Genomic DNA, 113,103 nt, shown 5'->3' on the forward strand with positions numbered 1-113,103 from the left:
CCGCGCCGACTGCTCGGTGACGCTCTCGCCCACGGCTCCCCTCACAGCCCAATCCGTTACTAAGAGCGTTCCGGGGAGAGCCAGGGGCTCGAACAGCGGGCCCATGACGCTTCAGACCGACCGGGCGTACAACGCCTCTACGTAGAGAAACGCGTGGGTTCGCTGGCAGATGGTGGAGGTCGGCCTGCCACGAACAGGCTCGCCCCCACCGGCTCTGTGCAGCCTTGCCTGCCCTCACCGTCGAATCCGCAGTGTCTCAACGGGTGAAGAACTCCTGCAGCATGTCGTCGAGGTTGTCCAGCGTGTCTTCCTGGCTGCTGATGTTGAGGGTGTTCAGCATGTGGATGCATGAGGCGGCGTACCTGCCGAGGTCGACGACGAGGTCGTAGTACTTCTCTTCGTCTTCGTGGAATTTGGTCACCATGAAGTCGGCAACCTGCGTCATTCCCGGCGGTCCGGTCAGCAGTGTCTTAAGCATCCCGACCACAGGACTCAGCGGGCCGTTGCCGGTCTGGGCGACCGATTGCTCAAGCTGAGCTATCACCTCTTCTGCCTCCAGCTGACGTTCCTGCGCGAGCCACGACGTCAGACCGGCCGCCGCCACGCCCGTGCCGATGGCGAGTTGGTTGACGTGGTCGAGTCCGCCTGTCTTCAAGTCGGCGTCTGCAGCCCGGATGACCACCTGGCACGCGGGGTCGTCTCCACGTGACCGCGCAGGCGGCACGGGGGGATTCAGGGAGGCCCGCATCAGTTCCATCACTGGTTCGTGTAACGAGGTCATGACGTCATCTTCTCCGTTGGCTGACCGCTCTCGACGGCTGTTTGCCGAACTCATCGAGCGTGCGGGGAGATTGGTGAGGTCGCCGTGCACAGGCTTCACCGCATCTGATGAAGGCGTTGTTCGGAGCCATCGGCGGGCGAAGGGGGCCGGCCGTGACGGCAGCTGCTGCCGGCTGTTCGCCCTCCTTCACTCGAAGTCGACGTTCCAGCAGGCCGAACGAACCCTTGGGACCGGGCCGGTTCCGTCGCCTTCGCCGGGTGGCGACGGTGCGGTCTTCGGCGTAGTCGACCGGGCCCTCTCCCGATAGTTCTGCTGAATCACTGAAAACCAGAGTTGATGCAAGCTGCTTACACTGCTTAAGATCGAAGCTGAAATAAGCGAAAGATTCCTAGAGTCACCACCGGCGGGAGATCGCATGGCCACGCTCAGCATCCACTTCGACCCCGCGGTCATCGCCACTCTCACGAGCGCGAGCGGGGACGACACCATCCACGTCACCCTGTCTCTCGGTGGCGGATCCGCGGCTGCGCCGGCCACGCCTGTCATCCCGCATGGGCCGCTCGCCGGGCTGATGCAGGCCGGGCTGCTGGCACCGGACACTGTCCTCTCTTTCCATCAGCGCCGCGCCAACCGGTCGGGCCGCGCTGTCGTGACGGCCGAGGGGCAGCTCATTGTCGACGGCCACTCCTCGCCCTTCCTCTCCCCGTCGAAGGCAGCAGAAGCCGTCACCGGGAACGTCATCAACGGCTGGACACTGTGGCAGACGCCCGACGGATCCACCCTGGACCAGCTGCGCCAGAAGCTGGATGCCGAGTAAGCAGTACCGATCTATCCGGCCCGCGGGGTGAAGTTGCCCGCGGGCCGGATAGCGCACCAGATCCAGCACGTGCTCTCGAATCGCGGCCAGGAGACATCAGTGAAGGAGTACGGCGAGCTGCTCGCCGAGGTGATCTTGCCCAGGCTGACGGCGGGCGCGGTGACGCAGGAGCGCCCGGTTGTGGTGTTCGTGGCCGGGCAGGCCGGCAGCGGCAAGACGCTGGTGATGGACCTGGTGCACGCCGCCCTTGAGCGGCGCGGCGGTGCAGTACGGGTGGACCGGGACACGTACAAGGCCGTCCATCCGCACTATCCAGGTTTCCTGGCCGCGGACGTCCGTACGGCCGGGGTGCGGGTACGGCCGGAGACCTACCGCTGGCAGGCCGAGGTCGAAACCCGTGCCCGCGCGGGCCGGTATGACGTGGTGGTGGAGGAGGCGTTGGCGGACCCAGCCGCGTGGAGGGCTTCGGCGGTCGCTTACCGTCAGGCCGGGTACAGGGTCGAGTTCGTGGCCCTGGCCGTGCCGGAGTCCGTCAGCCAGCTCGGTGTCCTGGACCGCTACCTGCGGCTCGCCGAGGAAGGCCGGGCCCGGTACGTGTCGTGGAACAACCACGACGTGTGCGCGGCGGCGCTGCCCGCGGTCCTGACGGACATCGAGGCCGGGCACATGGTCGACCGGGTGGCTGTCGTGCGACGCGCCGCCGAGGTGCTCTATGCCAACGAACTCACCTCCGACGGGCGATGGCACCGACCCGCCGAAGCGGCCGGGGCGCTGCTCGCCGAGCGGTCGCGCCGGTGGAGCCCAGCGGAGACCGGTGCCTTTCGCCGACGGCTCGCCGACGCCCACCGGCGTGCACACGATCCGCGGCTGCCCGAGGACTGGTCTCTGGCGGTGCGGCGTGACGCCGAACGTGCCGCCCCCTGGCCGAACCGCTGCGGCGCACAGCCCAGGCCAGGCAGGCGGCGCCCGGGACGGACTACCACCGGCTCTCCGCCGAGGAACACCGCTGGATCTTCGACGAGCTGATCGTGCCGGACCTGCTGGCACGCATCACGCCGCAGGAGCAGCCCATCGTCGTCTATGTCATGGGCCAGCCCGGCGCGGGCAAGACCGGATGACACCCATGCTGCGGCGCACCTTGCGGGGGCGGCCGGTGCGGATCAGCGGCGACGACTTCAAGGCCGCTCACCCCGGCTACCTGCAACTGCTGGAGGAAGAGCCGCGCACGGCCGGTGAGCGGATCCGTGCGGACTACCGGGCCTGGCAGGCCATGGCCGAGCAGTACGTACGCGAACGGCGCAGCGACGCGGTCGTCGAGACGGCACCTGCCAGTGCTGCCGCGTTCGTCAACGGCGCGATGCTGTACCGGCGGGCGGGGTACCGGGTCGAGGTCGTCGTCCTGGCCGTGCGCGCGGCCGACTCCCTGCAGGGAACCGCCGACCGCTATGCACAGGTCAGCAGCTACGGCGCTGCCGCGCGGTTCACCACCACGGGCGGGCACGACACACATTTCGCGGCTCTGCCCGACGCGGTCGCCGCTGCCGAGTACTCCTGTGTGGCCGACGCGGTCACGGTGCTGCGGCGGGATGCCACCGTCGTCTACCGCAACGAACGCGCCTCCCACGGGCACTGGGCACGCCCGGCCGGCGCCGCCGCTGCCCTGCTCATCGAGCAGTCCCGCCCCTACACCACTGTTGAGGCCGCACGGTTCTGGGCCACGCACCGTCGGCTGCGACGGGCGATGCCGCACTACCGCGATGCGCTGGCCTGCATCGCCCAGCGCGCACAGCCGCTGATGCCTCCGCACCTGCAGCCGCACCGGCTGTCCGGGTCCGCTGCCGTGGCCGCCCTGCCCGCCCCCCTATGAAGACTTGAGGTCTTTCAGCAGGGCCGCGTAGAGGGCGGCGAGGCGTGCCGTCTCCTGGGCATCGGCGTCCTCCAGCCGGTCACGGTCCTCGACACACGCCCGCCGCCGGGCGGCCAGCTCGCCGAGGACTTCCGGGCCCGCGCCAGCCCGGCGCTCGGCCAGCATGCGATAGCTGTACCAAGCGATCACCTTCTCCACCAGCTCCCCGGCGGTCCCTGGACCGGTGGCGCCGTCCTGCCCTTCCGGCGACGGCTCTCCAGCCCCGTTCGGGGCGGACTGCGGGTCAGGGGCTGCGGGGTCGTGCATGAAAGCCGCCAAGGAAGAGCCGGGCAAGGAGGGCTCATTCTCGGCGGAACGGAGCACCCCGGGCAAGGCGCCCCGACACCGCTGAACAGGACCCGAAACGGCAGGGAACCAGCCGTGTCGTCCCGGTCCGGGCCCGGGCGCGTCTGCGGGCCTGCCGTCGGGGGCCTGTACGGGCATAGGCTTGAGTGACTGATGATCTTTCGGCGGGGGGACCAAGTGACCGACCTGCGTGCGTTGTTCAGTTCGAACGACCCCATCGACGCAAGCGAGGCGTTCACCAATCGCCAGGGCCAGTGGGAGCTCGTCGCCACCGCGCTCGCCGAACATCTGCGGCATGTCACCGCCCCCGGCTTCGACCCCGCGGACCTCGAGGCTCCGCGCACCCATCTGATCGTCTTCCACGGCGTGGGCGGCGTCGGCAAGTCCACGCTCATACGCAAACTCGAAGCCGCGCTCGGCGGTACCCGGCCGGCACAGTGGGGCGAACCGGTCTGGGCCGGGCACAGGATCCTGCCCGTCCGGATCGACCTGGCCCGCTCCGCCGGCACCACCTTCGAGGACATCGTCCTGACCATCCGGGCCGCCATCGCCACGACCGTCGCCCGGCCTCTGCCCGCCTTCGACATCGCACTGCGCCGCTACTGGGAGACCCAGCACCCCGGTGACCCGCTCGACGCCTACCTCGAACGCGGCGGCCTGGTCAGCCGGTTCGGCAAAGCACTGCCGCAGCAGACACAGGCCGCCCTCAGCGACGTCGCCCAGGCCCTGCTGCTGCCCGGCACCGTCGGCTCGGTCGTCGGGGAAGTCACCGGCGCCCTGGCCGGCGCGCTGCGCGAGCGCCGCCAGACCGTACGGGCCCTGGCCGGCTGCGCGCGGCTCGGCCCGCTGCTGGAGACCGAACCCGGCCTGGAAACGCTGTCCTTCTACCCCCACCTGCTGGCGTGGGAGCTGGGCCGTCTGCCCGACGGCAAGAAGATCACGCCGGTGATCCTGCTGGACACCTTCGAGGACACCGCCGACCGTCACCGCGACCTCGAACGCCTCCTGCAGCGCCTGGTGTGGCTGATGCCGAACTGCTTCTTCGTCATCAGCGGCCGGTCCCGGCTGCAGTGGGCCGACCCCGCGCTGCACGGTCAGCTCGACCACACCGGACCCACAGCCTGGCCGGGGCTGGCCACCGTGCCGGGCCCGGTCCCGCCACCCCGGCACAGCGCACCGGGCGGGCGGCAGCACCTGATCGGCGACCTCTCCCCCGAGGACTGCGACGATCACCTCGCCCGCCGCCTGGTCAAGGACGGCCGCCCCCTCATCAGCCCCGAGATCCGAGCCGTGATCACCGCCCGCTCCCACGGCCTGCCCCTCCACCTCGACCTGGCCGCCTCCCGCTTCCTGGAGATCCGCCGCACCCGCGAGCCGCAGCCCGCCGACTTCGACCACACCTTCCCCGCACTCCTGGCCCGCGCCCTGTCCGACCTCACCGCCGACGAACGGCACGTCCTGCGCTCGGTGTCCCTGCTGGACGCCTTCGACCTCGACCTCGCCACCCGCGCCGCGGGCCTCACCCACCAGGCACCCGCCCGGCGCCTGACAGAGCGACCCATCGTCACGGAAAACCCCTACGCCCTGTGGCCCCACCACCTGCACGGCGCGATCCGCTCCGCCCTCACCGAAGCCGACGACCACACCGACGACCACTGGACACCCGCGGACTGGCACCAGGCCGCCACCCGCGCCCTGGCCGCCCTCGGCGACCAATGGGCCACGACCACCGCCCTCACCCCCAGCCGCATCCTCCTCGTCGCCTGCCTGCGCCAGGGCCTGCGCCTGGCCCGCGACCACCGCCTGACCGACCTGGGCTGGCTCACCGAAGCCGCCTTCGTCTACACCGACGACTCCGTCTGGGAACCCCTCACCCCACCCACCGTCCCCCCGGCCGGCGCCGGGCTGCCGGACCCGGCACTGGACACGCCGGCCGATGCCCTGGCCGAGCTCCTCACCGCGATCACCCGCCGCCAGCACGAACACCGCGAGCGCACCGCCGACCGTCTCACCGCCGTCCTGGACGCCGGCCTGCTGCCCGCCGAGCTGACGGAAATGGCCCTGTACTACCGGGCCAAGGCGTACAAGGACCTCAGCCGGAACGACGCCGCCCGCACTGGCATGCAGCAGGTCGCCGACGCCGGCGGCCGCCTCGCCCTCAAGGCCCGCCGCGGTCTGGCCAACCTGGCCCGCCTCGCCGGCGACTTCCCCACCGCCCTGGCCGCCGTCCCCGCCCTGGGCTGGAAAGGCCGCCACCACCGCGTCCTCGGCGACATCCACTGGTCCCACGCCGACACCGCCCAAGCCGTCAACGCCTTCGAAGCCGGCCGCACCGAAGCCGAGCAGCACAGTGCCGTCGGCGAGCGCGCCATGACCCAGGTCCGCCTCGCCCTCGCCCTCTCCTTCGCCGACCCCGCCCGCGCCGGCGACGAGCTCGCTCTCGCCCACCAGCTCCTGAACGGCCTCGACCAGCGCTCCAACACCCTCCTCGCCCAGGTCGTCGCCCTGATCAAAGACGCCGGAACCCACGGCATCACCGGCCGCGCCCAGGACCTGCACACCGACATCGAGGCCGCCGGGCTTCCCTTTCTCCACCGCTTCGTGGAGCTCGCCCTCGCCTTCCACCACGCCGTCCGTGGCGAGGACCAGGCCCTGACCGCCACCATCGACCGCCTGCGCGCGCTCACCGCCACCGGCGACTTCGCCTACTTCACCGACATCGCCCACTTCATGGCCGGTCTCCCCCTGCCCAGCCCCTCCCCCACGCACTGGCTGGACGGGCAGACGCGCACCCGGCAACGGTGGCGGGCCCTGGTCACCGCCCGCCGTGAGCAGCAGGCCAGCCGATGACACCCTGCGACGTCCACCGTCAGACGCCTCGGCCACCCCGGCAGGTCAGGCGGTCCACAGCGGCAACCGCGGGCATCGGCTCGCACCCACCAACATCCACCACACTTGCGGCGAGGACCGTGACAGGAAGAGGAAGAAGCAGCCGTGGCCCGCAGTCTTGATGACGACTACCGCCACCGCACGGCGGCGGTCGACGAAGAGTCCGGCAACGAGCTCACTCACGCGCAGCTCCGCCGGCTGGTGAAGGAGCAGGAGCAGGAACTCGCCCGGCGCCGGCTGCTCGACCGCGCTTTCGGCGCCACCGTGCTGACAGCCGCGTGCTGCCTCGTCGTTGCCCTGTGCGTGACGGTGCTGAACTGGGAAGACCCGGACCGGTATGCCAGGCAGGACATCGTGTGCGGAGCGCTGTTCGCCCTGTCCGTCGGGGTGATCCTGGCGATACACAAGGCCCGCTCCGGGTTGACGAGCCGCCATGAGCTGGAGCTCATGCTCGAGCAGAACGGGGAGGTACTCCGTTGGGCCAACGCCAAGTCCCAGCCGACCCTCGCTGAACGGCGCAAGCTCTACCGTGAAGACGTCTCCGGCATGATCGAGCACTATCAAGCCGAGAGCAGGAAGTACCGCCGTGTCCACAACACCCTGCAGTCCATGGTCATGATCGGGTCGGCATTGACAACCATGGTGGCGGCCTTCGACGTAGCTAAGGAGCTGACCCCGCAGAGCGTCACCATTGTCGTCATCAGCTTCGCCATCACACTGGCCACGGCCTTCACCGGGTACTACAAGTACCGCGAGCGCAGCTACTTCCTTCAGCAGACAGCAGACTCCATCGAGGAAGAAGCCAACGCCCTCGCCCTCGGTGTGGGCGAATACCACGAGTACGGCAGTGATCAGGAAGACCAGGCACTCGCCCGCTTCACCCACCGGGTCGAGAGCCTGCGCAATGAACAGCGGCGCCGCCAGCAGCAACTCGACCAGCCCGCCGACCAGGACACACCCGCAGGCCAGCAGCAGGCCTGATCCGGGGACCGCGCATCATCGGCAACCGGACCGCGGTACGCAGTCAGCTGGCCTCGGGATCCCTGCCGGCCAGCAATCAAAGCTCTCGACCTGCAGACGCATCGCGGTATCGACGACGGCGCCAGCCACGCACGTGCCGTGTCACCGGACCGAAGGACGACGGACCGTCCCGACCGGAGACACAGGGGCGGCCCTGCTACCGGAAAGGGGAGGGCCGGCGTGCAGGACGGCTTCCCGGTGACCGGATCGCTGCACGGCGTCCCATGGCAACGACTCACTCCCGCCGGTTTCGCACCGCAAGTACCGCCCCCGCGAGCCCCGCCACGCCCCCACCGATCACGGGCACGATCTGCGCCGACACCTTGTGGTCCACGGCGTAGAACCCCAGCCAGACGAAGGCCACTCCGAACCCCACCACGATCACGTGCGCAAGCAGCCGGAAGCCGTACCCCACCCACTGGTCAAGGCGCTCCCGGTGCAGCTGGCGCTCCACGAGTTCCCGCCGCCAAGCGAGGTGGCCCGGGTCGATCTCCTGCCACTTCCGCGCCTCGTCGGCCTCGGGGAAGGACGGCATCACCCAGGCGGGTGTGCTGGCGGGCGGTGTGTCCTGGTCAGACATCGGTCGTCCCCCTGTTCGTACCTGGGCCCGGCGACGCGGACGCCACCCGTCGGTCGACCGTCAACAGCGCCTCGTCCACGGCTCGTTCGGCGGCCGCGCGGCGCCGGTCCCATTCCTCGATGGTCCACCGTGCCGGCGGCGCGAGCGAGCTTGCGTACCACCGCCACGCAGGCATCAGCCCCCGAGCGCGCCGCCGTGTCAGCGCCGCGCGCACCTGTACGCCGAGCACAGAGAGCCCGAGGGCGAACAACGCCCACGGCCACAGGGAGACAAAAAGGCCCGACACATAGCCCGCTGCAACATGAGCCCGCCCCGCCCCCCAGACCAACGCCACCGTGAGCATCGAGAGGAGCAATAGCAGCGAACTCGCGAGGACGGTCGCGTTCCTGCGCGGCACCGGCTTGGGCATCGGGGGCATGACCAGCAGCCCGGGCCGCTTCTGCATTTCCAACGGCGGCAGCATCAGCGCCTGCGCGGACCAAAGCTCCTGCCGCACTTCCTCAGCCTCGACCAGGAGCACTTGCCGCGCCTGGGCCGCCGATGGTCGTTGCTCGGGGTCCTTGTCCAGCAGCCTCTTGATGAGCCACTCGAGCACACCGACGCCGCCGAGGGCCGGCGGCTCCTCGCGCTCCACCGCCGCCAGGGTCCTCCAGACGTCGCCCCGCTGGAACGGCGGACGCCCCGTGACAAGCTCATGGAGCGTCACCCCCAACGAGAACAGGTCATTGCTCGGCTCCTGAGGGGCACCACGGAGTCGCTCAGGAGCGACGTAGCCTGCGGCGCCGATGCTCAACCATTCGTGCTCGGTGGTGTCAGGGTCGTCGTCCCGCGCCATGACCGCGATGCCCGGCAACAGTTTCCATCCCACTTCGTCCATAAGGATGTTGGCGGGTCGCACTCCCCCGTGAACGACCCCGGCCTCGTGCAGCGCCGCCAGCGCATCAAGCAGCGCCTTCGCGACCTCTCTCACCTGCCGGCCGGACATCTGGCCGTTCTCGGCCAGGTACTCGGCGAGCGACGGGCCGGAGACGAGCGGCATGACATACCACAGCACTCCGTCCGCTTCCACGAAGTCGTGCACGGTGACGAGGTTCGGATGGTGCACCAAGGCGGCCAAACGCGCGAACCTCATTGCCTCCCGGTGTGACGACGTCACCGCTTTGACCGCCACCCGGCGGTCCAGTACCTCGTCGTACGCCTCCCATACACCCCCGAAACCGCCGTGCCCCAGCTGGTTCCCGACCCGATACCGACCGCCAAGCACTTGTCCTGGAGGCCCCATTCCCTGCTCCATGCCTCTCCCGTACCCACCGGCTCACAGCAGAAAGCGCCTCAGCCGCAGACCAGATGCGCCGAGGGTCGTCCCGGCCGAACAAGTGCAGCCAGTTTCCCCCAGTTGATCCGCTGGCCATATATTCCGCTCGTGTACTTCTGCTACGCCGATGACTCCGGGGCCGATCAAGGCCGCACCCTGACCGGCCTTCTCGTTCCGGAAGAGGGGTGGAACGACCTGCTCCACCACTGGCTTGAGGGACGACGCAAGCTGGAAGAAGAATGGGGCGTCCCCAAGAACGCGGAGCTGCATGCCAACCAGCTGGTGAAGGGACGCGGCCGGCCCTGCGCGACCGAGGAACAGAACAAGCGTTTCAGGAGCCGTTCCGCACGTATTGCTGCTCACGACCTCATGCTCAAGCAGCTCGCCCGTTGCGAAAGTCTTCGGGTTCTCACCGTGGCCGGCCGCACCACCCAGGTGGCAGAGGTGTACCAGTCCTTCGTGAACCACCTCGAAGCGTGGGCCCTCGACCAGGACACCCGCGTCATGATCATGTTCGATGGTTTGTCCGGCCCCCTCGACGCTGACGCTCTGGCCCCGGAGGACGCCCGGGCCGCATGGGAACAGGCCATTCGCAACGCCAAGCCCTATCGCGACACCCACCGCGGGCTTCCGCTGGCCTCCCGCCGGGTGCTGGAAGACCCTGTCATGCAGGACAGCAAGTACAGCCAGTTCATTCAGGCCGCTGACCTGGTCGGATATGCGGCCTTCCATCACCTGGCGCTGAAGCAGCCCGAGGTCTGGCCGAAGATAGCTCCGGTGGGCCTCATGTCGAAGGCCTACAAGCGCCTGTCCCATCACTGGCTGCCTGGTCATGGAACCGACGGCATCGTCTGGGCCGACAGCGACACAAGGCCCTAGAACGCAGAAACCCCCGGCGAAAACCGGGGGCCCACGAGAGCAAGATCCCCTGAGCGTCCTCAATCGGACACATGGGACCTTGCGAGATTCAAGAATGCCAGGAACAGCCCGCGAAAGCAACAGATGAAACCAGCGGGACATCCGAAAGCACCGAAGAAATAGCAGGTCAGAGCGCTGCGGAATGTCAGCCGGGAAGCAACTCCTTCACAGTCTCCCAGCTACCTGGCCCACAGTCTGAACCCCTTCCCGCGTGGAGCTGCTGGCTCTGGCCGCCTGCAGGGCCGCGCGGGAGCGGACCCGACCGGATGGAATGCTGGCGCAGTGGGCCGTAGCGGCCTCAGCTGCCCTTGGCGAGGGCGTCGGCGAGCTGGTCGTGGGTCATGCCGGAGCGTCCTTTGACGCCGGCCTTGGTGGCCTTCTCGTACAGCTCGGCCTTGGTCAGCGACCGTAGCGACTCAACGTCCGAGGCACTGGTGCGTTTCTTCGCGGCAGGCTTCTTCCCGCGCCCGGTCTTCCCGGAGGTGTCGGCCTTCTCTCCGGTGTCCTTCGGGCTGCGGGCCTGCTCGACGCTGCCGGCCACCCGAATGGACGACGGAGCAGTACGAAGCACACCTCAAGGACCGCGAGCAGGCTCAGCAACTGGTGTTCGACTGGGCCCAGAAGTACGGGCTGAAGAAAGGCAAGAACCGCTGTTGCCCGAAGTGGCTGACGCGAGACCGTAACTCCACCTGTGCTGGCACCAAGGACCCCTGCGCTCTCTACGACGCCAGCAGTCCAGACCGCGCGTGGCTGGACCACGTAACCACCTGGACCTTTGACAAGCTGCCTGCAGTCATTACCGCTGCCCCGTACAGCATCGACCAGGACGACCGTGACCGGCTCGCCTGGTGGACGACGGAAGACCCGCGCCTCGGCGTGGCCTACGGAGGGCCCGGATGGTACGGGCACAGCACGAAGCAGATCGTCCTGTGGCGCACAGACCTGATCGAAATCGTCGGGCCTGCATAACTCTCACTACTGACCAGCCGGCCCCGCCGGGTTCGACGAGGCGACCGGGACGATATCCGAGTTGTCAGTCGGTCGGCTCGGCGGCTGCTGCCCACAGGCCCGGCTCGGGAACAGCCTCGGCAGGCGACTTCATCGACGGCCTGCGGCCTTATGAACGACGCGGCTACCGGGCCCGGCCCCCGCGTTTGGGATCAGACAGCACACCTGAATCGCCTTCCGACTCAGCACACCGCACCAATCGACTCAGTAGAGGTGCCTGGGCGTCCGCGCATCCTGCATGTGCCCCTTTGACGCCGCCTCAAGTAGCTCCGCTGCCTCCCGCCCGATCGTTCCCGGGTCGGGCGGGCCCGGGGGCCGACGCCCCGATCCGAAGAAGTCAGACCCTGCGGTCCCAGCGGCAGAATCGTGCGGAACTCACCCCCTGCAGAAGCGGCCGCGACACCTGCGGCAAGTAGCGGTTTGAGCCGTCGACAGGGGCCGCCGAGTCAGGCTGCGCCAGCTGCGGGAACAGCCTCCAGCCGAGTGGTCGACTTGAGTTCCATCCGCCGATTCACCAGGTCCTCGCCGGTGAACGACTTCCAGTACGGGTGGGTAACGACGGCTACGGACAGGGTCAGGCACTCCTGACGGAGCCCGCTGATGGTCGCCTTCTGCTCGTCCGTCCAGCCAGGCGACGGTGGCCGGCCACCCGTGGCCTCACCAGTATGTGAATGCTCCTTCCCCGGCCATCCCTCGTGCGGCTCCACGGACCAGGGCAGCGTGCGCCCGAACGCGGTGAGCTCTGCCGTGGCCTGGTGCAGACGAACCTGCGCAGCGCGGAGATCATCGGGGAACGTTGTCTCAGCCATACCAGAATGATATGTGTGTTCGATTTCTGGTTTGGGGAGGCGCTGCTGAGGAATCGAAACCTCCACCGTCATCGTGAGCTCAACGCCAGCGATACCCCGGCGCGGCAGCGGCGCGCTCGGAACCCAGGTCTTCTCCCCGAACCGGCACCCTCTGTCGGCCTCCCTGCCTGAGAAATGCAGCTCCTGACTCACCTCCGGTTGCTGCTCCTCGGCCGGAGGCTGCTCTTTGCGGTAGTCGGCCCAGATGTCCCGGTCCTCCACGGGAACCCACATATGGCTTCCGGCCCGGCGATCCTTACGCCCCGGAACGAAAAGGGGCACAACGCTCCCGGTGGCAGCACCGATGAGGGTACGGCCGACAGTGACACCCAGCCGGTCCCCCCGGTAGCCGGTCCAACCAGTTGCTTCACCGTCCAGACGACGGGGGGTGTCCCATTGCAGGTGACGCTTACCGCACCCGGTCTTCACCACGCCCGCCGGGCATGGCCGCTCGGCAGCAGCTGTGCAATGCCAGTCGGCGAGAACACGGTACCCACCGAAAAGCGGAAGATCAGCAGCCCGGGCGATCTCCTGCCAGGAGGCGTCACGGATCAGCATCCAGTTGGCCCTGTCAACAAGATGGAAGGTGTCGTCATGAGTGATCCAGTTGGCGACAAGACCCGCATCACTGTGCGCCCCGGACCGGCGCAGAACAGAACCGGGGCTGGCATTGTAGAACTGAGCCTCGCACCCGAGACTGACACCCCCGCTCCCGATGACCGTGACGTCCGGCCGGGAAGTACGGCTCCTCGTGGTCTTCTCAATCTTCGATTCGATGCCCGCAGACTGACACTGGCGCGCGACGAAGTCCTTCATCGCCTTGTGGCGGTCACTCTCCTCAGCTGTCATCTCATGCGGGGTGGGCAGGTGCACGGCCCGTAACCGCAAGAGCCCGTCCGGCCCGCGATGCTGACGCACATACATGTAAGGACTCTTGACGCCGAGCAGCTCGGCCTTGCATTCCCGGCCGAGACTGCGCTCCACGCAGACCAGAAGGTCCCGTGGCCGGTCGGCAACACGAAGAAGGATCTCCGAACGCAGATCATCGGCACTGATTCCCCTGTTGCAGGGAAGACCGAGATCTTCCTTGTCGAGCTCGAGAATCAGGTTCAACCCAGAGTGCCATACACCGTTCGTCACCCCTACCGCCCTCCCCCGGGAATCCCTTGAAACTCAAGGTAGAGCGAGGCACTGACAAAACGAATAGCGCAGCCACTCCGGACAGTTTCAACCAAGGCTGGAAACACACCAACTCAGATATTCGAACACGAATTTGAACGCATTCATCGGTGCAGCTCAACACCAACGCGATGTCGCCCCAGCGGGAACAAACACCACGCCCGAACTAGCAATTTACGGCCATCCAGAGAAGCCATTTCCACAGGCCCACGGTGCCAGAATCAGCGGCTGTACAGTCCGGCTCGTTCGGCGGCGAGGCGTTGCAGGACCCGTGCCCGGGAGTTGTCGCTGGACCAGGGCCTGGCCGCGGCAGTGCGGACCATGCGCTCAAGGATTTGGATCGCGCGGACGACCGGGGTGATGGCGACCCAAGGGACCTCCCGCTCCTCGTCGGCCGAGACGTGCTTGCCGTCGTCGTCGGTGACGTTCTTGTAGTGGTGACTGCGGATGAGGTGGCGGCTGCCGCGCCCGGGGTCGGGGCAGCAGCCGGACCGCAGACCTTGTACCACTGGCAGGAGGGGCTTATTCCAACTGTGCGCTATTCCCCCATCGAGGGCCGGCCGTCCAGCTGCGTCCTGAGCGCGGGCGAGGGGATTGAGAGTTCAACCGTTGCCGGACGCATGCTGTTGTCGCAACGCCGTCACCCTGTTGCGTAGCTCGGCCGCCTCCTGGCCGCGGCCGAGCTGCTCCAGGCAGTGGGCCTCATCGTCACGCCCATCACCAAGCCGACCCGCCTCAAGAGCGTTCGCTGACCAGCTCGATGAGGGCCAGCGGGCTCCACTGGTCCCGTTTGCCCGACCTGGACACCGCGCAGGAACTGCGGCTGCAGGGCTGCCGGAAGCGGCTGTGCGGCATGTGCGGGCCCACGGTGTTCGCCGCGCAGCATGGCCGGCCCTCTCCCCGCACTCCCACGGGAGCGGGGTGACTGGCGCGAGGTGGCGTCGTTGACCACGGCATCGCGTGCATGCCCATCCGATCCTCCCCGCGGATACGCGAGCGGGCCCCGGACGTGTCGGTCCGGGGCCCGCAGGCTGTTCGGGAGGCCGGGTGTTCGTGAATTCTCGACGGGCTGGAGTGGGATCCTTCATTCCTCCGCCGGATCATCCTCGGTGTCGAAGATGGCCCGACTGAGATGGCGGCGCACGACAGACCCGACAGGCTGGTTCTTCGCACTTCGGTCGGAATCGGTGACCGGGTGCTGCAGGAGTTCTGTAGCCGCGAGAACGGCGAGAGCAACCTGCCGTTCGTCAAGCACGGGCGACAAACACACCCTCAGATGTTGCAGGTGGGCAACGGCTCGCCGTACCACTCGCTGCTCAACGTCGAACTCCATTCCGGCAGCGCTCTGAACCAAGTCCTCCAGGGCCTGGAAGAGAGTGTCCGGGACCCAGCTGCCGGGATAGGTATGGAGCCACCTGACAAGCAGCGGCAGCTCCTCATCCTCGGGCTCCTCCCCCGTGGGTGGCTGATGTGCGGCTTCGCCGGCGGGTGTGAGCGGCTCGGGTGCTGGTTCCGGCAGTACCTGTTCGATGTCGGTCAGAGACGTCTCCAGCGGATGCAAGTCGAGCACCGTGTAGAAGAGCGTGCGGGCCATCGCACTGGGCCCGCACCCTGTCACCTCGCCGAAGGCTTTGATCGGCCACGCAGGGTCGGTGACAGCGTGCAGCGCGTGCGTCTCGAACTGGTTGACCGCGTGTGTGCTCATGTTGGCGCGCGGTGCGCGCGGGTTCTTCTGTGCGGACTCTGCGGCGGATCGGGTGGAGCGCCAGGCCAGGTTGTAGATCTCCGCGAGCGGCCGGTGCCGGGCCACCTTGTAGGCGGCCTCACGCAGCCGTTCGACGTGATTGTCCGTCACAGTTGGCAGGTTGAGGTCTTCCAGGCGGCTGGCGAAGTACCGCAGGGCCTCCTCGGCGATGAGTTCCTGGGCCAGGGAAAGGAGATCGTCGTGCTGGCCTGCGGTGAGGCGTTCGGGTGTCAGACGTTCGCTCAGCACGGCATCCAGGCGCTGGGCGCCGGTCCCCGCGCTCGTGGCGAACGGCGCGTAGAAGCGGCTGTCCAGCGGGAAGAAGTTCGATGTGGGCTGGGGGTTCAGTTCTACGGATTCAAGATCCCCGCCCGCTGCGGCGAGGGCCTCCTGGAAAGAGGATTCCCACTCGATGGCGGTGACCGGGGTAGTGGGGTGGAGCCTGATCAGACGCCCCCGCACCAGTGCCCCCAGGAGCTGAACGGTTTCGGTCTGGGCAGGGTGCAAGGGATCGAGCCAGGCCCCAATCTCGGAGATCGGCGTGGTCGACGGCGCGTACCGCAGCAGCGCCAGGGCTGCCACCATCTCGCGCACCGAGGCGGTAGGGACCGTCTCGGAGAACGTCAGTCGGTACCGCTCCTCCATGAACTCGCGCTGTGCGCTTCGCCAGGTGGCCAGAGCCGCGTCGAGCGCCTGCTGCTCCGCAGCGCGGGCACGGGCCGCGTCACGCTTGCCCTTGCGCTTCGGGTCATTGAGCGTCTGCACGGCAGCAACCAAGGACTCCGTACACTCCACGCAGACAGGCGTTTCTCCCCTTGCCAGATCGGCCAGCGCAGTGCGTGAGGTCAAGCTGAGCTGCTGCTGGCACTGAGGGCACACGTGATCCACCACGGCGCGCACACCCCCCGCAGCGGTCGCGTAAAGAGGGCCGCCCCAGCCAAGAGTGTCGATGTCTGCGGCCTTCTCGCACCACACGGGCGTGAAGAGCTCAGGATGGAAGCCGGCCATGGCCCAGTAGCGTTCGCCGATCGCGATCAGTTCGGGATCGGCGCCGTCCACCGGCACAACGGTAGGAGTCAGCCCGGCCAGCACCGTGCTCATCTCATCAGTCACAGTTACTCACCCTATGCAGCGCCGGCCGTGGCCTTCTCGGTAGTTTGACGTGCTAGCCCCAGCCTCAGTAGTCCATGTACAGGTGTGCAACGGTGTCCCGCAGAGCCGAGCACCGCTCGGCGATCCGCTCTGCGATCCGGACGTGCGGGCCGCCGTCGGCCCGGTGACGTGCCAGGGCCTGGCGCACCATCTGCCGGACCCGCTCGAAAGCGTCTGTGCCGTAGTCGGCCAGGAGCCCGTCGACGATGTCGCCTCCTTCCGCGGCCGGAGCCGTCCTGCATGCCTCCAGCGCGGAGACCGGATACCGCTCCAGGACGTCCGCGGCCAGCCCGAGCTGCACATCAGCAACCGCCGCCCCGTCCAGGCCTGCGGCTGATGCCCGGTCGTGGAGGCAGGCCGCCAGCAGAACGACGGTCCGGGTTCGTGCCGGCTCCTGCAGGACCTGCGGGGCCGTGTGCCCGTGCCACAGCATCAGCTGGTCTGCAGTGGACACGCAGTAGTCCCACCGGCTGACCGGAGCCCTCAGCCACGGTTCTTGTCCAGCGTCTGCCACAGCAGATCCACCTCCCCCAGCAGCAACTTCATATCCGAGGTCTGCGCGGATGTCTCTGTCACGGGATCCGTCGGAACGCCCTTCAGGATGTGGCCCGCGTGCAGGTACACGAGATCACCGGACACGGTCGTGACGCCAAGCCACCGCTCCTCCGCCTCCACCAGGAGCCGGGCAGTTGGGAGCACATGGACGACTATGACCTGTCCTTCGCTACGACGGCGGGACGACGGTCACGTGGAACGTTCCGGGTTACGGTTCCCACGCCGCCGGAGACGACTTCACGGACCTGCCTACCTCGCTGTGCGGCTTCAGGTGGTCGGCGGAGGAAGGCCGGCGGGTGAAGGGCCTGCCGGACTGCCGTGAGTGCCTGCGCGAGGTCCAGCTCGGTGCTGACCGCCCCTGCGGCCGCTGGTGAGGACCGCAGGTAGCACAGCCGGATGGCGCAGCACCTCGACGTGCTCCTGACCGTTGTGTTGATGCATCCGCGCACAGGCATCAGATGAGGAGTCGTGATGGGCAGGAAGAAGCCGGGCAAGGCGCGTCGGCCACGTGTGCCACGTCAGTACACCCTCCAGGAGCTCCAGCCGCCTGGTGAGGGTTACGAGGAGTGGATTCGGGTGACCGCTGGCATGAATCCTGACCGGATCGACGATCCGCGGGTCAGCGATGAGGCCCTCGCCTTGATGAAACGGTTGGTTCGGCTCGGCCCTCTGTACGGCAACAAGGTGCCGAAGGCAGCCCTGTATCTGGATGATCTGATCGACACCGGCCAGCTGCCGGTCTTCGGGGACGGCGAGAGGAACCACGAAATCCGTCACGGCGGCACATCATGGCTGCTCAATCAGTTCAAGGGAACACCGCGTCGTGCGGCCTGACAGCAGGACCAACGGCATCACAGCTCGTCAATCAACCGCGAATACATGAACATGTCCCGGCGTTCGTCCCCCACCTGTTGCCATCCACGCAGCACCGAGCGCAACCCGCGCGGAGCAACCTCACCGCTGCTTCATCAATGACGACAGAGGGTGTCGGGTTTACGGCCGACGATGGACGTATGCGCGAAACCCCAGAAGAACTCAACAAGCTCCAGTCCCTCCTCGACTCCTCCCTCTCCGGCTCGACCGCACACCTCCGCTCGATCGTCGAGGGCCGCACCATCACGGCGGCGCAGCTCACCGGGGTCCTCACCGGCATGTGCACGCTCGCCCTCTCCACGGTGACCGCAAAGGGCGAACCGCGGATCAGCGGCGCCGACGGGCACTTCCTGCACGGCCGGTGGCACTTCGGTACGGCGCGCAACGCCGCCAAGGCCCGTCATCTCGCGGCCCGTCCGGCCGCCAGCGTCGCGCACATGCGCGGCGAGGACCTCGGCGTGTTCACCCACGGCACGGTGGAGGAGCTGAACCCCGAGGACGCCGAGACCACGGCCGACTGGCAGGAACTCCTCGCCTACTTGAAAGACTTCTACGGCGACGAAGCCTTCGACTGGAACCGCGAGGTCGTCTACTACCGGCTGAACCCGCACTGGATGACCGTCTACGCCCCCGACCTCGACAAGCTCACCGGCACGTGACGCCGGGCCCGTCGACAAGGGCCTGCACCTGCGCATACGTGGGTGCAGGGGCGGTCAACGGCGCGCCGTCGCGTAGCGCCAGCGCCGTGGCGACAGTCTCGCCCAGCGCCCGCCGGTACAGCAGCGACCCGAGGCTGCCCCGCCCCCAAGCTCTCAACTCCTTCCCTAAGCTCTCAACTCCGCTTCGCTGCGTTCGAGCAGGGGGCCGCTCGGCGTCTTGCCGGTCCAGGGGACCAGGAACGGCAAGGTCGCGAGTTGGCCCCGAACCCACGGAAGCAACTCCGCAGAGCACGACGACGGACCCTTGAGTTCCCACCGAGAACCCTTCAGTTTGCGTGAACTTACGGGACTCTTGGGGGTTGAGGAACAGCGGCATCAGATCGTGCGCCTGCACCTCCGGGGCTCAGGAAGACGACGAAGTCAGGAGGCCGACCACCACGAGCCCGACGGTGGCCACACCCATAAAGACGGTGCCCGCAGACCCCAACCCGGCCAGCACGGTCGCACCCTGCGAAACGGCCACGATTCCGTACGTCAGAGCAGCAATCAGCGCCACACACAGCACAACAACAATCGAGAGAACCTTGACGGCCATGAGACCTCCCCTTTTCAGGCACATGCAGGGGAGGTCAGTTCCGATGCCAGCAGGCAGCCGAGAGCCCGACCACCCCTGTTGACGAGAACAGACGTGATCACGCGCACACGGCCGAATCGCGCACACAGATGGCGGCTGCCTGCTCTCGTCGCCCCGTCACGGACATGTGCGGGCTGCCTCAGAACAGCAGGTCATTCGGATCACTAGTTCGGCGGATCCATCACCAACCCCCTCAACGCCCAAGCCCTGCAATCCATTCCTGCTCGGAGGGCACCGTGTTCCTGCCCTCCGCCGGAAAGATCTCGGTGCCCGCGACGGCCAGGCGGTGCAGCGGCCGGGGCCGGTCAGGACCGGCCGGAAAGACGCTGGGTTCCCGCCCTTCTCCGGGAACCGCGGCGCGAGATCGTCTCGGTGTGGGGACGCTGGCTGCCGTGGGGCAACACGAGGGGGGCGGATGGGGTACACCGCCGTACACCCGGTGTGGGGTCGGCTGGACGCTTCGATGGACGATCTCGGGTGCGGCCGCGCCTGGGCGGACGTCCACCGGGTCAAGGGGCTGCGTCTGGCATGTCCGGAGTGTGGGGGTCGGGTCTTCGCCCGGGCCTCCCGGCAGGTCGTCCGGCACTTCTACCACCAGGTGCGGCCCGTGAACTGCGAGCTGGCGAACGAGTCGGCGGAGCACCACCTCCTGAAGCTGGAACTGGCCATGGCCGCTCGGGCGGCGGGATGGCGAGCCGAACTGGAGGTGAGCGGCGAGGCCCGGAACTGGCGGGCCGACGTGATGGTCTTCGACGAGCACGACCGCCCCTTCATGGCGCTGGAGGCGCAGCTGTCGCCCATGACGCAGGAAGAGGCGCAGATGCGTACGGACCGCTATGCCCGGGACGGCGTGGCGGTGTGCTGGGTCGCCCTGCAGGACCGGCCGTGGGAACGTTTCGTGCCCTCGCTGAGAGTGCGCTCTCCGCACCGGCGGGGCGAGAGCTGGACGGTGTGGCACGGGATGGCGCGCTACGCCTGGGAGCCGCGCACGCTGAAGGCGAAGGCGAAGTGGGTGCACATCACCTGCCCGCTCGGGGACGCGGTCCAGTGGATCCTCGACGGGCGGGTGCGCGCCCACACCGGGCCGAACGGCACGGTGTGGTGGACGGCGCCCGCGTACGAGCACCTGGCCGTCGCACGTGCCCGGATGGAAGCCGATGCCGAAGCCGCCGGGCGGGCGGAGACCGCCGAGCGCCGTCGTCGGGAAGCCGAGCAGCGGGCCGCGGCCGCCGAGCGGCGGGCGCTGGAGCGGCAGGCGGAGCTGCAGGAGCGACGGGCGGAGCTGCAGCGGCTGGCGGGCTTCTTCCAGCACGCGGGGCTTGACGCCGGGGTGTGGGAGTCCTTCGCCCAGATGGTCCGCTCCGCCTCGGGCAAAGCGATCCTGTACGGCGATCAGAGCCCCTCTCGTGGCAACGGGCTGCTCGTCTACGCCCGGCCGCGGTGGGCAAGCGACGCGTTCAAGCTGGCCGGGGTGGTCTGTCCTGATCCCGGAGCACTCGTCGAGTGGCCGGCGGAACTGACGATCCTGGTCCCGGACCAGACTTGGCTCTCTCGCATCCAGGCCGCCGCCCGGACCCCGCTGAAGGTCGCGGTGCTGAACCCGGCCACCGGACGCACCACCTTCATACGCGTCGGCCCGACGCCGGATGCCGACGCCGCGTACATGAAGAAGTAGGCGCTCTCCGCCCCGGAGACCATCGCTAGGTGTGCTGTCTACGGAGGTTGGTGCCGCGTCGGCGGACGGTGTCGGGAAGGGTCTGGCTGCGCCAGGCGGCGAGTTGGGTGTACGCGGGTGAGATGTCGGCGCTGATCCCGACGCGTCCGAGGGCTTTCGCTGCTGCCGCGGTGGTGCCGGTACCGCCGAAGGGGTCCAGGACGATCCCGAGGGGTGGGGCGTAGCCGAGGATGAGGCGGCGGGGCAGGGCCTCGGGCATCGCTCGGCGGGCACCTTCAGCGGGGTGGTGGGCACTGACCGAACGGGTCCAGGGTGCACAGCAGTTGAGGGCTGCCCTTGCCGAGTGGAATACGAGGGTGCCCTCCGCCGGGACGGTGCCCTCGTGACCGATCAGATCCGTTCCGGTTGTACCGCACTATCGTGGCTCACGAAGTCGCGTTGTTTCTTGCGAGCGCGGTAGGCAGCTTGCTTGCAGGCATTTGAGCAGTAGCGTTTGGGGCGGCCGCCCGTGGTCATGAAGATGTTTTCCGGCAGGAACTTACGGCCGCAAGGACAGGTCACGACAATGGCCTGCACTGCCGCGTCGGCCCATCTGCGCAGTTCCCGCGACCGTGCTACGAAATCGCCGTCGATTTCTTCGCGAAGAGCTCGTAACACGATCACGCGCCCCAGTCCCAGTAGTCGTGTGGTGGTGGAGCGTGGGAGCGTGGCCCTGATCGTGGGCGATGACCTCTGTGGGGAAGAGACTGGATGAGCGTGGTGTGGGCGGCGACATCGCCGGAATCGGGACTGTTCGATCCGGTTGAGAGACGTTCAGAGGTGAAGGATCTGGCAGACCGCTTCAACGACCTGCGTTCCCGTGGACAGGGGTACGTCGAGGTTCGGTCGCCGAACAGGGAGTTTCCGGTGCTGACCCTGGCCTTCCGAGATGATCACGCGGTCGTCCATCTGATGAGTGACATCGAGCGGATGTCTCTGCTCGTAGGCGACAGCACCGTGCCCTCGGGTGCCGAGGTCGAAGTCCCGGTCATGGACGACCTCGCCGCGTTCACGGGCGATTATGTCCTGGATATCGATCGGGCGTGGGACCTGGTGCACGACTTCACCCAGACGCGGGCGGTCGGCTCTCTGGGTGAGTGGTTTGAGCTGTAGCGAAAGGCTCGTGACCCAATCATGATCGGTGCTTCTTCAGCCCGGATCCACCGGCTTGATGCCTGTGGATCCGGGCTCAGTAACGCCCAGGTGCCGGGCTGCTTCTTGCATCGAGAGTCCCCAGATCACGAGCAGGACCACGATGCCGATCTCACGCCGGTTCTTGATCGAATTCAGGGCAAACCCGATGCTGCTGATGTCCGCCCGTTCCACTGTGGTGTCACGGTATGGACGCTGACGCCTCATCGGTTCACTTCCCCGGGGAGAGCGGGCGGGTTGAGTGCATGGGTGGCTGCCAGCTGACCGGCCACGATGGTGACCGGCGGGGGCAATACCTCGCCACCTTGCGGGAGAGCCGGCTCGGACGGCGGATTCTCCCGCGTCTTCCCCCAGGGAAGGAAGCAGGCCAGGCTGGCGACCACATCGCCGAGCCCAGCCAGAACGGCGGGGAGGTCTTCCGGACGCGACTTGTCGACCACGCGCCGCGCGATCGCCAGGACCGCTATCACCAGGATCGCGAGCGCCGTAATCACGACACAGGCCGCGCTCACAAACCACCACGGGTCGAACACGAAGAACCTCCGGAAACGAAAGAAGCCCCGGCGGGGACCGGGGCCTTCTGATAGGGGCGGGCACAAAAAAGCCCCCGCTTCCCTGGCGGGAAGTCGAGAGCTTTGTTATCTGCGGGCAGACTTGTGCCGCAGTAGGAGCACTGTTGCGGACATCGCCGCCGGTGTCAAGTCCCCTGAACCTCCAGGCCATTTGACCTGCGGTACCGGAAAAGAGGTTTCGTAACACTCACCGCAGCGTCGCGATGACGACGGCCTCGTCCCCCGTCCTCGGATCAGCCGTCCGCATCATCGCGGTACGCCTGTCGGTCGTCGGCGCCGGAAGTTGACCAAGACGCCGGACAACCCTCGTGGGCATAAACGCGAGCCGCCCCGGACCTGGGAGGACCTGGGGCGGCTGACAGGCACTCAGAACGCCGCACAGGGGCGTTCTAGGCGGCGAAGCCGATGTTGGTGACGTACTCGTACTGGCCCCACTGGGATCCCAGGTCGACGATGACGTCTTCCCAGGCGTCGTCCAGGCCCTGGTGGTCGCCGGATGCCCAGGCCTCGACGATGCGGTCCCAGCGGCGGACGTTCATCGTGCGGTACTCCACCATCCGCTGGAGCGGACGCGGCACCTGCGACTGGTTCAGCGGGTGGATCTCGACCCGCGTCCCGCCGCCGGCGTTCAGGCGTCGCAGGAGGTGTCGGGCGACGTTCTGGCGGCGGACCTGACGGTAGGCCGCCTCGATGCGGCACGCTCCCGGAGACTGCTGGCGACGTCGTCGTCCAGGGCGAAGACCTCGGACGGTGGGTGAACGCGCAGCGGCACGGGTGGGAGCAGCTTCTGCCCGTACAGCAGTGGATCCTGGAGAACACCCTCAAGAACACCCCGGCCGAGAACAACGAACGGCCGGTGAAACAGACCCAGGACGCAGCGGGGGTCTTTGACATCTCTGGCTGACATCAGCCGATCAGCGTATCTTCCAGGAGCTCGGCGATCATGGGCTTCGGCCGTTGTGCCGAGGCTCACGCCCATCGGGTTACAGGGGAGGTGCCATGACTGATCACGGTTGGTCCGACAGCAATGATGACGGAGATCCCTTCGAGCGCGGGAAGCTGGATTGGACCTGTGGGTGTTGGATCCTCCTCGGGGGGTTTTTGATCTGCGCGATGGGCGGGGCGTGGATAGTTTGGGCGAGCTTCGCTCTTCAGGGCCCCTAGGTCGAATGCGGGTGCTCGGACACTGGCCGAAAGCCGACGGAAGAGCCATGTGCCCCGCATAGGACGCCGACTGGGACACGCCAGTGGGAGCACTGCCCGCCGGCCTCCTATGAGCGGCGGTCAGCTTGGCGTCGTTCCCGCTCTGGGCGAGATCCGTTTGAAGACGCCCTAGGCACTGTCCGGCGGATCATGTGACTTTCCGACTGGTCGCTCGTTGGATGAGGCATGAGTCGGGGGGATCTGAATAGTCGCGAATGGTCGCTTCTGGAACCGCATCTGCCGCTGTCAGGTGGCCGGGGAGGCCGGTGGAACAACCACCGCACGGTGCTCAACGGGATCCTGTTCCGAATCCGCACTGGTGTCCCGTGGCGTGACCTCCCAGGACGATACGGCTCCTGGAAAACCGTCTACGAACGGCATCGCCGCTGGTCTGCGGACGGAACCTGGGACCGCATTCTGCAGGCGGTCCAGGCCAACGCCGACCTGGCGGGCCGGATCGACTGGGGCATGGTCGGCGTCGACTCGACCTCCTGCCGGGCCCACCAGCACGCGGCCGGCGCCCGCAAAGCCAAGCCTCGGGTCCCGAAAAAAGGACGACGCCCCGGCACCACCGCCCCGACGAGGGGCTTGGACGGTCCCGGGGCGGCCTGACCTGCAAGATCCACCTCGCCGGCGAAGGCGGCTGCCGCCCACTGGCCCTCCTACTCACGCCGGGCCAGTGGGGCGACGCCCCGCAGATGGTCGAGGTCCTTGACCGGATTCGGGTTCCCCGATCGCAGGGCGGACGGCCGCGGACCCGGCCAGACCATGTCAGCGGCGACAAGGCATACAGCTCCCGCCGCAACCGGCGCTACCTGCGGCGACGCGACATCAAGCACACGATTCCGGAGCCGAAGGACCAGCGGGCCAACCGCCGGCGCAAAGGCAGTAACGGCGGCAGGCCCACCGGCTTCGATCGCGACCGCTACCGGCGGCGCAACGAGGTCGAGCGAACCATCAACCGGCTCAAGAACTTCAGTGCTGTCGCAACCCGTTACGACAAACGGGCCTACGTCTTCCATGGCACCGTCACCGCAGCAGCGGTCCGCTTATGGCTCAGACCATGATCCGCAGGACAGTGCCTTGCCGTGCCGCGCGGATCCAGGCTGCACCCGCATGACCCACATGTACCCGGCCAGACCAATCGATCCGCGCACCGTCGCGTCAGCCCATGCCGGCAAAACGCTGCCTCCGGCATTCCATCCCAGGCTCCAGAAGAGGAGCAAACTCAGTGCGCTTGCCACTATGACTGCGCTCCCGTACCTGACGAGCGTCGTGCGGCCTCTGCCCAGCCAGGTTCCCAGAAGCCCAGCCGGGATCTGCACCATCACATGGAAACTTGCGCATGCCAGCGGCACAGTCAGGAGGAGGACGAAGGGTGCATCTGCTGTGGGATCGCCTGGCGGGGTCGCATAGCCGGAGTCCAGCATCCACAACGGCGGCACCAAGAACGTGAGCAGGAGTACGGCTCCGCTCAGATGCATAGCGCCAAGGTGCCGCAGTGCCGAATGTGGAGCCCCGACGCTTCGTCCCCTGGCAGTCGGACCATTGGTTCTCTCGCCCATATCTCCCCTCCCGCCGCCCTGCAGGCGTGGGACATGGTAGTCAGGCGGTTGCCCCGTCCTCGCACGGCGTAGCACGTCCCGCACGGGAGTCGTCATGATCCGCCGGACAGCGCCTAGTACTGCAACGGTGTTTGTCGTGACGGGTGGTCAGTCGGTGGGGCGTGGCCTCGTTGTTTGTAGTGGCTGGTTCGGGCTTGGTGTTGTCGTTTTCGGCGCCAGGTCGACCAGTGCAGGATGTGGTCGACGGGTGCGTGCCGTCGGTTGGTGAGGCGGTGGATCAGGCGTCTGATCTCGGCGAGGCTGAGGTGGATGAGCTGGGAGGATCCGTTTCTGTGAGGCTGATCCTTTGGAGTGGACACCCTGACAATGGATCTCGACGATCCAGGGAGGGATGTCCAGGTGGGGCGCAAGTCTCCGTATCCGGAGGAGTTCAGGAAGGACGCCGTCGCGCTCTATCGTGCCGCGGGTGGCAAGCGCACGTATGCGGCGGTGGCTGCCGATCTCGGTATCACCGCCGAGTCACTGCGGACGTGGGTCCGCAAGGACGAGTCCCCGGCGGCGACCGGACACCGCGATGCCGGCAGGAGTGCGGCCGAGGAGCTGGCCCGGTTGCGGGCCGAGAACGCCCGGCTGCGACACGCGGAGAAAGAATGGCAGCTGGAGCGCGAGATCCTGCGCCGGGCAGCCGCCTATTTCGCTCGGGAGGTGAAGTAAGCCCCCGCCGCTGGGACTTCATCTCCGACAACCGCGCCGACTTCGGCGTCAAGCGGATCTGCCGGGTGCTCGGTGCGTCCCGGGCCGGCTACTACCGGCACCTGGCCACCGAGCAGACCCGCGCCGAGCACCATGCCGAGGAGAAGCGGACCGTGAGCGAGATCCGCGCCATCCACGCCGAGCACCACGGCGCCTACGGTGCCCCGCGCGTCCATGCCGAGCTGCGGGCGAGAGGGCGCACGATCAACCGCAAGCGCGTCACCCGGCTGATGCGGACCAACCACATCGTCGGCCGGCACCTGCGGAAGAAGAAGCGGACGACGATCGCGGACAGGACCACGCCGCCCGCGCCGGACCTGGTGATGCGCGACTTCACCGCGGACGCCCTGAACACCAGGTGGTGCGGCGACATCACCTTCATAGCCGTCGGCCCGTCCTGGCTCTACCTCGCCACGGTGATCGACATCTACTCGAGGAAGGTCGTGGGCTGGTCGATCGCGGACCACATGCGTACCTCGCTGGTCACCGACGCGATCGAGATGGCCGTGGCCGCCCGCGGCGGCCGGGTTCACGGCGTCGTTTTCCACACCGACAGGGGCGCTCAGTACAACGCGGCCGCCTTCACCGACGTCTGCCGCCGCTACGGCATCCGCCGCAGCATGGGCCGGGTCGGCTCGAGCTACGACAACGCCCTCGCCGAGTCCTTCTTCCAGGGCCTCAAGCGCGAGCTGCTCCACGGACGCCGCTGGACCTCGAAGGCACAGACCCGGCTCGAGCTGTTCCGCTGGCTTTCGTACTACAACCGGCGCCGTCGCCACTCCGCGCTCGGCTACCTCACACCAGCCGAGTTCGAACAACAACTGACCACCACGACACGTACGCTGTCACTCGTCGCATGAAACCCGGTGTCCACTCCCCGGGATCAACCTCACTGCTTTCCCGGTGTCGAGCTGGCGGGCCCGCAGGACGGTGAGGCAGGCGTGGGCGGCCATGGCCAGGGTGATGTGGCGGTGCCAGCCGGGGTAGCGGCGGACCTGGTAGTCGTCCAGGCCGCACTCCTGCTTCGCGGTCTGGAAGCATTCCTCGATCGCCCAGCGGCTCCCGGCGATGTGGATCAGCTCGTCCAGGGTGGCGTCGGCCGGGCCGTAGGCGATGTAGTAGGAGAGCTCTTGGGGACGGGCAACGCTGCGACGGGCGATCACCCAATGCCGGCGGTCGGGCCGGTGCCAGGGGCGGACTTCGACGCGTGCCCAGTCATAGACGCGGGGCCCGTGGGAGCCCTGGCCGCACGAGCGGCGTTTCCATTTCTGCCGGGGCAGGGCGGGAAATAGATCGCTCACGGGGTGGTCGATGGCCCAGCGGGTGACGACCGTGTCGTGGCGGGTGGTGGCCATGACGTGGAAGACGTCCGCCTGTTCCAGCTCAGAGCGCCAGCCCTTGCTGTAGCCGTAGCCGGCATCTGCGGTCACCCAGCGGAACGGGATCTTGCCGGCGATCGCGCGGCGGACCATCTCCTTGGCCATCGCCACCTTCGTCGCGAAGCCGACCTCGTCGTCAATGCCGGCCCGGCGGCACCGCTCTCGGTCGTCCGTCCAGGAGGCAGGCAGATACAGACGGCGGTCGATCAGCGTTCGTCCGAGCGGGGCCGCATAGGCGAGGAAGACACCGACCTGGCAGTTCTCCGTGCGGCCCGCGGTGCCGGAGTACTGCCGTTGCACCCCGGCCGAACCGGTGCCCTTCTTCAGGCAGCCGGTGTCGTCCACGATCAGCACCGCACCAGGATCGCCGAGATGCTCGACCACGTAGTCACGCACATCGTCCAGAACCTCGTCGGCGTCCCACTCGATCCGGTTCAACAGCCGGTGGATGCGGTCCGGACCTGCGTGGCCGGCTTCTTCGGCCAGCGTCCAGCCGTTCTTCCGCTGCAACGGGGCTACGAGTCCCCGCATATAGGCAAGAGCTGACTCACGAGGCTCCGATCTGCCGAATCGGTGAAGAAACCGCCCTTGCACCGCACCCAACTCACCGGCCCACGACCTGACCTCAGCAAGATCCCCACCCATGACAACACCAACGATCGACCTGCCTACCCGTCACAGCAAACACCGTTGCAGTACTAGCCCGGGTCGGCGGCGCCGGTCGCTGACCCGCCCCGCGCGCGGCCCCGCCGTCGCGCGTGAGGGACTGGCCGGCCGCCGATCCCCGAGGCGCTCCGCCCGCCCCGCCCCCACCCTCTCCATTTCGGCAGTTCGGGCGGCAGGGGGGTGCGCAGAGGGGATGTCAGCACCCCGACCACGCCCCTACGAGCATGGTGACCTGCGTAGACGTCTGGCGTCGCGCGGAGGGGGTGCAACAGATGCCGCAGGAGAACCTGCGGGGCATGACGCAACAGGTGCCGCAAGAGATTCCGGCTCCGGGACATCGGCGGGCCCAGGGCAGGGTCGCCATGCCGACGCCGACCGCCACCCTGAGGCCGCGGGGGTGCCTCCGGCACCACATGCTGGAACAACCGCCGGCGGGCTACCGACCCCAAGGAGGAGGCCTGCGGTCAGTGACCTTTACGGCGCTGTACGTCGAACCGACGCAGCACCCGCACCAGACGCCACATTCCGGCCGCCGCTCCGAGCAGCGCACCTCCCACCAACGCGCCCTTCCCCGCTGGACCAGAGACGCCAAAAGCCAGTGCGAGAGCCAGAGCGACGGCAAAGACCGCCGCAGTCAGCACGACGGCAGTCACCAGAGCAAAAACGATCTCCACCGTCATTGCGTCCTTTTCCCACCGCGACTCACGCCCCATATCCATGCTGCAAGTCTCACATCGCGTCAAGCCATTGCGCCTGGACCGAACAGAACCTGGCTCAGTGGCCGCAGCCGGACATGGGGGTGTCGAGGTACTTCCAGGTCTGGGGTCCGACCTGGCCATCGGGCTTAAGGCCGCTGCAGCTCTGAACGGCGCGTACGGCGGTGTCGGTGCCTTCTCCGAAGTTGCCGTCGACGGTGAGCGTGTAGTCGTAGTTGGAGTTCAGCAGGCACTGGATCTGCTTCACCTTCGAGCCGACCATGCCCTTGGCCATGACCTGGGTGCGGTCCCAGTTGTAGCGGCAGCTGGCGCGGCCGGCGGCGCCGGGCGAGGCGGCCGGACTGGGAGAGGCAGAAGCAGAGGCTGGGGAAGAGGCCTGGTCCTTGGCTGAACTGCTGGGGCGCGGTGACGTCGTGTTCGTGTCCCCCTCGCCCGTGGGGTCCTGGCCCTTGTCCTTCTTCTCGTCGTCCTTCGGGGTCTTGGTCGGGGCGGTGCTGCTCTTCGGGGGCAGGGGAGTTTCGTCGACCACTGGCTGCTCGTCGCCGGGACGGTTGCCGCCGGGTTGGTTGTCGTCGCTGACCTCGATGGTGGTGGGGTTCTCTTCGTAGGTCGAGTACCAGCGTCCGACGAGCAGCAGCGCGGCGAGGGCGGCGGCGATCAGCGCGAGGACTTTGACCCTGCTCCGGGAAGCAGCTGCCGGCTTTGCTGGCTCGACCGGGCCGGACGTGGACGGTTCCCGGGAGGCAGCTGCCGGTGTCGCCGGTTCGACCGGGCTGGGCGTGGATGGTGCGGGATCCGGGCCGGCTGCTGCGGGTTTCGGAGTTGCGGTGCCGGGAGCGGGGTCCGCGGCTGCCGACGGTGCGGGGTCCGCGGCTGCTGTCGGCGGTACGGGATCCGGGGCCGTCGGGGGTACGGGATCCGGGGCTGTCGGGGGTACGGGGTCCGGTACGCCCGGGGCGGGGTCTGCCGGTGCGGGAACGGACGCCGCTTCCGGCGGTGCCTCCCCCTGGGCGTCCGCGGCCTCCTGGGTGTCCGCGGCGCGGCGGGCCTGGTCGGCGGTGTCCCAGAGGCCGAGCAGGGTGTTCTTGTCCAGTCCGCGGCGGGTGCAGAGCCGTTCCACCGCGGCCCGGGGCGGGAACGCGGTGCCTTTGAGGACCCGGTTCCACGAGGAGCGGGAGTAGCCGGTGTCGTGGGTGAAGGCGTCCAGGGAGAGGTTCTTGGACGCCTTCACCTGCCGCAGTGCCTGGAGCAGTGCGGTGACTTGTGGCAGTGGCTGCGCGGGTGGGTTGTCGCCTTGTTCGGGTCGCACGGGTCTTCCCCCTGGTGCCGATGTGATCGTCGTGTTCCGTGGCCGTTTCTTTTCGCAGGTCAGGGGCCTTGTGGAACGGCCGGGACGGCGCGGTACGGCTGGAATGGCGATCAGGCTACCGGTGGGACGGCGGTACCCCGAATCTTCATCTCGTCGACGCCGCAAAGGCGCGGCGCAAACTGCCTGCCGGGTGTGTGTCGGTGGGTCTGACGAGGGGTGAAGTCGTGCGGATCATCAGCAAGAAGACGGGTCTTCAGGCGGGTGCCATGGTGGCGGTCGCGGCCGCTGGATTTGGCCTGATCAGCTTTACCGGGCAGGAGCAGGCGCAGGCGAACAGCCCGGCCGCGTACAGCGTGAAGGGCTTCGACACGAGCCATCACAACGCCCACCCGATCCAGTGGTCGGCGTCCGTGAGGGCGGGGTACTCGTTCGTGTTCCAGAAGGCGACGCAGGGCACCGGTTACCGCGACCCGCAGTTCGCCGGCGACTTCGCAGGGGCGTCGCGGGCCGGGCTGATGGTCGCGCCCTACCACTTCTACGACACCGGTACGGGCGCCGCGCAGGCCGACCACTTCGTCCGTACGGCCAGGGCCGCGGGCTACGACGGCAAGCGTGCCGGGCAGCTGCCGCCGGTGGTCGACCTGGAGAAGATCCGCGGCCGGTGCCCGGCCGGGGTGAACAACACCCAGGTCGCCGCGTTCCTCTCCAAGGCCCGTCAGGCGTTCGGGGTGAACCCGATCGTCTACACCTCGAAGGACTTCGCCGACACCTGCCTGCGCGGCAACACCAGTGCCCTGGCCAACAGCCCGCTGTGGCAGCCCCGCTACGAGAGCGGAACGCGTGAGCCCGCCCCGGTCGGCGGCAGGTACTGGTCGATCTGGCAGTACACCGAGAACGGGACGGTACCCGGCCTGCGAGGCAAAGCCGACATCAACGTCTACAAGGGCACGCTGACCCAGCTCCGCGCCCTCGCCCACCTCGCCCCCGGCCAGTCCCCCACCCCTCCGGGAACGGGTACAACGACGCCGCCTGCTCCGTCCACGGCTGTCTGGCCGCTGCTGAAGAACGGGGCGCGGGGCGTGAACGTCACCACCGCCCAGCACCTGCTCGCCGCGGCCGGCCAGTCCGTCACCGCCGACGGGATCTACGGCCCGAACACCCAAAACGCCGCCGCCGCGTTCCAGCGCGCCCACGGCCTCACCGCGGACGGCATCATCGGCCCGAACACCTGGAACAAGCTGACCCAGACCGTGCGCACCGGTTCCAACGGATCCGCGGTCAAGGCCGCCCAGGCGCAGCTCGCCGGGTACGGCAACCGCATCACGGTCGACGGCGCGTTCGGTCCGGCCACCCAGAACGCGGCCGTCGCGTTCCAGCGGTCCCACGGCCTGCCCGCGGACGGGATCGTCGGTCCGAAGACGTGGAACAAGCTGATCAACGGCGCGAAGTCCGCCCCGACCACGCCTGCCCCGACCACGCCCGCACCCTCGAACGGGAAGCTGACCCAGCGCCAGGCGCTCACGCAGCTCGCGGCGGCCGGTATCAAGGCCCCGGTCGGCCGCACCTCCCTGGCAGGTGTCCGTGCCCGCACCATCCAGGGCGTCATCGCTCTGAAGAAGGCCAGCGGCTGCACCATCACCATCACCGGCGGCACCGAGTCCGGCCACAGCGCCGGCCCCCGCTCCCACGCCAACGGTTACAAGCTCGACCTGCGCACCCGTGACGAAGGCCGCTGCGTGACCAACTGGATCAAGACCACCCAGCGCAAGGGCGCCCCGCGAGGCACGAACGCCCGCTGGCACGGCACCCTGAACGGCATCTCCGCCGAGTACGTCTACGAAATCCCCCGCAGCGGCGGCGTCCACTGGGACATCACCTTCATCTGACCCCCCCTCCAAGTCGACCGACAGTCGGCTGACACCTGCGCCACCAACGCCCGGTGGGCGGCACCCCGTGCGGGGTGCCGCCCACCGGGCGTTTCTCACGTGCGGCGCCGCTCAGGCGGGATGGTGGGGCAGTTCCTCGTCAGCGCGGCCACCGGTTCCCAGGGCCCGCCGCGGGGACGGGGGCGCCGCCGGGCGTGTACCGAGCACGCCTCGGGCTCGCAGTTCCTCGAGGTCGGACAGACGCTCTCCGGGAAAAGCGTCGAGCAGGTCGGCCTGGGCGGCGCGGATGCTGTGCGCGGGAGCCTCAGGGCCTGCACCAAGAGCGCGGCGTACGGTCACGCCGGTCATAGTACGGGCAGCGCATCTCCGGCCGCCGGGGCGGCCGGGCTCGTGGTCCAGGAGCAGCGCGCTGGCCCTGGCCTGCGGTGGTCGGGGCTGTGGTCGGCCCATGGTCGGGCCTGTGGTCGGGCCCGACTGGCTTTGTACACGAGAACGGAAGTCGTCTGTCGACGGCTTCGGGAGTCACCGCGTGGGCCGGTTCCTTGATCAATGTCGATGAGTTTGGGAGTCACTCATGGCCCGGCGGGTTGGTTTGCGTGACCTGCCTTGAGTGGCCGAGGTACAGGAAGTCCTGGCGAGATTGATCTTGGGCGGAACGCCTGGCCGAGGAAACGCGGCCGGGCGTTCCGGGTGAGCGGCTACGACTCCGCGGTCAGAGTTCGCCGCGGCGTGCGAGCTGATTTAGCGCGTTCTCGCGGATGATCTCGTTCCCATCGTCGCGCAAACCTTCGAGGGCATCCCGGGCCTCCGGGCCGGGAATGGCGCCGAGGGCCCAGATCGCCTTCACCGCGAGTGCCCGGTTCTCGTCCCAGTCCAGGTGCTCGGGGACCCAGTGGGTTGCCAGGGCCAGTGTCGGCACCGTCCTGGGCGAGCGGAGCCTGCCCAGCATGCGCACGATGTCCTCGTGGTCCCTGTGCCAGTCGGCGGGGAACAACTCGGTCAACGGCTCCAGGAACTCCTCGACGGAGGCGCCGGCAGAGGCATGGAGGATCAGCGCCATTTCGACGTCGTCGGCGTCCTGGCGCTCCATGGCGTCCCGGAGCAGCCTCAGCGCCAGGGCCTCGCCGTCGGACTCGCCGAAGTGGGCGAGCACCTCGTCGAGCGTGCGCGTCCGGCCTTTGCCCGGTACGAACACCAGGCCCATGATCAGTTCCTGCTCCTCGCGGGTCATCGCTTGACCACCTCCCACGCGTTGAACGCCCCATCCTGGGTGGACCCTAGCAAGATCATTCTCGGCGGGTGCCTCCCGAACTCGGGTTCTGGCACAACTTCTGTGGTGCGTCGACGCTCTGTAACTGTTGATCTTCGGAGTGGCTTTCCTCGATCGTCCTGAAATGCTCCACGGCTGCTGTGCCGTGCTCGAGAGTCCGGGCCGTGGATGAAGTGCTGCTCCGGTTGGGAGAGTTCCTGTTCCTGTCGGATCCTGAAGTGGCGGTGATGTCGGCGGAGGACGACGGTGAGGCGATCTGGATCGGCGTCTCGCGCAAGTCAGTCAGTGCTGAGTGTCCGGGCTGCGGGCGGTGGTCGAGTCGCGTTCATGGGTCCTACCTGCGATTCCCCGCTGACTTACCCAGCGCAGGAAGGCGTGTGGTGCTGCGTCTGCAGGTCCGCCGGTTCATCTGCGCTGACACCTCCTGCGGACGCAAGACCTTCGTTGAACAGATCCCTGGACTGACCCGCCGTCATGCTCAGCGGACTGAACGGCTGCGTGCGGCTCTGGACGAGGTGGGTCTCGCTTTGGCCGGCCGTGCCGGAGTCCGTCTGGCGGACGTCTTCGGCATTTCTGTCAGCCGCAGCACGGTACTTCGGCTGGTCGACGCGATGCCTGATCCTCAACCGTCGTCACCGCGGGTGGTGGGCATCGACGAGTACGCAATGCGAAAGGGCCGTATCTACGGGACTGTGCTGGTAGACGTTGAAACCCGCAGGCCCGTGGACCTACTGCCCGACCGTGAGGCTGGCACCGTCGCTGCCTGGCTTTCTGCCTGTCCTGGGGTTGAGGTAGTTTGCCGCGACCGTGCCCCCTTCTTCGCCGAAGGTGCCAGCACCGGGGCTCCCACTGCGGTGCAAGTCGCAGATCGTTTCCATCTCTGGCGCAACCTCGGCGAAGCGGCCGAGCGATGCGTATCGCGCCATCGTGCCTGCCTGCGAGTGCCATTCGCGGTGCCCGGCTCCGAGAGCGTTACCGCACCAGTGGCACCCGAAGCTGGCGTGTCGCCATGGCCGACCGGACATCGGTTCGCCGACCGAACCCGGGAGAAGCATGCCATCGTCCACGGGCTGCTCGGCGAAGGACACAGCCGTCGGGCGGTCGCCCGCGAGCTCCGGATGACCTACCGAACCGTTCAGCGCCTGGCTGACGCGGCAAGCCCGGAGGACCTCTTTCAAGGGCAGTGGCAGAACCGCAGGACAAAGCTCGACGACTTCAAGCCGTACTTGCACGAGCGGTGGGCCGAGGGCTGCACGAACGCCTGGACCCTCTGGAAGGAGATCCAGAGCCACGGGTACGCCGGTGGATACGGGGCGGTCCGTGCTTACCTTCGTCCCTTACGGGACACTGTGCCGGAAGGTCGGCCGCCATCGCCCAGGACAGTCGCCGGGTGGATCCTGACCCACCCGGACGCTCTTGCGGAGAAGGAGCGACTGAAGCTCAAGTCCGTTCTGGCCCACTGCCCCGAGCTGGACGCCCTTGCCGGGCATGTCCGTTCCTTCGGGCAAATGCTCACCCAGCTCCAGGGAGAACGGCTCCCCGAGTGGATAGCGGCGGTCCGGGCCGACGACCTGCCCAGCATGCACACCTTCATCAGCGGCCTCGAACGTGACCTCGCGGCCGTCACCGCCGGCCTGACCCTGCCCTGGAGCTCAGGCATCGTGGAAGGCCACGTCAACCGCATCAAAATGATCAAGCGGCAGATGTACGGACGCGCGGGCTTCAAGCTCCTGCGCAAGCGGGTACTGCTTGCCTCCTGACCTCACTGTCGGTGGCCAGTGCGACGATCCCCAAACGGCCACGTGAGGAGAGATATGGGCACCTGGGACATCGGCCCCTTCGACAACGACACCGCCGCCGACTTCGGCGGTGACCTGGACGAGGCAGCAGTGGAAGAACGCGAAGCCGTGATCCGCGGCGTACTCAAACGCGCCGCCGACCCTGCGTACTACCTGGATACCTCAGACGGCGAACGAGCAGTGGCCGCGGCGGCCCTGGTTGTCGCCCAGCATCCTGACGGCGAGCCGGCGTGCTCAAACTATGGCCCATCAGAGCCGCTACCGGAGCTGTCCGCAGACCTTCGAATGCTCGCCGTCGACGCCCTGGACCAAGTGGTCTCCGACCAGTCTGAACTCGCCGAGCTGTGGGCCGAAGCTGCGAATTGGTCAAAGTGGCGCAGGGACATCACCCGCCTTCGTGACGTCCTAGCCCCCCCGATCCCGCCACAAGAGGAAGCCCTCTTCGATATCTAACGGTCACGCACAGTCACGGACCACAGAAGTTGTGCCAGAACCCCTTCTCGTCGACATCGAGATCCGGGCCCAGCGAGCGCCTCCCGAGGCCGTCGACAACTGCTGTCGTGTGACGTCGACAAAGCCACGCCGCAGCCCTGCGCAGAACCTCGTTCTCCTGCTCCAGCAGCCGGATGCGCTTGCGGGCCTCGCGCAGCTCGGCCGACTCACCCGACGCTGTCGCGGGCCTGCCGCCGTCATCGGTGTTGGCACGGCGCAGCCACTTCGACAGCGTGATCGGGTGGACGCCGAAGTCGGCGGCGATCTGTTCCAGCGTGACGCCGGGTTCACGGTTGCGCGCGACCCGCACAACATCCTCGCGGAACTCCTTCGGATACGGCTTGGGCACTGCAACATCCTTCCAGGCCGCCTCTCAGCAAGCCAGGTCAGGTGTCACTTATCCGTGCAGCAGTCCCAACGCCGCGAACGACTTCCTGGCCCAGGCACTGCGCAAGGCTCTGTGACCATCGCACTGTGCGTATAGCCGGACTCGTTCACCCGGCAGTCTGGGACGCGAGGGCCCTGTCGCAGAACTCGCTTATGAACCCCTGCAACCGATCCAGGGAGTCCATCGTGTCCGCGCCGTTGTCGATCGGGCCATAGCTCAGTTGGAGGTACACCGTACCTACCAGAGACTGCATTCGGACGTACTTGCCGTTCTCGGAGGGTATCGGACCCGTTCTGTCGAAGGTGATGGCGGTGCTCTTGTCTCCGCACGGTGGCATAGAGATGCGTGTGGCCTCGGGATGCTCTTGCTTGAAGTACCTCAGCCCTTCCTCGTAGAAAGTAACAACCGACGAGAAATCTGCACACGAGGACGTGATGTAGGCCGCCTGAAGGCTGCCGCCGTTCCTCTCCGGGTACTCGTAGATAGCTGTGCCGCGAGTACAGCGTTTGGTCTCTTCTGGGCGGAATCCGTTTCGCTTGCTGAAGCTTGTCCATCCCGCTGGCATGTCCTCAAGGTCGGGGATCACGGTGGCGACTTCGGACTCGCTCAGCGCACGAGGTTCGATGGTTGTCTGGCCGCTGGCTCCGTCAGTGGCCGAGTTTCCGCGTGCGTCGGGCGTCGCGGCCGTGGGGCCGTGGCTGCTTGGCTGGGAGTCGTCGGTTAGAACCTGCTTTGAGCCGTAGATGGCGAGGGCGATCACGCAGACGACCACCAGCACAGCCAGCGCGAGTGCCGCCATGCCGGCCGCCGAAGTCGGTTTCGTAAAGTTTAGGGTTCCGTTGCCGACGAGTATCGGAGTGTCTCCTCGTATCCGGCTGCGGTCGATGTGGACGCCGTCCGTCACACTCGGCTTGTTTAGGTGAACCGTCAATGCTCGATACAGCTGTGGGTCGGAGCCGACTTCCTCGGCAAGCACCGCTGACGCCGCTGCCTGGGACTCGGGGGAACCGTCGGATTCCTCCAGGTCCGCTAAAGCGGTCCGGCCTCGACTCGACGCCCCCAGTCGATCGCGTACGACCTGCGCGATTGCTGCACCGGTCTGCTCGCCTACCGTGCTTGCTGTCCCCGTGATGGCTGCGGCCACTACTGCAACGGCAGCCGCCGCGACTTCACTGGCCTCCATTACGCCCCCCGCACAGGCACTTGAACGCTTGTCCTACGCTCAGCATCATGTCAGCGGCGGAGTCGTCGGCGCTGAATTTAGTTGCAATATCGCGTAGTTGTTGACCGGGGGCCATGATCTACAACGCCCTGCTGTGCTGCCTGCTGCACGCCGCCGGACGTCGAGGCCACCGCTTTGCCATGGGGCAGCAGAAGGTCATCGGCCCGCAGGGCGGGTGCGTCGGCATCGGTGAGGCAGAGGCCCTGATCGCCATCGCTGCCAGCCTCCTTCGCGCACTTCCCGCGTCCAGCATCTAGCGGCCCGACGGACGTGGTGCGAGCGAGCCCGGACCGTGTCGGTCCGGGTGTGACTTTGAGCGGTAGTTGGCGGATTTGATTTCTAGTTGGCGAGCCTGCCGTATTGGATCGAGTGACCTGCTGCTTCGTCGTTGGAGCTGCCGGTTCCAGGGCCTCGACTCGCCAACTACCGCTCAAATTCCTCGCCATATGCGGTTCAAAGCGGCCCTTGAGCTGCGGCTGGCCGGCGGCGCTTCGCCAACTACCGATCAAAGTCACACTGATCAAACCCCGGGACAGGCAGACCGCCCCGGCCGTACGGTCACACAAAGTCCAGTACTGACCTGCCCAGGAGATGTAGTGATCCCAGCGCAGCACCCCTACGAAGCGAACTACAAGCAGGAAGTGGACGGCCGCACGGTCTACAGGAGCAAGCCCGTCATCGCCTGGGACGACGAGGGCCAAGCGCTCGTCGTCGACGAGCGCAGCGGTCGACTTGTCCCGGCGAACAACCAGCGCACCTTCACCGGGCTCTCGGAAGGCGGGCATCCTGTTATCGCCGCCATCGCCGGGGGCGGGTGGGGTGCTCGGTACAACAACGAGGACGGCACGTCCACCGTGGACCCGCTGGTGGCCTGGGCCGTCCGAAGCGACGGCACTCTCACTCCCATCGACACCGACGGCGCCGGTCTGTGCGATGACCCCACCACGATGGGCAACTTCGATGGTCTCGTCGCCCCCGGAGCTGAAGCACGGACGGCGCAACTGGACAGCTCGACATGACCGGGCTGTCCTTTATCCCGGCCGCCGCCGGCTGATCGCCTGGCCGCCGCCTTCCGCCAGCTGCCGGAAGGCATCGGTCAGCGGTCCCACCGGACGCCTGGCGAATCGTCCTGACGTCCCTGGCCGCCTGCCACGCGTTCGTCGCGGCGGCCGGCCGGGTTGTCCCCGGGATGCGCGACCGCCAGCTCGGGGACGACGAACGCGTGATCGTGCACGAGAACGTCGCCCGCGTCCGCGCGACGCTGGACTGGATCGAGACGGCCGTGGACACCGGCAAGGTCGACGTCGACGGCGAACTGGCCAAGCTCCTGCAGGGTGAATAGCCGATGCCCCGTGCCTCCGAGCGCAGATCGCCGGCGGCCCAGCGGCACGCCGACACCGTCCGGTTCGTGCTCTTCGAAGCCAGGCCGGCCGGTCTGACCTTTCCCCAGCTGGTCAGATCCAGCGAGCTCTCACCCCACCAGACCCGCGCGGGGCTTGCCTGCCTGCGAGACATCATCACCGAACGCGGCTGGCCACCCCTGATCTGGACCAAGAAGGACGGCTACAAGTTCTGCGCCGACCCCGCCGAACTCCAGGCATACGAGGTCGCGATCATCCGCGGCAAGCTCACCGAGATCCGCCGGTTCATCACCGGAACCGTCGCCCCGCACGCCGCCCTCCAGCCCAAAGGCCGGTGGATCAAACACCTCAACACCCAGCTCAACTCGGTCGAGTCCACGCTCGACGTCATCGCCGACTACACCGACGCCGACGCCTGACCGGTGGGCCCGGCCGCTTCGCGGCCGGGCCCACCCCGTCTTTGAGGGAGGGAACGATGCCGCGCAGGCGTTGCTACCCCTCCGACACCTGGGACGACGAGTGGGCGCTGATCGAACCACTGCTGCCGGTCCCGGCCTGCGAGACCCCGGCCGGCGGCCGTCCGGAGAAGCACCCCCGCCGGGAGATCGTCGACGCGATCCGCTACGTCGTGGATACGGGCTGCAAGTGGCGGGCCCTGCCCAAGGACTTCCCGCCCTGGCGCACGTGTTACGGGTTCATGGCCCGTTGGGCCGCCTGCGGCGTCGTCGGACAGATTCGTGACCAGCTCCGCAAGCGGATCCGCCGCGAGATGGGCCGGTCGCCCGGGGCGGTGGCCACCGTCATCGACTCCCAGTCGGTCAAGGCCGCCGAGACCGTCGGTAAGGACTCCCGCGGCTACGACGCCGCCAAGAAAATCAACGGACGCAAACGGCACCTGGTCGTGGACACCAAGGGCCTGCCGCTGTTCGTCATGGTCACCCCGGCCGACATGACCGACCGCAACGCGGCCAAGGAAGTGCTGTTCCGGCTGCGGCTGATGCACCCCGAGATCACCATCGTCTGGGCCGACTCCGCCTATGCCGGACAGCTCGTCGAGTGGGCGAAGACCTTCCTGAACCTGACGATCAAGACCGTCAGCCGGCCGAAGAACGTCCCCGGGTTCGTCGTTTTGCCCCGGCGTTGGGTCGTCGAACGTTCCCATGCCTGGGTCATGCACGCCCGCAGACACGCGCGCGACTACGAACGGCTCGTCCAGCACTCGGAATCACTCATCACCTGGGCCGCGATCACCCTGATGACCAGGCGCATCACCCGCCGAAACTCCCGCAGGAGCGGACAGCCGACCTCCCGCGAGACCCACCGCGACTAATCCAATCGGCACTGACCGTCGGCAGCGCCACCAAGAGGTCGCCGGGCCCTCAAGCCTGCCTAACTCACCACGACGGCTTCATCGACGCAACACAGTGAGGACAGCCCGTCGCCGTCGACCAGCCGACCTCGCCACCCGAACCCGCCGTTCTAATCGTGAACTGGGCAAAAGCCCAGCTCAGGATTTGCCCTTACTTCTCTTGGTTCGATGGGCGTGCCGGAGACAGGACGATCCGTACATTGGTGGCGTCGTCCGGCGAGTCAAGATCTACTTGCATGAGCCATGTGCCTGGTGCGAGTCGGAGTGCGTCGTCACTGTCGGCGTCCCCGACGGACAGCACCCCGGACGGGAGGTCGATCGTTGCCTGATAGGCGAAGTCTGCTGCCGCCGTCTGACGGACTTCTATCGCCAGGGCAACGTCCGCTTCCTCCTCGGCAACCAGACGCGCGTGCCGGACCTGAATAGTCACCCAGCAATGCGAGGTCCATATCGGGCCCGGACCGTCCAAATCACCAAAGTCTCCCTCCTCTTCGTCGCTGACGTAGATGCAGCCCCAGTAATAGGACCGGGTTCGGCGCAGCCGCTCACCTGTTTCCATCGACATATCTTGCCCCAGCGCAACACAGCACAGGTCAATTCCAGTCGTGCAAGCCCGGCCCACAACCCTTCTTGACGGCCGCAGATCGAAAACAGGCACTCACCGGTCTCACCGAACATTGACCGGCTTCGCCGTTGTTTCAGGCAGAGGACATCATCAGCGCGTCGTACTCCGGGTCTCCGGGGTGCAAGATGGCCTCAATCTGCTCGCCTCGCACGGGACCGCGGTGGTGGATCGTGACACCTGCATCGTGCAGACCGAGCCGGGCCCCGACGAAGGTGACGACCAGGTCTGGCATGGTGACATGCGTGAGCTCGGGGTCGGATCCATCGATCAACGCGACGACGACTGCTGGCCGCCCGAGCGTCTTTACCCGGTCGCTGTCGATCTCCTTCCAGGCGTCGTTGTTGTACTGCACCTCGCCGCCCCAGTTGGAGAGCTGGTCGTCAAGCGCATGGGCGCGGAGAGGGTAGCGGGTGCTCGCAAAGCAGACGCGCTCCGACAAGTCGAGTGCCCCTTTCCGCTGACTCCCGATGCGGAAGAGGCTGACGTCACGCAGAGCCGTATGTTCGGTATCACTGATGTACCCGCGGGATAGGGCTTGGTTCTGTCGGTCGTGTACCAGTTGCTCCGTGAGAGGGCGAAGACCGGACACCCGGATGCTTTTCGCTTCGTGCATCAGCAAGCGTGTGGCGTGGAAAACGCGGAGCGGCCGCCCAGCCAGTGATCTGCGAAGCCACTGATCGCATCCGGTGAAGTCGATGTGGTGGGGAAGATCTTGAAACACGGGGGGTGCGTTCGGCGCCATTGCCACGATGTGGTCGATGATGTCGATCACCGGACCTGGCCATGTCTCCTGACGGTCAATGTCGATCACCTCGGCGCTGCTCACGGGCGCCATGGTGCCACGGGCCCACCTGAGCGCGCGGTCTGCCTGCCTGCTGCCTGCTGGGGATTGGCTCGCTCTCTGCTGTTTGAGGAAGGGCCCCAGGCGCCCAGCGGTCAAACTTCACTGAGACACCGGTCAAGGTTCAGCGAGACAGGACAACTGCTGTCAGAACGCTGCTCACTGCCGTATACGGAGCTACTGCTCATATGCACTGAACAACGACACCATGCACGCCAGGCAGAGTGACGCACGCCACAGAAGTTTCTTCCTCGGAAGTGCTGAAAAGGGGGGTCCTGCCGGGCCTTGTAGTAGAAGCGCTCACACCAACTGCTAGGAGGCGCGCCCCAGTGGGCTCACTCAACTCCCCGTCCTCGCCTGGGCTCCCGGGCTTCGACTACATCGATCTGCCGTACCCCACAGCCGGAGTCGCCGCCAGGTTCACTGGGGTAACCGGCAGCTACCCGCCCCGCCACGCCCTGTCACCCGCGGAGCAGGCCATGCTGGGCGCTGTGGCCGCCGACATGTGGCGCCGCACTATCAGGTTCCGCATCCCGGAGATCAGTGCCCTGGAAGGCCAGCACGCTGCAGTGCACGGCCATCACGACGTGGTCGACCATGTCGGGCGTACCACCCTCGGTCTCCGCAACGCGGGCACCGGCTACTGGCGCGAAGCGGTCTCGACCGCGCTCCTGAGCGACTGGGTGCCACTCCTGGGGTAGAACAACTCCCGTCTCCTGGTGCCCCAGCGGCTGAGGAAGGAAGCCGAGCGGGCCCACCGCAACATCCAGCCCTTATGGGAACGCAAGGCCAACGGCCACCACGTGACCATGCTCGACACGCCCACCACAGGCGGCCTCACGCTCGCAGACCTGGCGGCCGACACAGCAGAGCCCGACGACGACCTTCTCCGCGGCACCATCGATGAACCCCGCATCCGGGAGATCCTCGCCGAACTCGACCCGGACGAACGGGACGTGGCCCTCACCTACGCACGCAACCCGTCCATCGGCTCCTGGACCGAAGCCGCGCGCTCCACTGGAGCCAAAGACCCCGAGCGATTTGGAGAACGAGTTCGCCGCAGGCTCAAGCGCCTGGGCGACCGCCACGACCAGCGCACGTCCGCGCGCGGCGCGAAGAACGGAGCAGAGAAATGATCACAGCGTCCGTTCCGAGTCCCCTGCCGGAAAGAGGTCGGGCACCTGATGAATGGCAGACCCGTAACTAGGGCGTGTGTCGGAAGTGCTTTAGGTTGGCTGACGTGAGTGCGCGGGGGCAGGGTTACAGATATGTCGGACCGGTTGAGCTGAAGGCTGCGGTCCGGCCTGGCAGCGGCGGGTGCCCGATCAGCTCGGCGGCTGACTTCGATGGCTGGATCGCTGGGCGATCGACAGCAGAGCTGACCGAACCGTTCACCTTCGTGGTCGGCACGGATGGTGTGCTTCGGCTGGCGCCGCGGCGAAGCGAGCACGTGGCCTGCGCTGGCGGGGACATGGTTCTGAGTGCTGGCGAGATCAGCTTCATGCGTGAGGCGGACCGGTGGACCGTGGGCGAGGTCAGCAACCAGTCCACCGGATACTGCCCGGACGTCACCTCCTGGTCGGCAGTCGCTCACGCTCTGGACGACGTAGAACTTGGGCGGCCTTCCGGCTTCACCCACGAGGTGGTGTTCCGGCGGTGCCCCAACTGCCAGGAGCACAACATCGTGCGCGAGAACGACTTCGTCTGCGTCTTCTGCGGCAGCGACCTGCCGGAGACATGGAACGTGGATCCCGCCGTATGACGGCCGGGGGTCACAGCCACTCGTTGATGGCAGCGACGAGGACAGTCGCTTCGTAGCGGACCGCGAGCTTGTCGTACCGCGTGGCGACGGCGCGGTGCCTCTTGAGCCGGTTGATCCCACACTCGACCGCGTGACGTTCGCGGTGGTCGACCGGGTCGAAGCGCGGCGGCCGGCCGCCACGAGAGCCGAGCTTCCGACGGTTGCGGGCATGGTCGGCCTTGTCCGGGATGGTGCAGCGGATCCCGCGGCGGCGCAGGTAGGCACGGTTCTTGCGGGAGGCGTACGCCTTGTCGGCCCGCACGCGATCGGGCCGGACGCGTGGCCGGCCCGGCCCGAGGCGGGGCACGCGGACCTTGTCCAGCACGGGTTCGAACTGCGGCGAGTCACCGCGCTGTCCTGCCGTGATCACGATCGACATGGGCTTCTGGCCCTGCTCAACCGCCAGGTGCAGCTTGGTAGTGAACCCGCCGCGCGAGCGACCCAGCCCGTGATCAGGGAGCTCGGTGAAGATGCCGCCCGGCGGTTCCTTCTGCAGGTCGCCCTCCTTGCGGGCCCCGGCCGCATGCTGGTGGGCGCGGCAGACCGTGGAGTCGACATTCAGGTCCCACGTGATCGCCCCCTTCGCCTCCGCCAAGGCCTGGAGTCGGCTGAGGATCCGGTGCCAGGTGCCGTTCCGCTGCCACCGGCGGAACAGGTCATAGACCCGGCCCCACGGCCCGTACTCGACGGGGACGTCCCGCCACGGCACACCGGTCCGGACCCGGAACCGTATGCCGTCAATCAACCGCCGCCGAGGCCAGACAGGCGGCCGCCCCGCCTTCGTGCCCTTCGGCAGCAGCGGCTCCAGCACCGTCCACTGCTCGTCCGTGAGATCTCCCCGACCCATGAACCGTGATCATTCACAGTCCAAGATCCACTTTCGACACACGGCCTAGCCGAACAAGCCCTGGCCGACAGGGATGCACGAGCACTCGAAGAGTCGGTCGCGCTGTGGGAAGCCGTCCTGCGAGACCCCAGCGTCCCCGATCCTCTGCTGCCGCTCCTGGAACTCGTGCACGTGGAGACCGGCGCATGCCTGGTGCTGGATGATTCGGGAATGCTGTCGAGGGCCATCGGCCGTATGGAAGACGCCATGGCGCGCTCCCCAGAAGCGCTCACTCGGGTCGACGTCCTGCGGGCCCGGCTCACCGCCTACGGGATCCGCGCTTCAATGACCGAATCCACAGACCCCGCCCGTTCGGCGGGGGACTGGTTGACGGTCTCAGGCATCGCGCGGTACCTCGCGGAGTCGGCGGTGGACGGCAGCAGCGAGCAAGGCCGGTTGGTCGAGACCATGGGCCGAGCCCTCCTCATGCACTACGAGCTGGCTCTCGTGCCGGGGTCCCTGAGCGAGGCAGTCACCGCGCTGCGCCGGGCCGTGTCCACCCTCACCAGTCCCCGGCTGAACGCCGCTGATGCCTGCTACCTGCTGGGGCGCGCCCTGCGCCTCCGCGGTGAACGAGATCGCTCATCGGAAGATCTGAACGAGGCGGTCGCCCTCCTCGGCAGAGCCGTCGCCGAGGCGGATTTCAGCGGGCCGTCCATGATGCCGTTCCTGTCGAATCTCGGCTTCGCCCATCTCGCCCGGTACCGTCTCGTCGGCGATCTCGACTCGTTGAACGACACGGTGTCGGCCCTGGCACGTGCTGTGGCTGCCTCCACCGACCCAGTGGAGTCCGAGCACCGACTCCAGAACCTCGTCAACCTCGTGGGAGAGCGGATACACGTAGGCGGCTACGCACATGAGCTGCTCAGCCACATTGCGCTCGTGGAATCGCATCTCACTCCCTACGGACTGCCCAAGCTCGCCGGCTGGCTGCTGCTCAACCTGGCGCTCAGGGCCTACGACCGCGCCGTTTCAAAAAGCTTGGTGCACGACTACCTTCTGACCGTGGTGATCCTTCGGCGGTGCGCCCTCTTGATCCCTTCCGACACGACCACGTTCGACGGCCTGCAGACACCCTCGGGCAAGACCGTGAGCAGCGACGAGCTTGTGCGCTTCGCCTGGACGCTTGATGGTTTGAAGGCGTTCTTCTCCACGACCGGTCTGCGTGACTCCTATGCCGACGTCCTCACTGGTGTGGCCGAGGGCATCGGGGAATACCTGATGTCCAACGGGGTCGGCACGCAAGCCACGATGGCGGGGCACATGGCCGCCGACTACGAACTCACCCTGTTCGTTCACCTGGACAATCTTGGTGTCACCTATGCCTGAGGAATTCACTGCGATCGGTTTCGACAACGACTCCTACCTCAACTACCTGTTCGACGAGTCGTCAGAACCCCCTTTCCCTCCAGGAGCCATCCCCGATCTTTCGCCGTGGGAAGAGGTCCGTGAGCGCCAGTCACTGATCTACTTCGTCCTGCGGTCCGTGGCGATCCTCGGATCAGCCGCGGACGAGGCGGCCGTGCAGGCCCATCGCCAGTGGCGGCGGTCCGCTCTCGATCGCGCGCTACGCCTGCACTGGTGGACAGAAGAAGGGCATCCCTTGCCGCTGCCCACCTGGGCGGAAGAAACAGTCGTGCAGGTCCGCGATCACCTTCGTCCCGCCTTCCCCCGCGTCGATGACATTGAGGTCGTCGTCACCCTCGACCCTCGCTTGTACGTCCGCGCACACCATTCGACGCGCCAGATCCGGTTGTCCCTGGTCACCCGACAGCTGTGGCACACCATCGACCTACTCCTCTGGAACGCTGTGAGCGTGCGGCAGGAACTGATACGCACGATCGGCAGCAACGCCGCGCTGCCGAATCCGTCCTACGAAGTTCTTCTTCCGTTCCTGCTGCCGCTGTACCGCAACGTCCGCTGGGACCAGATCCCCATGATGCGGATCCGTTCAGAGCTGGCCGGGGGAGGAGCCGTCAATGCCGCACGGATCCAGATGACCTTCATGATTGCCCACGAGTTTGCGCACCTCCTCCTGCACGAAGAGGGCAGATCAGGTCCGGATCTGGAGGCCGAAGCCGATCGCTTCGCCTACGACGTACTCTTCAGGAACCCCGTCGAGAACATCCCCCTCGGCGACATCTGGATGGCGATCCGCTGGCTGTTCGAAATCCTCGCAGTGGAAAAGCTGCTGGCGTGGCGCCTGGCCGGCGAAGAAGGGACCTTCGCAGTCACCGAACCACCACGACAGACCCTGATCCACCCCTTCGTTCGATCTGCCGGCCCCTCGAGCACCGACATCGTCCTGGGAGGCGCCGGGCTCTACGTCATACAGTCCATGCGCCGTCAGCTGGCAGCTGCGAGCGCGCAGGCCGTACGGCAAAGCGCTGCCCGCTGGGAAAGCACCCTGACATCCGAAGAAGCCAACCGCCCACCTGCGCACGCCTCGCCCATGTTCCCCGACCCCTCCCCGGAGGTATGAATGACCATCATCGAGCTCGACGTGGAGATCGACCCTCACGACTCCGGTCTTCCCGGGTCGGCGCTGATCGACGTCGAAGGACATGACTTCACCGACCACGGGATCAGCCTCAAGGTGGTGGCCGTCGAGGAGGGACACGGCTTCGGCGTCTCGGAAATCGTCACCATTGCCCTCTCGATCGCGGGCGGCGTAGCCTCCGACGTCATCGCGAGCTCTCTCAAGTCGGCCACCCGCGGGGTGATTCGCCGCGTCCGCTCGCGACGGTCACGCAGCGACGGAAGCATCGAGGGAATCACCGAGCTCATCGACCGTGAGCGCCGGGAACCCCCGCAGACCGACTCGGAACGCAACCCCGGCTAGAAGACTCATGAAGATCTTGCTGAGGGGCGGTCCGGTCGCTGGCCGGGTGGCCCCTTTGTTTATGTGCTGGCCGGGGTGAGTACCCAGATGTCGTTGGTTCGGGTGAGTCCGAGGTTGATCAGTCGGCGGAGGTTGAGTGCGGCTGCCCGGGTGTGGATCCAGGTGTTGTTCTTGATGGTGCCGCGGTAGCGGAGTCGGCGGTTGCCGTGGTGGACGAGCCAGGCGACGGCGCGTTCGACCGGGGGTCTCCAGCGCCGGTAGTCGGCCTGCCAGTCGGGGTCGGTGGCGGCCTGGTGGCGTGCGGCTGTGTGGAGGTCGTGGTGGGGGCGGATGGTCAGGATGCGGCCGGCTTTGGCTTTGGTGCACCGCTCGCGCAGGGGACATTCGGCGCAGAGCTCCCTGAAGGAGGCATTGCGCTGGTGATGCTGCCCGCCGGGGTCCGAGAGGGGGACCGTGTGTCCTTGCGGGCAGGTCACCGTACCGACAGTGGTGTCGATCGCGAAGTCGTCGAGGGTGAAGCCGCCCGGGACAGCGGGCCGCAGCGGAGCGGGCTTGAGGAACAGCCTGTGCCCGGCCTCGCCGAGCGCCTGGCGGGCGTCGCCGGTGGAGTAGGCGGTGTCCCCGAAGGCGTCCACCGGTTCGTCCTCGTCCGCGAGAAGTTCGAGCCCGACGGCGGCCTCGTGGTGCTCGGCTCCGGCCCCGGGTCGCAGGGCGACGGCGGTGTATAACCCGGTCTCGGGCTCGATGGCCATGTGGGCTTTGAAACCGTCCTGCTGGTGGCTGCGGGTCTTGTGGACGTGCCGGGCTTCGGGATCCACGGTGGAGACCATCCGGTTCGCCGCGGTGCCCCGGGTGATGCGCCAGCGGCCGTCGCGGCCGTCGGAGTCCTGTGCCGGTTCGACGTCCTGCCCGGCGACCAGGGCCAGGATGCCCACCGCATTGGCGGCCTTCTCTCCCAGTTGCTGGTCGGGCAGGTGGCCCAGCAGCCTGAGTGCGTCGCCCACCAGTGCGTCAACCAGGTCCGCCCGGGCCTGCTGGTCGTTCCAGGCGATGCGGGGCTTGCCCGGATCGGTGTAGTCGTGGGCCTGGCACTGCAAGGCCGTGACCTGGTCGGCGCCGGGGACCTCGCGGATCACCGCCCGGATCGCGGCGATGATCTGAGTGACGGTGTCCTGGGTGGCCACCGCGTCGTCCAGCACGGTGGAATCCAGCGCCCGCCGGTGCTTGCCCTTCAGCACACCCGTGGCCCGCACGACCTCGCGCACCGCCTCGAACACCCGGTTCGGCCGCACCGAGCGGGCCAGGCGGCGGCGGAAGCAGGCCAGCAGCGACGGAGCGAACGCCATGTCGTGCAGACCCAGCCCGCACGCGGCCTTCCACCGCAGGTCACACCGCAGTTCCTGGACGGTCTCGAAGTCCGACAGCCCGTACAGGGCCTGCAACGTGACCGCCGCGGCCAGGATCTGCGGCGGCATGCTCGGCCGCCCGTTCGCCGACGGGTACATGTCCGCGAACATCTCAGCCGGGAACAGCCCACCGCGATACTCGGCCAGGAACGCGAACACACTCCCCGACGGGATCAACTCCCGGCAGGTCTCCCACACATCCGGCCCGACCATCTCCCCGGCCCACTCCCCCATCACCACAAGAAACAGTCTGGCCCCGCCGCTCGCCCGGCAGGGCCAGAACCCAAGATCTTCATGAGTCTTCTAGACCGCTCTGTAGGGCTTCCCTTCTGGTCGACCTCGCCCCGCGCCCAGAGGGCAGCGAAGATCTGGGGGCATGGGCTCCGCGTTGAGTCCATGACCTTGGACACCTGGTGCGATCGCGTACTGCCCGATGCCGCCCGGGACGAAGTCGTGATCGGCATCAACTGGAGCGGGCCGCGCCTGGTCGGCTGGAGCTTCACCCCCCGGGTGCCGCGCAAGCACGTGGAGACGATCGTGGACGGCGAGGGCCAGGAGGAGCAGGCCATCAGGCTCGGCTCCTGGATCGGTAACCAGCGGAGCAGGGCCGCGACGCTCTCGCCAGAGCGCGCAAAGCAACTGTCTGCGATCGGAATGCGCTGGGCATGAATACAACGCCGCGACCTGGGCCCGCTCGCACCGTCTACCTACTCCAGGCACACGCAACCCGACGCACCACGTCCAGGATTGCCCGGGGCGATCACGCGACTCCTCTGCACAGCTGCGCCCTCGCAGGACCTAGTCTTGATCGCCCATGGACGTTGTCCGGCCACTAGGTGAAGCGCTCAAAGGCAGGCGAGTGCAAGCGGAACGGCCGGCAGAGCGATCGGTAGGCAGAACGTGGTCAACGCCGACCTACGCAAGGCTCTTGTCCGCGGGCGTGAGGCCGTCGACGAGACCACTCGATTCTGGCTCACCGTCAACGGACGATGGGACGAAGAAGTCGCTACTGCTCGACTGTGCGAGCGGTCCGCGCCGTTCCTTCAGCCCATCACCTTCAACAGAGCCCAGGAGGCTCGTCTTGGTGCGGACTGGCTGTGGTGGTTCATCGATCGGGAGAGTGAGACCTGCTTCGGAATGCTGTGCCAGGCCAAGAATCTGAAGAAGGACGGTTCTCGCTGGAAGATAGGCTTCGGCCAGGCCAACAAGACCGGTGCCCAGATGAAACTGCTGTCCCGGGCCGCCGAGAGTCTTCAGGTTCCCGCAGTGTACATCCTGTACTGCGGAGACGAGCGGTACAGAGACGGGCTCGCGTGCCGAACTCATTCAGCGTTCGAGTGCGAGACTTGTGCCCGCGCGGGCGTCTCTGTGATCAGCGCGCTTGGCGCCCAGTATCTCTGTGACAGCTACTCAACCGACGCCAACGCGTGTGCCGTAGCGGCCTTCCAACGATCCCAGCCCGTGGAAGACCTAGTCGCGCCAGAGACGCCCGATGGTGCTCTCTGGGACATGAACTTCCACGAGTGTGTCGGCGCCCTCCAGGCATTCCTCAGCCAGCCCCAGTACGGTGCAGCTCGCGTCGCAAAGCAGCTCTTCGACCAGCTCTCGTCCCTGCGCGGAACCCAGCTCAGCCGGATGCCACCTGCGCTGGAACTCATGACACTCCCTAGGAACGAGTGCGTCCACCCCATCCTGCCGACAGATCGAGGTCACCTTCCTCGTCCGTATTTCCGGGACGTCCTGCAAGGACTACGCAAAGCGGTACCCACATACGTACGCGACGCAGAAGCCGGCCGTTTCAACCGTCTGCCCGCCAAGGTCACGAGCGCCGTCAACGGGATCGTCATCACCTACGTTTGATCACTTTCTCTGCTCGGTGAAGGTCCTGGGCGAGGATGTCGACACCAAGCGCTGCGCCTCCGTCTACTGGGCCAACGTTCGCGACTCCATGCCCGACCTCGTCCAGACCGCGGGCCGCGCGCTGCGGATGCAGCCGGGCGAGGGCAAGGTCGCCTCGCTTGTGGTGCCGGTCCTGCTCGGGCCGGGCGAGACGGCGGACAACATGCTCACCAGCCGGGCGTTCGGCGGGCTGGCGAAGCTGCTGGAGGCGCTCAGGGCGCACGACGCCTGGGCAGTGGAGCAAGTTGGGGCGCAGCAGCAGGCTCCCAGCGCCTACAAGCCCGTCCAGCAGGCCGCGCAGGGCCAGGAGAGCCGGGGCGAGGGAAACGGGTCCGGCGGGCCGCCGACGTCCACTGGCGGCGCGGGCATGAAACAAACCGAAACGGCCCAGTCCACAGCACCCAAGACGGGACGCCGAACCGAGAACCACCCCAGACAAGGAAGCGAAGGCTCCCACCAAAGAGCAGCCCTGGTGCGACCGGTGGCCACGGAGCTATGCCTTGCTGCGGGATCTTGCGGGATGATGCGGGCACATCAGTACGGAGGCACGCTTGATCATCTTTGATACGAATGCGCTGAACCTTCTTCCGCCGGAGGGCCCGCGGGCCGACATCATCCGGAAGCTGCGACAGTCGCAGCACCACAGGGTGGCCGTGCCCTGGATGGTGCTGGAGGAGATGGCCGCACACCAGGCGAAGTTCTACCCCGACAAGCACCAGGCGGTCGTGAGCACCCTGGAGAGGCTGCGTAACGTGCTCCCTTGGGAACTGGAGAGCTCGCTGGAGCCTCTTGATCTGGAGCGCTTCCTGGATCACTGGCGAGGTCTCTACGGAGAGATATTCGAGGTGATCGAGACCAGCGGCGAGGTTGCGCGCAAGGCACTGGCCCGCGAGGCGATGGCCCTCCCGCCGGCGAAGCGGGCCAAGGATCACTCCGAGGGCGCCCGCGATGTGGCGATCTGGTTTTCTATCTTGGAGTTCCTCAAGAAGAACCCGGCCGAGAGCGTCTGCTTCGTCACGAACAACACCTCGGACTTCGGGGACGGAACCGTCTTCCCGTACCCGATGAACGAGGACGTTCGAGGCCTGGAGGACCGGCTCACTCGCCTCACAGACTTCGACCAGGTCGTCTCCCAGTTCACCAAGGAGGTGTCCGGGAAGGATGCGGAGGTCGCTGCGGGTGAGCTGCTGAAGTCGCTGTCTGTGCGGGGCCGGGTTGCCCAGACCGCTGTGGAGGTGCTCAGTTCGCCCACCGGGTTCGTGGGTCTGGGGTCTACCGACGCCGCGGTCGAGTGGCATGAGTGGTTGGCCTCGCCGGAGGTGGAGCTACTCAGCGTCACGGACGTCACGGGGCACGAGATCGGGGGTGATGTCTGGTACACCGCCAACGCGCAGTGGCTGTTGTACGGTCTCGCGGCCGATGGGCCTGACGCCGCTGCCCAGTACGTTGCCTGCGTGTGGGAGATGAAGGTCCTGTTCTCTGCTCACGACGGGGACGAGACGCCGACGCTTCTCCAGACCCGCGAGCCGTCGGCCCCGGACACATCCGACACGACGAGCATGGAGCTCCTGCAGCGCCTCAAGGAACGGGCCACCGGCCTGTCCCGGCGAGCCTTCAGGAATCTGCAGGCCGGGGTCTCCCCGGCGGAGCGCCTGGTCGCTCAACAGCTCTCAGCGCTGTCGAGGCTCGACATCGCCAACGGACCGGCGCAGCGGCTCGCCGAGCAGATCGCCGCCTCTCGTGCAGAGCTGTTGACCAGCCCGGTGCAGAGAATCGCCCAGCAGCTCGCCGCGAACCAGGTCAGAGCGCTCGCCCCGGTACAGCAACTTGCCGAGCAGATCGCCGCCTCCCGAGCGGACCTGTTCATCGGCCCGGTACAGAAGGTCGTCCAACAGTTCGCCGCGAGCCAGCCGAAGCTCGACATCGCCGCGTTTCTGCCGCATTCGAACTTCGCTGATCCCCTTGGGACTTCCGTGGCGGCAGGCGTCGGGGATGTTTCTGCCACCGATGAGGAGGGCGAGCAGCTGTCGTTCTCAGCTGACAACAATGATGAGCCCGAAGTCGATCCGGATGCCCCGGGCAACGCGCGTGAGGACTGAGGGGCCCGGCCAGCGCAGGCCGACCGACCGGGCCAAGCCGATCTCGCTCAGCAGTTCCGCCTGATCGGGGGTGACGTCGTCGCCGGCAGTGCGCAGCCAGGTGCGGTAGGCGCGGCCGTCGCAGCCTGAACTGAAACCGCAGCAGTTCCCCCTTCGTGCCGGGGCTCCCGGGGTCCCGGCACCGCGGCGATCGTTGCGCTCGCGCGGGGACAGCCGGGCGCGTAGCCCTCTGCTGCCAGTGCATTGACCTCGGCATGGGCCGCCGCTTCCTCGCCGCCCAGTGTTCCGCCTGACTCTTCTAGCCGGGCTGGTGGCGGGGGTGGCGCTGGCCTCCGTGATCGAAGGAGTCAGGGAGCGCCGGGCATGCTGCTCGCGCGGTGGTCGTCGGGGAGGCGGGGAGCACGGAGATCAGACTTCAGGAGCGAATCTGAGGGTCGCGACTGGCAGGCAAAACTGCTGGTGAGGCGGGGTTTTAGGCGGTTGAGGTTCCTTCGTTCGGTCGCCCGCCGACCGAATGTACGGACTGTCATTCTTTGCGGGCTTTTGTCATACCTGTCTGCTGCACTATGCGCATGCGAGATTCCCACTTCTCGAAGGCCGGTCACGGTCTTGATGAGGATGACGACACCGATCAGATCGTGCGGTCTCTTCTGGACCGGGAGGAGCTGCGGCTGCTGGCCGCTGCTCCGGAGCCTGCGGACGGGGACGACACATGGCTTGGTCTGGTGGCTGAGCCAGGCTTCGTACGACGTGCCTCCGTGCTGGCGCGTGCGGCTCCGCTGCACCGCATCGATCAGCGGCAGGCCTGGCAGCAGTTCCCGGCGGATCTTTACGATCCGCGCACACTGGCTCTGGCGGCGTTGGAAGCCGTGGTGAGCAGGCAGGGAATGGAGGTGGAGGCCACCACGGAGGACGTGGTGGCGTTCTTGGCATCACTGGCGCGGGCGGCGGCTCCGGACCGGGAGGAGGCGGAGCATCGGGCGGTCGCCCGGTTCGTGCTGCGTGAACTGCTCAACGACGCCCAGGGCGGGGAGGAGTTCGACATCTCCTACAGCGACTACCGGGCCGGCCACCAGCGGGTGACGGTGTCGTTGCGGTTCCTGGAGGAGGGGTTCGGGCGGCATGGTCAGGCGGTTCTGAAGGCAACCGCTCCGGCGATCAACCTGCTGCTGGCGGGGCTTGAGTATGACGTGGAGGACGAGCAGGCCGCGAAGGATGCGATGCTGCGCCGCCAGGTGAGTACGGGGCGGTGGGGGCGGGCGGAGGACAGCGCGGCTGACAGCCTCAAGTTGTCGTTGCTCTACGGCGAGCGTGTCCGCGCGGTGCTGGAGGAGACCGGGCGCGATGTGCGGGCGGTGGACTGGAAGCACCGGGTTCCCCAGCTGCTGAGCTCTGCCCGCTCCCATCTCGGCGAGCGTCAGCAGGTGGAGCGCGAGCTGATGGAGTGGACCCGCCAGGCTCACAGGGAAGTGAAGGACGCTGACGTGCAGCTGACGTGTGCACGGGTGCTGCGATTGCTGGAGCGGGCCCATCTTCGGCACACCCAGTTGCTGGCCAGCGTGATCGACGCCCGGCCGATGTTCCTGCGTTCTCAGGCCGAGCAGCGGTTCCGGCCAGCGCCTCGCCTGTCTCTGGTCGGTGTGCAGGAGGACCTGCTGGAGCCGGTGCTGGAGCTTGGGCTGGACAAGGCGGAAATGGTGGCAAGCCTGTTCGCGGACGGGATGGCGGGGCCGGTGGTGCCCCGCCGTCCGAGGCTGCGGGACTGGTGGGAGCTGCTCTTGGCACCGGTGCGTGAGATCCGGGACGCGTTTCCCGACGAAGAGGTGGAGCTGGTCGCCGAGGAGGCGGACGAGAGCGGGCTGTACAGCGAGGCGGACATCTGTGTGGTTCGCGGTCTGCTGGAAGGTGCTCTGGGGGCTCCGGTGCGTTTGTCGGCTCTGCTGGAGCGGGCGCTGGAGTGCGGGGTGGAGGCGGCGGACCTGCTGGCCGTGTCGGTTCTGCAGGCGTACGCACCCGATCCGGAGGAGGAAGAGGAGAGCACGGTGATCGAGTTGGAGGACCTTCTCGGGGAACGGCTGGTGGTCCTGGACGACGGGACGGAATTCGACCTGGGGGTTCTGGGCGGGAGCGATCTACTGCTTGTTCCTGTCCAGCCGCTGATCCCGGACCCGTCGTCCGGTGACCGGGACCGCCAGGAGGCCGCGGCATGAACACGGGCTACGCCTACAGTGCGGCGGACCTGACGGACGCCGCCTCTCTGGTGGGTTTCGGCTGTCAGCCGCGGCTGCGGCCGCTCGCCGTGCCTCGGTACCGGGATCTGCTGCAGCGCTACCGCATGGACGGTCCGTTCCGCGACGCGGTCGACGCGATGACCGAGGGCATGGACATGGATCTGGTCGAGGCGCACGAGGCCGAGGGGCTGGTGCTGCATCCCCGGGACGGTTCGTGGCTTGCCTACCGCCTCCAGGACCACCCCAAGCTGGGAGTGAAGGACCGGCTCGTGCTGGGTCTGGCCCATGTGGCGATCGCGGCGCGCGCCTACCCGTTTCCGGCGGACCTGGAGGAGGAGACCGTCAAGCGAGTCTCCCTGACGGAGATCGACGACTTTCTTCGGGGCCTGACCGAGCATCTGCGCCGGGCGGCGGTCGACGAGCACGGGCTGGCGGTGCCTCATGCCGAGCTGGACGCGGCGTGGAGGATCTACTCGAAGCTCATGCCCGGCCGGCCGACGGCGACGGGCCAGCTGGCGAAGTCCAGCACACAGCGCGTGATCAAGGAGGCGCTGGAGTGGCTGGTGAGCCAGGGCATGGCCTACCGGGCGCCCGAATTCGGATCCGGGCATTACCGGTTGGCGCACCGTTTCCGCCTGCAGGTACGTGAGACCGCGTCCATGGCCGCATTCGCCGCACTGTGCGACATCCGCCGTTCCCAGCTGGTCGAGGAGGAGTAGACGATGTATCAGATGAGGCGTGTGCGCCTGGAGGGCGTCGGTCACCGATCCGCCGGGTTCAGGTCGCTGGAACTGGACCTGACCGGCGGCACGAGCACGGTCGACGGCCGGCGGGCAGCGGCTGTGGACGTGATCCTGTGGTTGCGCAACGGAGGCGGCAAATCGAGCCTGTTGTCGTTGGTCTTCAGCCTCCTGCTGCCTGCCAAGATCGACTTCATCGGGCACGGGAAGAACAAGTCGCTGGCCGACTACGTGCCCGACGGCCAGGTCTCCCACGTCATCGTGGAATGGGGCAACTCCAAGCACCCGGAAGCCGGCCCCGCCCTAGTGACCGGCGGTGTATATCAGTGGCGGGGCGGACAGCGTCCCGCAGACGTCGCCACGAACTGGGAACGCCTGGAGCGGCGCTGGTATGTGTTCCGGCCGCTTCCCGGTGTGATGGAACTGGACACGCTTCCGGTCCGCAGCCAGGACGGGCAGCTCAGCCTCACCTCCTACGTGAAGGCGCTTGAGACGGCCCACAAGGCGCAGCGGCGCCTGAACCTGGTGGTGGCCCCGGACCAGTTCACGTGGGCGGAGCAGCTGGGGAGCAATGGTCTGGATCCTGAGCTGTTCAAGATCCAGCGGGACATGAACAAGGACGAGGGCGGCATCACCGAACTGTTCACGTTCAAGACCTGCGAGGACTTCGCCGATTTCCTCATCGACATGGTCGTCGACGAGGCGGCTCCGTCGGCGGCCCGCGCGTCGTTGTGCAAGCACGCCGACAAGCTCGCCACACGGCCGGCCCGCGAGCTGGAGGGGCGGTTCCTCGCCGAGGCCGTACTGCGGCTCAAGCCGGTGCAGAAGGCGACGGCCGGTCTGGCCAAAGCCCAGCACGCGCTGGTCCAGCAGATGTCTCTCGCGCGCAGGGCGGGCGAGCACATCCAGGCGCGGACCGGCCGCCTCAACGAGGAGGCCGGGGACCTGGTCCGGCGTGCCGAGGATGCCAAGCGCGAGGCGGCGGCCGCTGTCGAGCGGGGCAATGAACTGGAGCGCCGTGTGGCGGAGCTCGACGAGGCGGTCCACCGTGCCCGAGCCACCGAGAGGGCCGAGAAGGAGGCTGAGTGCAAGCAGGCGGCTCTGCGTGCGAAGTCGGAGAGCTCCGCGTGGAAGCAGGTTCCTCGTGTCCTGGAGCTGTCGGAGCACGAGGATGAGCTTCAGCAGGTCAACCAGATGCTGGCGGACCTCAGCGATGAACAGGCCCCGTTGCGTGAGGCGATGGAGGAAGCCGGTACCGCCCTGTTCACGAAACTCACAGGCCACCTTGCCCACCTCAAGCAGGAATTGCCGCGCCTGCAGGCAGTTCATGCCCGTGCGAAGGCTGAGGTGGAAGCCGTCGACCAGGACCGCATGACTGCGGTCAGGGCAGTGGCGGATGCGCAGCAGTGTGCCGAGTCCGCCCGGACTAGATCCGAAGACATCGAGCAGGCCCTCGCGTCCGCACAGACTGAGGGACTGCTGCAGGTTCAGGAGACGGCGCAGGACGCCATGGACCGGGTCTCCCGGGAAGAGATCGCGGCACGGGAGGAACAGGACAGTGCCCGGGAGCAGCGGGAGAGGGCCCGCGTGCGGCGTGGTGAATTCGCGGCCGAACGCACGAGGTACCAGAGAGAACTCGGCGAGGCCCGCCGACAGCATGAGGAGGTGTGGGATGAGCTGACCACGGCTCAGCGAGAACGCGACGAGCTTATGGCCGAAGTCCGTCTGCGGGAACTGGCCGGTGCCGCAGACGAGGATGTCCTAGACCTGGGGGCGGTCGGTGCGGACCTGGCGAACCTTCTGGATGCACAGGTCGAGGCCGCGGATGCCGCATTGGCCGGGGAACGGGCCCAGGCACTGGACGACCAACGGGCCCGCGAGGCCCTGGAGCACGACGGGTTCTGTCCCCCGCCCCGGGAAGTCGAGGAAGCGGTCGCCGCGTTGCGGGCCGCCGGCGTCGACACCGCGGTGTCAGGCTTGCAGTTCCTGCGCGAGACCGTGCCCGCGCACCGCCATGACGACGTCCTGGCCACAGTCCCTCACCTCATCGGCGGCGTCGTGGTCTGTGGTCCGGCGCCCGACGCCGACCTGGCAGCGGTGGTGCGGCGTACGGGGCTGTCGTTGCGTGGTGTGGTCGCCGTGGGCACCCAGGAGCAGGCCACCGTCCTCGGCGACGGGAACGGGGACGGCTTCACCGTGCTGCCCGTCCACCCGGCGGCCCTCGACGCCGACGCCGCGGAAAGAGAACTGCGGCGCCTGTCCGGCCGACTGGACGCACTCGATGACCGGCTGAAGGATCTCGCCCGGCTGCGTGAGAAGGACCGGGCTCTGGCCGTACGTCTGCGTACGCACCTGGGGGCCTTCGGGCCGGAGGCGCAGGCCGGGCTGGAACAGAAGCTGGCCAGGCTCGACGAGAAGGTGAACGAACTCACCCGTCTCACGCAGGACCTGGACGCGCAGGCTTCGGCCGTCGAGGACGAAGACCGGCGTGCCACGGCCAGGATCGACGCGAGCGCCCGTTGTCTGACCGACCTGGCCGGACTGGTGCCCCGCATGCGGTTGCTGGTCGCCGACTCCCGCGAGCTGCCTGGCCTGCTCGACGAAGTCTGCCGGGCCAGGGACGAGGAACGCGAGCACCAGGCCCGCGTCAAAGAGCTGGCCGCCATGTACCAGGACGCGCAACAGCGTGTCGCATCGGCTGCCGACGGTGTGAAGGACTGCGTCCGGGCCACCCGGCGCAGGACTGCGGAGGTACAGCAGCTGCGCCGGGACTTGCCTGAGGACCTCTTGGAGCGGGCAACGTGCGCAGACCAGCCATCCGCAAGTCTCCAGGCGCTCGGTGAGCGCTGGGCGCGGGCGCGTCAGGACTGGGCCAACGGCATCAGTGACAGTGCTCTGCAGGAGCGGCGGGCGGCCAGCGAAAAGATGGTGGCCCGGTTGAACCAGGAGCTGGACAAGGCCCCAGAGACCCGCCGGCGCGCATGTGAACTGGCAGCCGGGGCCGAGGCGGCCGACACCGAGCGCCTCGAGGAGCGGATCCGCGCCGCCGAGGCCGCGGACACAGCCGCTCAGGAGGCTGCGGCAGAGGCCAGTGTGCTGCATCGGCAGGCCCGCGAGACGCACCAGGCGGCGGCCGCAGCTCTGGAGAGGTTCCTCCCGGCTGCCAAGCCTCTCACCGTCGCGTGCGTCAGTGAGAGGGCCAGGGAGCTAGAGGTGGCGAAAGAGTCCCTTCAGCAGGCCCGGGAGACGGAACACAGGTGCTGCATCGAGGAGGCGGCCATCGGCCGGAAGGCCGACAAGGCCGGGAGTGACGCCGCGCTGCTGACCCAGACCGCGAACGTGCTCAGTGCCGCTGTGAACCGTCACAAGGACGCCGCCGACACAGCCGAGGAGGCGGCCGGTGACCTCTGCGACGCCATCCTGCTGGAAACCCACGGCCTGTCCGCCACCACGGCGAGCAGCTTGCTGCCCGAGGACGCGGAACGCATCTGCGGTGATGTCACCGCGAATCTGGACCATGCCGCCCGCAGTCACACGGCAGCACACCGAGCGCTCGACAAGGCGGTCCGGCTGGTGGAACGTCTGGCCCAAGACCCGCAGTACCTCCAGGTCGTCGACGGGCGCCTGAGGGCCCGGCTGGAGCAGAACCTGTCCCAGCCCCGGCGCCTGGCCGAGCTCCTGGAAGACATCGAAGACCGCGAACGGGAAGTCACCGCCCTTCTGGGTGAGATGACCGAGGACCAGGCCATGGTGGTGCGCAGCTGCACCACGCTCGTCGAAGCCGTCCTGCACGACCTGGACGAGGTCGCCCGCCACTCCCGCCTGCCCAAAGGACTCGGCAGCTGGTCCGATGAGCGGTTCCTGTCCTTCGAGGTGCGCCACCGGCCACGCGATGAGGAACTGGAGCGCAGACTGGCCGCGGAGATCGACCGCCTGATCGCCGCACTGCCGACCGGCGCCACCGGTAAAGCCACCGCCCTGCCCGAGGCCATGCCACTGGCCAAGCGACTGGTCCTGGCGGCTCTCGGCGGCCGGGGCAACATCGTCGCGAAAATCATCAAGCCGACCCAGAACCTCGACACCGTCGAGCGGGAATCCGTCACCGTCATCCAGAAGTTCAGCGGCGGTGAACTCCTGACCGTCTCCGTCCTGCTGTACTGCACCCTCGCCCGCATGCGTGCCGCGAAACGCGACCGGCGCATCCCCGGCGGAGTCGGCACCCTGATCATGGACAACCCGTTCGGCAAGGCCAACTACGGCCCGTTCATCGCGCTCCAGCGCCGCGTCGCCGCCGCCCACGGCATCCAACTGGTGTACACCACGGGCACCAACGACCTCCCCGCGCTGGGACGGTTCCCTCTCATCATCCGGCTCCGCAACGGCGTCGACCTACGGACCCGCCGCAGATATGTGCAGATCACAGACCGCTACGGTGACGCCGTGGCCAGTGCGGCAGAACGGGCCGGCAGCGACGGCATCGCCGCCGCGCGCCTCCTGCGCCGCACCCCCGCCAGCCAGGCGGAAACAGACCCTGCGGCGTCGCCCGGAACCGGGGAAGCGGTATGACCCCGGCAGACCGCATGGCCGCACATCTGGCCTGGCAGACCCGCCAGCGCGTCGAGTTCGACGCGTTGGCGTGCGCCGCCGAGCGAGGGGACTCCAGCCTCCCCTCCTCCCCCGACCGGCGCCGGGTGCTCGCCGACGCGGCGCAGGAACTGGTCCGGCGCGGTCTGGCTCAGCTGCCCCGCGGCGAGCACGGGTGGGACTTCTCCGCGCACCCGCCGCTGCCCCTGTGGGTCAAACGCCCGTCCCAGCCCCGCACGGTACGCGTCCGGCCCGGACCGCGTGCATGGGTGTCGCAGCTGGCCGATGCTTCGGCTGTGCATCTGACCAGCGCTGACCATGCTCTTCTCGATCCGGTCAACGCCCTGCTGCGCGATCAGCCGGACGCCGAGGTCATCCCGCTCGCCGAACGCTCCTACCAGCTCTACGGCGACGAGAAATATCTTCACGGCATCGAGCGGCACCGGCTGGTCACCCGCGGAATCCTCAGTATCGCGGACCATCTGCGGGCCCGGCCTGCACCGGCCCCGCTGGCCATATACGAACTGGGGCCGGCATCCTGGCTGCTCATCGTGGAGAACAGCGCTGCGTTCACCAGCCTGCGCCAGATCCTGGGCGCCTGGCCCGACCGCAGCCAGGTCGGGTGGCTCGGATACGGCGCAGGAGACCAACTCGTGGCCTCCCTGCCCACAGCTGCCGATTCCTTCCGTGAACGCGACCACGGAGCAGCCGACCTCCTGCTGTACGCAGATCTGGATCTCGACGGTCTCGAGTGCGCCCGGCAGGCCGATACCAAGGGCCGCGCAGCCGGGTTGCCGCCCTTGTTGCCCGCCGTCGGTCTCTACCAGGCGCTGCTGACCAGGCGCATCCGCCGTGTGTCCCCGGCACCGGCCGAGCGTGTCCGGGAAGCCGTGCCGTGGCTTCCGCCGGACATGGCGTCCCCGGTGGCCAACCTGTTGGTCTCAGGGAAGGTACTGCGCCAGGAAGCTCTCCCCCTGCCGGTACTACGAGCTCGCCTTGATCCCGCATCCCCGCTCCTGCCCCAGCTACGCGGCCCGCTCCCCGCACGTGCGCCGGTGGGCCCAGACAAGAAGAGGACACCACCGTGGCTCCCGGCCCCGACCTGCCAGCACCCGACCAGCCCATGACCACCGAAGTGCTTCTGCACCGCTGGCCCAGCGCCTACATGCGCACGGAACTCGTCCACGGGGTAATCATGTTCAGCGGCGACTTCGACGAAAGAGATGCCTCCATCGCGCGGCGAACCTACCCAGGGCGCCAAGTGCTGCTGAACGCCGACGGGGGCATCGAGGTACACCCTGCTGGGACAGGTCCGGCACGCTCGCTGCTCGACCGGTAGTCCGCTGGCCACTTCATCCCGAACTCGCCAGATACCGCAACCTCTCGAGCAAAGCTCGGCATTTGGCGGCCGCATCGTATGGGCCGCCCAGGCGCTGGTTACGGTAGGTGCTGCGGTTCGCCAACCAATGCCTTTGCTCACCGCCGCCGGTCTCATGGCATCTTCCCACCGGCACGCCCCCAACCAGGCCCGCACCGTGGAGGGGCACCGATGGTGGCGCAGTAGTTCACGCGCCAGGACACCGCGATCAAAGCACGCCTTGTAGGCGACACAGCGCCTTCCCTGCAGGACACCCTTCAGATCCGGAAGGATGTCACTGAAGGTCGCAGCGCGTATGACGCGGGTCGGAGTGATGCCGTGCAGGGAACTGGCTGCCGCCGTAATGGGCTCGTTCGGGTTGAGCAGCTCGTTCACCACCACACGCCCCGAACAGTCCATCGCTGCGATCTGCACCGCCCATGCCTGCGCTCCCAAACCAGCAGTCTGTACGTCAACGAGCAGCAAGGCGGGATCGGCAAGCGCCCCGCGCGCCCAACGTGCCGCCATCTCCCGTTCCTGGCGCCAGGAAGGCGGTCGGCGTAGCACTCGCACCGCGTCGTCCAGACTCGCGCACTGTTCAGCCGCGGACTGCACGTGCCACAGGCCGTCGCCCTCGGGGCGTGCGTGCAGCGTCCCGAGATACCGGCCGTGCTCGTAGAGCACCCAGGTCGGCCGCTCCGTGTCGCTGGGCCGTACGAACCGCACGGGCAGACCATCGACCCGGCGGCTGAAGGCGTCTCCCCACTCGCCCGTCGGCCCGACGCATTCCTGGCCGCACAACCGACCATGCAGTCGGCAAAGGACGGCCCCCAGATGCTGGCGTCCTGCATACTCCATCCGCTGATCATGAGATAGCTCGCGCCATCCACTGTCACACGCCGCACAACACGCCGGAGGGCTCATCCTGCAAGCGCAAGCCCGCGTACACGCGGCAGTGACGAGGAGCGGATGCCGTTCAGACGGTGCCGGCTGGGCGATGACCTTAACAGCTGCGAGCCCTGCCCTGTGACGTGCAGGTCCTGACGGGCGACGGCGAGCTCGGCCATCCTGCGGGTGCTTCGTACGACCGGATCGTGGCGACCGCCTCCGTACGGCGCATCCCACCGGCCTGGATCCACCAGCTCCGCCCCGGCGGCGTGCTCGTGGCGCCGCTCGACACCCCGTGGGGCCACGACGTCCTCGTGCCTGACCGTCGACGGCACCGGCCACGCCGAAAGCCCCGCCGTCGCACCGGTCACCTTCATGCGCGTACGCGGACAACGAAACCTCGTCCCGTACACGGAGACCTGGGATGGCCAGAGGACGCCGGAGCATAGGACCAGGTACAGGTACATGTCGGCCCGGCCGGGCAGCGCATCACCGTCCTGGCCCCACCTCCATATCGGTCGGGACCGCCGCGCGGCCCTGAATCAGGGCCCCGCACGACATCACGCCGAAGAGATGGAGACCGGCGCAGTGGTGGTCCAGGGCGAGGACCTCCGGCGGTGCGTACAAGGCTGCCGGCTCGGATGGGACGCACTCCAACCGGCACAGCAGTGGCTGCTGGGGAACGCCTTCGGGCTCGGTCCCGACAAGCTCAGGGCGGAACGGCGGGGCGCGCTCGACGCGCTCGGCATGGAGTGGGCAGTGGACGCCGCGAGGCGGTCGCGGTGGGCTCTGGCAGCGGGGTGCTGTGGCTGGCTCCGCTCGCCGGGGAGACGACGTTGTCCCTTCTGGGTTGCACTGCTGACTGCTACAGGATTGGAGCTTCCCCTTGATTGTGGACACCTGGAGACTGGGGCGTGAGAGCCCAGAGGAAGCAGTGCCAGGTGGGAAGTAAGTACACGAAGCGGTACTCCGAGGAGTACAAGCGGGACGCGATCGAGCTCGTGCGGTCGTCGGGCCGGACGGTGACCGAGGTCGCCCGGGAGCTCGACGTCAGCTCGGAGTCGCTGCGGGGGTGGGTGAAGAAGGCCCGCGCCGCCGAGAGTGCCAGGACGGGGGCGGGTGCCGTGCGTTCCGGACAGGCAGCCGACGACCGGGACGAGGAGCTGAAGCGGCTGCGGAAGCTGACCGTCGAGCAGGCCAAGACGATCGAGATCCACCCCGACACCCTCGCCGCCCGGCACAACCTCGCCACCTGGCGGGGGGAGGCGGGGGACGCGGCGGGGGCCGCGCAGGCCTCCGCCGACCTACTGGATCGCATGGTGAGGGTGCTGGGCGAAGACCACCCCCTCGCGCGGATGGTTCGACACAGCCTCGACCGCTGGCGGAAGGAAGCGGAGAGGACGCCGGACGTACGTAGCGACCGTTCGTGAGACACCGAGATCGCCTCGGTGTTACCGCAAGATGCGACTGTCACGCAGGTCATGTACGTGCCTATGTGGTGGTCACCTTCTTCTGCGGCTGCCCGCAGGGCCAGGTCCTCTCGGCCTGGTGAGCTCGCACGGCGTGCCTCGGAGCATCGACCGCCCCGAGGCACGGCAGGGCCGTCCGAAACGGCCTCGGTGTCCAGTCAGCCGTCATTCCTGGGGATCTGTTCCCGCCGGGCGGCTGCCAGGCGGGCGCGGACGGTCGCGGGCTCGGTTCCTGTCACGGTGGCGATCTGGTCGATACTCAGCAGCAGTTTGTGGTGGAGGAGGTGGGTGTCCTCGATGGCGGTGGAGGTGCGGCCGCTGCGGCGTGCGACGGTCTGGGTGAACCGCTGCCATGCCCAGGCCGATGGGCGCTGCTCGGCGACCACGGAGGTCCAGGTGCTGGCCACGGTCTCGAAGAGTTTCGATGTTGCTATCCGGGCTTCCTCCGTGGGGAGGTGGGCGGTGGCGTAGGCGTGGTAGGTGGGTCGGTGGAGGTCGTAGAACGCGTAGTAGGCGTTTGTGAGGACTGTGGGCGACGGCTTCATGGTCAGTACTTCCTTGTTCTGCCGTTCCTGGTCAGCCGAAGGCGTCAGCGGGGAGGCTGCTGACTGGGCCGCGGTCGTGTGTGGCGTTGCGCCACAGGGGCAGGGCGATGTTGGGCTTGCTCTGCAGGGCGGTCGCGAGCCGGTGGTACACGGTCCATTCCGGTACTCCGGGGCCGTGGAAGGCCTGCCGGAGGTCGGCGATGGTGATGCCGCGCCGGGCGGAGCTGATGAGCCGGTCCTCGCGGGGGGAGCCTGCGGCGTAGTTCAGGGCTTGGAAGTAGGTGCGCAGGGTGTGCACGGGGTCGGTGGTGCTGACGGGGTCGTCGGCGGCGATCTTCCAGAGCAGTGTGGCGAACTCGGTCTCGGTGCTGCCGGCGCACTTTCTGGTGATCAGCTCTACGTAGGAGAGGGTGGCGTGCCGCTCGCCGGACAGGATGCGGGAGAGGTAGGAGCGGTGGATGTTCATGTGTTTGGCCAGTTCCCGCTGCGGGATGCCGGACTGCTTCCACATGAGGGTGAGCGCACAGGCCAGGCGCTGGTGCGGGTCGCGCAGCGAGGCTTTCTTCGGCATGGCCCGTTTGGCGGCCCGCTGTGAGCCGAACGCGAGCACGGGGCGTTTGCGGGTCGCGAGCTCACGGTCGACGGCTCGTGGCGGGTACTTCCTGCGTAACCGGTCCGCGCTGACCTTCATCAGGGGTTCGAGGTCGGTGAGTGGTTCGCCACGGGAGCGCTGGCGGACGACGAGTGCTGCGGTCGTGTCCTCCATGAGGCGGGTGAGCTGGACCGTGCATTCGAGCAGGTCGGTGGTGACCGCGCTGGGGTCGGATGCGCGTGCGGCGAAGGTCTCGGCGATCCGGACGGCGTCCACGGCCATGCCGTGTACCGCGGTACTGCAGCGGGCGGCGCGCTCGGGGTCGGTGGCCGACCTTGTGCGGGCCGGCTCGGGACTGGGGGTGGTTTGTGCGAACTGGTGGGCACGGAGAACTCTTTCGGGGGTGCTGGAGCGGGTTTTTGGACCGCTTCATTCGTCGGGCACTGTGGTGACCTGGACGGCGGTCGCGGCAAGAGGAGCAGCCGCGACCGCGCGGTTGGTCGGGTCAGCGTCGACGCACCCACTGGCGGACCAGGGAAGATCCGTGAGCGGCTGTCAGGAGCAGCATCAGGACGGGCAGCACCTCGGGTGTGAGAACGCCCGGGATCACGAGCAGCGGCAGGGAAATCGCCACGACGGGCATGCTTCCGCGCACGGTGACAGAGGTGACAACCCGGCATGAGGTTTCAACCATGCGCGGGGCAGAAATGATAAGTTCGCGGCTTGTTTCCCCTGCAAAAGCATGTGCGGGGAGACGAGTTCGGCGTCGGTCGGCCATGGAGGGGCTCCTTTCAGGGTTCGACTGGACGTTGAGACAGCGACAAGAGACCCCGGCACCCGGCGACCAACCTGCGGCCGGGGTCTTTGCCTGCCCCGACGGAGAGTCGGGGAAAATGCAACCTACTACTAACGGCTCATGGTTGGTGCCGCAACGTAGTGCTCATGGGTACGCACACCCACCCCGCCCTCCCGGTCAAACAGTCACGTAACTGACCAGTAAGACTTAAAAGCCGACCAAAACCAGTCGGATGAAACGGACAACGGTAGCGAAGGGCTCGAATCCGCTGGAGCGGAACACCCCCGCGCCAACTCGCGCCACCCCCGCCCCCTTCTGCCGCGCCCCGACGGTTTCCACGGAACTTGGCACCAGACGCATAACTCGAACGGGTGAACGGCCTCACCCGCGACCGGCGAACCGGTCACCGACTCCCGGCGGCGCCACAGCCCTCGCCGGGAGCAGCCACTGGCACCATGAATGTGACGATGCGTCAAGCTATGTCGCGCTCTGAAATCATGAGGCTGTATCAGCCCCCGACTTCGGAGCATCGCCGTGACAGCACGCCGCCTCGCCCCCATCGCCGCCCTCTTCCTCGCGGCCTCGCTCGCCGCCTGCAACCCAAGCGGAACGAAGAGCGAGTCCGACTCGAAGCCGTCGGCCCCCGCCGCGGCCAGTGCTTCCGGCGCTCCGGCTGATGGCGCCGCCGCCGCCCCGGGCGCCCCCGCGGGTGGCAGCGACCTGCCCCTCGCGGAGGCCATCGCAAAGATCCCGTCCGGTACCGAGGACCGCGCCGGGTACGAGCGCGATTCCTTCCACCTGTGGGTCGACGCGGACAAGGACGGCTGCGACACCAGGAAGGAAGTCCTGATCTCCGAGGCGGTCAAGGCTCCCGAGCAGGGGGCCCGGTGCGCACTGAGCGGGGGCGAGTGGCTGAGCTACTACGACGAGGTCACCGTGAACGCGGCCACCAAGCTCGACATCGACCACGTCGTACCGCTCGCCGAAGCCTGGGACTCCGGAGCCTCGAAGTGGGACGCGGACCGGCGCGAGCAGTACGCCAACGATCTCGGCGCCGACCGGTCGCTGGTCGCCGTCACCGCGAAGACCAACAGGAGCAAAGCCGACCGGGACCCGGCCGAATGGCTCCCGCCGGCCGCGTCCGCACAGTGCACCTACAGTGCCGACTGGGTGGGCACCAAGCTCCGCTGGAAGCTCACCGCGGACGACAAGGAGCGCGCAGCCCTGGAGAAGCTGGCCAAGAACTGCGCGGACACCGTCGTGAAGTACGAGGTCGCCCCCTGACCAGCAGTCAGGCACGGCACCCTCACCGCATCCGGACCACGGTGAGGGTGCCGTGCCGGCCGGGCCCGGCCAGCACCTCCACGACCAGATCCGTCTCCACCCGCATATACGACTCGCCCTCCGCCCGCCGCTCCCCCACCACCGCCGCACCGTCCAGAACTTCACCGACACGAGCCGCGAGAACCGGCTCCAGGCGAGCCGACACCCTCACCGGCCCACCCTCGTCCCCCACCGCAAGGACCAGATGCTGCGGTCTCAGTCGGGGACCGGTGAACCCCAGGACCAGGGCGTCGAGTGTGTCCGCGTGCCGTACTTTCACCACCCCCTGCGTCGCCCCGACGGATAGCTTGCCCTGCCCCGTTTGCAGACGATCCCCTCGATGCCCTGCTCCCGCAGGGCGTCATACCAGAGCACGGCCACATCCCGGTCATCGGTCGCCGGGACAGCCTGGATCGGAGGCTCGACGTCGGCGAGGAGCTCCAGGAGGAGGGCGCGGCGCTCGGTGTACGGGCGGCTTCGGCAGTCGCCGATCGCTGGGTCCGGGTGCTGCAGAACGTCCCAGCAGATATAGGGGCACTGTCAGGTTGAGTGAGTGGTCTCCGGGCTGGAATGGTGGCCGGGGATCGTTCGGGAGGAGCTGGTGGTGGAGGGCGCCGGGGAAGGGCCGTCGTACAAGGGGCTCCGGTTCCCGGCGGAGGTCATCTCTCACGCAGTATGGCTGTACCACCGCTTCCCGCTCTCCTCCCGCGAAGTCGAGGAGCTGCTCCTGGCCCGCGGGATCACCGTCTCCCATGAGGCGATCCGCCGGTGGTGCGACCGGTTCGGCCCCCGCTACGCGGCCGCCCTGCGCCGCCGCCGGCCCCAGGCCGGCGACAAGCGGCACCTGGACGAGGTGTTCCTGAAGATCAACGGGGTGCGGCACTACCTGTGGCGGGCCGTGGACCAGGACGGCACTGCCCTCGACATCCTGCTGCAGTCCAAGAGGGACGCGAAGGCCGCGAAGGGCACTGTCACGTTGACTGACCGGCCTGGGATGATCTTCTGGTTGGTCGTGCTGGGAGGGGTCGTCCGTGGACAGCGCGCCGCCGTCGTACAAGGGGCACCGGTACCCGGTGGAGATCATCGCGCACTGCGTGTGGCTGTACTTCCGTTTCCCGCTGTCGTTCCGCGAGATCGAGGAGCTGATGCTCGAGCGCGGCGTGCTCGTCTCCCACGAGACGGTCCGCCGCTGGTGTACGAAGTTCGGGCAGGCCTACGCCAACGGCCTGCGCCGCCGGCGTGTGCACCCTGGCGACAAGTGGCTCTACCTTCTTGAACGGGTTGGTCCTCCCGTTCGTAGGGTGAGGACACCCAGGGGAGCTGGGTGTGGCTGACAAGTGGCTGCCGTTCGTGGCTTCAGGTGCTTGGCCGCCTGGCTCCCCACGACGACTCGGCCGCCGATTGGGAAGTGCGAACAAGTCGCTGTGTAGAGCAATGCCGGCGAGGTCGTCCGTGGTACGCAAGGCATGTACGACCGAATGGAGCACGATGAGCCGGATATGGGCGGGAACCGACTGCGGCAAGACCCACCACCACTGCCTGGTCCTGGACAGCGAGGGCGACACGCTGCTGTCGCGTCGGGTGGCCAACGACGAGCCGGAACTGCTGAAGCTGATCGGTGACGTCCTGGACCTCGCCGACGGCGGCAAGACGACCTGGGCGCTTGACATGACCGGCGGCGAGCCCGGCCTGCTGATCGCCCTTCTGGTCAACCATGGCCAGGAGCTCGTCTACATCCCCGGTATCGCGGTCAACCGGGCCACCGACAGCTACCGCGGCCAGGGCAAGACGGACGCCCGTGACGCCCGCGTGATCGCCGACCAGGCCCGGATGCGCCGCGACCTCCAGCCGATCCGCCCCGGCGACGAAGCCACGCTCGAGCTGCGGCTGCTGACCGACCACCGCGTCGATCTGGTCGCCGACCGCACCCGCACCACCAACCGGCTCAAGGCCCTGCTGAACAGCATGTTTCCGGCCCTGGAACGGGCCCTCGACCTGGGTAACGTCGGCCCGCTGGTGCTGCTAACCGGTTACCAGACACCGGCAGCGATCCGCCGCGCGGGCAGTCGGCGGCTGACCGCCTGGCTGCGCAACCGCAAGGTCTGCAACGCTGCTGCCCTCGCCGAGAAGGTGGTTGAGGCCGCCGAGCGCCAGCACACCGCCGTCGTGGGTGAGAAGGCCATCGCGAAGATGGTGCACACCCTCGCCAAGGAGGTGATGGTCCTCAACGAGAAGATCACCGAGACCGACAAACTCATCGAGGGCCGGTTTCGCGAACACGAACTGGCCGACGTGATCCAGTCCATGCCCGGCATCGGCACGATCCTCGGTGCCGAGTTCCTCGTCGCCGTCGGCGGCAGCCTGGACGCCTTCCCCACGGCCGACCGGCTCGCGGCCTTCGCCGGCGTGGTCCCCGCCCCACGCGACTCCGGCCAGGTCAGCGGTAACGACCACCGACCGACGAGATACCACCGTCGCCTGCAGCGCGTCTTCTACATCTCCGCGCTGGTCAGCGTCCAACGAGACCCCAACTCACGGAAGTTTTACGACCGCAAGCGCGCCGAGGGGAAACGGCACGTCCAGGCCGTCCTCGCGCTCGCACGCCGTCGCGTCAACGTCCTGTGGGCTCTGATCCGTGACCGACGGTGCTACCAGGTCATACCCTCAGTGACGACGGCGGCTTGACATCGGCATTGGGAAGCACCTGGACGAGGTCTATCGTTTTGAGACGAACGACGTGGACACCCTCGCGACAGCACTCTATGCGACGACCGACGACATGCTGAAGGAGCATCCCGACCTGGCGCCGTGGCGCCCGCCGGTCGGCATTACGCCCCGCCTGAGCGATGGAGGAACGGCGTCGGCCGCGCGCCTTGGACCGGAAGGCGCGGGTGGGCCGGGGCTGCGGCCTGCGCCGTACTGATCCCGAGATGCGGGCCTGCGCGGCCCGGGGGACGGTGAAGTGAGGCATTGACCATCACTCTCTCTGGAGAATCATGATCGTCAAGATGCTGCATGAAAAGGGCCTGACGTCCGAGCACGCCTACTGCGCTGGCTTCCTGTCGGTCGGTTTGGCCGTCGCCTCTTGGTTCGGATCGATGAAAGTCGAACCTTTGGGGTTGGCACGCGCGGACCGGTGGGGCATCTTCGTCGGCGAGTGGGCACCCACGTTCTTCGCGATCGGCCTGGCCCTTGCGAACTACGAACGCGAGAGCGACCTCGACTTCGGCCAAGAACCGCTGCTCAACGCAGAGCCGCCTGAGCCCTGACCCGGGATCGGACTTCTTGCGGGAGACGCTGTGCTGGTTGCGGTAGCGGGCCACCGCCAAGGAGCTGATGGCATAGACCGGCGGCGTTTCCTGTGGTCAGGACGGCGACGAGCACCCTCAGCTCCCGGAACGCCTCCAGCCACTCTTCGTTTCCCGGCGAACGGAGGAGCCATGTCGACCGAGACGCTCGTAGCGATCATCATCGCCGCGGTAGTGGTCGTGCTGCTGGTGTGTGCGTTTGTGGCCTGGAGGGTCACGCGCAGGCGTCATCTGAAGAAACAGTTCGGCCCTGAGTACGAACGGGTCGTGGAGGAGGAAGGGAGCCGCTCGGCCGGGGAACGGGAGCTGCGCGAACGGGAGCAGCGCCATGACGCGCTGGAGATCAAGCCGCTGTCGGCAGCGGATCGTGAAAAGTACGCCCAGGGCTGGAGCCAGGCCCAGGAGCGGTTCGTGGACCGGCCCGAGGAGGCGGTCCACGAAGCCGACCGGCTCGTGACAGCGCTGATGAGCGAGCGCGGCTATCCGACCAAGGGGTTCGAGCAGCAGGCCAGCGATCTCTCGGTCGAGCACGGACAGGCGCTGGAGAACTACCGCTCCGCCCATGAGGTCAGCGACCGCAGCAGCCGTCACCAGGCCACCACGGAGGAGCTGCGGAGCGCAATGGTCCGCTACCGGACCCTGTTCGACGAGCTGCTCCACGACGGCCACCGGCCGCAAGGGTAGTACCTGAGGATCCACTGCTCTCCTGGGCTGCACCGGCCAGGGGAACGATCGGATGGAGGCAGAGATGACGGGAGACCGGGGCCCGCTGGGGTCCGAGACGAGGAGTCTGTCCACCGATGATCTGAGCGGTGCCCGCGACGCAGCGGCCGAAGCTCCACCAGCCGCCTTCCCCGGGAAAGCCGCACCGGCCGGACGGCCCCCGGAAGCGGTCGATGAGGCGGAGCCCGCACCAGTACCCGGCGCCGGGGCGGGCCCGGCAGCGGACGAGGCGGCGGACGAACCGCTCCTTGGCAGCGAGCAGGAGGAGTTCCGCAGCAGGTGGCAGCGGATCCAGGGCGACTTCGTGGATGACCCCCGCGAAGCGGTCGGCGCCGCGGACACCCTGGTCGCGGAGGTGATGCAGGAACTGGCCCGGACGTTCTCCGACCACAAACAGGCACTGGAAGGGCAGTGGCAGCGGGGCGAGGAAGTGGCGACCGAGGATCTGCGCGTCGCCCTGCAGCGGTACCGCTCGTTCTTCAACCGGCTACTGAAGACGTGAACCCGCCAACAGGGGCGGGAAACCGGCCTGATCGAAACCGCCCGCGACGCAGGGGCCATCTGGCCCGGCCCCGCCGGAACCACCGGCGAACAATGCGTCCTGGCCACGCGCGAACGTCGGGCCACCAACCCGCACCACCGCGGCGCAATGCCGCCGGACCTACGGCGCATCGCCGGCCTCCCCCTCCCCCTCCTGCCACCCGCCCCCATCTCGCAGCCGCTCACCCTGGCCTCGAGGAGCAGCTCGACGCCCTCGCGGACTCCGTCGCGCCCCCGCTTCCCCGGCTGACGAGCGCACCGATGTGCGGTCCGAGCGTCCCGGCGTCGTCAGGTGTCGGAGACAGTGAAGAGTGCGCCGTCGCAGTCTCGGATGGCGAAGGCGGTGCTCGGGGCGCCGGCGGGTGAGGAAGCCAGTGAGGATTCACCTCCGGCCGTGACGGCGGCCGCCGCGGCCTGCTTGCTGTCTTCGACGTCGAAGTCGATGTTCCAACGGGGGCGGATTCCTGGGTCCGGGTCGGTTTCGTCACCTCCGCCGTACAGGGTGGCGACGGTGCGCCCTCCGGTCTGGACGACGATGTGGTCCTGGGCGTACTCGACCGTGCAGCCGCCGGGCCGGGCCCAGCCAAAGACCTCTGCGTAGAAAATCGCGGCGTCGAACGCGTCACGGGTCCGCAGGTCCAGACGGACCGGGACGCCGCCCTGCTCTGCCGGCCAAGACAGGGCCGGGCCCTCCCAGAAGCCGAACACGGCGCCGTCCCGGTCGGCGGCGATCCCGGCACGGCCCTCGCCCAGGGCGAGCGGGCCCACGGCGAGCGTGGCACCGCGCTCGCTGATCCGGGCGGCTGTCTCGTCCGCGTCCCTGACGGCGAAGTACGGGGTCCAGACGGCCGGATGGCCACCACCTGGGCAGCACCCGATCCCGGCGACCGGATTGCCGTGCGCCAGAGCCACCGAGAAGTCACTGCCGAGTGGGCTGGGCCTGAACGCCCAGCCCATGACACCGGAGTAGAAGGACTGCGCAGCGTGCAGGTCCTGCGCCATCAGGTTCACCCAGCAGGGCGCACCGGCTACCGGCACGGTTCCTTCGAGGATCGGCACTCGATGCTCCTGCGGGTTCAGCGGGCGGTGATGCGGAGCAGTTCGCGTACGCGGTCCACCAGCCCGGCTCCGGGGACGAGGATTCGGTTGGCGGGCGGGAGGTTCGGGAGCAAGGGGTAGGGGCGGGTGGGGGCGGTCTCCCTGGCCCGGCGTACCAGCCGGCCGAGTTCGTCCAGTTCCTCGGGCAGGATGGCAGCTGCGAGTTTCGGGAACAATTCGTGCTCTTCCTCGCGCACGTGGGAGGCGACCTCTAACTTCAGCTTCGCGATCGTGTCGTTGAACTGAGGATCACCAACGCTCAAGTCTTCGAGATCCCTGAGCATCTGCTCGACTCGGGCGTGATCGGCGAGTTCCTTGTCGGCCAGTGCCGCGCCGTGCGGTACATGCTCGCGGACCGCGGGATAGAGGTGCCGTTCCTCGGCGACCGTGTGCCGTACCAGTTCTGCGGTCAGACGGTCCGCGAGCTCCCGGCGCCGGGGGTGATCGACTGGCTGCAGCTCGATCTGCGAGAACAGGTCCTCCAGCTCACGGTGATCGGCCGCGAGCTCCGCGATCACATCGCCACCAGGTTCCATCGCCACACAGCACCTCTCCTGGGGAATCATCGCCCCTCGAGGGGAGGGTGCAAGCACACAGACAACACATCCCGGGGCGCAGAACCGGCGCCACGCGCGCGGGAATCGCACCGTACTCACCTCCCCGGCCCTGCGATCACCACCGTCCCGCGCAAGGATGGGACTACGGGCGGTGGCCCGGCCATGTCCTGCCCCCGGTCCCGATCGGGGGACACCTCCCCCAGGCACGCCGGTCCACTTCCCGGCCCATAAGGAGGGGCCTGGAGGTACGGATGCCGGAGCCCTTGTGGACATGCCTTCCTCCACCGCCGACTGGATGGAGATGCCAGCAGTGGGCCGCGGCCTTAGTGGTCCGCTCCGGAAATCCCTCGGGGGTTGACGTGAGGTCAGATCATGTGTGGGTCCTGGATCGCCGTTTCGGGGTGTGGGGAAGCGGTCGGCCGCGGCCGGGCTCGCGCGGAGCCGTGCTCCTTCTGTGGCATCACCCGGAGAATCACCGTCCGCGGCACCAGTGCGTCGACTGCGGAGAGATAAGGGCCGTCGACCGTCGCCGCTCCCGGGCACGGTGCGTGGCCTGGGAGCGGCGATGCCTGGGATCTCCGGGTGCGAACTCATGTCGAGCTTGAATCGCCCGTACGGGTTCACATGGGTCCGGAGAAGCGGCGCATGGGCATCGGCGTACGTCATGTCCGCGTAGTCGGGCCCAGCCTGCGACCTCGGAGGCTCCGGCGTGTCGGTCAGGCCGAGCGCAGGGCGTCTGTCGGGGACACCCTGGCTGCGCGCAGTGCCGGGTAGATTCCGGCGACGGCCGCCACCAGTACTGACACCAGCGGTCCGGCGATGACCGTATAGAGCGGGATGGAGGCGGGCCAGCCCTGTGCGAGGGCGTAGCCGTAGACCGCGAGGCCGCCGACGAACAGCCCGCCGACTCCTCCGATGAGGCCCATCAGTACGGCCTCGATGAGGAACTGAACGGCGATCTGGCCGCCTCGGGCGCCCAGCGCGCGGCGCAGTCCGACTTCGCCGCGGCGTTCCATCACTCCCACGACCATGGTGTTGGCGATGCCGACGCCGCCCACGAGCAGGGCGACCGCGGCGAGGGCGAGGACGAGTCCGGTGAGGGAGTTCTTGGTCTCGGCCCGTGCCGTGTACAGGTCGGAAGGGCGGCTGACGGCGACCGTGCTCGGGTTGGCAGGATCGGCGGTGGCTCCGGCAACGGTCTGTACGTCGGGGACGCGTTCGGGGTGGGCCCTGAGGTAGATCATGGCGGCGGTTCCGTCCGCGCCCAGGTGGGCGGTGGCCTGGGGCCAGCCGACCAGGGCGGCGGTGCCGAGCTCGGGTGCGAGCTCGTTCGGGGCCAGGATTCCGGTGACGACGAACCACTGTCCGCCCAGCCGGACCCGCTCACCAGGTGCGGTCACGCCGAGCCGGAGTGCGGCCTGGTCGCCGAGCACGGTCACCGGGAGGTTCTCGCTCGCCTTGTCCAGCCAGTGCCCGCTCTGCAGGGTGGCGTGCAGGACGTCGAGCAGGTTGAGCCGGGCGGCCAGCACGGTGAGGCTGTTGGTCTGTTGCGCCGGGACCAGGTCGTTGCGGTAGACCTGGGCTTTGGTGGCCCCGGTCGCGGTGACCTGCTGCACGGGTGCGATGTTGGCGAGCATCTTCTCGGCCGTGGGCGGCAGCGGCACCGGCTTCTGATCGGCGCCGTTGCCGGGGGCGACGGTGATCAGGTTGGAGCCGAGCCGGTCCAGGCGCTCCAGCAGGTGCGCCTGGTTGGAGGCGGAGATCCCGGTCACAGCGATGACGGCGGCGATGCCCAGGGAGATACCGAGCGCGGACAGGGCGGAGCGCATCTTGCGCGTGCGTGGTCCGATCAGGCCGAGGCGCAGCGTGTCCGTCGGGCGCAGCCGGGTGCGTCGCAGGGGTGGCGTCATCGGGCAGCTCCTGCGGGGTGCGGGCCGCGTTCGTCGAAGTCGATGCGGCCGTCGTGGAGGGTGATTCGCCGGGGGAAGGAGGCGGCCAGTTCGCGGTCGTGGGTGATGACGACGACCGTGGTGCCGTTGGCGTTCAGGGTGCGCAGCAGTTCGACGACGGCGGCGCCGGAGACGCTGTCCAGGGCCCCGGTGGGTTCGTCGGCGAGCAGCAGTGCGGGGTTGCCGACGAGGGCGCGGGCGATGGCGACGCGCTGCTTCTCGCCACCGGAGAGCTGGTCGGGGTGGTGGCGGAGTCGGTGTCCGAGGCCCACCTCGCGCAGGGCTTCGGCAGCTCTGGCGCGCCGGAGTGAGGCGGGGGCGCCGCTGTAGAGGAGGCCGGTGGCGACGTTCTCGACCGTGGTGAGCCCGGACAGCAGGAAGAACTGCTGGAAGACGAAGCCGATCCGGTGGGCGCGCAAGGCGGCCAGTTCGGGGTCGGAGAGCGCGGACAGGTCACGTCCTTCGAAGCGCAGCTTCCCCGCAGTGGGCCGGTCGAGGGAGCCGAGCAGCGCGAGGAGCGTGGACTTGCCGGAGCCGGAGGGGCCGACGACGGCCAGGAGTTCCCCGGCTTCGACGGTGAGGTCGATGCCGTGCAGGATGCGCAGCGGCGGTGACCCCGGGTACTCCTTGGTGATGCCGGAGAGTTCAAGTACGGGTGCCCTGCCGGGTGGCTGATGGGGCATCACTTCGGAATCACCACCTGGGCGCCGGCTTTGACATCCCCGGTGATCTGCGCCTTGGCGTCGGCGACCAGTCCCAGCTGGATCCTGACGAGCCGAGTGGTGGTGCCGCTGACGACCTGGACTCCGTAGCCGCCGCCGTCCAGCGCGAGCAGCGCGGTGACGGGGACGATGAGTGCATCGCTGACGGTCTCGCCGACGACGGTGACGGTCACGGAGGAGGGCCCGGCCTGCTTGGCCTGCCGCTGGTGGTCCAGCGCGATGGTGACGGTGGTCTTGTCCGCGCCACCGGAGCCGTCCGAGCCGTTGTCCCCGCCGTCGCCGGAACCGCCGCGGACCAGTGAGCGAATGCGTCCGTCGATGGTGCTGCCGTCGGCCAGCTTCACCGTCACCCGGCCGTTGGGCTTGAACTGGGAGAGCTGGTTGTCGGCGGGCTGCGCGGTGGCGACCAGGTCGGTGCCGGACACGGTCATGACAGCGGTGGACCCGAGGGCCGAGCCGAGCTGCGCGCCGAGCTGCTGCACCCGCACGACCGCCTGCGGCAGCATGACGACGCTGCCGAGCGTGACCGTCCCCGTCTGCTTCTCACCGAGGGCCTTCTGCCAGCGCTTGACGACGGTGACGGTCCCAGGCGTGAACTTCTGGTCGGCCGTCAGGCCGAGTCCGTCGGCGTGACCGAGCTTGATCAGGTTGCGTTTGAGCTGTTCGACGTCGGGTCCGTCACTGATCCCGGGGCCGAGGTCGCGCCACATCGGCCGGTCCCCGGTGAGCAGCACCACGGGCCGTCCGTCGACCTCGTACAACTTCGCTCCCGCCTTGATGACGGCACCGACGGCGGGCAGGGCGGTGATGGTTCCGCGGCCGGAGGCGATGACGGGAGTCGGGGTGCTGTAGCTGAGCGCGCCGCCGACCTGGATGCCGGTGGACAGCGAGCCCTTCTGCACCGCGACGGTGCCGTGGCTGACGGACGGCTGCTCGGAGGCGGTGCCGTGGTGCTCCCAGGGGCGCATCGCGGCGAGTGCACCCGAGCCGCCGAGCGCGGCGACCAGGACGAGCGCGACGACGACCTTACGGCGCTTCTTTCGCGCGGGGACGGGCGAGTTATCAGCCGGGGCGGTGGTCTCAACAGTGCGGCTCATGATCACTGACCGATCGAGTAGCCGGGCATCGGGAGCTTGCCGCAGGCCGGCTGGATGGCGTCCCACGCGGCGGAGTCGAACGATTTCGCCGGGAAATTGAGGATGCCGTTCTTGGGGTCGGGGTCAGGGATGTCCGCGTAGCCGTTCTTCCGCGCGCACGCGACAAAGGCGCGCCCTTGCTCGACGGCCTTCTCGTTGCCCTTCGGCAGGGCCTGGTGGATGCCGGGAACCTTGGCGTCGCAGACCTTGCTCGCCGCGTCGAAGCCGTTGGCCGAGCCGGGACTGTCGGCATCGGTGGCCGAGGCCGGGACGTTGATGTTGCCGTCCTTGTCCTGCTCGACGCTGGTCTGGCCCTGCTTGTGCATGCAGTCCACCCAGGCCCGCCGGACGGCGCTGTCGTCCTGCGGCTTGCTGTTCCCCACGCCGTCGCCCCCGGCCACGTTGGGCGCCGTTTCCTTTGAGGAGCAGCCGGTTATCACCAGCGCCGCCGTCACGGCGGTCGCCGTCAGTACGGTCCGTACGGTCTTGGTACGCATTTCCTGCTCTCCCTGCTGGACATCGACAATGACCTCCGCCCATTCCTACGGATCGACGAGTTATGCACGGGTGAGTGTGTGCCTAACTGCTGGCTAACGCCTGCTGAGGCACCGTTGACCAGGGCAGGGCAGGGACAGGGCAGAGCGCGGCGAGTGGAGTGGAGTGGAACGGAATGCGAGTGCTGATCGTCGAGGACGAGGTGGACCTGGCCGCGATGCTCGCCGAGGGCCTGCGCGCCGAGGGCATGGTCTGCGAAGTCGCCCACGACGGCGCCCGCGCGCTCGAAATGACGGCCGCCGCCGAGTATGACGTCCTGCTCCTGGACCGGCACCTGCCCAACCTGAGCGGGGACGCCGTCTGCCGGGCCCTGAACACAGCCGGCTACCCGGCCAGAATCCTGATGCTCACCGCCGCCGGCGCCCTCGCCGACCTGGTCGACGGCCTCGGCCAGGGCGCCGACGACTACCTGGCCAAACCCTTCTCGTACCTGGAGCTGATAGCCCGGCTGCGCGCGCTCGGCCGCCGCTCCCTTGCCGGCAGCAGTGCCACCGTACTGAGCAGGCACGGCGTCAACCTGGACACCGTGCGCAGGGTCGCCGAACGCGACGGCCGGCCACTGAGGCTGACACCCAAGGAGCTCGGTGTGCTGGAACTGCTGCTGGCCGCGGACGGCGCCCCGGTCCCCACCGAGCAGCTGCGGGACAGCCTGTGGGACGCGGCGCTGGACCCGGCCACCACCGCCGTCCGGGTCACCGTCCACTCGCTGCGCCGCAAGCTCGGCGAACCGCCACTGATCACCAACGACCCCGGCTACGGGTACCGGCTGTGAGCCGACCCCGGACCGGTCGCCGTCTCTCGCTGCACGGGCTGCCCCTGCGCGGCCGACTGACCCTGATGACCACGGCGGTCTTCGCAGTCCTCGGCTGCGGGCTGCTCCTGCTGAACTGGCTGAGCGCCCGTCAACTCCTGAAGGAAAACCGCCACCGCATTGTCCCCGCGAGCGTGCCGGCTCCCGCCCAGGCGGAGCCGATCCCCGCCGCCACGCCGCAAGGCTCCTCGGAGCCCGCCGCGGTCGTCAGTCCCGCCCAGGGCTTCGAGGACTTTCAGCACACCGTCCTCAGTGATCTGCTGCTGCGCTCCCTGCTGTTGCTCGCCGTCTTCACCGCACTTGCCGCGCTGCTCGCCTGGTGGGGCAGCAGCCGCTCACTGCACCGCCTCCACCAGGTCACTGCGGCGGCCCGGCGGATCGCCGCCGGCAGCACCCTGGACGAACGGCTCGGCCTGACCGGCCCGCACGACGAGGTCCGCGAACTCGGCAACACCTTCGACGCCATGCTCGACCGCCTGGACCGCAGCTTCACCGCCCAGCGCCGCTTCACCTCCCATGCCTCGCACGAACTGCGCACCCCGCTCACCCTCCAGCGCACCGCCCTGGAGATCCCGCTCGCCCAAGGCCGGGTCCCGGCCGATCTGAGACCCGCCGTCCAGCGCGCGCTGGATGCCAACGCCCGCACTGAGCGCCTGATCGCGGCACTGCTGACACTGGCGCGTGGCGAGAGCGGACAGCTGACGCCGCATCCGGTCGACCTCGAGGACACCGCCAGGGACGCCTTGGCGGACCTGGCCGACGAGGCCCGGACGGCGGGTATCCGGATCACCGCCGATCCGGGGCCCGCCCCGGTCACGGGCGACCCCTCACTGCTGCGGCAGATCGCACTGAACCTGCTGGCCAACGCGGTACGGCACAACCACCGTGACGGCGCGGCGACGGTGACCACCGGCACCGTCGGCGGCCTTGCCTTCATCGAGGTCGGCAACACCGGCCCCGTGCTGGATCCGGACGAAATCCCCGCCCTCTTCGAACCGTTCCAGCGCGGTCGGGAACACCGCAGCGACGGGACCGGGCTGGGACTGGCCGTGGTCCGGGCGATCACCCTGACCCACCACGGCGAGCTCACCGCCACCCCACGCCCCGACGGCGGCCTCACCGTCCGAGTCGAACTGCCCACCACACAAATGGAACAGGCCTCGCAGAGTCCGGCCTCTGAGAATCCAACGCCTCGGAACATCTGATCTCCGCCGGTACAAGGCGCGCGCTGTGCCCCGAGTCGCTGACCAAAAAAGTCACTCTCAGAGGGTGTTAAGTCCGTTTCTGGTAGCGGCCGCGTCCGGGTTGTTCGAGGAGTCCCTGGCGGACGAGTCGGCCCAGGCGGGAGCGGGTGACGTTGATCGAGGGCTCGTCGGTGGGCAGGCCGAGGTGCTCGTGCAGATCGCGGACGCGGAACACCTTCCCGGGGTGCTCGTTGAATGTGGTCACGATGCGCTGGTAGACGGTGGCGGTGGCGGTTTCCGCGGGGGCCGCTGCGTGGTCGGGAGGGATGAGGCCGTCGATGACCTTGCGGGTGGCGGCGAGCTCGGCCACGCGGGCTTCGGTCTCGGCGAGGGCGGTGGTGAGCCGCTCGATCTGCTCGCGTAGGTTGTCGGCTCGTGCGGCGGTCTCGTCGTGTTCGGTCTGCAGCAGCCGCAGGAGTTCGCTGATGTTCACGCGGCCAGCTCGATCTCGTCCCGCCAGACGGGGCTCGGGACGGTGAGGCGCCGGAGCATGCCGGCGGTGGAGGCCCAGTAGACGCGGGAGGCCGCGTTGTCGGGCCGGTGATCGTAGTCGCGGGCCAGGCGCCGGTGCAGCATGAGGGTGCCGTTGACCTGCTCGACCACCCACCGCTTCGGTTGCGGGACGAAGCCTTTGCCCTTGTCGTCGGGGTTGCGTCGGACCACCTCGACGGTGATGTCCTTCACCGCCCCGTGGATGATCACGGCGTCTTTGAAGCCCTGGTCGACGAGGACTTTTTCCAGGCGCATCCCGCATCGTTCGGCTGCCTGGTCCAGCAGGGCGATGCCGGCCTCGTTGTCGTGCGCGCTCGCGGCGAAAATCACCACACCGATGATCAGGCCCAGCACGTCCACGGCGAGTCCCCGCTTCCTGCCGGGCGTCTTCTTGTTCGCGTCCAATCCCGTCGTCTCCCTCGGCACCCCGGCCGCCACGCGGACGGACTGGGTGTCGATGATCACCAGGGACGGGTCCTCTAATCGTCTGGACCGCTCCCGCACCTGGCAGCGCAGGATCTCCTGGATCCGCTGGTCAAGGCCATCCTGGCGCCACAGGGTGAAGTAGTAGAACACCGCCGACCAGGCCGGGAGGTCGTGCGGCAGGAGCCGCCACTGACAACCCGTCCGGTTCTGGTAGAGCAGCGCGTTCACGACCTCGCGCAGGTCACAGGAGCCCGGGTCCCCGGTCGCCGACCGCGCCACCCGCTCCTGCTTCCACGCGGTGACCAGCGGCTCGATCAACGCCCATTGCCCGTCGGACAAGTCAGTCGAGTACGGCATCCGTTCCATGCCCGCGACCCCATCATGCACACGACATGACGCGAGGGCGGAACTGTCCCATCACCCACGAACGGGTGACACCACACCATCAGGAACGGGACTTAACGCCCTCTCAGTGTTCCGCGTCGAGAGTATTCGGCGGTATCGAGTATTGCTCGCGGGCGTGTGCCATGAGCTGGTGGGCATGGTCGAGATCGATCACGCGTTGCTCGATCTCCCCGAGCTTGCTCCGGATCAACGCCTGCCTGCGCGGCCGGTCCTGCTGGAACTCGCCGATCTCGGTCAAAGTCAGGCCGGCCTGCTGAAACTTGTGCAACAGCGTGATCCGCTGCGCGGCCTCGGGCGGATAGTGTCGCTGTCCGCCCTGACGCTCGGGGCGCGGGTGAAGCTTCCCCTTGATCGTGGACACCTGGAGACTGGGACCTGAAGTTCCAGAGGAAGTAGTGCCAGGTGGGAAGTACGAACAACCGGACCAAGCGGTACACAGAGGAGTTCAAGCGGGACGCCATCGCGCTCGTCGGCTCCACCGGCCGTACGGTCACCGAGGTCGCCCGGGATCTCGGGGTCAGCCCGGAATCCCTACGCAGCTGGTACCGCCAGGCCAAGGCGGACCGTGGCGAGGGCCGGCCCGGCGAGCTGACCAGTGCCGAGCGTGAGGAGCTCAAGCGACTGCGCAGGCAGAACGCCGAGCAGGCCAAGACGATCGAGGTGCTGCGAAAAGCCGCGGTCTTCGTGCGTCCTGAACGGAAAGGGGCTGCCGGTGTAGGTCGGTAGCAACTGGATGATGCTGCACAGATGATGAGGGTTTTGGCCCCTCGGAGTCGCCCCTGCGGAGGGAGACTCCAAACCGCCTCCTGCCGCGTTGGCTGAAGACCGTCGTGGTGAGCGTCGGAGGAAAAGGCGTCCTTGAAAGGGCGTCAGGTGGGGATCGGGAAGGCGAGCGAGAGCGAACCACTGCTGATGCGTCGAAATGCTTGGGCGACATCGAAACCGGGGCTTGAAGGCTCCCCGGGATGAGTCTGGCGGGTGTCCGCTTCCTGGCCAGGTGGTGTCCGGCGTGAAGGTGGCGCGAGCCCGATCTGCGGGGTCTGTGCGGAACAGGAGAAGGCGTACGTCCATGTCGGGCGTGCGCCGGCGGACCGGCTCGTAGTAGTGGTGAAGTCCCTGTAATGGGGGCGGAGCGAAGGGGCCGGGTCGTTCGTGACTTGTTCATTCGATCAACCGGAAGTGCTCCGGGAGGAATTGGCGTGGATGAGTTGAAAGCACCGGTCAAGCCGTTCGGTATACCGAAGCTGCTGGTGATGGAGGCTTGGGAGAAGGTCAGGGCGTACAAGGGCGCGCCGGGCGTGGACGCGGTGGCTATCGAGGAGTTCGAGGAGGATCTGCGGGGAAACCTGTACAAGATCTGGAACCGGATGTCCTCGGGCTGCTACTTCCCGCCGCCGGTGCGCATGGTGGAGATCCCGAAGCCGCAGGGCGGCATCAGGGTCCTCGGAGTGCCGACTGTGGGCGACCGTGTCGCGCAGACGGTGGTGGCGATGGTGCTGGAGAAGAGGGTCGAGCCGATCTTCCATCCGGACTCCTACGGCTACCGCCCAGGGCGGGGAGCGACCGACGCGGTGGGCACGTGCCGGGAGCGGTGCTGGAAGTACGACTGGGTGGTCGATCTCGACATCAAGGCGTTCTTCGACTCGGTGCCGTGGGACTTGATGCTCAAGGCGGTGGGCTCGGTCTGTGAGCTCCCCTGGGTCCTGTTGTATGTCAAGCGGTGGCTTGCTGCCCCGCTGCAACATGCGGACGGTGTGCTGATCGAGCGCGCCAAGGGCACCCCGCAGGGATCAGCGGTATCTCCCGTCCTGGCGAACCTGTTCATGCACTACGCGTTCGACATGTGGTTGAACCGGGCCTTCCCGGACGTCCGCTTCGAACGGTATGCCGACGACGCGGTCATCCACTGCCGCAGTCTCGCCGAGGCGAGAGCGGTGCTGGCCGCGCTGGATGCGCGCATGGATTCGGTCGGCCTTCAACTACACCCCTACAAGACGCAGATCGTCTACTGCCGGGACGCGAACCGCAAGAGTTCTTTCGAGCACACGAGGTTCACGTTCCTGGGCTACGACTTCCGCGAGCGCACCGTGGACGGGCGGAAAGGACTGTTCCGGAGTTTCTCTCCGGCGGTCTCGGACAAGGCCCTGAAGCGGATGGGCGAGGTGGTGCGTTCCTGGCGCCTGCACCGGTGGGTGCAGGGCGAGGCCCGAGACCTCGCGGACTGGATCAATCCGGTCGTGCGGGGATGGATGCAGTACTACGGGGCCTACAACAGGTCGGCCCTCTATCCCCTCCTGAAACGGATCAACGCCTACGTGGTCCGGTGGCTGCGCGGGAAGTACCGGAGGCTGCGGCGAAGCTGGTCGGCGACCTTCCGTGCGTGGTGGTCCGGGGTTGATCGACACCCCCGGCTTCTCGCGCACTGGGTCTGGGTGACCGAGCCCGCCCGGGTCTGGTGACCAGGACGACAAGAGCCGTATGACCGGAGACGGTCACGTACGGATCTGTGGGAGCCCGGGGGCGAAATCCCCCCGGGCCACCCGACTTCGCGAAGGAGAGCGACCGGTGAACGAGATATTCGCGTTCATCGAGGCGGAGAAGACCACCCACAACATCGCTTGGCTGTGTCGGCTGCTGAACGTGGCCCGCTCCTCCTTCTATGCCTGGCGGGCCGCTGCGAAGGACCGTGCTGCACGTCGGGCTGGCGATGAGGCCCTGGCCCACGAGATCACCGTCATCCACCTTGCGTCCCGCCACACCTACGGCGTCCCGCGTATTCACGCCGAACTGCGGCGCCTGGGACGGCGCGTGAACCGCAAGCGCATTGCCCGTCTGATGCGCGAACGTGGCATCCAGGGCGCCCACCGGCGCCGCCGGCGTTCGCTGACCCGGCCGGACAAGAAGGCCAGGCCGGCCCCGGATCTGATCGGCCGCGACTTTCACGCGGAGCGGCCGGGCACGAAACTGGTCGGGGACATCACTTTCCTCCCCACGGCCGAGGGCTGGCTCTACCTCGCGTGCTGGCTGGACCTGGCCACCCGCGAGGTCGTCGGCTACGCGATGGCCGACCACCACCGTGCTTCCCTGGTCGTCGACGCGCTGCGGATGGCTCACTGCCGCGGCGACCTGCAGCCCGGATGTGTTGCGCATTCGGATCGCGGCAGCGAATACACGTCAGACCAATTCCGGCGAGAGATACGGGAGTTGGGCCTGCAGCAGAGCTGCGGCCGCACCGGATCATGCTTCGACAACGCCGCCGCGGAAAGCTTCTGGGCTCTGCTCAAAGAAGAGATCGGCACCCGCACCTGGCCCGACCGGGCCACCGCGCGCGCCGACGTCTTCGCCTTCGTCGAGACCTTCTACAACCGCCGCCGATTGCGCAAACACAAGGTCCTCGGCTACCTCACCCCGACCGAGACCCGGCAGCACCAACAACAAGCCCTCGCGGCATAACAAGATCGTGTCCAGGATCACGGGGAAACTTCAACTACGCCATCACCCCCACCGCCTTGCACTTCACCCAGGCGCAGGAGGTCCTCGCCTTCGTACGGACTGGCTCCGCCACCCCGCCCCGGCGGTCGGACATCTCCACGGTGCTGTCCGACCCGTCACTGACCGGCATGAGCCGCGAGGACCTGCAGAAACTGACCGATCGGCTGCTGGTGAGGTATACGGCCCTGCGGGAACGGCGCCGTTACCAGCGGCGCGGCGGGCCGCGTCAGCCCGGGACGAACGGAGGCGCCTTCCACCAGAAGATCCTCCACGCGGAACGCATCCTGATCGCAGTCCTCCACCAGCGCACCGTATGCACCCGACAGGTACTCGCCGACCTCTTCGACGTCACCCCGCAGACCATCGGCACCATCTTCCGTGACCTCCGCCCCCTCCTGGAAGAAGACGGCCACCTCCCGACACCGGCCACGCCCTTCCGCACCGCAGCGGACCTCCTCGCCTCCGTCGCACCACCCGAAAACGCTCCGCAGAAGGCCGAATCACCACATTGATTCTTTACAAGCCCTCGGCGCCGCCCAGCGGTTCCTGTCCGCGTTCAGCGGCATCTCACCCCACTTCCGACCCCACCGCCACCTGATGACCGCCGCCACTACCGCGCCGAGATGACCACCCGCTTCGCCATCTGGGACCAGATCACCGGCGTCGCCGGCCTGCCTGCCGCGGCCTGAGCACGGAGCCGGAAGAACCCGGCCCACCACACCCGGACACGCCGTCAGGCACTCCCACACTCAACAACGTGACAGCACCGTCGTCACAGGTGGCGAGCAGTCGATGTACAGGTCGAATCCCATGCCCCTTCCTCCCTGGTATCGGGGATGTACGAGAGGCCTTCCCTCGCGCGTCCTGAACTCGCCCCGGTCAGACGGCCCCCACGGGTCCCGACGGCTCCCGTGAACTCGGCGAGCCGTTTTGCGCACGTACGGCGACTCGCACCACGCCCAGGATCCGTTCGAGGGGGAAATAGCCGAACGCCCGTGAGTCGAAGCTCGCCGACTGGTTGTCGCCCAGCAGTACGGCCATGCCGTTCGGTACCCAGTCCTCGGCCACGTCGGCGAGTGCCGGGACGCTCCGGCGCGGGACGGGGTCCCCGGGCAGGGCCACGACACGCTTGATCATCCACCGCCGCTGGGACACGAGGGACGGGGCCGCCTTCGTCGCGAGCGCCCGCTGTCTCCAGCCGCTGGTGCCGAACGGGGACTCGACGACTACCACCCTGCCGACCTTGAGCCGCGTGCCCCGGATGGCCAGCACCTGGTCACGGTCCTGGTAGGCCGGTTCCATGCTGACTCCGTTCACGGTGACGGCCACCAGACGGCGGGTGAGCGCGGCTGTGATGACCGCGGCGTGGTCAGCGATCATCGTCCGGCCGCCGCTTCCACCGGGTCGGCCGGGCCGACGGTGCCCGGGCCATGCTCGTCGTCCGTGTACCCGTCGGCCTGGAGGGCGAACAGGCGTGCGTACTCGCCCCCAGACCCGAGCAGTTCGCGGTGGCTTCCTTCCTCCTTTACCTGCCCGTCGCCGAGTACGGCGATCCGGTGCGCGTCGCGCACGGCGCTGAGCCGGTGTGAGATCAACAAGCTGGTGCGGTCTGCCCGGTGGCGGCGGATCGAGAGGTGGATCTCGTGCTCCGCCTCGGCGTCCAGTCCTGCGGAGGGTTCGTCGAGGATCATCAGGTCGCGTCCTTCGCGGATGAAGGCCCGGGCCAGTGCCAGGCGCTGGTGCTGGCCGCCCGAAAGCAGCGTTCCTGGCCGGTGTTCCTCTGCGGGAGCGTCGTGGTGGAAGGTGCGCGAGAGCATCGTGTCGTACCCCTGGGGCAGTTGGACGAGCTTCTCGTGCATGCCCGCCTTGGCCGCCGCGGCCTCGATCCGGTCGCGTTCCTCCAGCAGCCGCAGGTCACCGAGTCCGATGTTCTCGGCAGCGGTCATGTCGTAGTGCTGGAAGTCCTGGAAGAGCGTGCTCATCCGTGCGCGCAGCTCCACCGGATCGGCGTCGCGCAGGTCGACTCCGTCCCACAGCACGGCGCCGTGCGTGGGATCGTAGAAGCGGCACAGCAGCTTGACGAACGTGGACTTGCCGGCACCGTTCAGGCCGACCAGGGCCAGGGAACCACCGTGCGGGATGAACAGGTTCAGGCCACGCAGCACCCAGTCATGGTCCGGGGCGTAGCGGAACCAGACGTCGCGCAGTTCGATTCCGTGTCGCAGGGGTGTCAGCGGCACCGGCTCAGCGGCCACGGGAAGGTCGGGTTCGGCCTCGACGACCTCCAGGTAGTGGTCGAACATGAGCAGCGCGCGCTGGGACGCCGCGAGCTGGATCAACAGGCTGCCGAGCGAGCCCTGCACACCATCGACCGCCGCCACGAACATCGTGACCCCGCCGACCGTGAGGTCGCCGGTGTGGGCTGCGAACACCGCCCACACCAGACCGGCTCCGGAGACGAGGCAGGACAGCACTTCCAGGACGCTCTGCACTTTGGTCTGGCGTGCGTCCACGGACTGGGTGACGGCGTTGGCCGCCCGCCGCTCGGCTAGCACCCGCGACCGCAGGAAGTCACCGATCGCGAAGAGCCGGATCTCCTTCGCCGCGGTGGGTGCGGCGATCAACCGGGCGTAGAAGTCCTCCCTGCGCTCGATCCTGCCCACTTCGAGCACGGCACGGGCCTGGTGCCGGGACAGGGCGAGCTGGGCCACGAGCGACGGCACGCCCGCCGCGAGAACGACGAGCGCCATCACCGGGTTGAGCGCCACCAGGGACACCATAAACCCCGTGACGGTCAGCAGGGAGCGGCCCGCGGACAGCGCCGCGTCCGCGAGCTGGCCCGCGACCGTCCTGCCCACGTCCTGGGCCACTCGCAGGCGGTCCAGGAAGGCCGGATCCTCCAGCCGTCCCAGGCCTGGGTGGCGGCCCACCGCAGTGAAGAGCCGGTCCTGGGCTAGCAGCCCCACCTCACGGTCCACCACCCCCCGCAGATAGCGGGCGGCCAGCGGGCCGATGCCCACGATGATGGCCGCCAGCACGTAACCGAGTGCGGGGATGAGTAGCGTCCGCAGATCCGCGTCGTGCGTCAGTCCGTCGATCAGGAGCTTCGTCATCCACGCGATCAGCACCGGTACCAGGCCGGACGTGAGGGTGAGCGTCGCGTAACCGGCCGAGGCCCAGGGCGCCGCAGTGGCACACAGGACGACGGCGGCGGTGACGCGCCGGCGCGCGGAGCGTGTATGCCCGGTCCCGGTCCCGATCTCCGAGGAAGCCGGTACGCGTCGGCGGAGCGATCTCACCGGGCCGGCGCTGGTACGTCGAGGGCGATGTTGTCGGCGGTGACGATGGGGCGGCCGTGCTCGGGGCTGGGCGAGACGACCAGCACGGCAGGGAATCCCTGGAGGTCGAAGGCCTTGCTCATCTCCCCCTTCTCGGTGCTGGACTCGCGTACCACCCGGGCCACCGGACGCAGCCGCTCCAGCATGTCGGCGGCCTCCTCCGGCTCGCCCACGACGACGGCGAGAACCTTGTCCCGGCCGCCGGGGAACGAAGGGGCGAAGCCGACGAATTTCGGCAGCTTCTCCTGGCACGGGCGGCAGCTCGGCGAGAAGAAGGCGACGAGAGTGTCGCCGTGCCGCAGACTCGCATCGTCCACCGGCTCGGCGTCCAGGGTGAGGGTGATGAACTCGCCGATCTCGTCGCCCATGCCGACCGAGACGGGCGGGCTAGAGCTGCCGTCGCGGTTGAGGATCTCGGCTTGGTCCCGCAGGCGCTTGATGATGCCGAGGCTCAGCACGAGGTTGAGGATGCACAATGCCCCGACGAAGACGAGGGCGGCGATCATGAGGGGCACGGTGTTTCTCCTGTCGGATGGTGGTGGGCATGGTGGCGGGCGACGCGGCGGTGCCCGTACCTGGCAAAAAGAGCTCCACAAGTTCGTCGAGCACGGTGACGAGTGCGCCGCACACGAGCCCGACCACGACTGTCAGGGTGACTGCGCCGGTGGTACCGCCGGAGCCCGGACCGACCAGGGCCGCGACACCGGCCGGGACGGCCAGTGCCAGGTTGCGTACCGCCTGCCAGGCGCTGACGGGTGTCGCAGAAGCCCCGAAGCAGCGGCAGGCCATGGCCTGACCCCGCCGTACGGCGAACGCGATACCGACAGCGAAGGCGAGCAGCAGACCCGCCGCGAGCCAGGCGCCGTACCGGAACGCCCCCGGCAGTGGCGCGATCAGCAGCCCGCATACGGCGAACTCCAGGGCCACCACAGCGGGAGCCAGCAGCCTGCGCGCCCCGGGCACGGGGGCCAGTGCCTCGACCGCCGCGGCGAAGTCGGCGAAGGACTGGCGGCCACGGACCTTGCTCACCGCGGATACCAGGAAGACCAGACCGATCAGACACCTGATCCAGGTCGAGAGATAAGGCTCCACGATCCTCCAGAGCTGCTAGGTCGAGTGGGCTGGCGCATCCGGCCTGCGCAGGGGGCCTTCGCCCCGCCCGGACGCTGTGGAGCAGGGCCCGGCGCCGACGCCCCGGGCCCCACGAGCACGGTCAGCAGTAGCAGTTCAGGTAACCGCCGTCGGTGCCACAGCACGGAGCGTTGTAGCGGCACCAGGTGTTCACGTTCGGGTAACGGTTGGCCACGTTGCACTGCCAGCACGCGTTCCAGCAGCCCTGCGGCCCGACCTGCGCCGAAGCGGAAATCTTGGGCACAAATCGCTCGAGCAGGGCCTGCCCTGCGGATTCCAGCATGCGAAGCATGTCACTCTCCTCCCTAGGTCAATCGGCCCGACGTTCGTCGGATGAGCGACCTTGGCATTCGGTCGGTCGGCCGGTATTGAAGAAAATCGACATTGGATTTTTTCGACATGCACGGCAGGTACGGGACGCAACGCTGCAGCAGATTTCCTTCCATCCGGGGGCGAGTGGGACCGCTACGCGGGATTCAGCCTTCTTGCAGAATGCTGGTAATGCGACTGGCCATCCGGTCGACATTCCCTCCCCCACTCTGATATTCGGCGAGAAAACGTAGCGGCGGGCGTCCGGTCAGCGCGGTGAACTCCCTTGTCAGATGCGCCTGATCGCAGAACCCGCAGCTGGACACGGCCTCACCGGGACTGCGACCGGCCGTGAGCAGCGCCGCCGCGTGCTGCAAACGCAGCACGCGGGCCAGCCGTTTGGGAGTCAGCCCGAGTTGTTCTGCGAACCCGCGCTCGAGCTGGCGCTGACTCCAGACGAGACTTTCGGCCAAATCGGTGATCTTCAGGCGGCCGTGGGAACGTTCCAGCCGCTGCCAGGCCTCGACCACCCGAGCGGCCGCACGGGGGCCGTCCTCGCGGCAGCGCAGCAGGAACTGGTCGACCACGGCGAATCGGGAGGACCACCCCGAGGCCCGTGCGAGCTGCTCCGCCAAGTGATCGACCTGGGCACCGAGCAGCTCGGAGAGCTCCACCCCGGGCTCGGGCAGGTCCCCGAGGGCCACACCAAACAGCTCGAAAGCTGCCCACGGCGCGAGCATCACCTCGACGCCACGGATCCCTCCATGGTGCTCGCCCAGCGCTGGGCGCGTAGTGGGCGGGCTCAGCAGGGATACGACCGTGCGGGTCCGATGCGCCGCACCCACCGGTGAGATCCGCAGGGCTTCGCCGAAGCCGAGGACCAGGGTCGCCAGCCCGCACGGGATCCCCAGACGTCTGCGGACCGGCCCTGGCGCGAACCGGAATCCCCGGTAGCAGAGCACCCCCGGCCCCAGCGACGCATGCGGCTGCCCCATGGCCAGCTCCCACTGCTCCTCGAAGCATCGCAGCCTCCGCCCTGCCGGGACGTGCCTGGTCAGCAGGGAGTCGGGCACCTGAGCACCCACCGTCGGCATCGACACTGCGCGGCGGCCTGGGGGTATGTGTCCTCGCCGTCGCCCCGCAGCGCCCGCACGAGTTCGTCGGACACAGTAGTGATCACGGCAGTCGAGGCGGCGAGGGGTAAATGGGGTAATGCACGCATGGCAACTCTCCGGTGGGCGTAGGGGATGGTGTGATGCACGAGCGGAGTCGAGTGCCGGCGGTCCGGTCCTTGCACGCGTCCGCTCGCCCTCGACCGAGGCATAACGGCGGGCGATTTTCGGTCAGGTGCCGAATTCGTACGCCTCAAGAACAAGCGGGCAGTGCTTTGTTGTGCGGGAAGGCCCGGGTGAAGTGGGCCAGCCGGTCACCCAGTACGCGACGCCCGGCCTGGCCGTAGGGAGGGATGGGAAATCGGCTCAAATTCCCGTGCCAGGGAATCCGTGGCGGTCACCCATAGCCGTGCGCACTTCATGCGGTCATGCCGGGATTCCGTGTGCGTTTCTCGTGGCCGGACGGCATCGCTCGATTCAGCCATGTTCCCTCCCCGTTACGGAGACCGCTCCGCGGGGCCAAGAATCACACAGCGCCTTTCGCCACCGCCAGACCACGTAATGCCATTGGCTTGGTCTGTTCGCTCGGGCCGCCGTCGGCTTGAGCCCGACGGGTTTCACTGGTCGGGTAGCCCGAGGGAGTCTCACCCCCGGGCTCAGGGCGGCGTCGTTCAGTGAGTCTGTCCGGTTTGATCACGTGATGCTTAGGGGGGCCAGGGGCCTGTTGGCGTCGCGAGCGTGGTGCCGGAGGCCGGCGGTACTGCTGATGTGTCCGCTCAGGCTGAGAGATCCTACGGCCAGGTTGCACAGTCAATGCCAAGGTGGAACGCCGGTCCCGTGGGATGTGACAGACGGACCATGAGACAGTCACGGCACAGCTCACCGATTGTCACCGAGAAGAAGGACCCATGGAAACGTTGCCCGTTGTCACTGGCCACGATGAGTTCGATGCCTTGGTCGTCAGGACCGACTACCGCGACGACCAAGCGTGGCAGGACGTGGTAGCGGCACTGATGGAGCCCTGGGGAGACAGGCAGTACGAGGCGCGCGTCCACTTCATCAACGATCCGGCCTGTGCGGAGGCGACCGTCGACGAGGTGCTGACTGCGGTCAGCGGTGATGAGAACCTGTCCGTTGTTTTCCTTGTCGACCGGGTAAGCATGCAGGCCGAACACCACCCGTTGCTGGCGGTCACCACGCTGACGCGGGAGGACTGCGTCGACGATGATGACTACGAGCAACTGACCGATTTCGGCGGCGAGTTCCGCACGATGCCCGCAGGGGTCCACGAGGTCTACGCGAACCTGAGTATCGGCAACCTGGGCTTCGAGGAGTTCGCAGCATGGGCCCAGGATGATCCCGAAGGGATCTTCCGGCCCTTCTGAACGGAGCGAGAGTCACAACTGCGTCGTTCAGGCAGTGCATCTGGGTTCAGGAGCCGAGGCAGGAGCGCGGGTGGTCGCCGGTGGCTGACGCAGAGGCAGGCACGGCTTCCGGTGATCATGAGGTGTCGAGTCCCTGATCACCATGACGGAAGACCGTGCCTGCCCGCTCATCCTCGCTCATCCCGGGCCCTCTGGGCCAACTCACCGATGCCGCACCGACCGCCCTCGATGACCTTCCCAGCCTGGTGACCTGCCTGGCCCGGGTGCCCGATCCCCGCCGAGACCAGGGCCGACGCCATCCGCTCGCCTTCGTCTTGTCCCTGGCCGCGTGCGCGGTCCTGGCCGGAGCGAAGTCCATGGCTGCAATCGCGGAGTGGGCAGCCGACGCCCCGCCGCACGTCCTGGCCCGGCTCGGCGGCCCGTGCCGGGAGCCGGACCGTGGCCCCGTCGCCCCGGCCGAGGCCACTGTGCGTCGTATTCTCCAGCGCATCGACGGCAACGCGCTGGACAGGGCCGTCGGTAGTTGGCTCGCCGGGCGCGAACGCGCCGCCGCCGGCAAGGAGGAGGACACACGCGGCCGGCCCATGCCCTCCCTCGCGGTGGACGGCAAGACCGTGCGCGGTGCCCGCCGCACCGACAGCACCCAGGTCCACCTACTCGCCGCGATGACGGGGACCGGCCTGGTCACCGCCCAGCGCGAGGTGGACGGCAAGACCAACGAGATCACCGTCTTCCAGCCCCTGCTCGCCCCGCTCGACCTGCACGGCACAGTGGTCACCTTCGACACCCTCCACTCGCAGACCGCCCACGCACGCTTCCTCGTCGAGGACAAGCACGCCCACTACATTGCGTTGATCAAGGGCAACCAGCCCACCCTGCACCGGTGGCTGAAGACCCTGCCATGGCGGGAAGTGCCACTCCTGGACAAGACCCGGGCCACCGCACACGGTCGCGACGAGATCCGCCGGATCAAGGCTGCCGCCGTCGCCGGGATCGCGTTCCCACACGCGGCGCAGGCCGTCCAGATCGTGCGCCGCCGACGAATCGTCACCACGGGCAAGATCACACTGGAACGCGTCTACGGGGTGACCGACCTGACCGCGGAGCAGGCCGACGCAACCGAGATCGCCCGCCGCGTCCGCGACCACTGGGGCATCGAGAACAAGATCCACCACGTCAGGGACACCACGTACGCCGAGGACGCCTCCCGCGTACGCACCGGCACCGCTCCACGCGCCATGGCATCCCTGCGCAACCTGGCCATCGGTGCTCTCCGACTCGCCGGCCAGGCGAACATTGCCGCTGGACTCCGCCACCACACCCGCGACGCCAACCGTCCACTGATCACCCTCGGCATCACGTGATCAACTGGGACGCATCACCTGAACGACGCGGCCCTGGGGCCCGGGGGCGTCATGGCTGATCCTCTGGGGCCCATGGCGTGTCCGGTTTACCAGTAGCAGCGGGTGGGGCCTGGTTCCTGGGGGCGGGCAGCCGCGCGTTTCTCGTCCGCGATCCGCTGCTGGTCTCGCCGCAGAGCGTCCGCTCGGGCCTCGGGGGTGACGGCTGGACCGAGGGTGATCGCCTCGGTGCCGGTCACCGGGGCCAGCGAGTACCGCAAGGGCGCTTTGCTGGACCGCGTGGGCAGGTGGAGACGGGCCACACCGGCCGGGAGCTCGGCACGCAGCGATCCGTGCCAGCGGATCCATAGCGCGGGGCGCCCGCGGAGTGCTTCGTCTCGGAGCTTGTCCACGGCGGTGCTCTCGTCCGCGCGGTCGATCTCCACGGCGACCGGCGGGCCGTCTTTGCGGATCACGCGCAGGTCGAGGTAGGCAGACCAGGACGGCGACCAGTAGGCGATGCAGCCGCCGTTCTTCAGGCGGGGCGGGTCGATGTAGCGCATCTGCGCCTCTGCTCTGCACCTCCACCCCGACGCTCCCACCCACTGCACCACCGCCCGGGTGATGGACTGGGTCGCTTCCTTGCCGGTCAGGCCGGTGAGGGAGAAGCCGGTCTCGGACAGGTACGTGCGTAAGGAAACGGCGAGAATCTCGGACTCGCCGGCCGACGTCGGTTCATGGGTCATCCGGTGATTCTCCGCTCGCCCACTGACAACGGCCGGAGAGTGACGGTGATCACCGTCAGAGCATGTGACCGGACCGTCTAGCGGTGATTCGCTCCAGCCTGGTGGCCTCGGCAAGGGCATGTCAGTGGCGCGTCCTATGGTGCGTGCTCATGACACGTCGCACCCGTTTCCTGGTCAACGAGCACCCGGCCATCGCCGCCCAGTGGCATCCGGAGCTGAACGCCGACCTGGACCTGGCGCAGATCGGTCCCGGCTCTCACAAGGCTGTGTTCTGGCGGTGCGACGACGGGCACGTCTGGCAGGCCCAGGTCCATTCCCGCGTCGCCGGGACCGGCTGCCCGCAGTGCGCCGGGTACGTGCCCCGTGGCCGGACCACGCTCAGCGAGCACTCGCCCGACTTGGTAGCAGAGTGGCACCCGCGCAACGATGCTTCACCGGACCAGTTCGGGCCCGGCTCACAGCGCAAGGTCTGGTGGCGCTGTCCGGTCGGGCACGAGTACCAAGCGCGAATATCCAACCGCAGCCGCGGCACCGGCTGCCCGGCCTGCGCGAGGGCCGGCCGCGATGCACCGGCCAGGCGTCTGGCCGACATGCCCGAGCTGTTCGCACAGGTGGACCCCGACACCGCACCGGCCGATGTAGCGGAACTGCTGGTCAACTCCCGCGTACGGCTGGGATGGCGCTGTTCCCGGGGCCACCGCTGGGAGGCGAAGGTGAGCCACCGGGCCGTCGCCGGGTCGGGCTGCCCGGCCTGCGCCCGGAGGAAGCGTGCTCCCGCTCTTGCCGAGGCGCGGCCGGATCTGGCGGCGCAGTGGCACCCCGCGCGCAACGACGGGCTGACGGCCGAAGCTGTCACCGCCGGTTCGCATCGCCTGGTCTGGTGGAAGTGCAGCGTGTGCGCCGGCGAGTTCCGGGCCAAGGTGTTCCACCGCGTCCGTGGCGTGGCCGCGTGCCCCTTCTGCTCCGGCCGGGTGCGCTACCAGGCGCTGTCGAGCGAGAGCCCCGGGCTCGCGGCGCTGTGGCACCCGTCCCTGAACGGCGCCCTCACCCCGGCGGAGGTGACCGCGGGGGCCAACGTGCCGGTCCGGTGGCTGTGCCCCGCCGGACACGAATCTTGGTCCGCCCAGGTGGTGCACGTGTTCATGGGCAGGCAGGGCTGCCCACGCTGCCGGAAGCGGACCAGTGTCTCCCGGCAGGAGACGGAACTGTTCGCCGAACTGCAGCTTGTTCTCACAGGCGGAGAGCAGCAGTACCCGTTGCAGACGCCGCATGGCCGCTACCGGCTCGACATGCTCTTCCCCACGGACCACGACCATGCCGTGGTGGTGGAGTTCGACGGCTCGTACTGGCACCGCGACGCTGAGGAACGCGATCGGCTCAAGGCGGAGGCCGTAGAACACCACCGGCCCGGCTGGATGGTGGTGCGGGTGCGTGAGGAACCGCTGGCACCGACCCGGCATCGCGACGTGGTCGTGCCGTACCTGGCTGACCCGTTCACGGCCGCCAGCATCGTTGTCGAGCACCTGATGCCGCTGATGTCGTGGCCCGACGACACCCGTCAGCGTGCGCGCGCCTATCTCAAGGGCGGGCGCCGTCTGGGAGCTGCACTGGCCCAGCGTCTGATCAACGAGCGACAGCCCGCTGCTTCACCGGCCGATGACCGGCCCGCGCCCCAACCTCTCACGGAAACACGCTCGTAGAGGCGCCGGGCGAACGTCCCAGGAGCGCACGGAAGAAGTCGGCAACCAGAGGGTGAGCCCGCGTGCGGTCGCGTAGTTCGTCGTGGCCGAACCGGATCACCTCGTATCCGCGGAATTTCAGATCGCGGTCGCCGGCCATGGTGGCTGCGTACTTTGCGCTGTCGGGCTTGGATCCTCCGTTGCGGGTGTAATGCTGCATGCCGTCGACCTCCAGAACGACTCGCCGGTTTCCGGGCAACAGCATGAGAAAGTCCATGCGGAGGTTCTGCTGGGCCCGTTCACCGCGCTCTCGGATGGTCTTTGGGTCGCAGTGCACCCATATCTCCGGGAGGAGAGCGGGCACCTCGTGCAGCTGGCTCTTGTAGATGTGGTGGTAGAGCCAGAACAGGTTTTTCTGCCCCTCGGACTGGCGGGGCAGGAAAGACTCCATTCGGCTGTAGAGGGCCAGGGCCGCCTCTTCTGCGTCATCGGCGTCGCGGGTCTCCTGCCACCAGGACAGCAAGTCGCTCCAGAGCAGGCCGTCCTTCCCACCGGACGGTCATAGACCAGGATCTTGTCCTCTTGTTCCGCGATCTCGATGTCGTTGTCGAGAGCGCTGGTGAAGCGGATGTCCGGCTTGCCCAGAGTGGCGAAGATGAGGTTGCGCGGTCGACGGGCGGTGCCGCGCCCAAGCGGGAGTAGATGGAACTGTGGGTAGCCGTCCACCTCGCCGTCCTGGCGCAGTTGCGCGCCCACGGGCTGGAGATGATGGTTGACGAATTCGGCGAAACGACGCTGTGCCTGCTCGTCGGGAAGGACCGTTGGGGAGGTGAGGCCCTCCAGGAAGCGTCCGAAGCGAGGGGGCGGGGCTTCGAATGCTTTGAGCTGCTCGAAGAGATGCTCGGTCGACCAGTCGCCTGGGAACCGGATCACGTGTCGCTGGATGTCATCGCTCAGGGTGCCAAGGTGTGGCCCCCATATGTTGAACTCGTCTTCACCCAGGTCCCACAGCTGTCCCAGCAGGGCAAGGAATCGGTCCGGGTAGGCGAGATGGTCGGTGAGATCGAATTCCTTGGCCAGCTCGCGGCGCGTGCGGCCTGGAATCTCCACGTGGTCGCGCCCGAGCCACACGGCGTCCTGCAGGTCTCTCGTCTCGATGGACGGAAGTATCGCTGCGTCGAGAATGGCCTGAGCAACATGTGGCAGCTGCTCATCTGGGGAGTTGTGCAAGCTCGCGGTCAAACGCTCGTGTTTGGTCGTGCCGTCGTTGGGGGGCGGCGAGGGAAGGCCGAGGCGCTCGCACAGTTCCGGTAGATCCTGATGGCGGTATCGCTGGTAGAGCGTAATAAGCACGCCGTCGACCAAGCTCCGCAACCGCCGAAAGTCCGTCTGCTCAGCCATCTCATGATGATGAGCCAGGCCGTGCCGTGCAGTCCAGGTCGATCTAGCCGTTGACTGCGGGCGGAGCGCCGCCCTCAGGCCGTTGGAAGGCCGGCGCTCCGGAGGGATCTCATGGGGAATGAGCGCATCTTTGTGGCTATGCACGGCCGTCCAGGTTCACGTCGGGCCCAGATCATGGGTTGGGGCCGCCGTGAACCTGGTGCACGAGGTCAGCGGGGAGTAACGCTGAACCGCTGCGCGATGCCTTCTCCTAGAAGGCCGTGGGCTTGGTACTGCTTCGCCACTGCCTCAGGATCGCTCCAGGCCCCTGCATCCGCGAGCGCCACCATCGCTTTGCGTACTGCATCAGCCAGCTGAGTCATGGTGCCGCTGGTGATGATGCGCGTTCCGGGAGGTGCCGCGGCGTTGTACTCGAGGGTGTTGACGCGGTGCAGGAGCACGGGAGTGGCGCTGCAGGTCTGGTCGTAGGTGTCCTGGAACCAGCTCATGGAGTGTGCCAGTTGGGCGACGTCGCTTCGCCAGATCTTGTCGGTGCTGGCACCTGATTTGGCTTCAAGCACCAGGTACTTGAGTCCGCCGGTGGCCCACAGGACGTCCGGGCCGCTGCCCGTGGCGCGCTCGGGCCGCTGTGCTTCGAATCCGAGGTGATAGCCCAGACGTTCCAGGGCTCGTTCGAAGACTGGAACCTGCTTCTGGTCCGGTCGGTAGACGAGTTCGTCGAGCAGGACGTCGACGCCTACGAGGAAGTCGTTGCGGTCGGCGTAGGTGTTGGCCAGGTAGCCGGCGGCAAGGACCGCCTGCGTGTCGGTTGGTTTGATCTTGGTGGGGTTGACGCCAGCGATGGGCCGGAGGATCGCGGGGTTGTAGGTGAGCGCCTTGACCAGGGTCTGCTGGGCCTTGGGCTCGTCGATGAAGTGCTGGTAGGCGGCGAGCTGTTCTTGAAGGAATCCCCGCTCGGTCTCACCGGTCGCTGCGGCCACGGCTTCGCTCATGTGCCGGACGGCTTGCGCGTACTGGCCGAGCGATGCCTGGTCGAATGCGCGGCGGGCAGGGGCTGCACCCGCGGAGACAGTGCTTTGGGGGTAGGTGACTTCGGCAAGGGCTCCGCGGGCGGCGGTCACCCAGTTCGGGTCGCGGCCCAGAACCTGTGCGATCACGCTTTCGATCTGCTCCAGCGGCTGGTCAGCCAGCTGGGCGGCCACCTGGCGGGAGAAGTCGATCTGTGCTCGGGTAGCGGGGCTGAACCGGGAGCGGTATCGGGGTGCGGCGATGAGCTGGGACAGGTGCGGTCCCAGCAGCAGGACGACGCAGTGGTCGTTGGCTGAGCGAACCCCCCGGCCCATGCCCTGCTCAAGGCGTTGCAACTGACGGTTGACCATCTCGTCGGAGTCGCCGAGCGCGATCGCCTCACGGCGGGTCAGGCCGCCGTATGCCTGGGGAAGTCCGTCCATGACCAGGACTTCGCAGGCTTTGCGGGGCAGGTCGATCCCGTCGTACTGGTTCACCAAGACCACGAGACCGACGTGGCCCTGGCGGAGCTTGGCAACCGCGGCCCCGATCTCGTCGGACTTTGATGCGGTGATCTGTGCGTGCTGCGCCCATGCGCCGGCTTTGTGGTGAGAGGGGACCAGGACGACGACGTTGACCCGCTCAGCGAGCTTGGCGGCCATGTCACGTACAGCAGATTCCTTGATCGAAGCGCTGATGTCCTGGGGCGCAAGGATCAGGCGGTCACCGAGATACCCGGCGCTTGCCGGGGTGATAGGGCTCCCCACAGTTTCGGGATCGGCCGCGAAGTCGGTGACCAGCACGCTGTCGTCGGCCAGTGTGGCGGTCAGATGCACGCGCCGGCGTGCACGAGCGAAGCTGGCAATCTTGCTGATCGGCGGGTACGGAGGCTGGATCTCGAGCTTGTCAGCAGTGAAGACGGCACGGCAGATCGGGAGGACGTCCTTGACCAGCGGCCACGACCACTGGAGATCCTCGTCGTCGCGCAGCTTGTTCAGAGCCGCAGTGACATCGGTATTGCGGCGGGTCCAGGCCCAGAACGGCACCGGGGCTACAGCTGAGGAGTCCTGAGTGGTCAGGCCCTGGTAGGCGATCTCCGACTGCTGGCGCAGGTCGTCAGCGAACAGGTCAAGCAGTTCGGTGAACGCCTTCTCGTGCCGGTCGCGGGAGAGCGTCAGGGTGAATTTCTCCTTCACCGTGGCGAGCGCCGCGTGCGCGTCATCGATGACGATCGTGCCGACGTCGACGACGGGTCGTCCGTCGCCTTGAAGGCCGAAGACGCTCTTGCCGTTGACGAACCGGTGAAGGCTGAGTACGCAGATGGCCTCGCCACTGGTGAAGCGTGTGGAGCGCGGGTCGTCGGTCACGTTAATGCCGAGTTCGCCGGCCTGCTCCATCGCCTGCGAGGCCAAATAGGGGTCGGGGGCCAGATACAGCACCGGGCCCTCACCCTCGTTGAGGCTCGACTGGCAGATCAGCAGACCCACCACCGTCTTGCCTCCGCCGGTGTTGAGCTTGACGACCAGGTCCTTCTGCGAGCGCCGGTCGTACCACGTCTGCAGGACTTGCCCCTGCGGATCGCGCAGGAACTCGTAACGTGCGGCGCGGTCGGGCAGCGCGTCGAACAGGACCCGAGGGTCAGTGGGCGTCGGAGCGGGCCCCGAGCCGAAAGTGGAAAAGTCGATACCCATGGAAGTCCCCCCTGGAACTTGTCGCGGGCTCCGTTGCGCCGCGACATCCGACGTTAGCGGACAGACCATCGCACTTTCACCCGACTTGACCTCTGTACATAACCTGCTCTAGGCACCGCCTCATCGGATCGCTTCCCAAGCCGGAAGACCGGCTCCCTCTGTTCCATGGGAACTCAGTTGCTGAGGTGGCAGGAGCACCGTGGACCGATACGGCCCGGCTGTTGTGCGCAGGGTTGTTGTCAGTGCAGCGCAGGGTTCTGTCAGTGATACAGCGAGGCCAAGGGGGCGGTACTGAGAAGTAGAGCTACGCCTGCGGTGGAGCGATTCCCCCTCGGTTGCGCTCGTACCGCTGAAGGTAGTCCTCAAACAGCGGCACTACGGCGACGCTGCGGCCCACAAGCTCGTACCAGGACAGTCCTTGTGTATTGCAGAGGTGGCACAGGTAGCCGCGGACGCACTTCCCGCATGAGGGTCCACGCGAAGGGCAGCAAGCGCCGTCGTGGTCGATGTGGAAGGAACTGCCCCCTTCTTGCCACTGCCGTCGACAGATGTCACAGCGATGGTCGCGGGACTCTCGAAAATCCCGAACTGCTTCCATCGACGAGAACTTGAACCGCTTCATGAGGATGTAGTCCGGGTTACAGGCCACGCAGTAGGTTGCCCGGCCGCTGAGCTGGGCAGACGAACGATTGAACTCTGTCAGGGGCTTGATGTTCTTGCAGGCGGGACAGCGTTTCAAACCGGCTTCCAGCAGCGAGTAGGCCTCATCCTGGCTTATCCGCAGGGTGAACAAGGGCACCAGTTCGCCACCCCGCTGGTCCTGCTGGTAGTGGGCGTTGCACAGACCCTTGCCGATGGTAGGTAGACCGCATGGATCGTTGGACTCATCGGGCCCGGGTCCGGTGCAGAACTCCGGCATGGTCCGCCGCCGCTGCCGGATGGGACGCAGCTCCTTGCCAGCCGCGCGTTGCTGGTTGTGGGCGTCGCACAGCTTGTTGGACCGTCTCGGCCGTTCACAGGGCGGGTACGGGGAGGTTCCCGGCTGGAATGCCGTGCATTTCTTGCCGTCCAGGACAGGAGCGGGCGGCTGAGAGGTCTGGATGTCCGTCACGGCCGGGAGAGTATAGGCCTGGTCTGACACCGCCTCATGACCGCTGCTCAAGCCCCCTGTACCGGCGCTTCCGAGGGTCCCACCATTGAGCTTGGCGTGCCGGGCTCGCGGCCGGTGGCGATGGCTTCGTCGTACGCGGCGAAGGTGCGGTAGAGGGTGGAGCGGCCGACGCCGAGGTGTCGGGCGATCGAGGTGACGGACTCTTCGGCCTCGCGGCGCCGGAGCGCGATGGGCGAGCATGTCGCCGTCGACGGCTGGCGGGCGGCCGTCGTGGTTGCCGTTCGCCGCGGCGGTGTCCAGGCCGATGAGGGGCCGCTCGTGGATGAACTCCCGCTCTACTTCCGCCATCGCCGCGAACATCACGAAGAGGACCTTGCCCGCGCCCTGCGGGTCGTACATCCCGGCGAGCGGGCCGCCGAGGATCTCCAGGCGGTGGTCGCGTTCGGCGAGGTCCTGAGCGCTGGTGATGAGCTCGATCATGTTGCGGCCGAGGCGGTCGAGCATGGTGACGGTGAGAGTGTCGGCCGGGCGGAAGTCAGCGAGGGCGGCGTTGCACTCGGGGCGGATCTTCTCCCGGGTGCCGATCTTCTCGACGTAGATGCGGACGCAGCCGGCCTTCTTCAGGAGGCGGACCTGTCCGGCGAGGTCCTGGCCCTTGCTGGAGAGGCGGGCGAGCCGATGCGGTCGCCGACCCGCGCGAGCGCGCCGCCGACGGCGAGGCCGGGTTCGGGTCCGGGCTCCCATGCGCGGCCGGGGCTGCGTGTGGCGGGGATACGGATCGCGGGGCCGGACTTCAGTGGGGATCTTCGCGTACCGGCCGGTGTGGTAGTCGACGGCGACGCCGGAGTTCGCCCGGCACACCGACCCGGGTGGCGACCCGCACCGCAGGCACGGTTCGCGCTCGACGAGCTCGGCGCGGGCGATCTCGTCCAGGTCGCCGTTCACGTGTTCCCCTCTCGTCCGGCCGCACTGCGCGGTCGTCCCGAATACCCGTCCTGCTTCTTCGCGGCGCCCGCCGGTTTCGGGACGCCTTTCGGGACGGCTTTCGCGCTCCGCCCGCCGCGGCGGGCGGCCGTCCCGGAAACGACCCTTTCCGGGAGCAGGATCACAGAGCACTCGAAGGAGGAGGAACCCCCTGGCCACAGGGGCAGAGACTCAGCGAGGCTCAGAAGAACTCACGGGATGTCGCACACCCAGTCGCGTACGGGCGAACGTCCCCAGTTGTGAATACCTGGCCCCATTCATCTGGGGCTGGCACTTGTTCCCTCACACGAGTTGCCGCTGCCGCCTGGGCGGTGCTGGGCGGGGAGGGCACGGGCGTTGCTTGGCTGTTCGGCGAGCTGCTGGCGGAGGTGTCGGTTCTCGGTCATGGCTTGATGGAGTGCCCCGACGAGGAGCTTCAACACGCTGATTCAACAGGGAAGGAGCCGTAGCCCAGGGGTGCCCACACCCGGGCGGCATGCGCGGCCCGGACCCGGGCGGCGAGCACCACGACGGAGCGCCGGACATCGTCCATCGCCTCCCGCAGCCCGGCCGTCACCTCCCGGACGCGGGCCGCACTGATCAGCGACCAGGCCCGTTCAGTAACGTCGTCCTGGTCGTGCTCGCCCGTGCCTCCATCATCCTCCGCATCGACGGACCGAACGTGGCCGCATCCCGGAAAGCACCGGGGCGGCTGGCAGGTGCTCGGAGCGATGTACAGGGCGGTGTATTAGCGATCAGCAGCAAACCGACCACTACACCCTGCAAAAACGACAGTGAGCCCTTTCCAGCCTGACGGTGCTGGCCGCGTGTTGGACAGATCGGTGGAACGACGAAGCTCCTGGTAGACGGGTTCTCGACCAAGATCGCCCGCAGCCACCAGGAGCTTCGCGTGCTTGTCTACCCGTCGTCGATCGACCTGTCCAGTCGCACCCTGCGGTACCTGACCGGACAACTCGCTGCCCGGCGAGGGGAGATCGGGACCCGATGGCGTCGGCTGACCGCCAACCGTCAGGCTCTCCTCGCCCTGGCCCATCTGCGATGCGGTGACACCTACGCCCAGCTCGCCGCCGGGTTCGGTATCGGCGTCGCAACCGTGTACCGCTACATAGCGAAGCGGTCGATGTGCTGGCCGCCCTCGCACCCACCCTGGCCGAGGCGATGGACATCGCCCGAACCAAGACGTTCGTGATCCTGGACGGCACCCTGCTGTCGATCGACCGGATCGCCGCCGACACCCCGTACTGTTGAGTCGGCACGGAGCGCGGTGCCGGTGTTGCCACCGGCCCGTTTCTCCGTGCCGCTCGCCGAACCCGGCGTGCGGCTCTCACCGCACCGGGCTCTCCACGGTCTCTGCCGTTCAAGCGTGTTTGAGAACCCAGGGGTTGGGGATCGTGTTGCCCCGGTAGCGATAGCGGGTGACCGCGATCGAGACCATGGAGAACAGTTCGATCCCGTCCGCCGAGAGCCTGTGCCACCGGCCATTGCGGTCGGTGAAGCGTCGGCGGACGTCCTTCCACCTCCAGCGATGCAGCACCATCCACCAGCTGGTCACCCGTCGCCATACGAAGTGGTCCAGGGCTTTCAGCGTGGTCTTGCATACCGCGTGCTTGAAGTAGTTGACCCAGCCGCGCAGAATCGAGTTGATCCTCTTCAGTACGGTCCCCGGGTCCTGCTGCGACGTTCTGTTCGTCAGGGCACGGATCTTGTCCTTCAGCTGCCGGATGGGCCTCGCGGCGATGAAGGTGTAGACGTACCACTTGTTCGAGCCTCGCTTACGGCGCCACTGGATGTGGAACCCCAGGAAGTCGAACCCTTCCGACATGTCCACGATCTGGGTCTTGGCTGGTGACAGCCTCAGCCCGAGAGGGTGCAGTACGTCGGCGATGTCCTCGCGCAGGCGGGCGACATCGTCGCGGCTGCCGTCGACCAGGACGACGAAGTCGTCCGCGTAGCGGACGATGCGCCAGTTCGGGCGGCCGTGGTGACGATGGTGTGCCCGCCTGCCCCTGGTGGACATCCTTCCGCCCGGCTCCCACGGCTCCATCACGTGCTCGTCGAGCACGGACAGGGCGATGTTCGCCAGCAGCGGGGAGAGGATGCCGCCCTGCGGGGTGCCGGTGAAGGTCTCCTCGCGGTCGCCGCCCTCAGTGAGGACGCCGGCCTTGAGAAACGCCTTGACCAGCCGCAGCACGCGCTTGTCCTTGACCCGCGCTCGCACCCGGTCCAACAGGGCCGCGTGGTCGATGGAGTCGAAGCACGCCTCGATGTCCGCGTCCAGCACCCAGCGATAGCCGTTGGTGCCGTAGCGGTGTATCTCGGCGATCGCGTCGTGTGCGCGCCGCATGGGCCGGAAACCGTAGGAGACCGGCAGGAAGTCGGCCTCGAAGATCGGCTCCAGCACCAGCTTGAGGGCCGCCTGGACCACCCGGTCGGAGACGGTCGGGATGCCGAGCTTGCGCACCTTCCCGCTCCCGCCGGGCTTGGGGATCTTACGTTCGCGTACCGGCAGCGGGCGGAATTCACCCGTTTTCAGTACGCGTTGCAGGTCCTCCAGGTAGCCCGGGAGACCGAGGTCCCGCTCGACGTTGACGACCGTGAGGCCGTCGACGCCCGGGGTTCGGGCTCCCTTGTTGCCCGCGACCCGTTCGAACGCCACGAGCAGCGTCGCCGGGTCGCATACGAGGTTGAACAGATCGTCGAACCTGCGGCCGTGGTCGGCCGCCGCCCAACGGTGAAGCTTGGTCTGCATCCCCGATACCCGCTGGCGAGACCCCACCGGGGCCTCGGGAGCACCACTGTTCAGCGGTGCGTCTTTCGGCATTGCAGCCTCCTTCCCTTCTCGAAACCGCTGCCGCCCTTCCCCATGTGCCGGGCTCTCCCCGACTCGGAGTACTACGGCGGCTCCGCCCCGTCCCGGCCCGATCGACCGACGATGGACCCAGCCCTCCGCCCGAGCTGGACGCGCGGCAGGAAGGCGGAACCGGGACGGTTCCCGTGTTCGCTCGTTGTTCGATCGTCGGAGTAGGAGCCCGGCTATGCCCCCGCGGCCTCGCCACGGCTACCCCGCAGCACTTCACCGTGGCCTCCCCGCGCGACCGAAATAGACCGCCCGGGAAGTTCCCTGCCAGCCGAATATCCAGCAGGGACGCACCGCATCAGCTTCAACCTCCCTGCTGCGACAGGGCGATGGCGGCGGTCTTTCACCTCCACTCGAACAACAAGCGCCTCACGGCGCACACTCGGGCAAACACAAACGTCACGGCATGAACGTCCAGGTCCTCACCGATCCCTTCGGGCGACTGCTGTGGGCCTCACCGGCCCTGCCCGGATCGACCCACGACCTGACCGCCGCCCGCACCCACGGCATCGTCGAAGCACTCACGACGCCGACCTCAAGTGCTGGGCCGACAAGGCGTATCAAGGTGCCGGTGGTTCCATTCGAGTACCCTTCCGCGACCGCCGCCTCAAGCAGTGGCAGCGTCGGCACAACAGCACACACGCCAAGATCCGCTGCCTCGGCGAGCAGACCATGGCCACCCTCAAGGGCTGGCGCCTCCTACGAAAGCTCCGCTGCAGCACCAACCGCATCACCGCGATCGTCCAGGCCGTCCTCGTCCTTCATTACGCCTCGACGTGAGGTTGGAAAAGGCTCACTGCTTGGGCTCGGTAATGGCGTGCTCAACACAGATCCGCTCCGAGAACTGGGCCTTGGGGCCTGCTCCCAGGTCGCGACCTCATCGGGTGGGGCGCCCTTCTTCGGTTTCAGCGGCGGGGCGGTGACCTGGTCGGGGAAGTCTCTGGCCAGTCCCTGGTAGCCGGAATCGACCTTGGCCTTGACTTTGGGGTACTGGCGGAGCAGGTCTTCGATGCCTTCGGCGCACACGGCGGTGACGTCGTGCATGCGGCCGGGTCGGATCGCCCCGGCCCACAACAGCCGGCCCCTGTCGTCGCTGATGATGGTGGGCTTCTTGGTGTTCTGCTTCTTCTTGCCCGAGACGAACGCCCGGCGTCCGGGGCGATTCGCCCCGGGGCGGCGGACCTGGACCTCGGTACCGTCGATACGCAGTTCAACGCCTTCGGCCGAGGCGTAGGCGAAGACGTCCGCGAGGGTACGCAGTCGTAGCTCGGGCTTACCGGGAACGGCGAAGCCCCGCGCAGCGAGCAGGGGCCGGATCTCGTGGACGGCCCGGGTGATGGTGGAGCGGTCCACGCCGTAGAACACCGCCCAAGCGGCGTGCGGCAGCTGGAAGCGCAGGATGACCAGGGTGGCGACCACCCGATCGGTGAAGACCAACTCGTGGCCCGGGCCAGCTCCAGCGGCGCGCGCCCGCTCATGGCCTCGGCGTTCGCGGAGCCGGGACTCCTCGCGGGTTGTCCACTGGCCGGCCAGCTCGGCGATCAGCTTGCCCAGGCGGCGGCGCGGGATCCCGGTGCAGATCCGATGACTCAAGGCCGTACGGGTCCATCCTGACGTCACAATCATGATCATCCCGCACTGCCGTTCGCATGTTCAGGCCGGGGTATCAGCGATCGCGCATCACATCGTGATCACTCAGCTGGGTGACTGCGGCTGCGTGAGTGAGCGAGTGGAGAGTGTGTGCCTCAGTTCATAGACGTCGACCGCGTCGGCCGCGAGAATGCGGCCGTGGAGATCACAACCGCTGTGGCGACCGATGCCGACGCCGTCGCCGAGCTGCACACGGCCAGCTGGCGAAGGGCCTACGCAACCCTCTTCCCTGCGCAGTACCTGGACGGCCCGCTGCTCGCCGAACGCCAACAGGTGTGGCGGGCGCGGCTGGCCGATCCCGTCCCGGGCGCGGCGCTGTTCTTGGCCGTGGAAACCAGCGGGCTGCTCGGCTTCGTCTACCTGGAACCGCAGCCGGACGGCCGGGTCCTGCTCGACAACCTGCATGCTCGTCCTGGCGACACCGGGCGCGGGGTGGGCAGTCGGCTTCTCGAGCATGCCTTGGCCTGGTCCACCACCGCGCACCCTGGCCAGGACGTCTACCTGGAGGTCCTGCAGGGCAACACCCGCGCGGTCGCGTTCTACGAACGCTATGGAGGACGTCGTACCGCGTCCCGTATCTGCCGCTTCGACCAAGGATTCGAGCTTCCCGAGTTCGAGTACACATGGCCCGCCACCGTCCCAGCGTCGACGCGGTCGCCAGCATGTCGCTGAGCGTGACCCCGCCGCGCCGCCGGTGAACCTCCAAAAACCTACCGCCGGGTTACTCCCTCTCTGGCGTTCGAGCTAGGAGTACTGGGCCAACCTCAATCGCGCACCACGTCGTAACCGCTGGTACGGGTGTAGCGGACCGTGGACTTCGCGCCAGCAGTAAAGAAGCGGGGTCTTCTGGACAGCCGCGGTCTTTGAGGCGGTGGCTGTCCGCAGGGCGGCGGCGGACGGTCCGGAGGCTGCTCCGATAGCGAGCAGCGCGCCAACGGCGGTAGCTGCGGCGGCTTTTATGGCAGTGCTGGAGCGCAGAACGCGCATGAGAGTGTGTCCCCCTGTATGAAATTAGGAGCGCTCCACGGTAGGAGGGGACACCCGGGAATTCCAGTGCCCTTTTCAGACAGGTCCACTTCTGGCCGGGCGTCAGAGGCGTTCGCCCACCTGGCCAGATCGGTCCGGCCGGGCCGAAGATCTCGGGTCGGGCAGGTGCTTCGGCCGAAACGCCGGGCGCGGGGGCCGGCCGACGAGCTGGCAAGCTCGCCCGCGTGAGGGGAAGTCGTACCGGAACGGGCGGCGGACTGAGGGTAGGTCTGGTCCACCGCATCGGTGCCGAGCCCTGCTTGTGCACGCAGAGGCCGTCTGGCTCCTCCGCCGGAGTGAACCCGCAGGCCAAGTCATTCTTCCTGCGCAGCGCAGCCTGTATGTCTGGTGTCGTGATCAATAACCTGATGCGTGCTGCGGCAGTCGCCGTCCTGGCTCTCTCCTCTCTGACCGTTCCCGCCTCCGCCTCCGCCTCCGCTTCCGGCAGCACCGGGACGGTCCGGGCCGAGATCGAGTGCCCGCCCGGCTACGTGTGCATCTACCCGGAGATCAACTTCGGCGGGCAGCCGTGGGTGCGACGTGCCGCGGACGGTGGCGTGAAGGACCTGCCGTCCGCGATCCGGGACCGCGGCAGCTCGGTCCGCAACAACTCCGACCGCACCGCCCGCGTCTACGAGAAGCGGAACTACAGCGGCCGCTGGGTCTGCGTGACCCGCAGCGGCGGCTCCATCCACGACCTGCGCAGCTACAACCTCAACGACCAGACCCGATCCCTGAAGATCAACAACAACGACTGCGGCTGAACATCAGCACCCACCCGTTCTGGCCGGAGCGCGGCTGGAGCCTGGTGGGCCGGGTCGAGCTGTTCCGGGCGGCCGGGAGCGGGCCGGACGGAGTGCGGGAGCTGGTCGTGCGCTGGAACGGCGAGGACTTCGTCGTAACCGGGCCTGCGGCGCAGCCCTGAGTAGTCGGGAGAAATGTCCGAGGAGGCCGCCCTGGCGGCGTGGCCGGGCTGGCTGCGGCGCTGTGGGTGTCTTTGTGATGCGATCACTCCCGCCTCGCACGAGGATCGGTGTACGGGAGGTGGCCCGGTCGCGCCCCTGTCTCCGCGCGGGGTCAGCGCGCCTTTCTTCCCGGCGCGCTGGTCCGCTTCCCGTCCATCTAGCCGCCAGGGGGGCTGGAGGTGCGTATGCCGCAGCCCTTGTGGACCGGTGCCATTTCTTTTGGCCTGGTCGGTGGGCCCTGCCGAATCCGTTGGCCGCGAGGTGATGGCGTGTCGACACCCTCGGATGCCTGCTGATCTGTTGGCGGCGACTGCGCTCTGCGTTGGCCAGTGCCGTGGGCTAAGACCTGTCCCGTAAGTGATGGTCGAGGCGGTAGGGCAGGGCAACGTCTGCAAGGCGTGGGAGGAGTCCGGTGCGAAGGCCGCCGTCGGCAAGACCATGACGATCGCCGACGGCGGCTATCCGGACACCGGGCTCGTGATGTTTCATCGGCGCCGCAAGGGCGAGGAGCTGCCTGGCTGGAAGCAGGCTCACAACAAGTCCCACAAGCAGGTCCGCGCCCGTGTTGAGCACGTCTTCGCAAACGTACGGCGGCTGAGACAGAGGATCTTTTGTCAGGCCAGGCCGAGGCGTACATACGTGAGCGGCGCAGCGACGTCGTCATCGAGACCGACCAGCAGCGTCGTCGACTTCGCCCTCAGCGCGGACCTGTTCGCCCGTGCCGACTACCGCATTGAGGTCGTCGCCCTGGCAGGACGGGCGGCAGACACCAGACAGAGCACCTTCGTCCGGCACGTCCGCGCTCTGGAGCTCGACGTGCAGACCCCGCTGCCGACCCCGGCCGTACACGGGCAGGCCTGCCGGATGGCGGCAGGCATCGTGACGGTGCAGATCCGGGTTGGCGGAGAGGAAGTCGGTGCTCACCCAGCCCTGGCGTGCCGCGGCGGTGAAGCTGATGGGAATTGCCTACTTGTACCAGTAGCGTACGCCGCCGTGATGGCTGCAGGTGCCGCGGAGGTCCCGTCCTTGCATTCGGCGGTAACTCCTGCCGGGTGCGCGCTGCCGGCCCTGCACACACCGGTCGTGTGGGGCGCGCACGCGGCCGTCGCCTCTGCCCGGACGAGCGGCGCGAGGAGTGCTGCGGCGAGGGCGACCGCGGTGAAGGTGGCGCGGATGAGTCCGCGGCGGTCAGGTGCTGTGATGGTGCCGGTCATGATGCGGTGCCTTCCTGGGGCGAACCCTTTGCCGTAGCACGGGGTTCGGTCTGGGTGGTGGGGTCGCCGCGGGGGAAGACGGCCGGGGCAGGATGTCCTGCACTCTTCCCCCGCGGCGGGTCGGACCGGGACGAGGTTGCCCGGGGTGCTCGGGCGGTTTCCCGGGACGATTCACGGTTCCGGCTCGCAGCCGCCCGGATGTCCGGTCAGGTGCCGCAGGTGTCGAGCATCTCGGACAGGGCAGCGGCCTCGGCAGGGTTGGCGGTGAGCTGGTAGTTGGCTTTCACGCTGATCCAGGCGCGGCTGTAGGTGCACCAGTACGACTGAAGCGGAGGCTTCCAGTTCCCCGGGTCCTTGTCCCCCTTGGCCCGGTTGCTGCTGGCCGACACCGCGATCAACTGTGAATGGACCAGGTCGTTCGCGAAGGCCCGGCGCTCGGGCGTCGTCCACTGCGAGGCCCCGGACCGCCAGGCTTCCTTCAACGGGACGACGTGGTCGATGTCGATACCGGAGGCGGAGGCGACCGTCTTCCCGTCGTACTCGGAGTACCAGGTGCCGCTGATGGAGCGGCACTGGTCGTCTTGGACCACGTCCTGGCCATCGCGCTGGAGTACGACCTCGCGGGTGTCGCAGGTGCCGTACTGGGTGATCCAGTGCGGGAACTTCGTCCGGGAGTACCCGGGGACATCCTCCTCGTCGGCCACAACGAGGTCCGTGAGGAGTTCGCGGGCCTTGACCGCGTCCGGCGGTTCGGGGAGTTCACGCAGGGACGGGATCTGACCGGCCGGGGTGTGGGGGCCGGCCGGGGTGGCGGTGGCCGGGGCGGCGGTCAGCCCGAGCCCTGCGAGAGCCGAAACAGCCGTGAGGACCAAGGTTCGGCGTAGATGGCGAGTCATGCCGATCATGCTCCGGCCCCGGCACGGCGAAGAATCGTTGCTGCCCGGCGGGTGTCACTCGCGCGGGTGGGAAGTCGTACCGGGAGTCGCAGTCGGGTGTTGCGACAGTGCGTCGGGACGGACTGAACCACACACACCGGGATCCGGTTCCACTCGTGGACCAAGGTCCAGCACGTCCGGTCGTCGGCGTCCGGCGCTCTGCCGGTGGGAGAGGCATATGAAGGCGGCCGGCGGTAGGTGGGCAGCGCTGACACCGGATGGAGCGACACCGAACGCATCACACTCGTCGAACTGCTCAGGGTCGCAGCGATCGACGAGTGCCTCTTCGAGAAGGTGCCGGATGTGGTCGGAGCACGGTGGGTGCTGCCGCGCCTGGTGGGTGAGGTCCGCTACGCGGCCAGGACCCCCGGCGGGACTACTGCGGTATGGCGGACATCAGCACGTGCGACAACTGGGCGGCCTGCTGGCACGGGTGGCCGAGGGCGAGCTGTGCGTGCTGATGGCCGGCGACTGCGCCGAGGACCCCGCCGAGTCCTCGGTCGCCGATGTCGCGCCCAAGGCCGAGATGTTGGACGTCCTCGGCGACATCATGAGAGTGGGCGCTGGGCAGACATTCCGGTGAGCGCCGCTGCTGCGGTGGTTCCGACGGATCCGACCACGGCGCCGAGCAGGGCTGCTAACGCTTGATCCATGCCTGGAATTCTGCCTGGCCTGCTCGTCTGGTACTGCCGGTTTTCGGCGGCCTGAGACGAACCCGAACCCGGCCCGGGTACGGACGGATGCAGCCGTCGTCGACCTCGGTGATTCAACGGGTCGGCGCAGGGTCAGGACGCGCGGGACGCCATGCTCCGGCGGCTGCGCCGCGAACTCAGTCGCCCCAGACCCAAGGGGGACCCGACTGACAGGCGCTCAGGAGCTGGCGCGCGCCAGACGGATGCAGGCGGCGGACAGGTCGACGTCCGCCACGTCGAGGTCGTCCAGGTGCAGGCCGTGCTGGGCGGCGGTGGCCGGCAGATCGTCGAGCTCTGAGCGCTTCAGTTGGCGAGTCCCGCCAACTGAAGCGCTTTCCGTCGACGGCTCGTGGGTGCGCGGCCCGTGAGCCCGCGTGTCATGCGTAGCTGAGGATCACGATCAGCGCCAGGCACTCCGCCAGGAGTTGCGCGATCAACGCCATCCGACGGACCCGTACCGCAGGCGCGACCAGCGCGACGGCACATGCCACACCGCCCACGCCGACGCCCCACACGAACAGCCCGCCGGGCAGCGACGGGCCGCACCGCTCCCCGTACGTCAGACAGCGCCCCGCGCGCTCAGAGGAGAGGGTCAGCACACCGACCGTCAGTGCCGCGGGCACGAAGAGAACGGCGGACAGGAAGGACCAGAAGCGGCTGCTGCGGCCGCCGAAGCCAGTGCGGTCCGTGGCGCGCATCTCCTTGGTTGCGAGCGTCGGCCGGGACTCTGTTGTGTTCATGCCCCGATCAAACATCGGATGCCTGGCCAGTTGCAGCCGTCCGCGTACTCACATCGCGGATGCGAGGTACTCAACTTGTTCTTTAGCCTTTGGCGGAGCCTCAGCGACACCTGTAGGTTCTCCGCGGTGACCTTGATGGAGACGCAGGGCGAGGGCGGGGCCGGGACTGTCCAGTTCGATTCCGCGGCCGTTCCGCTTGGAGAAGAAGTCCAGGACCATAGGCAGCGCCATGGTCCACCCGCGCATGGGGTGCGTCCAGCACTGCGGACGCACAGAACGGACGGAGTCGGTCTGTGCGGCGCCCGCGCCGATGCAGGTGAGGGGGACGGGTCCGGACACGGGGACGTTCGCTTCACCCAGGCCGCCTCCGGCGCGCAGCAGGATGGCCAGCAGGGCCCGGCGGTGAACCGCCTCCAGGTCGGAGGGCAGGGCGACACCCACACCGCGCAGCCGACCGTCCGCGTGGCGGTGTCCGACGAACGGGTACAGGGCCGCGGAGCGGGGCCAGCCCCCTGTGGCCGGGGATCCGGACCGGATCGGCTATGCGTCACGCTCTCCATGAAGGGACGGGATCGATCCATGGGCGAGGCCTTACCGGTCGCTGAGCCCACGCACGAGCCGGATCCTGCGCTCGTCGGGCCGGCTGCAACCGCTGGCTTCAGTGCCTTGTCTTCATCGTCATGACATGCAGTCAAAAGTCACGGTCCTCGAATGAACGGGAGCTGCGGCTGCGTCGCGTGGGCGCGAGTGACCAGGCGATGCCGCAGGCAGGCAGCGGGGCACGAGGACCCCGGCCGTGTGCACGCCGGGACGGTGCGTCAGATCAGAGCGAGCTGGTCTACCAGCAGTTCCGTCCTCCATTCGGTCTCCTCCGGTGGTAGCCGTCCCGCCCGGGTCAGGGTCGCCAGCCTGTGCAGGCGGCAGAACACCTCGGTGAGCAGCGTTGGGGGACGCCCCCGGCGACCTCTCCGAGGCTCTCCAGCAGGGCGGCGAAGGCATCCTTCAAAGGTGCTGGGGGTGTCCTCGTGCGCGAACGCCAGGCCGCCGTTGAGCTGGAACATGGCGTCGTAGACCGCCGGGTTGCGTTCGGGGAAGTTGAGTTAGGCACGGGCGAGGGCGGTGACCCGGGCGCGCGGGCCTTCCGCGGCGGAGGCCACGGCCCGCAGCGCCGCGGCCATCTCGGCGGCTCCTTCGAGGGCGACGGCGCCGAAGCCCGTTCCGCGACCAGGTCGAGCGTCTGCTCCCTCATCGTTGTTTGCAGATTGAACACACCAGATGGCCTGGCACGCCTCCACCTCTCGGCACGCCTCTCTCTCACTTTGGAGCAGGATGGGCTTTCCGACAGGGCTGTTTGCGCCTGGCTCGAATGTATTCGGTCAATTGTTCGGGCGATCCAAGATATTCGCT

The 113,103-nt window shown here is 67.8% G+C and carries 108 protein-coding genes and 15 pseudogenes (1 of these 123 cut by a window edge); 66 read left to right on the plus strand and 57 right to left on the minus strand.

The window, feature by feature from the left end:
* Positions 1-63 carry the 3' portion of a helix-turn-helix domain-containing protein gene (locus OG842_RS43190; RefSeq protein WP_328512764.1) on the plus strand. The gene continues 1,209 nt to the left of window position 1, outside the view, so only the last 63 of its 1,272 coding nucleotides appear in the window; its start codon lies beyond the left edge, outside the window; the stop codon is at positions 61-63.
* A 193-nt stretch (positions 64-256) separates the two neighbouring features.
* On the opposite strand, the gene OG842_RS43195 is transcribed toward OG842_RS43190, so the two are convergent.
* Entirely contained in the window at positions 257-781 is a 525-nt protein-coding gene (locus OG842_RS43195; protein WP_328512765.1) for a hypothetical protein, read from the minus strand.
* A gap of 415 nt (positions 782-1,196) precedes the next feature.
* Here OG842_RS43195 and OG842_RS43200 point away from each other — a divergent pair, with 415 nt between their 5' ends.
* From OG842_RS43200 to OG842_RS43210, 3 genes are all read left to right on the plus strand, one after another.
* Positions 1,197-1,598, plus strand: a complete 402-nt coding sequence (locus tag OG842_RS43200) for a DUF4357 domain-containing protein (RefSeq protein ID WP_328512766.1) — start codon at positions 1,197-1,199, stop codon at positions 1,596-1,598.
* Positions 1,599-1,697: 99 nt separating this feature from the next.
* On the plus strand, positions 1,698-2,624 hold the full coding sequence (locus OG842_RS43205; protein ID WP_328512767.1) for a zeta toxin family protein: 927 nt from the start codon (positions 1,698-1,700) through the stop codon (positions 2,622-2,624).
* 97 nt (positions 2,625-2,721) lie between these two features.
* On the plus strand, positions 2,722-3,465 hold the full coding sequence (locus OG842_RS43210) for a zeta toxin family protein (protein WP_266738600.1): 744 nt from the start codon (positions 2,722-2,724) through the stop codon (positions 3,463-3,465).
* Here OG842_RS43210 and OG842_RS43215 read toward each other — a convergent pair.
* Positions 3,460-3,771: a hypothetical protein gene (locus tag OG842_RS43215; protein WP_266738599.1), complete on the minus strand. Its 312-nt coding sequence runs from the start codon at positions 3,769-3,771 to the stop codon at positions 3,460-3,462. The two genes, OG842_RS43210 and OG842_RS43215, sit on opposite strands and share 6 nt — an antisense overlap.
* Positions 3,772-3,987: 216 nt before the next feature.
* On the opposite strand from OG842_RS43215, the gene OG842_RS43220 reads away from it, so the two are divergent.
* Entirely contained in the window at positions 3,988-6,660 is a 2,673-nt protein-coding gene (locus OG842_RS43220; protein WP_328512768.1) for an ATP/GTP-binding protein, read from the plus strand.
* Positions 6,661-6,804: 144 nt separating this feature from the next.
* Complete coding sequence (locus OG842_RS43225) at positions 6,805-7,680, plus strand: DUF4231 domain-containing protein (protein WP_266738597.1); 876 nt, start codon at positions 6,805-6,807, stop codon at positions 7,678-7,680.
* Positions 7,681-7,954: 274 nt separating this feature from the next.
* Here OG842_RS43225 and OG842_RS43230 read toward each other — a convergent pair whose 3' ends face one another.
* Entirely contained in the window at positions 7,955-8,299 is a 345-nt protein-coding gene (locus OG842_RS43230; RefSeq protein WP_266738595.1) for a hypothetical protein, read from the minus strand.
* A complete protein-coding gene (locus OG842_RS43235) occupies positions 8,292-9,593 on the minus strand; it encodes a serine/threonine-protein kinase (protein WP_328512769.1) in 1,302 nt (433 codons plus the stop codon). Before OG842_RS43235 ends, OG842_RS43230 begins: the two co-directional genes overlap by 8 nt.
* A gap of 129 nt (positions 9,594-9,722) precedes the next feature.
* Here OG842_RS43235 and OG842_RS43240 point away from each other — a divergent pair, with 129 nt between their 5' ends.
* Positions 9,723-10,493 carry a DUF3800 domain-containing protein gene (locus OG842_RS43240; protein WP_266738594.1) on the plus strand — a complete coding sequence of 257 codons (771 nt, stop codon included), beginning with the start codon at positions 9,723-9,725 and terminating at the stop codon, positions 10,491-10,493.
* A gap of 337 nt (positions 10,494-10,830) precedes the next feature.
* Here OG842_RS43240 and OG842_RS43245 read toward each other — a convergent pair whose 3' ends face one another.
* Positions 10,831-11,073 carry a hypothetical protein gene (locus OG842_RS43245; RefSeq protein WP_266738592.1) on the minus strand — a complete coding sequence of 81 codons (243 nt, stop codon included), beginning with the start codon at positions 11,071-11,073 and terminating at the stop codon, positions 10,831-10,833.
* A 62-nt stretch (positions 11,074-11,135) separates the two neighbouring features.
* Between OG842_RS43245 and OG842_RS43250 the strand changes: the two genes are divergently transcribed.
* Positions 11,136-11,501, plus strand: coding sequence for a hypothetical protein (locus OG842_RS43250; protein ID WP_266738591.1), 366 nt, complete (start codon positions 11,136-11,138; stop codon positions 11,499-11,501).
* A 485-nt stretch (positions 11,502-11,986) separates the two neighbouring features.
* On the opposite strand, the gene OG842_RS43255 is transcribed toward OG842_RS43250, so the two are convergent.
* The 5 genes from OG842_RS43255 to OG842_RS43275 all read right to left on the minus strand — a co-directional run bounded on the left by OG842_RS43255 (position 11,987) and on the right by OG842_RS43275 (position 17,138).
* Positions 11,987-13,501, minus strand: a complete 1,515-nt coding sequence (locus OG842_RS43255) for a hypothetical protein (protein ID WP_266738590.1) — start codon at positions 13,499-13,501, stop codon at positions 11,987-11,989.
* Between the two features lie 287 nt (positions 13,502-13,788).
* Complete coding sequence (locus OG842_RS45530) at positions 13,789-14,076, minus strand: hypothetical protein (protein ID WP_401879027.1); 288 nt, start codon at positions 14,074-14,076, stop codon at positions 13,789-13,791.
* Between the two features lie 575 nt (positions 14,077-14,651).
* Complete coding sequence (locus OG842_RS43265; protein WP_328512770.1) at positions 14,652-16,412, minus strand: hypothetical protein; 1,761 nt, start codon at positions 16,410-16,412, stop codon at positions 14,652-14,654.
* Between the two features lie 76 nt (positions 16,413-16,488).
* Positions 16,489-16,917, minus strand: a complete 429-nt coding sequence (locus OG842_RS43270; protein ID WP_266738587.1) for a hypothetical protein — start codon at positions 16,915-16,917, stop codon at positions 16,489-16,491.
* A gap of 29 nt (positions 16,918-16,946) precedes the next feature.
* The gene (locus OG842_RS43275) at positions 16,947-17,138 is read right to left on the minus strand and encodes a hypothetical protein (RefSeq protein ID WP_328512771.1); all 192 of its coding nucleotides are present in this window, start codon (positions 17,136-17,138) and stop codon (positions 16,947-16,949) included.
* Positions 17,139-17,489: 351 nt separating this feature from the next.
* On the opposite strand from OG842_RS43275, the gene OG842_RS43280 reads away from it, so the two are divergent.
* Both OG842_RS43280 and OG842_RS43285 read left to right on the plus strand, forming a co-directional pair.
* Positions 17,490-17,852 (plus strand): hypothetical protein, encoded by a 363-nt coding sequence (locus OG842_RS43280; RefSeq protein WP_266738583.1) that lies wholly within the window; start codon positions 17,490-17,492, stop codon positions 17,850-17,852.
* Between the two features lie 179 nt (positions 17,853-18,031).
* Positions 18,032-18,550 (plus strand): pyridoxamine 5'-phosphate oxidase family protein, encoded by a 519-nt coding sequence (locus tag OG842_RS43285; protein ID WP_266738581.1) that lies wholly within the window; start codon positions 18,032-18,034, stop codon positions 18,548-18,550.
* Between the two features lie 403 nt (positions 18,551-18,953).
* Here the strand turns inward: OG842_RS43285 and OG842_RS43290 are convergent, their stop codons facing one another.
* A complete protein-coding gene (locus OG842_RS43290; protein WP_266738579.1) occupies positions 18,954-19,145 on the minus strand; it encodes a hypothetical protein in 192 nt (63 codons plus the stop codon).
* A gap of 502 nt (positions 19,146-19,647) precedes the next feature.
* On the opposite strand from OG842_RS43290, the gene OG842_RS43295 reads away from it, so the two are divergent.
* On the plus strand, positions 19,648-20,859 hold the full coding sequence (locus tag OG842_RS43295) for a competence protein CoiA (RefSeq protein ID WP_266738577.1): 1,212 nt from the start codon (positions 19,648-19,650) through the stop codon (positions 20,857-20,859).
* Between the two features lie 25 nt (positions 20,860-20,884).
* Here OG842_RS43295 and OG842_RS43300 read toward each other — a convergent pair whose 3' ends face one another.
* The gene (locus OG842_RS43300) at positions 20,885-21,118 is read right to left on the minus strand and encodes a DNA methyltransferase (RefSeq protein WP_323185950.1); all 234 of its coding nucleotides are present in this window, start codon (positions 21,116-21,118) and stop codon (positions 20,885-20,887) included.
* Between the two features lie 131 nt (positions 21,119-21,249).
* Entirely contained in the window at positions 21,250-21,522 is a 273-nt protein-coding gene (locus OG842_RS43305; protein ID WP_266738575.1) for a hypothetical protein, read from the minus strand.
* Positions 21,523-21,609: 87 nt separating this feature from the next.
* On the opposite strand from OG842_RS43305, the gene OG842_RS43310 reads away from it, so the two are divergent.
* A complete protein-coding gene (locus OG842_RS43310) occupies positions 21,610-22,011 on the plus strand; it encodes a hypothetical protein (RefSeq protein ID WP_266738573.1) in 402 nt (133 codons plus the stop codon).
* Between the two features lie 36 nt (positions 22,012-22,047).
* Here OG842_RS43310 and OG842_RS43315 read toward each other — a convergent pair whose 3' ends face one another.
* The 3 genes and pseudogenes from OG842_RS43315 to OG842_RS43325 form a co-directional block, all read right to left on the minus strand.
* The gene (locus tag OG842_RS43315; protein ID WP_266738571.1) at positions 22,048-22,224 is read right to left on the minus strand and encodes a hypothetical protein; all 177 of its coding nucleotides are present in this window, start codon (positions 22,222-22,224) and stop codon (positions 22,048-22,050) included.
* A 29-nt stretch (positions 22,225-22,253) separates the two neighbouring features.
* On the minus strand, positions 22,254-22,583 hold the full coding sequence (locus tag OG842_RS43320) for a hypothetical protein (RefSeq protein WP_266738569.1): 330 nt from the start codon (positions 22,581-22,583) through the stop codon (positions 22,254-22,256).
* Positions 22,584-23,011: 428 nt separating this feature from the next.
* Positions 23,012-23,404: pseudogene (locus tag OG842_RS43325) on the minus strand (transcriptional regulator); the annotation flags it as partial.
* On the opposite strand from OG842_RS43325, the gene OG842_RS43330 reads away from it, so the two are divergent.
* From OG842_RS43330 to OG842_RS43340, 3 genes are all read left to right on the plus strand, one after another.
* On the plus strand, positions 23,377-23,526 hold the full coding sequence (locus tag OG842_RS43330; RefSeq protein WP_266738567.1) for a hypothetical protein: 150 nt from the start codon (positions 23,377-23,379) through the stop codon (positions 23,524-23,526). The pseudogene OG842_RS43325 and the gene OG842_RS43330 sit on opposite strands and share 28 nt — an antisense overlap.
* A 485-nt stretch (positions 23,527-24,011) precedes the next feature.
* Positions 24,012-24,892 (plus strand): IS5 family transposase gene (locus OG842_RS43335; RefSeq protein ID WP_266738565.1). Its coding sequence is split into 2 segments (ribosomal slippage): positions 24,012-24,372 and positions 24,372-24,892, totalling 882 coding nucleotides; the frame shifts between segments, so codons are not numbered across the junction.
* Positions 24,893-25,789: 897 nt separating this feature from the next.
* Positions 25,790-27,003 (plus strand): IS3 family transposase gene (locus tag OG842_RS43340; RefSeq protein ID WP_266738563.1). Its coding sequence is split into 2 segments (ribosomal slippage): positions 25,790-26,039 and positions 26,039-27,003, totalling 1,215 coding nucleotides; the frame shifts between segments, so codons are not numbered across the junction.
* On the opposite strand, the gene OG842_RS43345 is transcribed toward OG842_RS43340, so the two are convergent.
* The 3 genes from OG842_RS43345 to OG842_RS43355 all read right to left on the minus strand — a co-directional run bounded on the left by OG842_RS43345 (position 26,989) and on the right by OG842_RS43355 (position 30,213).
* Positions 26,989-28,167, minus strand: a complete 1,179-nt coding sequence (locus OG842_RS43345; RefSeq protein ID WP_266738561.1) for an IS701 family transposase — start codon at positions 28,165-28,167, stop codon at positions 26,989-26,991. The two genes, OG842_RS43340 and OG842_RS43345, sit on opposite strands and share 15 nt — an antisense overlap.
* Positions 28,168-28,652: 485 nt before the next feature.
* Positions 28,653-28,907 (minus strand): DUF6332 family protein, encoded by a 255-nt coding sequence (locus OG842_RS43350; protein WP_266738559.1) that lies wholly within the window; start codon positions 28,905-28,907, stop codon positions 28,653-28,655.
* Between the two features lie 55 nt (positions 28,908-28,962).
* A complete protein-coding gene (locus OG842_RS43355; protein ID WP_266738557.1) occupies positions 28,963-30,213 on the minus strand; it encodes a peptidoglycan-binding protein in 1,251 nt (416 codons plus the stop codon).
* A 224-nt stretch (positions 30,214-30,437) separates the two neighbouring features.
* Between OG842_RS43355 and OG842_RS43360 the strand changes: the two genes are divergently transcribed.
* On the plus strand, positions 30,438-32,099 hold the full coding sequence (locus tag OG842_RS43360; RefSeq protein WP_266738555.1) for a GH25 family lysozyme: 1,662 nt from the start codon (positions 30,438-30,440) through the stop codon (positions 32,097-32,099).
* Positions 32,100-32,811: 712 nt separating this feature from the next.
* Here OG842_RS43360 and OG842_RS43365 read toward each other — a convergent pair.
* A complete protein-coding gene (locus OG842_RS43365; protein WP_266738553.1) occupies positions 32,812-33,330 on the minus strand; it encodes a HEAT repeat domain-containing protein in 519 nt (172 codons plus the stop codon).
* Between the two features lie 203 nt (positions 33,331-33,533).
* On the opposite strand from OG842_RS43365, the gene OG842_RS43370 reads away from it, so the two are divergent.
* Positions 33,534-35,129, plus strand: a complete 1,596-nt coding sequence (locus OG842_RS43370) for an ISL3 family transposase (protein ID WP_266738551.1) — start codon at positions 33,534-33,536, stop codon at positions 35,127-35,129.
* Between the two features lie 54 nt (positions 35,130-35,183).
* Positions 35,184-35,621 carry a DUF4259 domain-containing protein gene (locus OG842_RS43375; RefSeq protein WP_328512772.1) on the plus strand — a complete coding sequence of 146 codons (438 nt, stop codon included), beginning with the start codon at positions 35,184-35,186 and terminating at the stop codon, positions 35,619-35,621.
* Between the two features lie 13 nt (positions 35,622-35,634).
* Here the strand turns inward: OG842_RS43375 and OG842_RS43380 are convergent, their stop codons facing one another.
* Together OG842_RS43380 and OG842_RS43385 are read right to left on the minus strand one after the other, a co-directional pair.
* Complete coding sequence (locus OG842_RS43380; protein ID WP_266738547.1) at positions 35,635-36,009, minus strand: transposase; 375 nt, start codon at positions 36,007-36,009, stop codon at positions 35,635-35,637.
* Positions 36,010-36,154: 145 nt separating this feature from the next.
* Positions 36,155-37,231 (minus strand): hypothetical protein, encoded by a 1,077-nt coding sequence (locus tag OG842_RS43385; RefSeq protein WP_266738545.1) that lies wholly within the window; start codon positions 37,229-37,231, stop codon positions 36,155-36,157.
* A gap of 113 nt (positions 37,232-37,344) precedes the next feature.
* On the opposite strand from OG842_RS43385, the gene OG842_RS43390 reads away from it, so the two are divergent.
* From OG842_RS43390 to OG842_RS43410, 5 genes and pseudogenes are all read left to right on the plus strand, one after another.
* A complete protein-coding gene (locus tag OG842_RS43390; RefSeq protein ID WP_266738543.1) occupies positions 37,345-37,527 on the plus strand; it encodes a hypothetical protein in 183 nt (60 codons plus the stop codon).
* A gap of 339 nt (positions 37,528-37,866) precedes the next feature.
* Positions 37,867-38,289, plus strand: a complete 423-nt coding sequence (locus tag OG842_RS43395; RefSeq protein ID WP_266738541.1) for a hypothetical protein — start codon at positions 37,867-37,869, stop codon at positions 38,287-38,289.
* A 110-nt stretch (positions 38,290-38,399) separates the two neighbouring features.
* Positions 38,400-38,612, plus strand: a pseudogene (locus OG842_RS43400) (DUF6192 family protein); the annotation flags it as partial.
* A 3-nt stretch (positions 38,613-38,615) separates the two neighbouring features.
* On the plus strand, positions 38,616-39,050 hold the full coding sequence (locus OG842_RS43405; RefSeq protein WP_266738539.1) for a RacP protein: 435 nt from the start codon (positions 38,616-38,618) through the stop codon (positions 39,048-39,050).
* A 56-nt stretch (positions 39,051-39,106) separates the two neighbouring features.
* A pseudogene (locus tag OG842_RS43410) lies at positions 39,107-39,974 on the plus strand (IS5 family transposase); the annotation flags it as partial.
* Between the two features lie 177 nt (positions 39,975-40,151).
* On the opposite strand, the gene OG842_RS43415 reads toward OG842_RS43410, so the two are convergent.
* Complete coding sequence (locus tag OG842_RS43415) at positions 40,152-40,565, minus strand: hypothetical protein (RefSeq protein ID WP_266738537.1); 414 nt, start codon at positions 40,563-40,565, stop codon at positions 40,152-40,154.
* A 133-nt stretch (positions 40,566-40,698) separates the two neighbouring features.
* A complete protein-coding gene (locus OG842_RS43420) occupies positions 40,699-41,451 on the minus strand; it encodes a hypothetical protein (RefSeq protein ID WP_266738535.1) in 753 nt (250 codons plus the stop codon).
* Between the two features lie 344 nt (positions 41,452-41,795).
* Here OG842_RS43420 and OG842_RS43425 point away from each other — a divergent pair, with 344 nt between their 5' ends.
* The 3 genes from OG842_RS43425 to OG842_RS43435 all read left to right on the plus strand — a co-directional run bounded on the left by OG842_RS43425 (position 41,796) and on the right by OG842_RS43435 (position 43,228).
* Positions 41,796-42,167: a hypothetical protein gene (locus OG842_RS43425; protein ID WP_266738533.1), complete on the plus strand. Its 372-nt coding sequence runs from the start codon at positions 41,796-41,798 to the stop codon at positions 42,165-42,167.
* A gap of 18 nt (positions 42,168-42,185) precedes the next feature.
* Positions 42,186-42,602: a hypothetical protein gene (locus tag OG842_RS43430; protein WP_266738531.1), complete on the plus strand. Its 417-nt coding sequence runs from the start codon at positions 42,186-42,188 to the stop codon at positions 42,600-42,602.
* Between the two features lie 104 nt (positions 42,603-42,706).
* Positions 42,707-43,228 carry a hypothetical protein gene (locus OG842_RS43435; protein ID WP_093544949.1) on the plus strand — a complete coding sequence of 174 codons (522 nt, stop codon included), beginning with the start codon at positions 42,707-42,709 and terminating at the stop codon, positions 43,226-43,228.
* 10 nt (positions 43,229-43,238) lie between these two features.
* On the opposite strand, the gene OG842_RS43440 is transcribed toward OG842_RS43435, so the two are convergent.
* Positions 43,239-44,114, minus strand: coding sequence for an IS5 family transposase (locus OG842_RS43440; protein WP_266738529.1), 876 nt, complete (start codon positions 44,112-44,114; stop codon positions 43,239-43,241).
* 165 nt (positions 44,115-44,279) lie between these two features.
* Here OG842_RS43440 and OG842_RS43445 point away from each other — a divergent pair, with 165 nt between their 5' ends.
* Genes OG842_RS43445 through OG842_RS43455 form a run of 3 tightly spaced genes read left to right on the plus strand, consistent with a single transcriptional unit; the run spans position 44,280 to position 46,995 of the window.
* Entirely contained in the window at positions 44,280-45,482 is a 1,203-nt protein-coding gene (locus OG842_RS43445) for a hypothetical protein (protein ID WP_266738527.1), read from the plus strand.
* Positions 45,475-46,635, plus strand: coding sequence for an ImmA/IrrE family metallo-endopeptidase (locus OG842_RS43450; protein ID WP_266738525.1), 1,161 nt, complete (start codon positions 45,475-45,477; stop codon positions 46,633-46,635). Before OG842_RS43445 ends, OG842_RS43450 begins: the two co-directional genes overlap by 8 nt.
* Complete coding sequence (locus tag OG842_RS43455; RefSeq protein ID WP_266738523.1) at positions 46,636-46,995, plus strand: hypothetical protein; 360 nt, start codon at positions 46,636-46,638, stop codon at positions 46,993-46,995.
* A gap of 59 nt (positions 46,996-47,054) precedes the next feature.
* Here OG842_RS43455 and OG842_RS43460 read toward each other — a convergent pair whose 3' ends face one another.
* Positions 47,055-48,635, minus strand: a complete 1,581-nt coding sequence (locus OG842_RS43460; RefSeq protein WP_266738602.1) for an IS1182 family transposase — start codon at positions 48,633-48,635, stop codon at positions 47,055-47,057.
* Between the two features lie 60 nt (positions 48,636-48,695).
* On the opposite strand from OG842_RS43460, the gene OG842_RS43465 reads away from it, so the two are divergent.
* The 9 genes from OG842_RS43465 (at position 48,696) to OG842_RS43505 (ending at position 61,293) form a co-directional block, all read left to right on the plus strand.
* Positions 48,696-49,070, plus strand: a complete 375-nt coding sequence (locus OG842_RS43465) for a DUF2750 domain-containing protein (protein ID WP_266738521.1) — start codon at positions 48,696-48,698, stop codon at positions 49,068-49,070.
* 231 nt (positions 49,071-49,301) lie between these two features.
* Positions 49,302-50,261 (plus strand): hypothetical protein, encoded by a 960-nt coding sequence (locus OG842_RS43470; protein ID WP_266738520.1) that lies wholly within the window; start codon positions 49,302-49,304, stop codon positions 50,259-50,261.
* Between the two features lie 16 nt (positions 50,262-50,277).
* Positions 50,278-50,865 (plus strand): hypothetical protein, encoded by a 588-nt coding sequence (locus tag OG842_RS45535; protein ID WP_401879096.1) that lies wholly within the window; start codon positions 50,278-50,280, stop codon positions 50,863-50,865.
* Complete coding sequence (locus tag OG842_RS43480; RefSeq protein WP_266738518.1) at positions 50,852-52,399, plus strand: PIN domain-containing protein; 1,548 nt, start codon at positions 50,852-50,854, stop codon at positions 52,397-52,399. Before OG842_RS45535 ends, OG842_RS43480 begins: the two co-directional genes overlap by 14 nt.
* Positions 52,400-52,971: 572 nt before the next feature.
* Positions 52,972-54,609 (plus strand): hypothetical protein, encoded by a 1,638-nt coding sequence (locus tag OG842_RS43485; RefSeq protein ID WP_266738516.1) that lies wholly within the window; start codon positions 52,972-52,974, stop codon positions 54,607-54,609.
* Positions 54,606-55,349, plus strand: a complete 744-nt coding sequence (locus tag OG842_RS43490) for a hypothetical protein (RefSeq protein WP_266738514.1) — start codon at positions 54,606-54,608, stop codon at positions 55,347-55,349. The genes OG842_RS43485 and OG842_RS43490 overlap by 4 nt, the downstream gene beginning before the upstream one ends.
* A gap of 12 nt (positions 55,350-55,361) precedes the next feature.
* Positions 55,362-59,936: a hypothetical protein gene (locus OG842_RS43495; RefSeq protein WP_266738512.1), complete on the plus strand. Its 4,575-nt coding sequence runs from the start codon at positions 55,362-55,364 to the stop codon at positions 59,934-59,936.
* Positions 59,933-61,081: a hypothetical protein gene (locus OG842_RS43500; protein WP_266738511.1), complete on the plus strand. Its 1,149-nt coding sequence runs from the start codon at positions 59,933-59,935 to the stop codon at positions 61,079-61,081. Before OG842_RS43495 ends, OG842_RS43500 begins: the two co-directional genes overlap by 4 nt.
* On the plus strand, positions 61,078-61,293 hold the full coding sequence (locus OG842_RS43505; protein WP_266738509.1) for a hypothetical protein: 216 nt from the start codon (positions 61,078-61,080) through the stop codon (positions 61,291-61,293). The genes OG842_RS43500 and OG842_RS43505 overlap by 4 nt, the downstream gene beginning before the upstream one ends.
* Before the next feature lie 273 nt (positions 61,294-61,566).
* Here the strand turns inward: OG842_RS43505 and OG842_RS45540 are convergent.
* Positions 61,567-62,235 (minus strand): annotated as a pseudogene (locus tag OG842_RS45540) (3'-5' exonuclease); the annotation flags it as partial.
* Positions 62,236-62,342: 107 nt separating this feature from the next.
* Here OG842_RS45540 and OG842_RS43510 point away from each other — a divergent pair.
* Positions 62,343-62,648, plus strand: a complete 306-nt coding sequence (locus OG842_RS43510; protein ID WP_266738508.1) for a protein-L-isoaspartate O-methyltransferase family protein — start codon at positions 62,343-62,345, stop codon at positions 62,646-62,648.
* 492 nt (positions 62,649-63,140) lie between these two features.
* On the plus strand, positions 63,141-63,629 hold the full coding sequence (locus OG842_RS43515) for a transposase (protein ID WP_328512773.1): 489 nt from the start codon (positions 63,141-63,143) through the stop codon (positions 63,627-63,629).
* Positions 63,630-63,826: 197 nt separating this feature from the next.
* Here OG842_RS43515 and OG842_RS43520 read toward each other — a convergent pair whose 3' ends face one another.
* The 3 genes from OG842_RS43520 to OG842_RS43530 form a co-directional block, all read right to left on the minus strand.
* A complete protein-coding gene (locus OG842_RS43520; protein WP_266733909.1) occupies positions 63,827-64,213 on the minus strand; it encodes a hypothetical protein in 387 nt (128 codons plus the stop codon).
* Positions 64,214-64,244: 31 nt separating this feature from the next.
* Positions 64,245-65,087, minus strand: coding sequence for a helix-turn-helix domain-containing protein (locus OG842_RS43525; RefSeq protein WP_266733911.1), 843 nt, complete (start codon positions 65,085-65,087; stop codon positions 64,245-64,247).
* A 223-nt stretch (positions 65,088-65,310) separates the two neighbouring features.
* Complete coding sequence (locus OG842_RS43530; RefSeq protein ID WP_266733912.1) at positions 65,311-65,439, minus strand: hypothetical protein; 129 nt, start codon at positions 65,437-65,439, stop codon at positions 65,311-65,313.
* A gap of 696 nt (positions 65,440-66,135) precedes the next feature.
* Here OG842_RS43530 and OG842_RS43535 point away from each other — a divergent pair.
* Positions 66,136-66,885: an HNH endonuclease family protein gene (locus OG842_RS43535; protein ID WP_328512774.1), complete on the plus strand. Its 750-nt coding sequence runs from the start codon at positions 66,136-66,138 to the stop codon at positions 66,883-66,885.
* 22 nt (positions 66,886-66,907) lie between these two features.
* On the opposite strand, the gene OG842_RS43540 is transcribed toward OG842_RS43535, so the two are convergent.
* Positions 66,908-67,204, minus strand: coding sequence for a hypothetical protein (locus OG842_RS43540; RefSeq protein ID WP_266738460.1), 297 nt, complete (start codon positions 67,202-67,204; stop codon positions 66,908-66,910).
* Positions 67,201-67,452 carry an ATP-dependent DNA ligase gene (locus OG842_RS45545; RefSeq protein ID WP_401879109.1) on the minus strand — a complete coding sequence of 84 codons (252 nt, stop codon included), beginning with the start codon at positions 67,450-67,452 and terminating at the stop codon, positions 67,201-67,203. The genes OG842_RS43540 and OG842_RS45545 overlap by 4 nt, the downstream gene beginning before the upstream one ends.
* A 76-nt stretch (positions 67,453-67,528) precedes the next feature.
* Between OG842_RS45545 and OG842_RS43545 the strand changes: the two are divergent.
* The 8 genes and pseudogenes from OG842_RS43545 to OG842_RS45555 form a co-directional block, all read left to right on the plus strand.
* Positions 67,529-67,903, plus strand: a pseudogene (locus OG842_RS43545) (IS6 family transposase); the annotation flags it as partial.
* A 52-nt stretch (positions 67,904-67,955) separates the two neighbouring features.
* A pseudogene (locus OG842_RS43550) lies at positions 67,956-68,186 on the plus strand (IS6 family transposase); the annotation flags it as partial.
* A 226-nt stretch (positions 68,187-68,412) separates the two neighbouring features.
* Positions 68,413-69,609: an IS110 family transposase gene (locus tag OG842_RS43555; protein WP_266726579.1), complete on the plus strand. Its 1,197-nt coding sequence runs from the start codon at positions 68,413-68,415 to the stop codon at positions 69,607-69,609.
* 52 nt (positions 69,610-69,661) lie between these two features.
* Positions 69,662-69,799, plus strand: a pseudogene (locus OG842_RS45550) (IS982 family transposase); the annotation flags it as partial.
* A gap of 121 nt (positions 69,800-69,920) precedes the next feature.
* Entirely contained in the window at positions 69,921-70,193 is a 273-nt protein-coding gene (locus OG842_RS43560; RefSeq protein ID WP_266738458.1) for a hypothetical protein, read from the plus strand.
* A gap of 171 nt (positions 70,194-70,364) precedes the next feature.
* A complete protein-coding gene (locus tag OG842_RS43565; RefSeq protein ID WP_266738456.1) occupies positions 70,365-70,916 on the plus strand; it encodes a hypothetical protein in 552 nt (183 codons plus the stop codon).
* 64 nt (positions 70,917-70,980) lie between these two features.
* Positions 70,981-71,457, plus strand: coding sequence for a hypothetical protein (locus OG842_RS43570; protein ID WP_266738454.1), 477 nt, complete (start codon positions 70,981-70,983; stop codon positions 71,455-71,457).
* A 12-nt stretch (positions 71,458-71,469) separates the two neighbouring features.
* A pseudogene (locus tag OG842_RS45555) lies at positions 71,470-71,711 on the plus strand (type III effector protein); the annotation flags it as partial.
* A 72-nt stretch (positions 71,712-71,783) separates the two neighbouring features.
* On the opposite strand, the gene OG842_RS43575 reads toward OG842_RS45555, so the two are convergent.
* From OG842_RS43575 to OG842_RS43600, 6 genes are all read right to left on the minus strand, one after another.
* Positions 71,784-72,554, minus strand: coding sequence for a VOC family protein (locus OG842_RS43575; protein WP_266738452.1), 771 nt, complete (start codon positions 72,552-72,554; stop codon positions 71,784-71,786).
* Between the two features lie 17 nt (positions 72,555-72,571).
* Positions 72,572-73,129 (minus strand): hemerythrin domain-containing protein, encoded by a 558-nt coding sequence (locus tag OG842_RS43580; RefSeq protein WP_266738500.1) that lies wholly within the window; start codon positions 73,127-73,129, stop codon positions 72,572-72,574.
* Positions 73,130-73,866: 737 nt separating this feature from the next.
* On the minus strand, positions 73,867-75,060 hold the full coding sequence (locus tag OG842_RS43585) for an ABC transporter permease (protein ID WP_266738450.1): 1,194 nt from the start codon (positions 75,058-75,060) through the stop codon (positions 73,867-73,869).
* Positions 75,057-75,782, minus strand: coding sequence for an ABC transporter ATP-binding protein (locus tag OG842_RS43590; protein WP_266738449.1), 726 nt, complete (start codon positions 75,780-75,782; stop codon positions 75,057-75,059). The genes OG842_RS43585 and OG842_RS43590 overlap by 4 nt, the downstream gene beginning before the upstream one ends.
* Positions 75,782-76,918 carry a peptidoglycan-binding domain-containing protein gene (locus OG842_RS43595; RefSeq protein WP_266738448.1) on the minus strand — a complete coding sequence of 379 codons (1,137 nt, stop codon included), beginning with the start codon at positions 76,916-76,918 and terminating at the stop codon, positions 75,782-75,784. Before OG842_RS43595 ends, OG842_RS43590 begins: the two co-directional genes overlap by 1 nt.
* Positions 76,919-76,920: 2 nt before the next feature.
* The gene (locus tag OG842_RS43600) at positions 76,921-77,454 is read right to left on the minus strand and encodes a hypothetical protein (protein WP_266738447.1); all 534 of its coding nucleotides are present in this window, start codon (positions 77,452-77,454) and stop codon (positions 76,921-76,923) included.
* A gap of 173 nt (positions 77,455-77,627) precedes the next feature.
* On the opposite strand from OG842_RS43600, the gene OG842_RS43605 reads away from it, so the two are divergent.
* Both OG842_RS43605 and OG842_RS43610 read left to right on the plus strand, forming a co-directional pair.
* Positions 77,628-78,284: a response regulator transcription factor gene (locus tag OG842_RS43605; RefSeq protein ID WP_266738446.1), complete on the plus strand. Its 657-nt coding sequence runs from the start codon at positions 77,628-77,630 to the stop codon at positions 78,282-78,284.
* On the plus strand, positions 78,281-79,528 hold the full coding sequence (locus OG842_RS43610) for a sensor histidine kinase (protein WP_266738445.1): 1,248 nt from the start codon (positions 78,281-78,283) through the stop codon (positions 79,526-79,528). Before OG842_RS43605 ends, OG842_RS43610 begins: the two co-directional genes overlap by 4 nt.
* Before the next feature lie 67 nt (positions 79,529-79,595).
* On the opposite strand, the gene OG842_RS43615 is transcribed toward OG842_RS43610, so the two are convergent.
* The 3 genes from OG842_RS43615 to OG842_RS43625 form a co-directional block, all read right to left on the minus strand.
* Entirely contained in the window at positions 79,596-80,000 is a 405-nt protein-coding gene (locus OG842_RS43615) for a type IV toxin-antitoxin system AbiEi family antitoxin domain-containing protein (RefSeq protein ID WP_266487640.1), read from the minus strand.
* Positions 79,997-80,851 carry an IS5 family transposase gene (locus OG842_RS43620; RefSeq protein ID WP_266487638.1) on the minus strand — a complete coding sequence of 285 codons (855 nt, stop codon included), beginning with the start codon at positions 80,849-80,851 and terminating at the stop codon, positions 79,997-79,999. Before OG842_RS43620 ends, OG842_RS43615 begins: the two co-directional genes overlap by 4 nt.
* A 103-nt stretch (positions 80,852-80,954) precedes the next feature.
* Entirely contained in the window at positions 80,955-81,251 is a 297-nt protein-coding gene (locus OG842_RS43625) for a MerR family transcriptional regulator (RefSeq protein WP_266738444.1), read from the minus strand.
* A gap of 41 nt (positions 81,252-81,292) precedes the next feature.
* On the opposite strand from OG842_RS43625, the gene OG842_RS43630 reads away from it, so the two are divergent.
* The 5 genes and pseudogenes from OG842_RS43630 to OG842_RS43650 all read left to right on the plus strand — a co-directional run.
* A complete protein-coding gene (locus tag OG842_RS43630) occupies positions 81,293-81,616 on the plus strand; it encodes a transposase (RefSeq protein WP_266738443.1) in 324 nt (107 codons plus the stop codon).
* A gap of 473 nt (positions 81,617-82,089) precedes the next feature.
* A complete protein-coding gene (gene ltrA, locus OG842_RS43635; RefSeq protein WP_328512775.1) occupies positions 82,090-83,349 on the plus strand; it encodes a group II intron reverse transcriptase/maturase in 1,260 nt (419 codons plus the stop codon).
* 106 nt (positions 83,350-83,455) lie between these two features.
* Positions 83,456-84,343 carry an IS3 family transposase gene (locus OG842_RS43640; RefSeq protein ID WP_266738441.1) on the plus strand — a complete coding sequence of 296 codons (888 nt, stop codon included), beginning with the start codon at positions 83,456-83,458 and terminating at the stop codon, positions 84,341-84,343.
* Positions 84,344-84,399: 56 nt separating this feature from the next.
* Positions 84,400-84,894, plus strand: a complete 495-nt coding sequence (locus OG842_RS43645; RefSeq protein ID WP_266738503.1) for a hypothetical protein — start codon at positions 84,400-84,402, stop codon at positions 84,892-84,894.
* Positions 84,895-84,910: 16 nt separating this feature from the next.
* Positions 84,911-85,071: pseudogene (locus tag OG842_RS43650) on the plus strand (IS6 family transposase); the annotation flags it as partial.
* A gap of 190 nt (positions 85,072-85,261) precedes the next feature.
* Here OG842_RS43650 and OG842_RS43655 read toward each other — a convergent pair.
* The 6 genes from OG842_RS43655 to OG842_RS43675 all read right to left on the minus strand — a co-directional run bounded on the left by OG842_RS43655 (position 85,262) and on the right by OG842_RS43675 (position 90,155).
* Entirely contained in the window at positions 85,262-85,762 is a 501-nt protein-coding gene (locus OG842_RS43655) for a S26 family signal peptidase (RefSeq protein ID WP_266738440.1), read from the minus strand.
* The gene (locus tag OG842_RS43660; protein ID WP_266738439.1) at positions 85,759-87,681 is read right to left on the minus strand and encodes an ABC transporter ATP-binding protein; all 1,923 of its coding nucleotides are present in this window, start codon (positions 87,679-87,681) and stop codon (positions 85,759-85,761) included. Before OG842_RS43660 ends, OG842_RS43655 begins: the two co-directional genes overlap by 4 nt.
* The gene (locus OG842_RS43665) at positions 87,678-88,178 is read right to left on the minus strand and encodes a TlpA disulfide reductase family protein (protein ID WP_353962621.1); all 501 of its coding nucleotides are present in this window, start codon (positions 88,176-88,178) and stop codon (positions 87,678-87,680) included. The genes OG842_RS43660 and OG842_RS43665 overlap by 4 nt, the downstream gene beginning before the upstream one ends.
* Positions 88,108-88,812 carry a MauE/DoxX family redox-associated membrane protein gene (locus OG842_RS45560; protein ID WP_353962620.1) on the minus strand — a complete coding sequence of 235 codons (705 nt, stop codon included), beginning with the start codon at positions 88,810-88,812 and terminating at the stop codon, positions 88,108-88,110. The genes OG842_RS43665 and OG842_RS45560 overlap by 71 nt, the downstream gene beginning before the upstream one ends.
* Positions 88,813-88,933: 121 nt before the next feature.
* Positions 88,934-89,143, minus strand: a complete 210-nt coding sequence (locus OG842_RS43670; RefSeq protein ID WP_266738437.1) for a hypothetical protein — start codon at positions 89,141-89,143, stop codon at positions 88,934-88,936.
* 184 nt (positions 89,144-89,327) lie between these two features.
* The gene (locus tag OG842_RS43675) at positions 89,328-90,155 is read right to left on the minus strand and encodes a helix-turn-helix domain-containing protein (protein WP_266738436.1); all 828 of its coding nucleotides are present in this window, start codon (positions 90,153-90,155) and stop codon (positions 89,328-89,330) included.
* A 1,025-nt stretch (positions 90,156-91,180) separates the two neighbouring features.
* On the opposite strand from OG842_RS43675, the gene OG842_RS43680 reads away from it, so the two are divergent.
* Together OG842_RS43680 and OG842_RS43685 are read left to right on the plus strand one after the other, a co-directional pair.
* Positions 91,181-91,657, plus strand: coding sequence for a DUF6924 domain-containing protein (locus tag OG842_RS43680; protein WP_266738435.1), 477 nt, complete (start codon positions 91,181-91,183; stop codon positions 91,655-91,657).
* A 155-nt stretch (positions 91,658-91,812) separates the two neighbouring features.
* Positions 91,813-93,021: an ISAs1 family transposase gene (locus OG842_RS43685; protein WP_266738434.1), complete on the plus strand. Its 1,209-nt coding sequence runs from the start codon at positions 91,813-91,815 to the stop codon at positions 93,019-93,021.
* A gap of 86 nt (positions 93,022-93,107) precedes the next feature.
* Here the strand turns inward: OG842_RS43685 and OG842_RS43690 are convergent, their stop codons facing one another.
* Positions 93,108-93,743, minus strand: coding sequence for a hypothetical protein (locus OG842_RS43690; protein WP_266738433.1), 636 nt, complete (start codon positions 93,741-93,743; stop codon positions 93,108-93,110).
* A 149-nt stretch (positions 93,744-93,892) separates the two neighbouring features.
* On the opposite strand from OG842_RS43690, the gene OG842_RS43695 reads away from it, so the two are divergent.
* Positions 93,893-95,443, plus strand: a complete 1,551-nt coding sequence (locus tag OG842_RS43695) for a zinc-ribbon domain-containing protein (protein ID WP_266738432.1) — start codon at positions 93,893-93,895, stop codon at positions 95,441-95,443.
* Here the strand turns inward: OG842_RS43695 and OG842_RS43700 are convergent.
* From OG842_RS43700 to OG842_RS43715, 4 genes and pseudogenes are all read right to left on the minus strand, one after another.
* Positions 95,424-95,945 carry a hypothetical protein gene (locus OG842_RS43700; RefSeq protein WP_266738431.1) on the minus strand — a complete coding sequence of 174 codons (522 nt, stop codon included), beginning with the start codon at positions 95,943-95,945 and terminating at the stop codon, positions 95,424-95,426. The genes OG842_RS43695 and OG842_RS43700 overlap by 20 nt on opposite strands.
* Positions 95,946-96,088: 143 nt before the next feature.
* Positions 96,089-96,823 (minus strand): annotated as a pseudogene (locus OG842_RS45565) (hypothetical protein); the annotation flags it as partial.
* Between the two features lie 209 nt (positions 96,824-97,032).
* Positions 97,033-99,522 (minus strand): DEAD/DEAH box helicase, encoded by a 2,490-nt coding sequence (locus OG842_RS43710; RefSeq protein WP_328512776.1) that lies wholly within the window; start codon positions 99,520-99,522, stop codon positions 97,033-97,035.
* Between the two features lie 304 nt (positions 99,523-99,826).
* Positions 99,827-101,377, minus strand: a complete 1,551-nt coding sequence (locus OG842_RS43715) for a recombinase family protein (RefSeq protein WP_266738427.1) — start codon at positions 101,375-101,377, stop codon at positions 99,827-99,829.
* Positions 101,378-102,506: 1,129 nt separating this feature from the next.
* Between OG842_RS43715 and OG842_RS43720 the strand changes: the two are divergent.
* Positions 102,507-102,859, plus strand: a pseudogene (locus OG842_RS43720) (helix-turn-helix domain-containing protein); the annotation flags it as partial.
* Positions 102,860-102,974: 115 nt separating this feature from the next.
* On the opposite strand, the gene ltrA (OG842_RS43725) reads toward OG842_RS43720, so the two are convergent.
* Complete coding sequence (gene ltrA, locus OG842_RS43725; protein ID WP_266738426.1) at positions 102,975-104,438, minus strand: group II intron reverse transcriptase/maturase; 1,464 nt, start codon at positions 104,436-104,438, stop codon at positions 102,975-102,977.
* 415 nt (positions 104,439-104,853) lie between these two features.
* On the opposite strand from ltrA (OG842_RS43725), the pseudogene OG842_RS43730 reads away from it, so the two are divergent.
* Positions 104,854-105,254 (plus strand): annotated as a pseudogene (locus OG842_RS43730) (transposase family protein); the annotation flags it as partial.
* Here OG842_RS43730 and OG842_RS43735 read toward each other — a convergent pair.
* Positions 105,174-105,893, minus strand: a complete 720-nt coding sequence (locus OG842_RS43735) for a transposase family protein (RefSeq protein ID WP_328512777.1) — start codon at positions 105,891-105,893, stop codon at positions 105,174-105,176. The pseudogene OG842_RS43730 and the gene OG842_RS43735 sit on opposite strands and share 81 nt — an antisense overlap.
* A 369-nt stretch (positions 105,894-106,262) precedes the next feature.
* On the opposite strand from OG842_RS43735, the gene OG842_RS43740 reads away from it, so the two are divergent.
* The 3 genes and pseudogenes from OG842_RS43740 to OG842_RS43750 all read left to right on the plus strand — a co-directional run.
* Positions 106,263-106,796 carry a GNAT family N-acetyltransferase gene (locus OG842_RS43740; RefSeq protein WP_266738424.1) on the plus strand — a complete coding sequence of 178 codons (534 nt, stop codon included), beginning with the start codon at positions 106,263-106,265 and terminating at the stop codon, positions 106,794-106,796.
* A gap of 722 nt (positions 106,797-107,518) precedes the next feature.
* Positions 107,519-107,914 carry a peptidase inhibitor family I36 protein gene (locus tag OG842_RS43745; RefSeq protein ID WP_328512778.1) on the plus strand — a complete coding sequence of 132 codons (396 nt, stop codon included), beginning with the start codon at positions 107,519-107,521 and terminating at the stop codon, positions 107,912-107,914.
* A gap of 576 nt (positions 107,915-108,490) precedes the next feature.
* Positions 108,491-108,706 (plus strand): annotated as a pseudogene (locus OG842_RS43750) (transposase family protein); the annotation flags it as partial.
* A gap of 829 nt (positions 108,707-109,535) precedes the next feature.
* Here the strand turns inward: OG842_RS43750 and OG842_RS43755 are convergent.
* Complete coding sequence (locus OG842_RS43755) at positions 109,536-110,225, minus strand: HNH endonuclease family protein (protein WP_266738420.1); 690 nt, start codon at positions 110,223-110,225, stop codon at positions 109,536-109,538.
* A 237-nt stretch (positions 110,226-110,462) separates the two neighbouring features.
* Here OG842_RS43755 and OG842_RS43760 point away from each other — a divergent pair.
* A pseudogene (locus OG842_RS43760) lies at positions 110,463-110,627 on the plus strand (ATP dependent DNA ligase); the annotation flags it as partial.
* 40 nt (positions 110,628-110,667) lie between these two features.
* Positions 110,668-110,847 (plus strand): hypothetical protein, encoded by a 180-nt coding sequence (locus tag OG842_RS43765; protein WP_266738419.1) that lies wholly within the window; start codon positions 110,668-110,670, stop codon positions 110,845-110,847.
* Between the two features lie 486 nt (positions 110,848-111,333).
* Here OG842_RS43765 and OG842_RS43770 read toward each other — a convergent pair whose 3' ends face one another.
* Positions 111,334-111,696 carry a hypothetical protein gene (locus OG842_RS43770; RefSeq protein WP_266738417.1) on the minus strand — a complete coding sequence of 121 codons (363 nt, stop codon included), beginning with the start codon at positions 111,694-111,696 and terminating at the stop codon, positions 111,334-111,336.
* 818 nt (positions 111,697-112,514) lie between these two features.
* Positions 112,515-112,973: pseudogene (locus OG842_RS43775) on the minus strand (TetR-like C-terminal domain-containing protein).
* Positions 112,974-113,103 lie beyond the last annotated feature (130 nt).

It is taken from the genome of Streptomyces sp. NBC_00376 (genome assembly GCF_036077095.1).
GTDB lineage: Bacteria > Actinomycetota > Actinomycetes > Streptomycetales > Streptomycetaceae > Streptomyces.

Bases quoted from the DNA above. Each gene is read 5' to 3' on its own strand.
- OG842_RS43285 (WP_266738581.1), top strand. From the start codon at position 18,032: ATGCGCGAAACCCCAGAAGAACTCAACAAGCTCCAGTCCCTCCTCGAC.
- OG842_RS43485 (WP_266738516.1), top strand. From the start codon at position 52,972: ATGCGAGATTCCCACTTCTCGAAGGCCGGTCACGGTCTTGATGAGGAT.
- OG842_RS43280 (WP_266738583.1), top strand. From the start codon at position 17,490: ATGGGCAGGAAGAAGCCGGGCAAGGCGCGTCGGCCACGTGTGCCACGT.
- OG842_RS43585 (WP_266738450.1), bottom strand. From the start codon at position 75,060: ATGACGCCACCCCTGCGACGCACCCGGCTGCGCCCGACGGACACGCTG.
- OG842_RS43770 (WP_266738417.1), bottom strand. From the start codon at position 111,696: ATGAACACAACAGAGTCCCGGCCGACGCTCGCAACCAAGGAGATGCGC.
- OG842_RS43235 (WP_328512769.1), bottom strand. From the start codon at position 9,593: ATGGAGCAGGGAATGGGGCCTCCAGGACAAGTGCTTGGCGGTCGGTAT.
- OG842_RS43290 (WP_266738579.1), bottom strand. From the start codon at position 19,145: ATGGCCGTCAAGGTTCTCTCGATTGTTGTTGTGCTGTGTGTGGCGCTG.
- OG842_RS43230 (WP_266738595.1), bottom strand. From the start codon at position 8,299: ATGTCTGACCAGGACACACCGCCCGCCAGCACACCCGCCTGGGTGATG.
- OG842_RS43560 (WP_266738458.1), top strand. From the start codon at position 69,921: ATGATCGTCAAGATGCTGCATGAAAAGGGCCTGACGTCCGAGCACGCC.
- OG842_RS43350 (WP_266738559.1), bottom strand. From the start codon at position 28,907: ATGGATATGGGGCGTGAGTCGCGGTGGGAAAAGGACGCAATGACGGTG.
- OG842_RS43600 (WP_266738447.1), bottom strand. From the start codon at position 77,454: ATGCGTACCAAGACCGTACGGACCGTACTGACGGCGACCGCCGTGACG.
- OG842_RS43715 (WP_266738427.1), bottom strand. From the start codon at position 101,377: ATGGGAGCCCGGACCCGAACCCGGCCTCGCCGTCGGCGGCGCGCTCGC.
- OG842_RS43465 (WP_266738521.1), top strand. From the start codon at position 48,696: ATGAGTCTTCTAGACCGCTCTGTAGGGCTTCCCTTCTGGTCGACCTCG.
- OG842_RS43405 (WP_266738539.1), top strand. From the start codon at position 38,616: ATGCCCCGTGCCTCCGAGCGCAGATCGCCGGCGGCCCAGCGGCACGCC.
- OG842_RS43580 (WP_266738500.1), bottom strand. From the start codon at position 73,129: ATGGAACCTGGTGGCGATGTGATCGCGGAGCTCGCGGCCGATCACCGT.
- OG842_RS43670 (WP_266738437.1), bottom strand. From the start codon at position 89,143: ATGCTTCGCATGCTGGAATCCGCAGGGCAGGCCCTGCTCGAGCGATTT.
- OG842_RS43310 (WP_266738573.1), top strand. From the start codon at position 21,610: ATGAGCGTGGTGTGGGCGGCGACATCGCCGGAATCGGGACTGTTCGAT.
- OG842_RS43200 (WP_328512766.1), top strand. From the start codon at position 1,197: ATGGCCACGCTCAGCATCCACTTCGACCCCGCGGTCATCGCCACTCTC.
- OG842_RS43655 (WP_266738440.1), bottom strand. From the start codon at position 85,762: ATGATCGCTGACCACGCCGCGGTCATCACAGCCGCGCTCACCCGCCGT.
- OG842_RS43215 (WP_266738599.1), bottom strand. From the start codon at position 3,771: ATGCACGACCCCGCAGCCCCTGACCCGCAGTCCGCCCCGAACGGGGCT.
- OG842_RS43450 (WP_266738525.1), top strand. From the start codon at position 45,475: ATGCCTGAGGAATTCACTGCGATCGGTTTCGACAACGACTCCTACCTC.
- OG842_RS43605 (WP_266738446.1), top strand. From the start codon at position 77,628: ATGCGAGTGCTGATCGTCGAGGACGAGGTGGACCTGGCCGCGATGCTC.
- OG842_RS43680 (WP_266738435.1), top strand. From the start codon at position 91,181: ATGGAAACGTTGCCCGTTGTCACTGGCCACGATGAGTTCGATGCCTTG.
- OG842_RS43345 (WP_266738561.1), bottom strand. From the start codon at position 28,167: ATGGGTGGGGATCTTGCTGAGGTCAGGTCGTGGGCCGGTGAGTTGGGT.
- OG842_RS43555 (WP_266726579.1), top strand. From the start codon at position 68,413: ATGAGCCGGATATGGGCGGGAACCGACTGCGGCAAGACCCACCACCAC.
- OG842_RS43195 (WP_328512765.1), bottom strand. From the start codon at position 781: ATGACCTCGTTACACGAACCAGTGATGGAACTGATGCGGGCCTCCCTG.
- OG842_RS43440 (WP_266738529.1), bottom strand. From the start codon at position 44,114: ATGGGTCGGGGAGATCTCACGGACGAGCAGTGGACGGTGCTGGAGCCG.
- OG842_RS43295 (WP_266738577.1), top strand. From the start codon at position 19,648: ATGGACGATCTCGGGTGCGGCCGCGCCTGGGCGGACGTCCACCGGGTC.
- OG842_RS43455 (WP_266738523.1), top strand. From the start codon at position 46,636: ATGACCATCATCGAGCTCGACGTGGAGATCGACCCTCACGACTCCGGT.
- OG842_RS43490 (WP_266738514.1), top strand. From the start codon at position 54,606: ATGAACACGGGCTACGCCTACAGTGCGGCGGACCTGACGGACGCCGCC.
- OG842_RS43695 (WP_266738432.1), top strand. From the start codon at position 93,893: ATGACACGTCGCACCCGTTTCCTGGTCAACGAGCACCCGGCCATCGCC.
- OG842_RS43365 (WP_266738553.1), bottom strand. From the start codon at position 33,330: ATGACCCGCGAGGAGCAGGAACTGATCATGGGCCTGGTGTTCGTACCG.
- OG842_RS43210 (WP_266738600.1), top strand. From the start codon at position 2,722: ATGCTGCGGCGCACCTTGCGGGGGCGGCCGGTGCGGATCAGCGGCGAC.
- OG842_RS43520 (WP_266733909.1), bottom strand. From the start codon at position 64,213: ATGAAGCCGTCGCCCACAGTCCTCACAAACGCCTACTACGCGTTCTAC.
- OG842_RS43690 (WP_266738433.1), bottom strand. From the start codon at position 93,743: ATGACCCATGAACCGACGTCGGCCGGCGAGTCCGAGATTCTCGCCGTT.
- OG842_RS43390 (WP_266738543.1), top strand. From the start codon at position 37,345: ATGATCTACAACGCCCTGCTGTGCTGCCTGCTGCACGCCGCCGGACGT.
- OG842_RS43675 (WP_266738436.1), bottom strand. From the start codon at position 90,155: ATGGGGCAGCCGCATGCGTCGCTGGGGCCGGGGGTGCTCTGCTACCGG.
- OG842_RS43745 (WP_328512778.1), top strand. From the start codon at position 107,519: ATGCGTGCTGCGGCAGTCGCCGTCCTGGCTCTCTCCTCTCTGACCGTT.
- OG842_RS43620 (WP_266487638.1), bottom strand. From the start codon at position 80,851: ATGGAACGGATGCCGTACTCGACTGACTTGTCCGACGGGCAATGGGCG.
- OG842_RS43385 (WP_266738545.1), bottom strand. From the start codon at position 37,231: ATGGAGGCCAGTGAAGTCGCGGCGGCTGCCGTTGCAGTAGTGGCCGCA.
- OG842_RS43495 (WP_266738512.1), top strand. From the start codon at position 55,362: ATGAGGCGTGTGCGCCTGGAGGGCGTCGGTCACCGATCCGCCGGGTTC.
- OG842_RS43265 (WP_328512770.1), bottom strand. From the start codon at position 16,412: ATGAGCACGGTGCTGGCCGGGCTGACTCCTACCGTTGTGCCGGTGGAC.
- OG842_RS43570 (WP_266738454.1), top strand. From the start codon at position 70,981: ATGACGGGAGACCGGGGCCCGCTGGGGTCCGAGACGAGGAGTCTGTCC.
- OG842_RS43565 (WP_266738456.1), top strand. From the start codon at position 70,365: ATGTCGACCGAGACGCTCGTAGCGATCATCATCGCCGCGGTAGTGGTC.
- OG842_RS43505 (WP_266738509.1), top strand. From the start codon at position 61,078: ATGACCACCGAAGTGCTTCTGCACCGCTGGCCCAGCGCCTACATGCGC.
- OG842_RS43590 (WP_266738449.1), bottom strand. From the start codon at position 75,782: ATGCCCCATCAGCCACCCGGCAGGGCACCCGTACTTGAACTCTCCGGC.
- OG842_RS43755 (WP_266738420.1), bottom strand. From the start codon at position 110,225: ATGACTCGCCATCTACGCCGAACCTTGGTCCTCACGGCTGTTTCGGCT.
- OG842_RS43595 (WP_266738448.1), bottom strand. From the start codon at position 76,918: ATGAGCCGCACTGTTGAGACCACCGCCCCGGCTGATAACTCGCCCGTC.
- ltrA (WP_266738426.1), bottom strand. From the start codon at position 104,438: ATGCCGAAAGACGCACCGCTGAACAGTGGTGCTCCCGAGGCCCCGGTG.
- OG842_RS43525 (WP_266733911.1), bottom strand. From the start codon at position 65,087: ATGGCCGTGGACGCCGTCCGGATCGCCGAGACCTTCGCCGCACGCGCA.
- OG842_RS43415 (WP_266738537.1), bottom strand. From the start codon at position 40,565: ATGTCGATGGAAACAGGTGAGCGGCTGCGCCGAACCCGGTCCTATTAC.
- OG842_RS43500 (WP_266738511.1), top strand. From the start codon at position 59,933: ATGACCCCGGCAGACCGCATGGCCGCACATCTGGCCTGGCAGACCCGC.
- OG842_RS43375 (WP_328512772.1), top strand. From the start codon at position 35,184: ATGGGCACCTGGGACATCGGCCCCTTCGACAACGACACCGCCGCCGAC.
- OG842_RS43460 (WP_266738602.1), bottom strand. From the start codon at position 48,635: ATGGGGGAGTGGGCCGGGGAGATGGTCGGGCCGGATGTGTGGGAGACC.
- OG842_RS43710 (WP_328512776.1), bottom strand. From the start codon at position 99,522: ATGGGTATCGACTTTTCCACTTTCGGCTCGGGGCCCGCTCCGACGCCC.
- OG842_RS43300 (WP_323185950.1), bottom strand. From the start codon at position 21,118: ATGCCCGAGGCCCTGCCCCGCCGCCTCATCCTCGGCTACGCCCCACCC.